Source organism: Actinomycetospora sp. C-140 (assembly GCF_054796175.1).
Map to the genome: position 1 here is coordinate 1 of NZ_JBTWNF010000022.1, position 111,276 is coordinate 111,276.

A 111,276-nucleotide genomic window follows, 5' to 3' on the forward strand; every position below is an offset into this window, starting at 1 on the left:
AGCAGGCCCTTCAGCGTCTCCAGCGACGACTTCACGGTGTCGTGGTCGGGGTCGAGCGGCTGGATGTTGAGCTGGGTGACCCCGGCGGCGGCGAACTCGCGGACCTGCGCGGCGACCTCGTCCTCGCTGCCGATCAGCGACACCGCGTGGACGAGCTCCTCGGGCACCTTCTCGGCCGCCTCCTCCTTGCGGCCGGACAGGTAGAGGTCCTGGATCTCGGCCGCCTCGGTCTCGAACCCGTAGCGGGCGGCGAGGTCGTTGTAGAAGTTCTTGCCCTTGGCGCCCATGCCGCCGACGTAGAGCGCGAGCTGCGGCCGGACGTGCTCGCGCAGCTTGCCCGCCCCGGGCCCGACGGCGAAGGGCACGTTGACGGAGGTCTGCAGCTCGCCCAGCGCCGGATCGCGGCGGGCCTTGCCGGCCTCGAGCGAGGCGCCCCAGACCTCGTGCGCGCGCCCCGGGTGGAACCAGATCGGCTCCCAGACCTCGGCCAGCTCGGCGGCCAGCTCGACGTTCTTCGGCCCGATCGCGGCGAGCATGACCGGGATCTGCGCGCGCACCGGGTGGTTGATGATCTTCAGCGGCTTGCCGAGCCCGGTGCCCTGCTCGGGGGGCAGCGGGATCGTGTAGTGCTTGCCGTCGTACTGCACCTTCTCGCGGCGCCAGACCTGCCGGCAGATCTCGATGATCTCGCGGGTGCGCCCGACCGGGGCGTCGTACCGGACGCCGTGGAAGCCCTCGATGACCTGCGGGCCCGACGCGCCCATCCCGAGCACGAACCGGCCGTCGGAGACGTAGTCCAGCCCGGCCGCGGTCATGGCGGTCAGCGACGGGGTCCGCGTGTAGATCTGGACGATCCCCGACTCGATGTGCAGTCGCGACGTGCGCGCCGCGAGGTATCCCAGCTGGCTCACCGCGTCGAAGCTGTAGAGCTCGGCGACGCTGACCGCGTCCAGCCCGATCTCCTCGAGCTCGACGAGCCGCTCGACGGTCTCGTGGAAGCCGCCCTGCGCGTAGGCCAGGCCCATCCCGACCTTGATCGCGCTCATCCGAGCACCACCCGCCCGATGATCTCCTTCATGATCTCGGTCGTGCCGCCGTAGATCGTCTGGACGCGGGTGTCGAGGTAGGCCTTCGCGACCGGGTACTCCTTCATGTAGCCGTAGCCGCCGTGCAGCTGCAGGCAGGAGTCGATGACCTCCTTGGCCGTCTCGCTCGACCAGTACTTGGCCATGGAGGCGTCCGCGGGCCCGAGCTTGCCCTCGTTCAGCTCGGTGATGCAGCGGTCGACGAACGTGCGGGTGACCGCGAGCTTGGTCGCCATCTCGGCGGCCGAGAAGCGCACCGTCTGGAGCTTCGCGAGCGGCTTGCCGAACGCGGTCCGCTCCTTGACGTACTTCACCGTCTCCTCGAGCACCTTCTCCGCACCCGCGATCGCGCCGACGGCGATCGAGAGCCGCTCGCGGGGGAGGTTCTGCATGAGGTAGATGAAGCCCTTGCCCTCCTCGCCGAGGAGGTTGGCGGCGGGCACGCGCACGTCGGTGAACGACAGCTCGGCGGTGTCCTGGGCGGACATCCCGATCTTCTCGAGGTTGCGGCCGCGCTCGAAGCCGGGCGTGTCCCGCTCGACGACGATGAGGCTGAAGCCGTGGGCGCCGGCGTCGGGATCGGTCTTGCAGACCACGATGACGAGGTCGGACATGATGCCGTTGGTGATGAACGTCTTCTGGCCGTTGATCACCCACTCGTCGCCCTCGCGGACGGCGCGGGTCTGGATGCCCTGGAGGTCCGAACCGGTGCCCGGCTCGGTCATCGCGATGGCCGTGATCATCTCGCCGGAGCAGAAGCGCGGCAGCCAGCGCTGCTTCTGCTCCTCGTTCGCGAGCTCGATGAGGTAGGGCGCGATGACGTCGTTGTGCAGCGAGAAGCCCAGGCCGCTCGTGCCGGCCCGCGCGACCTCCTCGGTGACGATCCACTGGAAGCGCAGGTCGGGGGTGCCCCCGCCGCCGAACTCCTCCGGGACGTCCATGGCGAGCAGGCCGGTCTTCCCGGCCGCCTGCCAGACCTCGCGGCTGACGTGTCCCTGCTTCTCCCACTCCGCGTGGTGGGGCGCCGCCTCCTTCTCGAGGAAGTCCCGCACCATCTCGCGGAAGTCGTTGTGCTCGTCGGAGAAGATCGTGCGCTCCACCGGCTGGCCCCTCCTCGTGAAACGTCGGGACGCCGTCGTGCGCCCGCGGCCCTGCTGGTCCGGCCAGCGTGGCCGGACCGACCGGTAACAGTCAAGCCTGACTCTTCCGTGATTCCGTACCACCGGTTACGGTCGCGCCTGCCCTGTGGCGGGCGTCACCGATCGTCCGTTTCTTCCGGTTCCCTCGTGGAGGTCCCCCGTGCCGTTCCGCCTGACCGACGTCGTCCGCCAGTACGTGAGCACACCGGACCTGGTGGCCATGACGTTCGAGGGGCAGAACACCACCTACGCCGAGCTCGACCGGCGCGGCGGGCTGGCCGCCCGGGCGATGGCCGCCGACGGCGTCGGTGCCGGGGCGCGGGTGGTCTGGCTGGGCAAGAACCGCCCCGAGTTCTTCGACCTGCTCTTCGGCGCCCCGCGCGTGCGGGCCGGGACGGCGCCGCTGAACAACCGGCTCACCCAGGACGAGCTGATCGCGATCATCGAGGACTCCGCCGCGCCGCTGGTCGTGCTCGGTCCGGACTTCGCCGCGATGCGCGACGACGTCGGGAAGATCGACGCCGTGCGGCGCGTGCTCGTCGTCGGCGAGGACTACGAGGACTGGCTCGCCGCGTCCGACGAGGTGCTCGACCCGCCCGACGACGCGCAGGACGACGACTGCGTCCTGCAGCTCTACACGTCGGGCACCACGGGCCTGCCCAAGGGCGTCGTGCTGACCCACACCCAGTTCGCGGCCCTGCTCTCGGTCGGCGACCACTGGGGCTTCGACACCGAGTCGGTGGGGCTCGTCGCGATGCCGCTGTTCCACATCGGCGGCTCGGGCTTCGCGCTGGTCTGCCTGTCGTTCGGGGCGCGGTGCGTGCTGATCGCCGACATCGTCCCGGACCAGCTGCTCGCCACGATGGCCGACGAGGGCGTCACCAACGCGTTCCTCGTGCCCGCCGTGCTGCAGTTCCTCACCCAGGTGCCCGGCGCGGCGGACAAGGACTGGTCGAAGCTGCGCGCCATCGCCTACGGCGCCTCGCCGATCACGAGCGCCGTGCTGAACCGCGTGCTGACCACGTTCCGGGCGCCGCTGTTCCAGGTCTACGGCTCGACGGAGACGACCGGCGCGATCAGCCAGCTCGACCCCGACGACCACGACCCCGACGGCCCGCGCGCCCACCTCATGCGCTCGGCCGGCAAGGCCTACCCGTGGGTCGAGCTCAAGGCCGTCGACCCGGCCTCCGGCGAGGACGTCCCGCAGGGCACGGTCGGTGAGATCTGGATCCGGTCCTCCCAGGTCACCCCCGGGTACTGGGCGCGCCCCGAGGAGACAGCGAAGGCCCTGGAGGGCGGCTGGTTCCACACCGGCGACGCGGGCTACCTCGACGAGGAGGGCTTCCTCTTCCTCACCGACCGCATCAAGGACATGATCGTCACCGGGGCGGAGAACGTGTACCCCATCGAGGTCGAGAACGTCCTCTCGGAGCACCCCGACCTCGCCGACGTCGCCGTCATCGGGGTCCCGGACGAGCGGTGGGGCGAGACCGTCAAGGCGGTCGTCGTCGCCCGGGAGGGCGCCGAGATCGACACCGACGCGCTGCTCGAGTGGGCCAAGGAGCGCATCGCCGGGTTCAAGCGGCCCCGGTCGGTCGACGTCGTCGACGCGCTGCCCCGCAACCCCTCGGGGAAGATCCTCAAGAAGGACCTCCGCAAGCCCTACTGGGAGAACGCGGAGGGGCGTTCCATCGGCTGATACCCGCGCTGAGCTGCGCAAACGCCGGGGATCCAATATCAGGTTCTTGTGGGGCGTTGTGGCTCGAACCGGTCCGTCGGCGCGTCGCGCGGAACAGTTACGGAACATATCGTCGAGATGGCCGCGCGGCCGTCGACGACGACTGCAACAGCGCGCCAGCAGTCACGGAGTCGGTCAGGTCCTCGACGGGTCGCGAAGCCCGGCACAGCCAGGAGACGACCGCCCGGTCCTCGGCGCCGATCAGCTCGGCGCGCCGCGGCGGTGGCAGCAGCCGGGTGCTGGGCAGCCATTGGAGATCGTTCTCGGCCGGGCGGTGGTCGAGGTCGGAGACGAACTCCGGGGCGATCGCGGCCAGGTTCACACGACTGCGCGGCGGGTGTGCGGGGGAGGGCCTCGCCCACGACGACGTGCCCGAGGGCTGCCAGACCGCCCGCACGGCCGCAAGCGCCACCCCAGCAGCCCCGTCGGCGGTCATCGATGACCGGGCGCTTGCACCCGCACGAACAGGCCCGGCAGGGCAGAGCCCGCGCTGCCGAGGGAGGGACCTCGGAGGCCGGCCCGCGATAGGGACGGAACGCGCGTAGCTCAGGAGGGTGAAAGTCAAAGACTCGGTAACGAGACGACCACGTTCCGCGAATCGAGAGACGTCCGCAGCACGCGGGTCGGGGGAGCAGAGGAGCAGGACAGTGACGGACGTTCAGGACGGAACCCGGGTCTCGGAGAACCCCGAGCACGACGCGGACAAGACCGCGCCGATCCGGATTCCCGACCAGTTTCGTCAGGCCCCTCCCATGGCTCCAGTGCAGCCGCAGCAGCGCCACCAGCTCGCCCGCCCGATGGCGCCGCAGCCCGCGCACTCGCAGCCCTCGCCGGTTGTGCAGGCCCCGAGCAACGGCTTCGGGATCACCGCGCTCTGCCTCGGCATCGTCAGCCTCGTCTTCATGCTGATCCCGCTCACCGGGTTCATCGCCGTCATCCTGGGCGGCCTCGCAGTGATCTTCGGCCTGCTCGGGTGGGGTCGAGTCCGTCGAGGTGCTGCGACCAACAAGGGCGTCACGATCTCCGGTACGGCCTGCGGCGCCCTGGGTCTCGTGGTCGGCATCATCGGGATCGTCATCGTCTTCCAGGCCACGGCGCAGTTCACCGAGGACATGGACCGCCTCACCGGAACCAGCTCGTCGGGCGCGCCGCTCGTGCCCTACAGCGGCTCGCCGGCCGCTCCGGAACGGCCCGCCGCCACCAGTTACACCTACGAGGTCACCGGCAACTACCGCGCCACTCAGATCAGCTACACCGAGTCCAACGGCGACAGCACGATGGTCAACAACAACGGCACCACCAGCTCCGGCTCCGAGCTGCCCTGGACGAAGACGGTGACCCCCGAGCCCAACGGGAACTTCCAGTCCCTCAACGCCTCCACCCTGAGCAGCCGAGGCAACAGCTGGATCACCTGCACCATCAAGGACCAGACCGGCGCGGTCGTCGCCACCGAGACCGGCCGCGGCGCCTACGCTTCCTGCTACGCCTCCACGCCCTTCAACTGAGTCTGAGGCCGAGGAGACCGGGCCGGCGTTGGCCGGTCCGGGTCCGCGGTCCGTTGTGGGTCCTCGGTCGCGATCCCCGGAACCACGACGGAACGCCTCTAGCTTCAGCACCCTTGGAGGCACCTGTTTCGGCAGGCGAGAGAGCTCGCGCGAAGATCACCGCCAGGTACTCACGATGGAGCTGCGCAAGCCCTACTGGGAGAACGCCGACGGCCGGCAGATCGGCTGACGCGCGCCCGGACGCGCAGGCTGGTGCCGTCGGGTGGTGCGCTCCTACGGTGACGGGGTGAGCGCGGGGACCGAGGCGGAGCTCGCGGCGATGCGCACGCGTGTCCGCGGCCAGGTGGAGCGCTCCCGGGCCCTCATCGCCCGCGTGGCGTCCACCGTCGCGCTCCAGGAGGAGCGGGCCCGCGCGGTGTTCGACCACTCCGAGCAGCGGCTCAACCGGCTCGCCCGGGCGCTGCCCCGCACCTACGGCCTCCCGGCGTCGCCGCCTCCGCAGACGGCGGACGACGTCTTCGGCGCGGTGCTCGCGGCCGCCCGCGCGGCGTTCCGCGGCGCCACGGCGGTCAGCCTGACCTCGGTGCAGGTGGGTTCCTCCGGACAGCGGTACTTCGCCACTGTCGCCGCCAGCGGGGACGCCGAACGCCTCGACGCCGTGCAGTACGCCCTGCGGGAGGGGCCCACCGTCGAGGCGGTCGCGCTGGACCACGTCGGGGCGATCCGCGCCGAGGACCTGGCGTCCGAGGACGCCGCGTGCTGGCCCCGCTTCAGCGCGGCCGCCTGCGCCTTCGGGGTGCGCTCGATGCTCTCGATCTCGGTCCCCCGGACGCGGCAGCACGTGGGCCCGGAGATCGGCTGGCCCGTGGTCGGCGCCATCACCCTCTACGCGCCCGAGCGCGGCGCCTTCGTCGAGCCCGAGGCCACCGGGCTCGTCCTCGGCACCTGGGCCGGGTCGGTGCTGAGCGGCGGTGAGCCCGCCGAGGTGTACGACGCCGCGACCCACCGGCCACCCCGGCCGACGGAGCGTCCCGCCGGGGACTAGGAGCGCAGGATCTCGCCGGGCGAGCGGCCGTAGACCCGCCGGTACTCCACCGCGAAGCGTCCGGGATTGGCGAAGCCCCAGCGCGCCGCGGTCGCGCCGACGGTGGCGCCCCGCGTCGGGTCGGCGGACCGCAGCTCGGCGTGCGCCCGCTCCATCCGCACGTGTCGCAGGTGCTGGAGCGGTGTGGTGTCGCGGTGGCGGCGGAACAGGTGCTGGAGCCCGCGGACCCCGATCCGGGCCGCCGCGGCGATGTCGTCGACCCCGATGTCCTCGCCGGCGTGCACGTCGATGTGGTCCAGTGCCCGCCGCAGGACCGCCGGCTCGGCGCGGCCGCCGCCACGCACGTCGTCCAGCCCGTCCAGCCCGGCCAGCCCGGCCAGCCCGGCCAGCCCGGTGTTCGGGTACGCGAGCAGGGCCGCCGTCGCGAGGGCACGGGTCGCCTCGCCCAGCACCAGGGGGCTCGCGGTCAGGGCGTCGTCGCCCAGCACCTCGCGGACGTGGGCGACCACGCCGTTCCAGTAGCGCACGGCCGCCGGCGAGACCGGGGTCATGGAGGTGAAGCGGACGAGGGGCGCCTCGATCCCGAGGATCGACGCCGCCGTCCGGTCGAGTGCCGACGCGGCGAACGAGACGGTCTCGACGGTGACGTCGCTCGCGTGGACGTCGTAGCCGTGCCGGACGGGCAGGAGCGCGGGGGTCCCGGGCCTGGCGCCGACGACCTCGCGCCCGTCGTCGACCGCCACCGTCCCGTCGAGGCAGGTCGCGGCGACGACGACGTCCTCCGGGGCGGGCACGGCCATCGTCACGGTCATGCCGTAGCGCAGACGGCCGACGGCGACCTCGGCGCCGGCGAGCCGTGTGAGGGCGAACCGGAAGTCCGCGGCGTCGCCCGAGCACGTGACGGTGAAGTCGGTGTAGCACTCGCGCAGCACCTCGTGGGCGAACTCCGGGTCGGCGGACTGCACGTCGGACCGCACGATCCGTCGGGACGCGGTGTCGGGCACGGCGGTCACCTCCCCAGGCGGTGGTCCTCCCCGTCCGGACCACCGAGCGACGCCTTTGTTCACTCCCGGTCCCCCAGCATGCCCCTCCCGGTCAAGAGTGAGCGGCGTCGACTGGCCCGGACGGCGGCGTCGCGACACCCCGTTGAGTTACCGGTGCGTAGAATTCGTCCGGTCAGCGAAGAGGAGGTACGGTCAGCGACAGCGGTCGACCAGGCGGCCCGGTTCGCGGGCTGTGCTGCCTGCGGGGCGCCGCCGCTCGGTGCGCCACTGCCTGCAGCCTGCCGCCGTCCGGCGAGGAGGTGTAGTGCTGTCGCTCGACGCGCAGCTGGTGGTGGCGCTGCGCACCGCCGCCCATGAGCTGGCCGACACCCGCAGTGTGCGCGACCCGGACCGGACGCTGGCCGAGCTCGTGCTGGCCGCCGTGCGTGCCGTGCCCGGCGCGGAGGACGGTGGGATCAGCGTCCGCCGCCGGGACACGGTGATCGCGTGTCATCCCACGGCGCCGCACGTCGCCGAGCTCGATCGGCTGCAGGGCGAGCTGCACGAGGGCCCGTGCATCACCGCCCTCGAGGACGCCCCGCCGGACGGTGTCGTCGTCGCCGCGGACCTCGACGGCGACGACGCCGCGCGCTGGCCCCGGTTCGCGCCGGCGGCGGTGGCCGCGGGCGTCCGCGCGATGCTGTCCACCCAGGTGTCCATGGACGGCGGCGCGGTGGCGAGCGTCAACCTCTACGCCTCCCGGCCCGAGGTGTTCGACGACGCCGCGCAGCTGCTCGCGGGCCTGCTGGCCGCGCAGGGCGCCCTGCTGCTCCACGGCAGCCACCACGCGGCGCTCCTGACCGACGCGGTCGAGAACCGGGACGTCATCGGGCAGGCCAAAGGGCTCCTCATGGAGCGGTTCCACGTCGACGACGACGAGGCCTTCCGGATGCTCAAGTCGTCGTCGCAGGAGACCAACCTCAAGCTCGTCGACGTCGCGCGGTGGATGCAGCAGGAGGCGCGGGGCGCCACCGGGACGTCCCGGGCCGGCCACAGCACGTCCGCCCGAGGTGCCGGGCGCGCGGATCTCCCGTGCTGAACCGATCCAAGAGCTCGCGGGGTGTTTCCGCACCTCGGAGCCGGGGCACGCTGGTGTCAACCGGCCGCACGCTGGAGCTTCGGGGGCTCCGGTGCAGCCTTTCCGAGAGGCCGGTCCCGCCCCTGGCGCTGGGGAGCCGACCGGGGGCGGGGCCAGGCCCCACCACGCCAGGACCGACGCCGCCGTCCGGAGCAGCTCGTTCGATCCGTGGCGTCGTCCGTCCGGCGGGCGGGTACAGCGACGTCGTGACGGTTGAGAACACAGGCGTCGCGCTCGCCCGCCAGGCATCGGAGGCGCTCCGGCGTCTCGACCACCAGGGCCGAGCGCTCCGACCCGACGGCGTCGACCGGTTCAGCTGGTCCGCGGACGTCCTCGACGAGCTCGCGCGGTTGGCCGAGACCCTCGGCGCCGCGGTGGAGCACGTCTCGGGCGAGACCGCACCGGGCGCCGAGTCCCACGCCCGGGCCCTCGCGACCGCGATCGTGGCGCACCGGAACTCGCTGCTGCGCCACCGCGACGGCGACCGCCCTTTCCTCCGTGGCGATGACCCCGTGGTCCCCCCGGCCATCGCCCCGACGTCCACCGGGGGCACGGAGCCGATCCCGCTCGCGGGATAGGCGCTCTCCGCGACTCCTCGGTGTGAGCTGAACGGGTGTTCAGGATCGCACCAGAGGTACCTACCGGGCGGGCAATGGCGACGTAACATGAGGTCGTCGGCCGCGCCCCCCTCGGCCGACCATGGTTCCGGGAGCGCATCCCCCCGCGCTCCCGGAACCCCCAACCTCACCGGTCGCCGACGTGCTCCAGCACGAGGTCCGCGAGCCGGTCGGGCGTCTCGTCCGGGATCCAGTGGCTGACGCCGGGGAGCACCTCCAGCCGGTACGGGCCGGTGACCCAGCGCGGTGTGCCGTCCACGGCGGCCCGTGAGATGGCCACGTCCCCGTCGCTCCAGACCATGAGGGTCGGCGTGCCGACCGTGAGGCGCAGCCCGCGGTGCTCCCAGAACGGCATCGCCCGGTACCAGTTGACCGCGCCGGTCAGGGCCGCGGACAGGCCGCCCTTCGCGGCGAGCGCCGCCTCGTCGCGCCGGGCGTGCTCCGAGCTCTGGCCGGCGCGGCGGACCGCGGCCGCGAGCCCGCCGGGCCGCCGCAGGACGCGCTCGGCGACGCCCGGGAGCTGGAAGGCGTACATGTACCAGGACAGCGCCGCCTGCCGGCTGGACACGATCGCCCGGGTGAACGCCGCCGGGTGCGGCACCGACACGGCGGTGAGCGTGCGGACCCGCTCGGGGCGCAGCGCCGCGAACGCCCAGGCCACCACCGCGCCCCAGTCGTGGCCCACGACGTGCACCGGGCCGCCGCCGATCTCCCCGACGAGCGCGTCGACGTCGCCGACCAGCTCCTCGACGCGGTAGGCGCGCCGGCCGGCGGGACGCGCGCCGGGCGAGTAGCCGCGCTGGTCGGGTGCGACGACGCGGTGCCCGGCCGCGGCGAGCCGGCGGGCGACGGGCTCCCAGCTCGCCGCCGTCTGCGGGAACCCGTGCAGCAGGACGACGGGCGTGCCGTCCGCCGAGCCCCACTCGGTGACGTCGAAGGTCAGGTCGCCGCGCGTGAACGAGTCCATCCGGGGGATCGTGCCCGGCGCGGATCGTTCCGTCGATCTTGCGAACCCGATCTCGACGGAGAGGTCGCGACACTCCGTCCAAGTGGCACCCGTGTGCGGGAGGGTCGCGTTACGGTCGGTGCACGCGGCGTCCACCCTCGGACGCGGCGCGCGGGGCCGGGACGACGGGAGCGGCACGAGCGCATGTCCAAGGGATTGAGACGATTCCTGATCATCGTCGTGGTCGCCGTCGTGCTCTACTTCATCATCGCCCAGCCCGAGGGCGCCGCGGACGTCGTCCGCTCGATCCTGGCCATCATCGGCAACGCGCTGTCGTCGATCGCGACGTTCTTCCGCTCGCTGTTCTAGGGCCTCCTAGACGACGGCGAACTCCCCGGCCGCGTACCGCTCCCGGAGGCGGTGCTTGACGAGCTTGCCGGTGGGCGTGCGCGGCAGGTCGTCGGTGAACACCAGCCGGCGCGGCGTCTTGTACCGGGCGATCCGTCCGCGCACGTGCTCGAGCAGCTCCTCGGCCAGCGCGTCCGACGGCTCGTGGCCGGGCGCCGGCTCGACGACGGCGAAGACCGACTCGCCCATCTCCTCGTCGGGCACGCCGATCACCGCCACGTCGTAGACCGCGTCGTGCAGCGTGAGGACGTCCTCGATCTCCTGCGGGTAGATGTTCACACCACCCGAGATGATCATGAAGCTCTTGCGGTCGGTGAGGTAGAGGAAGCCGTCGTCGTCGACGTAGCCGAGGTCACCGGTCGTCGTCCACGTCTCGTGCTCGGGGTGCTGCGAGCCGCGGGTCTTCTCGGGGTCGTTGTGGTACTCGAACGGCACCCGGTCGCGCTCGAAGTAGACGGTGCCGACCTCGTTCGCCGCGAGCTCACGTCCTTCGTCGTCACAGACGTGGATCGTGCCGAGGCCGGCCAGACCCACCGAGCCGGGACGCTCGAGCCACTGCCGCGAGTCGATGAACGTGATCCCGTTCGCCTCGCTGGAGCTGTAGTACTCGTAGAGCACCGGGCCCCACCAGTCGATCATCGCCCGCTTGACGTCCACCGGGCACGGCGCCGCGGCGTGGATCGCCACCCGCAGGCTGGAGACGTCGTAGCGCCTCCGGGTCTCCTCCGGGAGCTTCAGCATGCGGACGAACATCGTCGGCACCCACTGGCTGTGGGTCACGCGGTAGCGCTCGATCGCGGCCAGCGCCTGCTCCGGATCGAACCGGTGCATCATCACGACGGTGCCGCCGCTCGACTGGATCGTGGCGCCGAAGCGCAGCGGCGCCGCGTGGTACACGGGCGCCGGGGAGAGGTAGACCGTGTCCTCGCCGAAGCCGTACATCGGCACGAACACCGCGAGGTAGAGGTCGCCGGGCTCGTCGATCTGCCGGTCGACGAGGTTCGGCTTGATGCCCTTGGGACGGCCGGTGGTGCCGGAGCTGTAGAGCATGTCGCCGCCGCGGGGCTGGTCGGCCATGGGTTCGGCGCTCTGCGCGCCGACGACCTCGTCGTAGTCGCGGTGCCCCGGCACGCTGCCGCCGAACGCGAGCCGCAGCGTCACCTGCGGGGTCCTCTCGACGATCGCCGCGGCCAGCTCGTCCTTCGCGGCCGAGACGACGAGGGCCCGCGCGCCGCAGTCGTCGACGATGTACGAGGCCTCGTCCGCGGAGAGGTGGTGGTTCACGGCGGTCACGAGCAGCCCCGCGCGCTGCGCGGCCCAGTAGACCTCGAAGACCCTCGGGTGGTTGTCCGAGAGCAGGGCGACGACGTCGCCGCGGCGCAGCCCGTGCTCGTGCAGCGTGCGCGCCAGGCGCACGGAGCCGTCCTCGAGCTCGCGGTACGTCAGCCCCTCGCCGGTCTCGGCCATGATCACGGCGGGACGGTCGGGGGCGGTGGCGGCGAAGGTGCCGGGGTACATCGTCGTCTCCCTGGGATCGGCCTGCCTAGTCGCGGTACCGGGGCGCGCGGCGCTCGGTGAACGCGGTGACGGCCTCGGTGAGGTCGTCGGAGATCAGCGACGAGGCGTTCCACGTCGCGATCTGGTCGAGGCCGTCGGCGACGGTGTGGTCGCGGGCGTAGGTGATCGCGTGCTTGGTGCCGCGCAGTGCCAGCGGCGACTTCGCGGCGAGCCCCCGGGCGACCTCGGTGACGTGGGGGAGCAGGTCGTCGTCCTCGACGCACTCGTTGGCCAGGCCCGTGGTCGCGGCCTCGGCGCCGCCGACGTCGCGGCAGGTGTAGGCCATCTCGCGGGCCCGGCCCTCGCCGACGATGCGGGGCAGGCGCTGGAGGACGCCGACGTCGGCGGCGAGGCCCATGTCGACCTCCTTGAGCGAGAACCTCGTCCGCGGGGTGGCGTAGCGCAGGTCGCACGCGACGGCGAGGTCGAGCCCGGCGCCGACGCACGCGCCCTGGATCGCGGCGAGCACGGGGACGCGGCAGCGCTCGACGGTCGTGAGGACGTCCTGGAGGTCGAGGATGAGGCGGCGCAGACCCTCGCGGGCCCGGCCGGGGTCGGCGCCGGCCGGGGCCATGCCCTGGATCTCGGCGAGCATCGACAGGTCGATCCCGGCGCAGAAGTGCTTGCCCTCGCCGGTGAGCACGACGACGCGCACGGCCGGGTCGGCGTCGAGGGCGCGGAACGTCGCGCGGAGCTCCTGCCAGAGCGTGCGGTCGAGCGCGTTGGCGGCCGCGGGCCGTGCCAGGCGCACCGTCGCGACACCGTCGTCGTGTGTGACCGACAGCGCCGTCGGCGCCGGTGCGTCGACGTCGAGCGTGCTCACGTCGCCGTTCTCCCTTCGTCGTCCTGCGCGCACCGTCTCACGGTGGCGTGCTCGTCGCGCGGAGTGATCGAGTGGTGACGCAGGTCTCGCGCCCCCACCATGACCCACGTTATGGTCCCTGCCGCGCGCCCGTCCCTCGGGCGCTGCCGAGGTGGGAGGTCACGCATGAGGATCGTCGTCGACTGGGACCGGTGCACCGGGATGGGCATGTGCGAGTCCCTCGCCCCCGACGTGTTCGAGGTGGACGACGACGGGTCGCTGATCGTGCACAGCGAGGAGGTGCCCGAGGGGCAGGAGGGCGAGGTCCGCGAGGCCGTCGCCAGCTGCCCGACCGAGGCGCTCTCGCTCGAGGGCGAGTAGGGGCGTGCCGCGGCTGGTGGTCGTCGGCGCCTCGCTGGCGGGGCTGCGGGCGGTCGAGGCGGTCCGGCGTGACGGGTTCGACGGCGACGTGACGCTGATCGGGGCCGAGGAGCACCTGCCATACGACCGCCCGCCGCTGTCCAAGGAGTACCTCTCGGCCGACGAGTGCCCCGACCCGCGCTACCGCGAGGAGGAGACGTTCGCCGGCGACCTCGAGGTCGAGCTGCTGCTCGGCACGCCGGCCTCGGCGCTCGACACCACCGGGCGCACCGTCACCGTCGGCGACCGCGCGGTGCCCTACGACGGGCTCGTCATCGCCACCGGCGCGCACGCGCGGACGCTGCCCGGCACCGAGGGGATCGCCGGCGTGCACACCGTGCGCACCCTCGACGACGCCCAGGCGCTCCGGAAGGCGCTGCGCGGCGGCGCGCGGCGGCTCACGGTCGTCGGCGCGGGGTTCATCGGCTCCGAGGTGGCCGCCGTGGGGCGCAAGCTCGGCCTCGAGGTGACGATCCTCGAGGCGCTCGAGACCCCGCTCGCTCGCGCGGTCGGCGAGCGCATGGGTCGCGCGCTGACCCACCTGCACCGCGCGCACGGCACCGACGTCCGCACGGGCGTGGCGGTCTCCGACGTGCTCGAGGAGAACGGTCGGGTGACCGGCGTGCGTCTCGGGGACGGCACCGAGGTCGCGACCGACGTGCTCGTCGTCGGCATCGGGGCGCGGCCGGCAACTGACTGGCTCGAGGGTTCCGGGCTGACGCTCGACGACGGCGTCGTGGCCGACGAGACCCTGGCCGCCGCCGACGGTGTCTACGTCGCGGGCGACGTGGCGCGCTGGCCGAACGGGCTGTTCTCCGGCGTCGTCGACGGCCCGATGCGCCTGGAGCACTGGACGTCGGCGGCCGACCAGGGCGGTCGCGCGGCCCGCAACGCCGTCGACCCGGCCACGGCGACCGCGTACGAGACCGTCCCCTACTTCTGGTCGGACTGGTACGACGGCCGCGTCCAGTTCGTGGGTGTCGCGGAGGGCGAGCACATCGAGGTCGTGGCCGGCGACGACGCCGAGGGCGGGCCGTTCACGGCGATCTACCGCGCGGGCGACCGGATCGTCGGCGCGCTCGCGGTCGACATGCCCGCCGAGGTCATGAAGTACCGGCGCCTCATCGGCGGGCGGAAGAGCTGGGACGACGCCCTGGAGCTGGCCGAGCAGCGCCGGGCGGCCCGGGCGCAGAAGGCCGCGGAGAAGCAGCGGGAAGCGAGCTCATGAGCGGCACGCCCGATCCCGACCCGCTCGACCTCTCGAGCCTCGACTTCTGGGGCCGGCCGATGGCCGAGCGCGACGCGACGTTCCGGGAGCTGCGCGATCAGCGCCCGATCTCCTGGCACCGCCCGCCCGAGGGCATGCTCATGCCGGGTGCGGACGACCCCGGGTTCTGGGCGGTCGTGCGCCACGCCGACATCGGCCACGTCAGCAAGAACCCGAAGATCTTCTGTTCGGGGCAGGGCGTGCAGTTCCAGGACGCGCCGCCCGAGCTGCTCGAGGCGTCCCAGTCGTTCCTCGCGATGGACGCGCCGCGGCACACCCAGCTCCGCAAGATCGTCAGCGCCGCGTTCACGCCGAAGCAGGTGCGGACGATCGAGAGCCGCATCGCCGAGCGCGCCGAGCGGATCGTCGACGACCTCCTCGACCACGGTGACGGCGACTTCGTCGCGCTGGTGGCCAAGCAGCTGCCGATGGGCACCATCTACGACCTCATGGGCGCGCCCGTGGAGTACCAGGAGTCGCTCGCCGAGGCGGCGGACCTGCTCGTGGCCACGAACGATCCCGACGTCCTCGAGAACCTGGGGCTCGAGGACCCGCTGCAGGCGGCGGGCCAGGCCCTCGCGGGCCTGCTGGGCCCGGCGCTCGAGCTCGCGGAGGCCCGGCGGCGGGACCCGCGGGACGACCTCATGACCAACCTCGTGCAGGCCGAGGTCGACGGCCAGCGGCTCACCGACGACGAGATCGGCGCGTTCTTCGTGCTCCTGTCGGTCGCGGGCAACGACACGACCCGCAACACCATCGCCCACGCGATGCGCGGGCTCACCGAGAACCCCGAGCAGCGGGCCTGGCTCGCCGAGGACCTCGAGGGCCGCGTCGGCGGCGCGGTGGAGGAGTTCGTGCGCCACGGCAGCCCGGTGCTCACGTTCCGCCGGACCGCGACCCAGGACACCGAGCTGCGCGGGCAGCACATCGCGGCCGGCGACAAGGTCGTCATGTTCTACGAGTCGGGCAATCGGGACGCGGACGTCTTCGCGGACCCGCTGCGCTTCGACCTCGCCCGCGACCCCAACCCGCACGTGGGGTTCGGGGGTGGCGGACCACACTTCTGCATGGGCAACATGCTCGCGCGCACGCAGTTGCGGCAGATCTTCTCGCAGCTCCTGACCCGGGTCCCGGACCTGACCGTCGGCGAGCCCGAGACGCTGCGCAGCAACTTCGTGCACGCGGTGAAGACGATGCCCTGCTCGCTCGGGGGTTGACGCTCGTCCCGGCCGCCCGCCCGCGGCCCGGGACCGGACGCAGGGAGCACGACGTGGTGCAGACACTGGTGCTCTCCGGGGCCCGGTCGCGGACCGAGCGCGAGCTCGTCCGCCGCTGGGCCGAGGAGACCTACGGCGACGACCTGGTCCAGGTCGTGCCCGACGGCGGGCGCGAGCTCGCCGGGGCCCTCGACGGGTCCGGGGCGGAGACGACCGTGGTGCCGGTGCGGGTCGTGTGGCCGCCCGAGGAACGTGAGTCGTCGGCGGCCCCGGCGTGGGGCGACCTGCTCTCCCTGACCCCGCGGCGCCGCGGGCTGCGGCACACCTACGCCCGCGTGCGCGGGTGGTCCGAGGAGAAGGCGCGGGTCGTCGCCGGTGACGCGGCGACGGTCGCCCAGCTGCGCAGCGAGGGCGACCGCGAGCTCGGCGAGCCGGACGGCGAGGGCTTCGTCGCGTTCGTGCGCCGTCGCGCCACGCTCGCGTGCGACCGCGCCGAGCGCAGGGTCACCGGCGACCGCTACAAGGTCCCGCGGCTGATGGCCGAGCAGATCGTCGCCTCGGCCGCGGTGCGCCGGCGGGCCGAGGCCCTGGCGGAGGACCTCGGCCTGTCGGTCGACGAGGTCCTCGAGCGCACGTCGGGCTGCCTGACCGAGATGGCGGCCGTGCAGAGCCCGCCGGCGATCGAGGCGTTCCGCACGGTGATGAGCCCGCTGCACCGCAAGGCCTGGGACGTGGACGTCGACACCACGAGCCTGGAGAGCCTGCGCGAGCAGGGGCGCACCCGGCCGCTGGTGTTCCTGCCCTCGCACCGCAGCTACGCCGACCCGCTGGTGCTCGCCGAGGTGCTGCACGCCCACGACTTCCCGCGCAACCACGTGCTCGGGGGCAACAACCTCGCGTTCTGGCCGCTGGGCACGCTGGGGCGCCGTGCGGGCATCGTGTTCATCCGCCGCAGCTTCGGTGACGACGCGGTCTACAAGTTCGCGGTGCGCGAGTACTTCGGGCACCTGCTCGACAAGCGCTTCAACCTCGAGTGGTACATCGAGGGCGGCCGCACCCGCACCGGGAAGCTGCGCCCGCCGAAGTACGGGCTGCTGCGCTACCTCGTCGACGCCGCCGACCAGCTCCCCGAGGGCTCGCCCGGCGCCGACCCGCTGCTGGTGCCCGTGTCGATCCACTACGACCAGCTCCACGAGGTGGGTGCGCTGGCCGCGGAGCAGGGCGGCGCCGGGAAGAAGGCCGAGGGCCTGGGCTGGCTCGCGGGCTACATGCGCGACCAGCAGCGCCGCATCGGCGCCGCCCGCATCCGCTTCGGCGAACCGCTGGCCCTGCGCGACGCCCTGGCCGAGGCCGGGGAGGGCCGCTCGCAGCTCGAGAAGGTCGCCTTCCGGATCTGCGTCGGCATCAACCGGGCCACGCCCGTGACGCCGACCTCGGTCGTCACGTTCGCGCTGCTCGGCGCGGGCGGGCGCGCGCTGACGTTCGAGCAGGTCCGGGCCGTCGTGGAGCCGGTCCGCCGGCTCCTGGAGCGACACCCCGCGATCGGGGACCTGTCCTCCGACGAGAGCCTCGACGAGACGCTCGGGCGGCTCGTGTCGGTGGGCGTCGTCGAACGGTTCGACGGCGGGCCGCAGACCGTCTGGTCGATCGGCTCCGACCGCCACCACGTCGCCGCGTTCTACCGCAACGGCGTCCTGCACCACCTGCTGACCCGCGCCGTGCTCGAGATGGGGCTCCTCGCCGCCGTCGAGTCCGCCGACGCGCGCGGGAGCGAGCTGCCCCAGGAGGAGATCCTCGAGGTGTGCTGGGAGGCCGCGCTGCAGCTGCGCGACCTGCTCAAGTTCGAGTTCTTCTTCCCCCGCAAGCGCGAGTACCGCGACGAGCTGCTGGGCGAGCTGCGGCGGCTGGCGCCGGACTGGACCGACGCGCCCGCCTCGCCGCACGGGGCCGCGGCTCTGCTCGGCCGGGCCGAGCTGCTCGTCGCGCCGCGGACCCTGCTCCCGTTCGTCGAGGCCCAGTGGGTGGCGGCGACCGTCCTCGCCGACCAGGAGGGCGCCGTCGACGACCGCGACGCCTTCCTCGACGCCTGCACCGGGCTCGGGCAGCAGTGGTGGCGCCAGCAGCTGCTGCACGGCGCCGACGTCGTGTCGCGCGAACTGTTCTCCTCGGCGCTGCGGGCGGCGGACAATCGCGGGCTCCTCGGTGCGGACGCCGGCCCGGGGTCGCGGGCCGCGTGGCGCGACGAGGTCGCCGCCGTCCGCGACCGCCTGCGCCGCGCCGGGGACCGGGAGCACGATCTGCGGGAGGAGGCCCTCGGTGCCGGCGGACAGCAGTGAGCTCGCGGCCCGGCGGGCGGCGATCCGGGCCGCGCCCGGGGACAGCGTCGTCGTGGTCGACGAGACGGCCCTGCTCGCGGCCTCGGCGGTCGCGGCGCACGCGGGGGAGGCCCTGCGCGCCGGGCGCACCGCCTGGCGCGCGCTGCCCGGCGACGTGGCGCTGATCGCGAGCGGCGGGGACGACGAGGACGCGGTCCGGCGGCTCGTGGCGAGCTGGGCGGGCCACGGGGAGGACGCCGTCGCGCGCCGGGCGCGCGCCGTGCTGCGCGACGACCTCGGCGCGGCCGTGCGCCCTGAGATGTGGGCGCTGGTCGCCGAGCACCGCCGCGCCGGCCACCACGTCGTGCTCTGCGGCCACGCCCCGCGGCCCGTGCTCGCCCCGCTGGCCGAGGACCTCGGGGCGGACGAGCTGGTCGCCACCGAGGTCGTCGTGCGCGACCGGGTGCTCTCCGGCGAGGTCGAGGGCCCGGTGCTGCTCGACGACGCGGGGAAGGAGAAGGCGCAGGCGGTCGCCGCGGCGCTCGCCGGGCGTCCGCCGGCGTTCGTCTACGCCGGCGGCGGGGCGGAGGCGCTGCTGACCGGCGGGGAGCACCCGATGCTCGTGGGCCCGGCACCCGACGACCTCGACGTCCCGGTGCTGCCCGTCGAGCCCCGCGGCGGCACGCTGGCGACGCCGGGCGACGTGCTGCGCACCGCCGGCTTCTACGGCGCCTTCCTCGGGGCCGCGGGCACCGCGGCCGCCGTGGGCCTCGCCCGCGGGTCGCGGCGCCACATGGTCGACCTGGCCTGCTCGGTGACCGGCGACCTGGGCCTCGCCCTGGCCGGGATCGACGTCGAGGTCACCGGCGCGGAGCACCTCTGGTCCGCGCGGCCCTGCGTGTTCGTCTTCAACCACCAGTCGAAGATCGACGTCGCGCTGCTGATGAAGCTCCTGCGTGGCGGGTTCACCGGCGTGGCCAAGGCGGAGGCGGCGTCGATCCCGCTCTGGGGCGCGATGTTCAGCCTGGCCGGGGTGGCGTTCGTCGACCGCGGCAACACCGCGCAGGCGAAGGAGGCCCTCGAGCCCGCGGTGCGCAAGCTGCGCGACGAGGGCTGGTCGCTGGCCATCGCCCCCGAGGGCACCCGCTCGCCCACGCCACGGCTGGGGCGCTTCAAGAAGGGCGCCTTCCACATCGCGATGCAGGCCGGCGTCCCGATGGTGCCGATCGTGATCCACGACGCCGGCGAGGTCATGTGGCGCGGGCACCAGACGCTGCGCGGCGGCACCGTGCACGTCGACGTGCTGCCGCCCGTGGACACGTCCCGGTGGACCGTCGCCACGATGAACGACCACGTCGCGGACGTCCGCGCCCGGTTCGTCGAGACCCTGGAGGGCGCCCCGTGAGTCTCGACCCCACGCCGCCGCGCAGCGACGACGGCCGCCTGCTCTGGTCCCGCTCGGAGGAGCTGACGGGGTTCGAGGCGCTGATGTGGCGGGTCGAGGCCGACCCGCGGATGCGCTCGACCGTCGTCATCGTCGAGATCCTCGACCTCGAGCCCGACTGGGACCGCTTCCTCGCGGCCACCGACTGGGCGTCCCGGGTGGTCCCGCGGTTCCGCGAGCGGATCGTGACGCCGTTCCTCGGGGCCGGGACGCCGCACTGGGCGCTCGACCCCGACTTCGACCTGCACTACCACGTGCGGCACCTCCGGCTGCCCGACGGCGAGGACCGGGCGGGCCTGCTCACCCTCGCCGAGCAGATCGCGATGACGCCGCTCGACCCGTCCCGCCCGCTGTGGGAGGCGACGCTCGTCGGCGGGCTGCCCGACGGCGGCGCCGCGCTGGTGTTCAAGTTGTCGCACGTCCTCTCCGACGGGATGGGACTCGCGCAGCTGCTGGCCGGGCTGCACTCGCGCTCCCGCGAGCCGATGACGGACAAGCCCCAGCCCCCGCCGCCGTCGGGGCCGCCCGCGACGCTGGGCCACGAGGTGGTGCGCCAGGTCCGCAGCGACCTCGGGCTCGTCGGCGGCGCCGTGCGCGGCGTGGTCGGCGCCGCGGCGTCGCTGGTCCGGCCCGATCGTGCCGTCCGCGACGCCGTCGCGTACGTCGTCTCGGCGCGCCGGGTGCTCTCGCCGCCGCCGGCGCCGCCCCTGCCCGCGCTGGAGCTCCGCAGCCCGTCCTGGCGCTTCCGCACGATCGACGTCCCGTTCGCCGACCTGCGTGCCGCCGGGAAGTCGGTCGGCGGGTCGGTGAACGACGCGTACGTCGCCGGTCTGCTCGGGGCGTTCCGCCGGTACTCGCAGCGCCGGGGGGACCCGCTGCCGCCGGACCGGCTCATGCCGGTGACGCTGCCGGTGTCGATCCGCCGCGAGGAGCACGAGCCCGGCGGCAACCACTTCGCCCCGGCCCGGCTGTCGGCGCCGGTCGGGATCGTCGACCCGGCCGCCCGCGTGGTCGACGTCCGGCGGCGGATGAAGATCGCGCTCGGTGAGCCGGCGCTGGAGAGCGTCGAGATCGTCAGCGCCTGGCTCGCCCGGCTGCCCGGGGCGGTCGTCGCCGGGTTCGGGGGCGGCGCGACACGGAGCAACGACCTGCAGGCCAGCAACATCCCGGGGCTGCGGGACGACGCGTTCCTCGCCGGCGCGCAGATCGTGCGCTCCTACCCGTTCGCGCCGCTGCCCGGCTGCGCGGCGATGATCGCGATGGTGACCCACGGCGAGACGTGCTGTGTCGCCGCGAACCTCGACGCCGCGTCCTTCACCGACCTGCCGGGCTTCGAGCAGGACCTCGCCGACGGCTTCGCCGAGGTGCTGGCCCTGGCCCCGGGCACGACCCGCACCGAGGAGAGGACGTCATGATCGGCACCGAGACGGACCTGGAGATCGACGGCACCCGCGGGCGCGTCTACGTGCGCCGGCGCGACCCCGACGGTCCGCCCCGGCACATCGTGGTCCTCGCCCACGGCTACGGCGAGCACTCCGGGCGCTACGCGCACGTCCTCGACCGCCTCGCCCGCGACGGGGGCGTCGTCTACGCGCCGGACCACCTGGGCCACGGGCGCTCCGCGGGCGAGCGGGTGGTCGTGGACGACGTCGAGGACATGGTCACCGACGTCGACCGGGTCCGGCGGCTCGCGCTGGACGAGCACCCCGGCCTGCCGGTCGTGCTGCTCGGGCACTCGATGGGCGGGCTGCTCGCGACGCGCTACGCCCAGCGGTTCCCCGACGTCCTCACGGGGCTCGTGCTCACCGGCCCCGTCAGCGGCGGCAGCCCCGGGATCTTCGGGCTCCTCGAGTACGACCCGATCCCCGAGGTCCCGATCGACCCCGCGGTGCTCTCCCGCGACCCCGCGGTCGGCGAGGCCTACGCGGCCGACCCGCTCGTCTGGCACGGCCCGTTCCGGCGCCCGACCCTCGAGGCGTTCGTCGCCTCGGTGCAGGCGATCGCCGACGGCCCGGGCTTCGGCGACCTGCCGGTGCTCTGGGTGCACGGCGAGGACGACCAGCTCGTCCCGCTCGACTCCACCCGGCCGGTGATGGAGAAGCTCGGCGGCAGCGACGTCACCACCCGCATCGAGCCCGGCGCGCGGCACGAGGTCCTCAACGAGACGACCAACGACGCCATCCTCGACGACATCTCCGCGTTCATCGCCCGGGTCGCCTGAGGTTTGTCAGCGAAGTGCCGTCACAGACACTCAGCGTCCGTATCGGTACTTCGATCACTCGCGTCAGACCGGCGCGGGCTCGCCCTCCCCGGTGAGCACGCGCCGCACCAGGTGCATCGCGAGCACGACCGAGCGCTCGCGGACGTCGCCGCGCTCACCCGGGAGCACCGGGTCGCGGGCGAGGGTGCGCCCGTCGCTGGTGCGCACGCAGAAGCACACGTAACCGACGGGCTTGGCCTCGGTGCCCCCGCCCGGTCCGGCGACGCCGGTGATCGCCACCGCGATCGTCGCGCCGAAGCGCGCGAGCGCCCCGTCGGCCATGGCCTCGGCGACCTCCGGGGAGACGGCGCCGTGGGTCTCGATGAGTCCGGGCGGCACGCCGAGCACGTCGGCCTTGGCGTCGTTGGAGTACGAGACGACGCCGCCGGCGACGTGCGCCGAGGCGCCGGCCGGCGCGGTCAGCCGGCCGGCGAGCAGCCCGCCGGTGCACGACTCCGCCGTCGCCACGACCTGGCCGTCGAGCAGGTCGAACAGCAGCTCGTCGATCGTCTGCCCGGTGCGCGAGAACACGGCCTTCCCGTGCCTGCGGTCGATCTCGGCCACCACGGCGTCGCGCGCGGTCGCCGCGGCGGCCGACGCCGGGGCGTGGCGGAGGTCGACCTCGAGGGTGAAGTCCCGCAGGCAGGTGGTGATCTCGAGCGGCGCGAGATCGACCTCGGCGCCGACGTCGCGCAGCGTCGCGGCGATCTCCGACTCGGGCACCCCGAACAGGCGCAGGTGGGTCTCGGCGTACGGCGCGGTGCGGGCGAGGACCGCGCGGACCGGCTCCGTGGCCAGCGCGTCCTCCCACATCGCCCGGACCTCGCGCGGCGGGCCGGGCAGCACCAGCACCGTCGGGCCGCCGCGCTCGGGGTGCGGCGGCACGGCGAGCCCGGGTGCGGTGCCGGCGGGGTGGATGGGCGTCGCGCCGCGCGGCACCATCGCCTGCTTGCGGTTGGCGGCGGCCAGGGCGTCGGCGTCCCAGCGCAGCCGGTCGGCGAACTTCGCGATGATGTCGCCGACGACCTTCTCCATGGGCTCGTCGAGCTCGAGCGGGCGGTCGGTCTCCGCGGCGACGACCTCGGCGGTCAGGTCGTCGGCCGTGGGTCCGAGCCCGCCGGTGGTGACGACGAGGTCGATGCCGTCGCCGGCGAGGAACCGCAGCGCCGCGGCCATGTCCTCGCCGCGGTCGCCGACCAGCACCAGGTGCGACACCTCGACGCCCAGCTCGCCCAGGCGCTCGGCGACCCAGGGGCCGTTGCGATCGGTGATGCGCCCGGTCAGCAGCTCGCTGCCGGTCGCGACGATCCCCGCCCGGACCCCGTCGACGGCACTGCCCGCGTCGGCCACCTCTGCACCCCTGTCCCGAGTCCGTTCCCGTCATCCCACCAGAACCCGCGGTTCCCGGCCGGGCGACCGGTGCGGAGATCCGGCTAGCCCGGTCGGAACACGGACGGGGTGGGTCACCCGTCGCATCTGCACCGGTCGGTCATCGTTGGGGAGAGCGCAAGGTGCATGATGGGCCGGAGGAGTGAATTAATCGCCGGTCGCCTGAGCACGATTTGTTGCACAGGGTGAACGGAGCGACGATATGTGCTCGGAACGACAGCAGTGGACGCACGGCGGCTGTCGGCCGACCATCGTCGGGGCGAGCAGGGAAGGGTGGGATGCCGTGACGACCGCTCGTGTCGCGTCGGCCGCTGCTCACCCAGCCACCTCCACTCCCTCCACCCCGGGGCCGTCCACCACCGGCGTCATCGTCCTGTCGGTGCTGCTCGTCCTGGTGCTCGCGACCGCGGTCGCGGTCCTGCTCGTCCAGCGGGTCCGCCGTCGCCGGCACGACGCCGAGGCCGCCGACCTGGCCGAACGCCTGCGCCGCGACGCCCACCACGACCCGTTGACGGGCCTGCTCAACCGCGAGGGCTTCCTGCACGCCGCGTTCGCCTCCCGCGGGGGCGGCGCCGCCGGCGCGGTCGCGGTGGTGGACCTCGTCCTGCTCGGCCAGGTCAACGACACCCTCGGGCACGCGCGCGGCGAGGTCTTCGTCCGCCTCGCCTCCGAGCGCCTGGTCAGCGTCCGTCTCCCGTCCCTCGACGAGCAGGGCGCGGTGGTGGCCCGGCTCGAGGGCGACACGTTCGCCGTGCTCCTGCCGCACGTCGACGGACACGACGCCCACGTCGCGGCGGAGGCGTTGCGCGAGCGCCTCCTCGCGCCCTACCTCGTCGAGGGCGTCCGGTTCGAGCCGCCGGTGGCCATCGGCGTCGCCGCCGACGGACCCTGGCTCGCGGACGTCCCGGCCGGGCCCGACCGCATCGCCGCGCTGCTGCGTCGCGCCGACGTCGCGCTCGCCGCGACGCGGGACGGCGCGGAGCCGGTGCGCTGCTACGAGCCGAGCATGGGCGAGCGGGCGGCCCGGCGGCTGCGCCTCATCCGCGGCTTCTCGGCGGCCGTGGCCCGCCGCGACGTCCGGGTCGACTTCCAGCCCGTGGTCTCGCTGGGGGAGCGCACCGTCGTCGGGGTCGAGGCGCTCGCGCGGTGGGACCACCCCGAGCTCGGCCTGCTGCTGCCCGACGAGTTCGTCCCGGTGCTGGAGGCCACCGGCCAGATCGCGGAGCTGACGTCGTTCGTGCTCGACGAGTCGCTGGCCGCGGCCCGGCGCTGGCTCGACCGCGGGATGCGGCTGTCGGTGGCGGTCAACGTCTCGGTGGGCAACCTCGGCACCACCGACGCCGTCACCGGTGCCGGCTTCGCCGACGAGGTCGCGGGCCTGCTCGCGCGCCACCGCGTGCCGCCGGAGCTGCTCACCCTCGAGCTCACCGAGTCCGGGGTGTCCTCCGAGCGCGACGTGGCGCTGCCGGTGCTGCGCAGGCTCAACGCGCTGGGCTGCCACCTCGCGGTCGACGACTTCGGCACCGGGCAGTCGTCGCTGGCCCACCTGCGCCGGCTGCCCGTCGACCAGGTCAAGATCGACAAGAGCTTCGTGCTGGGCATGGGCACCGAGTACGGCGACGTCGCCGTGGTCCGGGCGATCGTCGAGATGGGCCACACGCTGGGGCTCACGGTCGTCGCCGAGGGCGTCGAGCAGGCGGCGGTCCGGGTGGCGCTCGCGGAGATGGGCTGCGACGTCGCCCAGGGCTATCTCGTCTCCCGCCCGCTGCCCGCGCGGTGCTTCGACACCTGGCTCGACTCCCTCGACGTGCGGCCCGACGAGCACGGCACCGTGCCGGGACCCCGCACGCTGATCGCGTGAGCTGAGGCGGTAGTCTGGAGCGCGCCCCCCGGGGCAGGCCCCTTTAGCTCAGTCGGCAGAGCGTCTCCATGGTAAGGAGAAGGTCTACGGTTCGATTCCGTAAAGGGGCTCTCGGTGAGCAGCCGGCGGACCTGGGTTCGCCGGCTTCGTCGTGCGACGGAGAGCTCATCGCGGCGGTGTAGCTCAGTCGGTAGAGCAAACGGCTCATAATCGTTGTGTCGCCGGTTCAAGTCCGGCCACCGCTACCAGCCCGGCCCCGCGGGCCCGTCCCGCGGCTGCAGCATCGACAGTGAGAGGAACCTCCGTGGCCACCACCGACATCCGCCCGAAGATCACGCTGGCCTGCGAGGAGTGCAAGAACCGCAACTACATCACGCGGAAGAACCGGCGGAACGACCCCGATCGCCTGACGATCAAGAAGTTCTGCCCGCACTGCGGCACCCACCGCGGTCACCGCGAGACCCGCTGACGCGTGCCGCTCGACGCCTCGTTCGTGGGCCGGACCTGGCCCGCGGAGACCTACGAGGTCTCGCTGGAGAAGATCCGGGAGTTCGCCACGGCGATCGGCGCCGACGACCCCGTGCACCACGACCGTGAGGCCGCGCGGGCCGCGGGCCACACCGACGTCGTCGCCCCGACGACGTTCCCGGTGGTCTTCACCTGGCCCGCGACCCGGCGCGTCGTCGACGACCCGGCGCTGGGCCTCGACTTCACCCGCGTCGTGCACCGCGAGCAGTCCATCGAGCTGACCCGCCCGCTGTACGCCGGCGACGTCGTCACCTCGGTGGTGGCCGTCGACGACATCCGCGACCTGGCGGGCAACGACGTCATCACCTTCCGCTGCGACGTCACCGACGCCGACGGCGGCGACGTCCTGACCACGCGGGCCGTCCTCGTCGGCCGCGCGGAGCCCGACGCGTGAGCGCCCTGTCCGACGCCGCGGCCGGCGACCAGCTGGAGTCGCGCACGGCGACGATCACCCGCGCCGACCTCGTCGCCTACGCCGGCGCCTCGGGCGACCTCAACCCGATCCACTGGAACGAGCGCGTCGCCGTCGACGTCGGCCTGCCCGGCGTCATCGCGCACGGGATGCTGACGATGTCGCTGGCCGCGCGCTACGTCGCCGACCTCGCGGGCGACCCCGCCGCCGTCGTCTCCTTCTCGACGCGCTTCACGCGCCCCGTGGTCGTCCCTGACGACGACACCGGCGCGACCGTCGAGCTCGGCGCCAAGGTCACCGAGATCGCCGACGACGGTGCCCGCACGGTGAGCATCACGGCCACCCACGAGGGCAAGGGTGTCCTCGGCAAGGCCGTCGCCGTCGTCCGCCCGCGCTCCTAGCTCCCCCCGGCGCGGCGCTCGCTCGCCCGCCTGCCCGGTGCAGCGAACGGGTATTTCGCTGCTTCTATGCGCCGGAACTCCGCGTTCGCAGCGGACGGCACCGCGATCCGCCGTTCGCGAACGGGGACTTTGCGCGCCTAGAAGCAGCGAACAGCGCGTTCGCTGCGAAACACCGGCGACCCCCAGCGGGCGTCAGGCCGCGGCGGGGACGCCGAGGGTGCCGAGGACCGCGCGGGCCAGGGCCTGCGCGCCCAGGGCGTTCGGGTGCACCGGGGCCGCGGGGGCCGTGGGCACGAGCCCCTCGATCCAGCGCTGGCCCGGCACCGCGCAGACGTCGTGCCCGACGGTCGGCGTCGCGGTGTCGACATAGGTCGCGTTCCCGTCCGACGAGGCGTCCGCGATGGTGTCGTTCAGATGGCCGAGCACGCCGCGCAGGTACGCGACGTCGCCGGCGGTGTAGGGCACGAGCGGGTAGCAGCCGGGGCCCTCGGCGGGCAGCACCGACGGGTAGCCGACGAGCAGCACGCGGGCGTCGGGGGCGCGGTCGTGGACCTCGTCGAGGACGTCGTCGAGACGGTCGCCGAGCGTGTTGATGCGCGCCTCGATCTCGTCGTGGCTGCCCACCGTGTAGCGGTCCTTGCAGGGGGTGCCGAACGGCGTCGGGCTCACGCAGTTCTGGACGATCTCGGAGAACCCGATGTCGTTGCCGCCGATGCCCACCGTCACGAGCTGGGTGCCGGTGCCGAGGGCGTCGTACTGCGGCGGGTTCGCGCCGCCCTGCACCGTCTGCGGCGCCGCGAAGTCCTTGGTCTGCGCGCCGCTGCAGCTGACGTCGGTGAGCTGGGCGCCGGTGCGCTCGGCGACGAGGTGCGGGTAGTTGTTGTTCGACCGCAGGCAGCCCGGTGGCGGACCGGCGGGGGCGCCGGTCAGCGGCGAGGCCGTGTAGGAGTCACCGAGCGCGACGTAGGTCTGCCCGGCGGACGCCGGGGCGCCCATCGCCACGGGCGCGACGACGAGCCCGAGGACCCCGACGGCGACGGCGACGAGCACGCGCAGGACGACCGGGCGAGGGCCCACCGGCACTCCTCCAAGGACACGGGGGCCCCGGCGGGACCGTCGGGCGGGATGATCGCGCGGCTCAGCGGGCTTCGGCCAGCAGCTCGCCCATCCGCGTGACGCCCGCGCGCAGGTCGTCGTCGCCGAGGGCGTAGGAGAGACGGAAGTAGCCCGGGGTGCCGAAGGCCTCGCCCGGCACGACCGCCACCTCGGCGTGCTCGAGCACCAGGGCGGCGAGGTCGACGCTGGTCTGCGGGCGCTCGCCGCGCAGCTCCTTGCCGAGCAGGCCGGCCACCGAGGGGTAGGCGTAGAAGGCGCCGCGGGGCGTGGGGCAGGTGACGCCCGGGATCCCGGAGAGCAGCTCGACGATGAGGCGGCGGCGGCGGTCGAACGCCGTGCGCATCTCCGCGACGGCGTCGAGCGGGCCCGTGACGGCCGCGAGCGCCGCGCGCTGGGCGACGTTGCAGACGTTCGAGGTCAGGTGCGACTGCATGTTGATGCCGGCCGCGACGACGTCCGCCGGTCCGATCATCCAGCCGACGCGCCAGCCGGTCATCGCGAAGGTCTTGGCGACGCCGTTGAGCACGACGCAGCGGTCGGCGATCTCGGGCACGGCGACGGGCATGGACACGTGCTCGGCGCCGTCGTAGACGAGGTGCTCGTAGATCTCGTCGGCGATCACCCAGACGCCGTGCTCCGCGGCCCAGCGCCCGACGGCCTCGACGAGCTCGCGGGGCGCCACCGCGCCGGTGGGGTTCGACGGCGAGCACCACAGCAGCGCCTTCGTGCGCGGGGTGCGCGCGGCCTCCAGGGCCTCGACGGTCGGCAGGAAGTCGGTCGACTCGTCGGTGTCGATCTGGACGGGGTCGCCACCGGCCATGCGCACGGCCTCGGGGTAGGTCGTCCAGTACGGCGCGGGCAGCAGGACCTCGTCGCCCGGGTCGATCAGCGTCGCGAACGCCTCGAACACGGCCTGCTTGCCGCCGTTGGTGACGAGCACCTGGCGGGCCTCGACCTGCCACCCCGAGTCGCGGGCGGTCTTCGCCGCGATCGCGTCGCGCAGCTCGGGCAGGCCGGCGGCGGGGGAGTAGCGGTGGTTCTTGGGGTCCGAGCAGGCCGCGATCGCCGCGTCGACCACCGGCTGGGGTGTGGGGAAGTCCGGCTCGCCGGCGCCGAACCCGATGACCGGTCGGCCGGCGGCCTTGAGGGCCTTCGCCTTCGCGTCCACGGCCAGCGTCGCCGACTCCGCGATGCCGCCGACCCGGGCCGAGATGCGGCGGTCGGTGGCGGCGGGCTGGAGGGAGACCGAGGTGGACGACGACGTCATGAGAAGGGATTCTGGCAGACCCCCTGCCGCGCCCGGCCTGCCCGGGGAGGTCTCCCGGCGCCGACGCGCCCCGGCGCCGTCGGCCTGCGGTGCTTGACGTAGCATGGTTCTCCAGGACGCTTCGTCCGTCGCTCCCGCGCGCTCGTCGCCGTGGGGAAGCGCCGCCGATCCGTCCGGGGCGTGCCTCCGGGGACGCCACAGGGGCGTAGCTCAATTGGCAGAGCAGCGGTCTCCAAAACCGCAGGTTGCAGGTTCAAGTCCTGTCGCCCCTGCATCGATGGCGAGGAAGGCCCCGCGGGGCGACGAGGACGGTGAGGACGGCGTAGTGAGCGAGGACAGCAGCCGGCGTCGGCGCGCGAGCGACGACGACGACGCGCGTCCGGTCACCGCCGCGGGACGTCGTCGGCGCGCGGGGGCGGACAGCGCGGGCGACGGGTCGGCCGACGGGTCCGGCGACACCGCGCGGCGCACCGGCGGCAAGGGGACGGCCACCCCGACGCGCGACCGCCCCCAGGCGACGTCGGAGGGGTCGGTGTTCGCCCGCCTCCGCCGGTTCCTGCGCGAGGTGGTGGCCGAGCTCCGCAAGGTGCACTGGCCGACCCGGCGGCAGATCGTGGTCTACACGGCCGTCGTCCTCGTGTTCGTGTCGTTCATGGTGGCCCTCGTGGCGGGTCTCGACTGGGTGTTCGCCAAAGCCGTGTTCGCCCTCTTCGGCTGACCGTTCCGCCGAGCGGCCGGCCGGGCACCGCGCCGCGGTGCCCGCCGTGCAAAGGAAGTGAGACAGAAGTGACCTCCGCAGGATCCGGCGCAGAGCCCGACGACGGCACGACCCCCGACGGCGGCGAGCCCGAGCTCGTCGGCGAGTCGCGCACGCGTGGCGTCATGGTGCGCGAGGGCAGTGGCACGTACGGGGACCTCAGCACCGAGGAGAACCCCGCCACGCTCGACGACGGCGAGGTCGCCCGGGCCGCGCAGGAGGCCCGCGAGGCCGGCGAGGGCGAGGACGTCGACGAGGCGCACGACCCCGAGGCCGACCTGGCCGCCGCCCGGGCCGCGCTCGGCGGCGACGAGGACGACAGCGACCTCCCCGAGGAGTCCGCGGGCACCGGCGACGTCGCCGCCCGGGAGGACACCGAGGACGACCTGCAGGTCGAGGAGGAGCCCGTCGCCGAGGTCGCCGAGGCCGCGGAGGCCGAGGACGAGGAGGAGGTCGACCCGGCCCAGGCCCTCAAGGACTCGCTGCGGCTCGCCCCGGGCGACTGGTACGTCGTGCACTCCTACGCGGGCTACGAGAACAAGGTGAAGGCCAACCTCGAGACCCGTGTCCAGACCCTGGACGTCGAGGACTTCATCTTCCAGGTCGAGGTGCCCACCGAGGAGGTCACCGAGATCAAGAACGGGCAGCGCAAGCAGGTCCAGCGCAAGGTGCTGCCCGGCTACATCCTCGTGCGGATGGACCTCAACGACGCCTCGTGGAGCGCGGTGCGCAACACCCCGGGCGTCACCGGCTTCGTCGGCGCGACGTCGCGCCCGTCGCCGCTGACCCTCGACGAGGTCGTCAAGTTCCTCCTCCCGCGCCAGGAGACGCCGAAGAAGGCGAAGGGCGCGGAGAAGGCCGGCACCGAGTCGTTCGGCAGCAAGCCCGCGGTCGAGGTCGACTTCGAGGTCGGAGAGTCCGTCACCGTCATGGACGGCCCGTTCGCGACGCTCCCGGCCAGCATCTCCGAGGTCAACGTCGACGCCCAGAAGCTCAAGGTGCTCGTCTCGATCTTCGGCCGGGAGACCCCGGTCGAGCTGGGCTTCAACCAGGTCTCCAAGATCTGAGCCGGCCCGCCCCTGACGTCGGCGCCAGCTCCGCTGAGCTCCGTGTCGCCACCATCCCGACAACGAGGAAGTCATGCCCCCGAAGAAGCGGCGGCTCTCCGCCATCGTCAAGCTGCAGATCAGCGCCGGCGCGGCGACGCCGGCACCGCCGGTCGGCCCGGCCCTGGGTCAGCACGGCGTCAACATCATGGAGTTCTGCAAGGCCTACAACGCGGCCACCGAGGCGCAGCGTGGTCAGGTCGTGCCGGTGGAGATCTCGGTCTACGAGGACCGGTCCTTCACCTTCGAGCTCAAGACCCCGCCGGCGGCCAAGCTGCTGCTCGCGGCGGCCGGCGTGAAGTCCGGCTCCGCGACGCCGCACAGCAAGAAGGTCGGCTCGGTCACGCAGGAGCAGGTCCGCGAGATCGCGCAGACCAAGATGGCGGACCTCAACGCCAACGACCTCGACCAGGCGTCGAAGATCATCGCCGGCACCGCCCGGTCGATGGGTCTGACGGTCGCCGAGTGACCCCCGTCGGCCGGTGACCGCCGGCCGGCGACCCGTGGGAGGGCCGCGCAGCCCTGACCACACCTGATCCACGAAGGAACAGATCATGAAGCGCAGCAAGGCCTACCTGAAGGCTGCCGAGAAGGTGGACTTCGACAAGCTCTACAGCCCGCTCGACGCGGCCACCCTGGCCAAGGAGACGTCGACGACGTCCATGGACGCGACCGTCGAGGTCGCCATGCGCCTGGGCGTCGACCCGCGCAAGGCCGACCAGATGGTCCGCGGCACCGTGAACCTGCCGCACGGCACCGGCAAGACCGCCCGCGTCATCGTGTTCGCCACCGGCGACACGGCCGCGGCCGCCGAGTCGGCCGGCGCCGACGTCGTGGGCTCCGACGACCTCATCGAGCGGATCCAGGGCGGCTGGCTCGAGTTCGACGCCGCCGTCGCGGCGCCCGACCAGATGGCCAAGGTCGGCCGGGTCGCCCGCATCCTCGGGCCGCGCGGGCTCATGCCGAACCCGAAGACCGGCACCGTCACCCCGGACGTCGCCCGCGCCGTCGGCGACATCAAGGGCGGCAAGGTGAACTTCCGCGTCGACAAGCAGGCCAACCTCCACCTGATCATCGGGAAGGCCAGCTTCGACACCGAGAAGCTCGTCGAGAACTACGGCGCCGCGCTGGACGAGATCCTGCGCGCCAAGCCGGCCGCCGCGAAGGGCCGGTACATCAAGAAGATCACCGTCACCACGACGATGGGTCCCGGCATCCCCGTCGACCCGAACCGCACGCGCAACCTCCTCGCCGCCGAGGCGTGAGGCCGGTGGTGGCGCCCTGCTGCACAGGGCGCCACCGCCGCCGCGTAGACTGAACCGCAGATCGAACCCCGATCCACCCGAGACCGCTGGTCTCCGCCCGGGCCCGCCCGGTCGGACGAAGTGCCCCACGACGGGGCGGCCCGCGCAGGAGGACGAGGGTCGCGACGCCGTCCGGGCCTCCTGCCCGTGCTCGTCCCGACGCCCCGTGCGCCCTGCGCACGGGGCGTTTCGTCGTTCCGGGCCTCCCGCGGTCGCCCGAGGACAGAAAGGAGGCGCGCATGGCTGCTGAGACCAGAGCTCCGGCTGCCGACAAGGTGGCCGCGGTCGCCGAGATCGCCGCGGAGTTCCGCGACGCGTCGGCCATGGTCGTCACCGAGTACCGCGGCCTGTCGATGAAGCAGATCTCGAAGCTGCGTCGTTCGCTGGGCTCGGACGTCACCTACACCGTCGCCAAGAACACCCTGGTCAAGCGGGCTGCCGCCGAGGCCGGGGTCGAGGGTCTCGACGACCTGCTGGTCGGCCCGACGGCCATCGCGTTCGTCGCCGGTGAGCCCGTGGACGCCGCCAAGGCGCTCCGCGAGTTCCAGCGCGAGAACCGGTCCCTGGTCGTCAAGGGCGGCTACATGGAGGGCCGCGCGCTCTCCGCCACCGAGGTCGAGAAGCTCGCCGACCTCGAGTCCCGCGAGGTGCTGCTCGGCAAGCTCGCCGGTGCGATGAAGGGCAACCTCACGAAGGCCGCCCAGCTGTTCAACGCCCCGGCCTCGCAGGTCGCCCGCCTCGCGGCGGCCCTGCAGGACAAGCGCGCGGCCGAGGGCAGCGCGAGCACCGAGGACGCGGTCGCCGCGGTCGAGTCCGCGGACGCCGAAGCCGACGCCTGAGTCCGGCTCCCCCCACACCACCATCATCGAAGAAGGAGCGCCCACCATGGCGAAGCTGTCCACCGACGAGCTGCTCGACGCCTTCAAGGACATGACCCTCATCGAGCTCTCGGAGTTCGTGAAGAAGTTCGAGGAGGTCTTCGAGGTCACCGCGGCCGCCCCGGTCGCGGCCGCCGCCCCGGCCGCCGCCGGCGGCGGTGCCGCCGCCCCGGCCGAGGAGGAGAAGGACGAGTTCAACGTCGTCCTCGACGCCGCGGGCGACAAGAAGATCCAGGTCATCAAGGTCGTCCGCGAGGTCGTCTCGGGCCTGGGCCTCAAGGAGGCCAAGGAGCTCGTCGAGAGCGCCCCGAAGCCGATCCTCGAGGGCGTCAACAAGGAGGCCGCCGACGCGGCCAAGGCGAAGCTCGAGGAGGCCGGCGCCTCGATCAGCCTGACCTGATCGGGCGCGCTCTCCAGCGCGACACCGCACGACGGGGCGGGGACCTGAGGGTCCCCGCCCCGTCGTCGTCTGCGGGACCTGTGACACGTTCGAGGTGCGCCCGCCCGGGTGTCGCCCCGTCCGGCGAGCCGGCGTGGTGCGGCGGTCGTCTGCGAGACGAGCGGCAGCCCGGTGCCCGCCGATCGCGTGAAACGCGCCGCCCGTCGCCACCCGCCTGGCCCAGTCACCGGTAGTGACCGGCCCACTGCGACCCGGCCGTTGCCCAAGTTTCCGGCCGAGTAACCTCCGACCTCACTCCGTCGTTGCAGACGTGACGCCCCTCTCGTGGGGTGCCGGCTCCATGGCGTCGGTAACAGCAGGGCGTGCATGCGTCGACACCACGACTCTCCGGGAGGACTGCATGGCCGGCGTCGAGGTCGGGATCAAGAATCTGTCGAAGTCGTTCGGCAGCTCCAACATCTGGTCCGACGTCACGCTGACCCTTCCCGCCGGGGAGGTGAGCGTGCTGCTGGGCCCGTCGGGCACGGGCAAGTCGGTGCTCCTGAAGTCGATCATCGGTCTGCTCAAGCCCGAGAAGGGCTCGATCTTCATCCACGACACCGACCTCGTGCGGTGCTCGGAGTCGAAGCTGTACGACATCCGCAAACTGTTCGGCGTGCTGTTCCAGGACGGCGCGCTGTTCGGCTCGATGAATCTCTTCGACAACATCGCTTTCCCGCTGCGTGAGCACACCCGCAAGGGCGAGAAGGAGATCTCGGACATCGTCATGGAGAAGCTCGACATGGTCGGGCTCTCCGGTGCGGAGGACAAGCTTCCCGGCGAGATCTCGGGCGGCATGAAGAAGCGCGCCGGGCTGGCCCGCGCGCTGGTGCTCGACCCCGAGATCATCCTGGTCGACGAGCCCGACTCCGGGCTGGACCCGGTGCGCACCGCGTACCTCAACCAGCTCATCGTCGACCTCAACACCCAGCTCGACGCGACGATCCTCATCGTCACCCACCACCTGGGCACCGCCCGGTCGCTGCCGGACAACATCGGGATGCTGTTCCGTCGCAACCTCGTGATGTTCGGCCCGCGCGAGGTGCTGCTGACCTCCGAGGAGCCTGTGGTCCAGCAGTTCCTGCAGGGCCGGCGCATCGGCCCGATCGGGATGTCCGAGGAGAAGGACTCGGCTCAGATGGAGGCCGAGATGGAGGAGCTGAAGAAGAAGGGCGGCTCGGCCGACGCCGAGGAGTCCTTCATCGACCCCCAGCTCGACCCGTCGGAAGGCCTGCCCGAGCGCAAGGCGGTGCAGCGCCGCAAGGACCGCGTCATGCAGGTCCTGCACACCCTGCCGCCGAAGGCGCAGACCGCCATCCTCGAGTCGCTGACCGAGGGGGACATGGAGCGGTACGGGATCTCGCGCGACCAGGACCGCACCGAGCTCATCGAGATCACCTACAACAACCCGCCGGAGGACGCCGATCCGTTCGGGTACCAGGCGATGCAGGAAGCCGAGGACAACTCGATGGTCGAGGAGTCCCCGGCGGGCGAGGGCGAGGGCGAGGGCGAGCAGGCCGGCTCGGGTGACCCGGACGCCGATGCCGAGGCCCGCAAGGCCCCGGCGGCTCCGCCGGAGTCCGACGAGCCCCTCGTCGGAGTCCCGGCCGACGAGGACGCCGGCGGCACCGTGGTGCTCCCGCAGGCCGGGGAGCACACCAAGAGCGACGACGAGCAGTCCGACGAGGCCGGTAACCCGCCCGAGGACCAGCAGCAGTCGGGCCAGGGCGACCAGCAGGACGACCAGCAGGACGCCTCCGACGACGCGCGGACCGAGCAGATCGCGGTGCCCCAGCAGGCCCAACAGTCGCAGGAGTCCCAGCCGCCGGGCGACGACGCCCAGACCGGCCGGCACCACTGGCGCGACCAGCCCGCGAACGACCAGGGCGCCCAGACGGACCTCAGCGCGCAGTCCGACCAGGGCGCCCAGGGCGGCCAGGCCGGCGGGATCGTGCCGATGGAGCGCCGCGACGGGCGCGAGGGCGGCCAGGACGGCCCGCACGGCGACCAGGGCGCCGGCGCCCCGTCCGGCGGCGAGCCCGCCCCGCAACAGCAGGACGACGGCCTCGTCGGCGGCCTGCGGCGCATGTTCCGCCGGGGAGACTCGTGAGCAACCGCATCGCGACGGGCAACTTCCCGGGTGCCGGGGCGCTGTCCGCCACCGGGAAGCTGTTCGCGCTCGGCCTCGACGTCGTCGTCGGCATCTTCCAGCGGCCGTTCCAGACGCGCGAGTTCATCGAGCAGTGCTGGTTCATCTCGCGGGTTTGCATCCTCCCCTCGGCGCTGGTGTCGATCTCCTTCGGATCGGTCATCTCGCTCCAGCTCGGGTCGCTGATCCGCCAGTTCGGGGCGCAGTCGTTCTCGGGCGCGGCGAGCACCCTGGCGGTCATCCAGCAGGCGGCGCCGGTCATCTGCGCGCTCCTGGTCGCCGGGGCCGGCGGCTCCGCGATCTGCGCCGACCTCGGCGCCCGCACCATCCGCGAGGAGATCGACGCGATGGAGGTGCTCGGGGTCAACCCGATCCAGCGCCTGGTCGTGCCCCGGGTCCTCGCCGCCATCCTCGTGTCGTCGCTGCTCTTCGGGCTGGTCTGCCTGGTGGGTGTGGCCGGCGGCTACTACTTCAACGTCGTGCTGCAGGGCGTCACCCCGGGCGCCTACGTGCAGGGCTTCTCGGCGCTGTCGAAGACCGGCGACCTCATCGTCGGCTTCATCAAGGCAGCGCTCTTCGGCCTCGCCGCGGGTGTCGTCGCCGCCTACCGGGGGCTCAACCCCGCCGGCGGACCGAAGGGTGTGGGCGACGCGGTCAACCAGGCCGTCGTCATCACCTTCATCCTGCTGTTCGCGATCAACGTGATCGTGACGGCCGTGTACCTGAACCTCGTGCCCCCGTCCAAGTTCTGATCTCCACGACCCAGCTCTGACGTTCTGACCGCCGCTCCCCAGGCCAGGATTCGATGACGATCACTTCTCGCGCTCGGCGCGTCGCCGAGGCACCCCTGGGTGTCCTCGACACCCTCGGCGACCAGGCGTCGTTCTTCGCGCGCACCATCGGGTGGATCCCGAAGTCGGTCACGCGCTACCAGCGCGAGGTCCTCCGTCTGCTCACCGAGGTGGCCTTCGGGTCGGGAGCGCTCGCGCTCATCGGCGGCACGGTGGTCATCGTCGGCACGCTGACCTTCTTCACCGGCAGCGTCGTCGGCCTCCAGGGCTACTCGGCGCTGAACCAGATCGGCACCTCGGCGTTCGCGGGCTTCGTGACCGCGTACTTCAACACCCGCGAGGTCGCGCCGCTGGTGTCGGCGCTGGCGCTGTCCGCGACGGTCGGCGCCGGCTTCACCGCCCAGCTCGGCGCCCAGCGGGTGTCGGAGGAGATCGACGCGCTCGAGGTCATGGCGGTGCCCTCGCTGCCGTTCCTGGTCACCACCCGCGTGGTCGCCGGGTTCATCGCGGTCATCCCGCTCTACGTCATCGGCCTCGTGAGCTCGTACCTCGCGTCCCGGCTGCTCGTCACGAACTTCTACACGCAGTCGCCGGGAACGTACGACCACTACTTCAACCTCTTCCTGCCACCGCAGGACGTGGTCTATTCGTTCGCGAAAGTGCTCGTCTTCGCCTTCGCGATCATCCTCGTGCACTGCTACTACGGCTACAACGCCAGCGGCGGGCCGGCCGGGGTGGGCGTCGCGGTCGGCAACGCCGTCCGGAACTCGATCGTCATCTTCAACATCCTCGACAACCTGCTGACGCTGGCCATCTGGGGCACCACGACCTCGATCAGGATCGCCGGATGAGCGCCCCGACCCAGACCATGGAGCGGGAGGACGAGGGCCCGCAGGTCAAGGACAAGCGCCCGCCGCTGAGCCCCACCCGGCGGCGCCTCAGCGGCCTGGTGCTGCTCCTGATCATGGCCCTGATCGTCGCGCTGTGCATCGCCAACTTCAACAAGGTGTTCAAGCCGGTCGAGACCGTCTACCTGCGGACGGACACGGTCGGCAACCAGCTCTCCAAGCAGGGCGACGTCAAGGTCCGCGGCGTCATCGTCGGCGAGATCAAGTCCGTCGACAGCGACGGGTCGGGCGCCGTGATCGAGATGGCGATGGACCCCGACTTCCTGCCGACCATCCCCAGCAACACCACGGCGATGCTCATCCCGAAGACGCTGTTCGGTGAGCGCTACGTCTCGCTCTCGATCCCGCCGAACGGGAGCTCGCGCCCCCTCGAGGAGGGCGACACGATCTCGCAGGACCGCTCGCAGAACGCCACCGAGACCGAGCAGGTGCTCAACAACCTGCTGCCGGTGCTCACGGCGGTGCAGCCCGAGAAGCTCTCGGACACCCTCGGTGCGGTCTCCCAGGCGCTGTCCGGACGCGGCAAGAACCTGGGCAACACCCTGGTGCTGCTCAACCAGTACGTCGAGGGCGTCATCCCCACGCTGCCCGACCTGCAGGCGAACCTGCGGGCGCTCGCCCCGACGGCGGACATCTACAACCAGGCGAGCCCGGACCTGATCACCGCGCTCGACAATCTCGTCACCACCAGCCGGACCCTCGTCGAGCAACGTGCGGCGTTCGAGTCGACGTTCCGCTCGGTGACCTCGGCGTCGGACACGACGACGGCGTTCCTCGCCGCGAACCGGGACAACATCATCGCGCTGGCCGCCTCCTCGCGGCCGACTCTCGAGACCCTCGCGCGCTACAGCTCCGAGTTCCCCTGCCTCCTGCGGCAGCTCACCGACGTGACGCCGCAGATCAACAACGTGCTCAGCCCGACCACCGGCGTCCAGATCGAAGCCGAGCTCACGATCGACAACGGCAAGTACGTCCCGGGTGAGGAACCTCAGTACCTCGATGACCGCGGACCGCGGTGCTACCAGATCGAGGGCCAGGCGCCTCAGGTGCCGCCCGGCGGGCAGATCCGGGACGGAACGAACCCGATCGACGTCTCGCGCGGCACCCAGGACGCCTACGCCGGCGGGCAGGGCGGCCAGATCGACGACGAGTCGAACACCGGTGACCAGTCCGCGTCGACGGCGCGGACCGGGAACCGTGACAACGGCGGCGGGCAGACCGAGGGCCAGGCGGCTCCGGGCCGCGTCGACGGCGCCAACATCGGCCTGCCGAACAGTCCCAACTCGCCCGAGGAGCGCCGCCTGGTGACCGAGGTGACGGCCATGCAGATGGGGATCGCACCGGCGCAGGTGCCCTCCTTCGCTCCGTACCTCACCGCGGGCACACTGCGTGGGGCCCCGGCGGTGGTCCGGTGAGGGGTATCGCGTCGCCGCTGATCAAGCTGGCGATCTTCACGCTCGTGACCGTGCTGTCCGTGGCGCTGCTGGCCACGGCCATCCAGAACTCGTACTTCGGCAGTACCCAGGAGTACAAGGCGCGCTTCACGGACGCGTCCGGCCTCATCTCCGGCAGCGACGTCCGCATCGCCGGCGTCCGGGTCGGCCAGGTGACCGACGTGCAGCTCGTCGACCGCAACGTCGCCGAGGTGTCGTTCAAGGTCGATGAGGCCCGCAAGCTCCCGACGGGGTCGATCTTCTCGATCAAGTACCAGAACCTGGTTGGTCAGCGGTATCTCGAGGTCGCCCGTGGCAACGGGCCGATGAACGCGATGCTGCGACCCGGCGCCACGGTCCCCGAGAGCCAGACCCGACCGCCACTCAATCTGACGGTCGTGTTCAACGGCTTCAAGCCGCTGTTCCAGGCGCTGAACCCGACCGACATCAACCAGCTGTCGTTCGAGATCATCCAGGTGCTCCAGGGCGAGGGCGGCACGGTCAACTCGCTGCTGGCCCGGACCGCGTCGCTGACGTCGACGATCGCCGATCGCGACGCCGTGATCGGCTCGCTGATCAACAACCTGAACTCCGTCCTCGACACGGTCAACGCGCGGGACGACCGGCTCTCCGGACTCATCGTCTCCTTGCAACAGCTGGTCAGCGGCCTGGCCGCCGATCGCGTCCGGATCGGGGAGACCCTGCAGCCCATCGCGGACCTGACGAACGCGACGGCCGGCCTCCTCTCCGACGCCCGTCCGCCGCTGCGCGACGACATCGTGCGGCTGGGGCAGCTGTCGTCCAACCTCAACGACAACCGGGGCCTCGTGGAGAACTTCCTACGCCTCACCCCGCAGAAGGCGAACAACTTCGGTCGCGCCGGCAGCTACGGCTCGTGGTTCAACTTCTACCTCTGCGCAGTGGGCGGAACCGTCAGCTTCGATCCCCTTCCCCTGCCACCGATCGACCTCGGGTCCGCCATCCAACTCCCTGATACGGCGCAGCGATGCAACGGATGAAGCCGTTCCGCAAGCGGAACCCCCTGCCCATCGGCGCAGCCAGCCTGGCGATCCTGCTGCTGCTCATGGCCGCGTCCTTGAACATCAAGGACCTGCCGCTGATCGGTCAGGGCCCGACGTACACCGCGCGGTTCAGCGAGTCGGCCGGCGTGCTGCCCGACGACGACGTCCGGGTCGCGGGCATCCGCGTCGGGACGGTCACCGATCTCGAGCTCGACGGCCCGGATGTCGTCATCTCGTTCAAGGCCCCGGACGCCTGGATCGGGGACCGGACGTCGGCGTCGATCGAGATCAAGACGGTGCTCGGGCAGAAGTACATCGCCCTCGACCCGGCCGGCGACCAGCCGCTCGACCCGGACCAGACGATCCCGCGGCAGCGCACCCGCGCACCGTTCGACGTCATCCAGGCGTTCTCCCAGCTCTCGACGACCGTCGAGGACCTCAACACCGACCAGCTGGCCCAGAGCCTCGGTGTGCTCTCGCAGACCCTCGACGGGGCGGCCGGTCCCGTGCGGGGTGCGCTCGATGGCCTGAGCCGACTCTCGCGCACGATCTCGTCGCGCGACCAGGAGCTGAGCCGGCTGCTGGCCAACACCCGCACGACCACCCAGGTGCTGGCCGATCGTGACGCCGAGGTCGAGCGCCTCATCAACGACGGCAATCTCCTCCTGGGCGAGCTGCGGGCCCGCAAGGCGGCGATCGACAACCTCCTCAACGGCACGATCGCGCTCGCCGCGCAGCTGCGGGGGCTGGTCGCCGACAACGAGGCCACGCTGCGTCCGACCCTCGAAGAGCTCGACGGCGTCTTGTCGACGCTGCAGGAGAACTCGGCGAACCTCGAGAACGGCCTGCGGCTGCTGGCGCCGTTCGTGCGCGTCTTCGCCAACGTGGTCGGCAACGGCCGGTGGTTCGACGCCTACATCTGCAACCTCGACCCGCCGGGTGACCAGAACTGCGATCCGGGCTCGAGCCTCGGACCCGACAGTCTGACCGGGCTGTTCAATCCGGCCCTGCTCACGCAGATCCTGCAGGCCGCGCTGGCCCAGCTCGGCCAGGCGGCGTTGCCGGCCACGCCGGCCGCGCTGGCGAACGCGATCGCGGGGCTCACACCGGACAACCTCACCAAGCTCCAGGGCCTGCTCACCGGGGGCGGCGCGAACGGCAGTCTCACCCCGCAACAGCTCCAGATCCTCTTCCCGAACGGGGTGCCCGACGTGAACGCGTTGACGAACGCGCTCGCCGGCGCTCCCGGTGCGGCGGCGACGCCCGGCGAGGGCGCGGCTCCTGGCACCACCGGCGCCCAGGGCGGAGGTAACTGATGTCGAACCGTCTCGTCACCTTCTTCGAGAGCGCCTCGCGCACACTGGCCGTGGCCGTCGTGCTGGCTCTGCTCGCGACCGTCGGGCTCTGGTACGCCCTGCAGCGCGGGACCCAGCGCACCGTCACGGCGTACTTCAACAACACGGTCGGCCTCTACATCGACAACGAGGTCACGATCCAGGGCATCCCGGTGGGTTCCGTCGACGACATCGTGCCGCAGGGCAACGTCGTGCGGGTCGTGCTCAAGGTCGACAACGACGCCCCCGTGATGGCCGACCCGCAGGCCGTCATCGTCGCTCCTACGCTCGTCAGCGACCGCTATATCCAGCTCGGCCCGACCTACACCGGCGGCCCCCAGCTGGCCGACGGCGCGGTCATCCCGGTCGAGCGCACGGCGACCCCGGTCGAGCTCGACCGCGTCTACCAAAGCCTCGACACCATCGCGAAGGCCCTCGGACCGAACGGCGCGAACCGGACCGGTGCGCTCAACCAGCTGCTGCGGTCGTCGGCGGGCGCCCTCGGCGGGAATGGCGAGCTCCTCAAGAGCACCATCACCGAGCTCGGCGGCGCGGTCGGCACGCTCGCCGACAACCGCGACAACCTGTTCGCGACCGTCGACAACCTCGGGCAGTTCACGAACATGCTCGCCCGCAACGACGGGGCGGTCCGCGACCTCAACAACCAGCTCCAGGACATCGCGGGCTTCCTCGCCTCGGAGCGTGGGAACCTGTCGACGGTGCTGGCGACCCTGCCGCCGGCGCTGGACGACGTCGCCCGCTTCATCCGGGACAACCGCGACATCCTGCGGACCGACGTCAACAAGCTCGCGAACATCACCGACATCCTGGTTCGCCAGCGGGCCGCGCTGACCGAGTTCGCCAACGTGGCGCCGCTGGCGCTGGGCAACCTGACGAACTCGTACAACGCCAAGTCCGGGACCCTCGACGTGCGACCGGTGCTCGCGCCGGAACTGCTGGGTGCCGGTCTGGACCCCCGGGCCCTCATCTGCAGCCTGCTGGTCAATCAGCCGGGCCTGCCGAACGCTCTCCAGGCGCCCCTCGACCCGGTCCTCACGAACGTCGCGCGGGCTTCCACGGTGTGTGGCGCCATCCTGGGCGGGACGAACAAGCAGGGCCAGGTCGTCAACAACTCCCCGCTCGGGCTGTCGCTGGCGCCGATCCAGGACCTGCTGAAGGTGCTCAACAGCCAGCCGTCCCTGGACGCCCTGGTGCCCGTCACCGCCCTGGCACCCGGGGCACAGCCCGGCGCGGCGGGCGGGGCGCCCGGGGCCGAGGGCGCGCCCGCGAACGCCCCCGGCGCGACACCGACCCAGCCGGGCGCCGGCATCCTCGGCTTCGAGACCCTCGGAGGTGGGCAGTGAGCGCGCCGCGAACGGACTCCGGTACCCGGCCTCGACGGGTACGGGTGGCGACCCTGCTGGTCGTGGCGCTGTTCGCGCTGACCGGCTGCGGCTTCCAGTCGCTCCAGGAGCTCCCGTTGCCCGGCGGAGCGGCACTCGGCCCGGACCCCTATACGGTCACGGCCCAGTTCTCGAACGTCGTCGACCTCGTGCCCAACAACAGCGTGCGGGTGAACGACGTGCCGGTGGGCGTGGTCAAGGAGGTCTCGCTCGCGCCCGACGGGTGGACCGCGCAGGTCACCGTCGAGGTCAACGGCGCGGTCGTCCTGCCGGCGAACGCCACGGCCAAGCTGCGCCAGACGAGCCTCCTCGGTGAGAAGTTCGTCGAGCTCCTGCCGTCACCCACCGAGGCGCCGCAGGGCCGACTGGCCGCGGGTGCCGTGATCCCGGTCGATCGCACCGACGTGGGTGCCCAGGTCGAGGAGGTCCTCGGGGCACTCTCGCTGCTGCTCAACGGCGGCGGCGTCGAGAAGATCCAGACCATCTCGCGGGAGCTCAACGCCGCGACGACGGGGAACGAGGCGCAGCTGCGCTCGCTGCTCACGAACCTCGACACCCTGGTCAGCGGGCTGGATCGGCAGAAGGCCGACATCGTCCGGGCCATCGACTCGCTCGAGCGCCTGACGCGCACGCTCGTGGACCAGCGAGCGAAGATCGCCAACGTCATCGACAACCTCGGCCCCGGCCTCGACGTGCTCAACCAGCAACGCGGCCTGCTGGTGCAGACCCTGCAGTCGCTGAACCGGCTCTCGGACGTCGGCACCGATGTCATCCGGCGGAGCCAGGCGAACACGGTGGCTGATCTCCGGGCGCTCCAGCCGATCCTGCGCAACCTCGTCGAGGCCGGCGACGCGTTGCCCGGCTCGCTCCAGATCCTGCTGACGATCCCGTTCGCGGACAACTCGCTCAACGTCATCAAGGGCGACTTCGCGAACATCGACGTGAGCCTCCAGATCAACCTGCAGCAACTCCTGACGACAATCCTGAACAGCCCTGAGGTGCCCGGGGTCGACGCGATCTTCAAGCTGCTGCAGACGCCGGGGACCACCCCGCAGGCGGGAGCGGCGGCGCGCGGAGGCGCGGGCTCGACGAACACCGCCGGCCTGGTTCCCCAGCTTCCCGGCCTCGGTGGAGGGAACGGCGGATGATCGGCACGAAGACGCTGCGCCTCGTGGCGCTGTTCGCGGTCATCTCGATCGTGGGCATCGGTTACGTCGGCCTGCGCTACGTCGGCGCGGACTCGCTCATCGGCCTCGGCCCCTACGTCGTGAAGGTGGAGCTGGCCGACTCCGGCGGGATCTTCCCCGACGCCTCGGTGAGCTACCGCGGCGTGGAGATCGGCAAGGTGGGCGACATGCGGGTCACCCCGCAGGGGCTCGAGGTCGACCTCGAGATCGAGAAGGACTCCCCCGACGTCCCCGCGTCCTCCACCGCGGTGATCACCAACAGGTCGGCGGTCGGGGAGCAGTTCGTCGACCTGCAGCCGCCGTCCGACGCCGGGCCCTACCTCGACGACGGGTCGGTCATCCCGCAGCAGCAGACCCGGACCCCGGTGCCGGTCGACCAGCTGCTCGCCGACCTGAACTCCCTGGCCACGTCGGTGCCGCTCCCCGAGCTGCGGACCACGGTCGACGAGCTCTACAAGGCGTTCGACCGCGCCGGGCCGGACCTCCAGCGGCTGCTCGACGGCACGAACGCGCTCATCCCGGACGCGATCCGCAACCTGCCGCAGTTCACCCAGCTGCTGCGTGACGGGCGGATCGTGCTGAACACGCAGGCGTCCCTCGGGCCGCAGATCATCTCCTTCAGCCGCGACCTGCAGCTGTTCACCGCGCAGCTCAAGGCGGACGACCCCAATCTGCGTCGATTGGTCAACTCCGCGCCGCCGGCAGCTCGCGAGCTCGAAGGACTCATCCGCGACGTGGGGCCCGACCTGAGCCGCACCATCGCGAACCTGCTGACGGTCTCTCGCATCCTCGAACCACGCCAGACCGCGATCCAACAGGTCCTCGTGACCTACCCGGCCCTCTCGGCGGCCGCGCCGTCGGTGCTCAAGGACGCGAACGATCCCGGGCCCGACGGACGTGTCCACTTCGGCCTCGTGCTGAACGTCGCCGACCCGCCCTACTGCCGCAACGGCTATCTGCAGCCCGACGCGGGATGGCGGCCGGCGACGGCCAAGGACTTCCTCCCGATGGACACGAGCGTCCGCTGCAACGAGGCGCCACCCGTCGACGTCCGCGGCGCCCAGAACCTGCCCGCGCCGTACGACTCGGAGAACCCTGGGAGCCCCGCCGACGCGGGCGGATCCGGGTCGACGCAGAATGCTCCCCAGGACGCGACCGCGCTGGCCTCGCTGCCGGCGGGCGGTGTCCTGGCGGGCAGTGAGCGAGGAGCCCCACCGGTGATCATCCCGGGTATGGGCACCGACTGACCCGAGCAGCACGACCGCCGGGACCCCGAGACCCGGCGGACGACCTGAGGAGCTGAGCGCCACGTCTTCCACGGACACGGCCGACAAGCCCACCGAGACCACCGACGGTTCCCCGGACGCCGAGGCCACGGCCGCCACGCGTCGTCGTCGGACCATCACGGTGCTGGCGATCCTGACCGTCCTGGCCCTCGCGGCCGCCGTCGTCAGCGGCGTCTACTGGTGGTCGGGCACGCAGAGCGAGAACGCGACCTCCGCAGCTATGCGTGACGAGGCGACCGACGCCGCCCAGCAGATCGCCGTCAACATCAACACGGTGCGGCCGTCGACGCTGGACGCCGACCTCAACGCCGCGCAGACCTCGCTCACCGAGCCGATGCTCGGTGAGTACCAGCGGGTCCGGCAGCAGTTCGCCGAGAACCTGCGCCAGGCGCAGGCGGAGGTCATCGCGACCCCGGTCTCCGCGGCCCTGACCGCGTTCGATCCGCAGCACGACCCGCCGACCGCCTCGGCGATCGTCGCGATCGACGTCAACGCCCGCAGCGCCACGGCGCAGCCCCAGTCCAAGCAGCAGCTGTTCCTCGTCGAGATGATCCGCACGCCGGAAGGCTGGAAGGCCTCCAAGGCGACGCCCTCGACCGGCCAGCAGTAGCTCGGCGACCCAGAAAGGGGGAGTGACCGTGCCACCCCGCTCCCGCACGAAGCCCGGCTCGACCAACCGTCGCCCCAAGGTCGCCGGCCTGCGCCAGCACGCCCACGCCGGCGCGGCCGCACCGGGCGTCGACGACGACCTGGACCTCGAGGACTCCCTCACCGAGGCCCCTGAGTCCACCGCCACGGAGACCTCGGAGACGCCGCGCGACGCCGCTCCCGAGGCACCGGACGAGGCCGGGGAGGCCGAGGACGCCACCGGAGCCTCGGCGACGGCCGACACCACCGAGGCGCCCGCGGCCGACGCCGCGGACGTCACGGACACCACGGCGCTCCCGACGGGGGCCACCGAGCCCGCGGAGAACGCTGACACCGCCGGGGACGCCACGGCGTCCGCGGCGACCGCGGACGCCACCGACACGACGAACACCACGGACGCCGCCGGCACCACCGACGCGACCGAGGCGACCGCCACGGCCGCCACGACCGACGCCGACGACGCCACCGAGGCGACGGACGACGCCTCGGTCGAGGCGGCGACGACCGCCACCGCGAGCACCACCACGCGCGCCGGCAAGGTCCGTCGCGGCTCCGGGATGGCCCCGCGCGCCTCGGCGCCTACGACGGAGCGGCCGCGTCGCGCCGCGGACGACATCGCCGCGTCCCCGACGCGCACGGCGCGCCCGGTGCGCACCGGTGACCGGAAGACCGAGCCCGCCGCCCCGAGCCGCCTCGACGGCGTCCGCGAGCGCCTCCGGACGTTCGGCGACTCGCGCGCTCTGCCGATCACGCTCGTCGCCGTCATCGTCGTGTGCCTCGTGCTCGCGGGCCTGGCGTTCTGGCAGGGCCGTCAGGCGTGGACCAGCGGCCCGGTGAGCAACCAGGCGACGGTCGACGTCGGCGGCACCGCGGAGCTGGTCGGGCAGAGCCGCGAGTCCATCGAGAAGATCTTCTCCTACGACTTCTCGAAGCTCGACGACTCGGTCGACGCCGCGCGGCAGATGTCCACCGGCCAGTTCACCGACCGCTACCTCTCGGTGTTCGACCAGACGATCCGGCAGCCGGCGCAGCAGCAGCAGCTGCGCCAGACCGCGACCGTCGTGAACATCGGCGTGGTCTCCATGAACGGCGACCGGGCCGAGGTCATGGCGCTGACCCAGTTCTCCGCTCAGCGCACCACGACCGGCCAGTCGACGAATGCCCCGGGTCTGCTGCGTCTGCAGATGGAGCGGGTCGACGGGCGCTGGAAGCTGGCCGAGCTGACGCCGCTGACCGCCAACCGCTGATCACCCCGACGACGCGCCGGGCGCGCCACGACGACACCGTGGCGTGCCCGGCGCGTTCGCGTGTGCCCTGACCTGCACCGAACCCGGTCGGGTCGTGGGAATGACGCCGGGCGCGCCCCACTTGACTCCGGGGGCACGGGCGGTCACTCTGTTCGCAGCGCGGCACCCCGCGTCCGACCCCGGAGGTCGATCCCGCCCCAGGCGGAGAATCCCTCTCGGCGCGTCACGAGGGGGGCCGTTCGACAGGTGCCACCATGCGTGGCTAGACTGTCGGATCGCGCTGCCCTACGTCTGTCCGCCCCCTCGTGTGTCGACGCACGGGCCGCGCCCCCGCCGCCCGGGTCGCTGCGCTGCTTTCCGGACGGTACAGCTACTGACAGCGTTCAGACAGCGTTGTTCCGGAAGGACGCATCTTGGCAGTTACCCGCGCCACCAAGGTCTCGAACCACCACGCGTCGTTCCCCGGGGCACCCACCCGGGTCTCCTTCGCCAAGCTGGACCAGCCCCTCGAGGTTCCCGACCTGCTCGCCCTGCAGACCCAGTCGTTCGAGTGGCTGGTCGGCAGCGAGGAGTGGTTCGAGCGTCGCGTGGAGGCGGGTGAGGAGCTCCCCGCCGGTGGCCTGGAGGAGGTCCTCGCCGAGATCTCGCCGATCGAGGACTTCTCCGGCTCGATGAGCCTGTCCTTCTCCGACCCGCGCTTCGACGAGGTCAAGGCCTCCGTCGAGGAGTGCAAGGACAAGGACATGACGTACTCGGCGCCCCTGTTCGTCACCGCCGAGTTCACCAACAACACCACCGGTGAGATCAAGAGCCAGACGGTCTTCATGGGCGACTTCCCCGTGATGACCGACAAGGGCACCTTCATCATCAACGGCACCGAGCGCGTCGTCGTGTCGCAGCTCGTGCGTTCCCCCGGGGTGTACTTCGACCGCACGGTCGACAAGACGACCGACAAGGACGTCTTCAGCGTCAAGATCATCCCCAGCCGCGGCGCGTGGCTGGAGTTCGACGTCGACAAGCGCGACACCGTCGGCGTGCGCATCGACCGCAAGCGCCGCCAGCCGGTCACCGTGCTGCTGAAGGCGCTGGGCTGGACCACCGAGCAGATCCAGGAGAAGTTCCACTTCTCCGAGACGCTGCTGGCCACCCTGGAGAAGGACTCGACCGCCGGGCAGGACGAGGCCCTGCTCGACATCTACCGCAAGCTGCGTCCGGGCGAGCCGCCGACGCGCGAGAGCGCGCAGACGCTGCTGGAGAACCTCTTCTTCAAGGACAAGCGCTACGACCTCGCGAAGGTCGGCCGCTACAAGGTCAACAAGAAGCTGGGCTCGGACGTCGAGCCGTCGGTCGGCACGCTGACCGAGGACGACATCATCAACACGATCTCCTACCTCGTGCGCCTGCACGCGGGGGAGACCGAGGTCGAGGCCCCCGACGGCTCCGGCGAGATCCCCGTCGAGACCGACGACATCGACCACTTCGGCAACCGCCGCCTGCGCACCGTCGGCGAGCTCATCCAGAACCAGATCCGGGTGGGCCTCTCCCGCATGGAGCGCGTCGTGCGCGAGCGCATGACGACCCAGGACGTCGAGGCGATCACGCCGCAGACCCTGATCAACATCCGGCCGGTCGTGGCCGCGATCAAGGAGTTCTTCGGCACCTCGCAGCTCTCGCAGTTCATGGACCAGACCAACCCGCTCGCGGGCCTGACCCACAAGCGCCGGCTCTCGGCGCTGGGTCCGGGTGGTCTGTCCCGTGAGCGCGCGGGCATGGAGGTCCGCGACGTCCACCCGTCGCACTACGGCCGCATGTGCCCGATCGAGACGCCGGAAGGCCCGAACATCGGTCTGATCGGCTCGCTGTCGAGCTTCGCGCGGGTCAACCCGTTCGGTTTCATCGAGACGCCGTACCGCAAGGTCGTCGACGGGGTCGTCATCGACCAGATCGACTACCTCACCGCCGACGAGGAGGACCGCTTCGTCGTCGCGCAGGCCAACGCGCCGCTCGACGAGGACGGCCACTTCACCGAGGACCGCGTGCTGGTGCGCCGCAAGGGCGGCGACGTCGACCTCATCGCGCCCGGGCGCGTGGACTACATGGACGTCTCGCCGCGCCAGATGGTGTCGGTCGCGACGGCCATGATCCCGTTCCTCGAGCACGACGACGCCAACCGCGCCCTGATGGGCGCGAACATGCAGCGCCAGTCGGTGCCGCTGCTGCGCTCGGAGTCGCCGCTGGTCGGCACGGGCATGGAGCTGCGGGCCGCCGTCGACGCCGGTGACGTCATCGCCACCGACCGCGCCGGCGTCATCGAGGAGCTCTGCGCGGACTACATCACGATCATGGACGACGAGGGTCAGCGCACGACCCACCGTCTCCACAAGTTCACGCGGTCCAACCAGGGCACCTGCATCAACCAGAAGCCGATCGTCGCCGAGGGCGACCGCGTCGAGGCCGGCCAGGTCCTCGCCGACGGTCCCTGCACCGAGGACGGCGAGATGGCCCTCGGGAAGAACCTCCTCGTGGCGATCATGCCGTGGGAGGGCCACAACTACGAGGACGCGATCATCCTGAGCCAGCGCCTGGTGCAGGACGACGTGCTCACCTCGATCCACATCGAGGAGCACGAGATCGACGCCCGCGACACCAAGCTGGGTGCCGAGGAGATCACGCGGGACATCCCGAACGTCTCCGAGGAGGTCCTGGCCGACCTCGACGAGCGCGGCATCATCCGCATCGGCGCCGAGGTCGCGGACGGCGACATCCTCGTCGGCAAGGTGACCCCGAAGGGCGAGACCGAGCTGACCCCCGAGGAGCGCCTGCTGCGCGCCATCTTCGGTGAGAAGGCCCGCGAGGTGCGCGACACCTCGCTGAAGGTCCCGCACGGCGAGACCGGCAAGGTCATCGGCATCCGGGTGTTCTCCCGCGACGACGACGACGAGCTGCCGCCCGGGGTCAACGAGCTGGTCCGCGTCTACGTGGCCCAGAAGCGCAAGATCTCCGAGGGCGACAAGCTCGCCGGCCGCCACGGCAACAAGGGCGTCATCGGCAAGATCCTGCCGGTCGAGGACATGCCGTTCCTCGCCGACGGGACGCCGGTGGACATCGTCCTCAACACCCACGGCGTGCCGCGACGCATGAACATCGGCCAGGTCCTCGAGACCCACCTCGGGTGGATCGCGAAGAGCGGCTGGGAGGTCGACCCGGACAACACGGCCGAGTGGGCCGTGACGATGCCCGACGACATGCGGCACGTGCCGCCGGACACGAACACCGCGACGCCGGTGTTCGACGGCGCGCGGCAGGCCGAGATCTCGGGGCTGCTCGGGTCGACGCTGCCCAACCGCGACGGCGTGCGGCTGGTCGGCGAGGACGGCAAGGCGCAGATCTTCGACGGACGTACCGGCGAGCCCTACCCGCACCAGATCGCGGTGGGCTACATGTACATCCTCAAGCTGCTGCACCTCGTGGACGACAAGATCCACGCCCGGTCGACGGGGCCGTACTCGATGATCACCCAGCAGCCGCTGGGCGGGAAGGCGCAGTTCGGTGGCCAGCGCTTCGGCGAGATGGAGTGCTGGGCGATGCAGGCCTACGGCGCGGCGTACACGCTGCAGGAGCTGCTGACGATCAAGTCCGACGACGTGCTCGGCCGCGTGAAGGTCTACGAGGCCATCGTCAAGGGCGAGAACATCCCCGAGCCCGGTATCCCCGAGTCGTTCAAGGTGCTGCTCAAGGAGCTCCAGTCGCTGTGCCTCAACGTGGAGGTGCTGTCCTCGGACGGCGCGGCCATCGAGATGCGCGACGGCGACGACGAGGACCTCGAGCGCGCGGCCGCGAACCTCGGCATCAACCTCTCGCGCAACGAGTCGCCGTCGGTCGACGACGTCGTGAACTGACCTCGCGAGCCGGCCCCGGGCACCCCGGGGCCGGCCTGTGGGCCCCCTCTAGAAAACAGCTCACCCATCCAGGGGAGAACCTTTGCTCGACGTCAACTTCTTCGACGAGCTGCGGATCGGTCTGGCCACCGCCGACGACATCCGCCAGTGGTCCTTCGGCGAGGTCAAGAAGCCCGAGACCATCAACTACCGCACGCTCAAGCCCGAGAAGGACGGCCTCTTCTGCGAGAAGATCTTCGGCCCCACTCGGGACTGGGAGTGCTACTGCGGCAAGTACAAGCGCGTCCGCTTCAAGGGCATCATCTGTGAGCGCTGCGGCGTCGAGGTGACCCGGGCCAAGGTGCGCCGCGAGCGCATGGGCCACATCGAGCTGGCCGCGCCGGTCACGCACATCTGGTACTTCAAGGGCGTCCCCTCGCGCCTGGGCTACCTGCTCGACCTGGCGCCCAAGGACCTCGAGAAGATCATCTACTTCGCTGCCTACGTGATCACCGAGGTGAACACCGAGCAGCGCCACAACGACCAGTCGACGCTCGAGAACGAGATCTCGGGTGAGCGCAAGCGTCTCGAGAGCCAGCGCGACAACGACCTCGAGGCCCGCGCCCAGAAGCTCGAGAGCGACATCGCCGAGCTCGAGTCCGAGGGCGCGAAGTCCGACGTGCGGCGCAAGGTCAAGGAGGGCGGCGAGCGCGAGATGCGCCAGCTGCGCGACCGTGCGCAGCGCGAGCTCGACCGCCTCGACGAGGTCTGGACGACCTTCGTCAAGCTCGACCGCGGCCAGCTCATCTCGGACGAGACGCTCTACCGCGAGCTCTACGACCGCTACGCCGACTACTTCACCGGTGCCATGGGTGCCGAGGCGATCCAGAAGCTCCTGGAGACCTTCGACATCGACGCCGAGGCCGACAACCTCCGCGAGACCATCCGCAGCGGCAAGGGGCAGCGCAAGCTGCGCGCGCTCAAGCGGCTCAAGGTCGTCGCGGCGTTCCAGGCCACCGGCAACCGGCCCACCGGCATGGTGCTCGACTGCGTCCCGGTCATCCCGCCGGACCTGCGCCCGATGGTGCAGCTCGACGGCGGCCGCTTCGCGACGTCGGACCTCAACGACCTGTACCGCCGGGTCATCAACCGCAACAACCGCCTCAAGCGACTGATCGACCTCGGTGCGCCCGAGATCATCGTCAACAACGAGAAGCGGATGCTGCAGGAGGCCGTCGACGCGCTGTTCGACAACGGCCGCCGCGGCCGCCCGGTCACCGGGCCGGGCAACCGCCCGCTGAAGTCGCTGTCCGACCTGCTCAAGGGCAAGCAGGGCCGGTTCCGCCAGAACCTGCTCGGCAAGCGCGTCGACTACTCGGGCCGCTCGGTCATCGTCGTCGGCCCGCAGCTCAAGCTGCACCAGTGCGGCCTGCCCAAGCAGATGGCGCTCGAGCTGTTCAAGCCGTTCGTCATGAAGCGGCTGGTCGACCTCAACCACGCCCAGAACATCAAGTCCGCGAAGCGGATGGTCGAGCGTCAGCGCGGCCAGGTCTGGGACGTGCTCGAGGAGGTCATCAACGAGCACCCGGTGATGCTGAACCGGGCGCCCACGCTGCACCGCCTCGGCATCCAGGCCTTCGAGCCGCAGCTGGTCGAGGGCAAGGCGATCCAGCTGCACCCGCTGGTCTGCGAGGCGTTCAACGCCGACTTCGACGGCGACCAGATGGCGGTCCACCTGCCGCTGTCCGCCGAGGCGCAGGCCGAGGCCCGCATCCTCATGCTGTCGGCGAACAACATCCTCTCGCCGGCGTCGGGCAAGCCGCTGGCCATGCCGCGCCTCGACATGGTGACCGGCCTGTACTACCTCACCCAGCGCACCGAGGGTGCCACCGGTGAGGGTCAGGCCTACTCGTCGGCCGCCGAGGCGATCATGGCGTACGACCTGGGGTCGCTCGACCTCCAGGCGCCGATCAAGATCCGCCTCAGCGAGACGGTCGTGCCCGGTCCGGGCATGACCAACGGCGAGTACGAGCCGGGCAAGCCGTGGCTGGCCGAGACGACGCTGGGCCGGGTGCTCTTCAACGAGCTGCTGCCGGAGGACTACCCCTTCGTCAACGACCAGCTCCCGAAGAAGCGCCAGGCAGCGATCATCAACGACCTGGCCGAGCGCTACTCGATGACCGAGGTCGCGATGACCCTGGACCGGCTCAAGGACGCCGGCTTCCACTGGGCCACGCGCTCCGGGGTCACCATCGCCATCGACGACGTCGTCGTGCCCCCGCGCAAGCAGGAGATCCTCGACGAGTACGAGGGCCGCGCGGAGCAGGTCAACAAGCGCTACCAGCGCGGTGCGCTCTCCTACCAGGAGCGCAACGACGAGATGGTGCGCATCTGGGGCCAGGCCACAGAGGAGGTGGCGAAGGCGATGGAGGACAACTTCCCCGCCGACAACTCCATCTCCAAGATCGTCGCCTCGGGCGCGGCCGGCAACATGACCCAGGTCCGCCAGCTGGCGGGCATGAAGGGTCTGGTCGCCAACCCGAAGGGCGAGTTCATCCCGCGCCCGATCAAGTCGAACTTCCGCGAGGGCTTCTCGGTCGTCGAGTACTTCATCTCGACGCACGGCACCCGCAAGGGTCTCGCCGACACCGCCCTGCGCACCGCCGACTCGGGCTACCTGACCCGGCGCCTGGTCGACGTGTCCCAGGACGTCATCGTCCGCGAGGTCGACTGCGGCACCGAGCGCGGCATCCCGATGCCGATCGGCGAGGAGGGCCCCGACGGGACCCTCGTGCGCGACGTGCACGTCGACACCAGCGTCTACACCCGCACGGCGGCCTCGGCCGTCACGGACGACGCGGGCAACGAGCTGCTCGGCCGCGGCGCCGACATCGGTCAGCAGGCGATCGACGCCCTCCTGGGCGCCGGCGTCGGCAAGGTCCGGGTCCGCAGCGTCCTGACCTGCGACTCGGCGCAGGGCGTCTGCGCGATGTGCTACGGCCGCTCGCTGGCGACCGGCAAGCTCGTCGACGTCGGCGAGGCGGTCGGCATCGTCGCCGCCCAGTCGATCGGTGAGCCCGGCACGCAGCTCACGATGCGCACCTTCCACACCGGTGGCGTCGCGGGTGAGGACATCACCACGGGTCTGCCGCGTGTGCAGGAGCTCTTCGAGGCCCGCGTCCCGAAGGGCAAGGCGCCCATCGCCGACGTGGACGGCCGCATCCAGCTCGAGGACGGCGACAAGTTCTGGAAGATCACCCTCATCCCGGACGACGGGAGCGAGGAGGTCGTCTACGACAAGCTGTCCAAGCGCCAGCGGCTCGCGACCATCGCGGCCGACGGCTCCGAGCGCCCGCTGCAGGACGGCGACCACGTCGGCGTCGGCCAGCAGCTGCTCGAGGGCACGGCGGACCCGCACGAGGTGCTGCGCGTGATGGGCCCCCGCGAGGTGCAGCTGCACCTCGTCGACCAGGTGCAGAAGGTGTACCGGTCGCAGGGTGTGTCGATCCACGACAAGCACATCGAGGTCATCGTCCGGCAGATGCTGCGCCGGGTGACGATCATCGACTCGGGCGCCACCGAGTTCCTGCCCGGTGGTGTCGTCGACCGCGCCGAGTTCGAGGCGGCCAACCGCAAGGTGGTCTCCGAGGGCGGCGACCCGGCGGCGGCCCGCCCGGTGCTCATGGGCATCACCAAGGCCTCGCTGGCCACCGAGTCGTGGCTGTCCGCCGCCTCCTTCCAGGAGACGACGCGCATCCTCACGAACGCGGCCATCGAGGGGAAGTCCGACAGCCTCGTGGGGCTGAAGGAGAACGTGATCATCGGCAAGCTGATCCCGGCCGGCACCGGCATCAACCGGTACCGGAACATCCAGGTCCAGCCCACCGAGGAGGCCCGCGCGGCCGCCTACGCCCTGCCGAGCTACGACGACGGGTACTACGCCCCCGACGTGTTCGGCTCCGGCACCGGTGCCGCGGTCCCGCTCGACGACTACGACTTCGGGCAGTTCCGCTGATCTTCGGAGACGAAGCAGTCAGGAGAGCACGCCGATAGGGGAGCTCGACCATCGAGCCGTAGTCGCTGCACGACACCGGAGGGCGTTCCCGCACCGCGGGGGCGCCCTCCGTCGTGTGTGCGGGCGCTCGCGGCCCCGCGGGGTCGGCGAGATCAGGAGCGCGTCATCCACCCAGGGGCGCCGGTAGACGTGGACCAGGTGCCCGTGATCTCCGAGGTCGGCGCCGGCGGGCGCGCAGCGAGGGCGTCCCCCGCTGCGTGGGACGCAGCCAGGGACGCCCTCGCTCCATCACCGGAGGCCCCGGCCCGCCACGGACCGCCGGCCCGCGCACCGGAATGGGCGGGGCGGGCGCGGCGTTGCACATCACGCGAGGGCGGGTGCCGGGTGCGGCTTGCGGGCCGCGGCGGTGGAGGTATCCTCGCGATCAGTCCGGTCGACGGGGTGTCGCCACCCTCGTCGGCATGGCCGCCACCGACAGGCGGTCGAGGACGTCCGAGGGGCCGCGGCGCAGGACACCGACGGCGTCGCCGGGCCGCTGCGAGCGGCGTCCGGCACCCTGATCCGACCCGCTGGGATGCGCTCGCGCGCGGGCGCGTACCCTGGTGAGCAGTGCCCGACGTGGTCGGGTCGCTCCGCGTGCCGGTCCCCGTGCGGTGCGCCGGTCCCCGCACGAGGGGATCGCGCCGCTCCTGGGGAGCCGGCCGGTGCACCGGGGGAGTCCCCGCGACGACGCGTACGACGTCGCCGGGGTGTCCCGGGCGCGGAGGCACGAGCCCGACGCAGAACACAGAGGAACGGAAGACAACTACCTCGATGCCCACCATCCAGCAGTTGGTCCGTCGGGGCCGCGAGGACAAGGTCGAGAAGACCAAGACCGCGGCCCTCAAGGGGAGCCCGCAGCGCCGCGGCGTCTGCACGCGCGTCTACACCACCACGCCGAAGAAGCCGAACTCCGCGCTGCGCAAGGTCGCGCGCGTCCGGCTGTCCAACGGCATCGAGGTCACGGCCTACATCCCCGGTGAGGGCCACAACCTCCAGGAGCACTCGATCGTGCTGGTGCGCGGCGGTCGTGTGAAGGACCTGCCTGGCGTGCGTTACAAGATCATCCGCGGTGCCCTCGACACGCAGGCGGTCAAGAACCGCAAGCAGGCCCGCAGCCGCTACGGGACCAAGAAGGACAAGAGCTGACATGCCGCGCAAGGGACCCGCTCCGAAGCGTCCGCTCGTCGCCGACCCGGTCTACGGGTCGCCGCTCGTGACGCAGCTCGTGAACAAGGTGCTCGTCGACGGCAAGCGCTCGCTGGCCGAGCGCATCGTCTACGGCGCGATGGAGGGCTGCCGCGAGCGCAACGGCGCCGACCCCGTCGTCACGCTGAAGCGCGCGCTGGACAACGTGAAGCCGGCCCTCGAGGTCCGCAGCCGCCGTGTCGGTGGCGCGACCTACCAGGTGCCGATCGAGGTGCGCGCCGGGCGCTCGACCACCCTCGGCCTGCGCTGGCTGATCACGTACTCCCGGGCGCGCCGGGAGAAGACCATGATCGAGCGGCTCACGAACGAGCTGCTCGACGCCTCGAACGGCCTGGGCGCGAGCGTCAAGCGCCGCGAGGACACGCACAAGATGGCGGAGTCGAACAAGGCGTTCGCGCACTACCGCTGGTGAGCGGCACGGCCTCGACGGGTGTGATCCACCCGCGGGGCCGTCCGGTCCGAGAACACCCCGCCGCGGGACCCGCGGCGACGAACCGACGGGAAGAGGAATCTCGTGGCACGCGAGGTGCTGAGCGATCTGGGCAAGGTCCGCAACATCGGGATCATGGCCCACATCGACGCGGGCAAGACCACCACGACCGAGCGCGTCCTGTTCTACACCGGCATCAACTACAAGCTCGGTGAGGTCCACGACGGCGCGGCGACGATGGACTGGATGGAGGAGGAGCAGAAGCGCGGCATCACGATCACGTCCGCCGCGACGACCTGCTTCTGGAAAGACCACCAGATCAACATCATCGACACGCCCGGCCACGTCGACTTCACGGTCGAGGTGGAGCGCTCCCTGCGCGTCCTGGACGGCGCCGTCGCCGTCTTCGACGGCAAGGAGGGCGTCGAGCCGCAGTCCGAGACGGTGTGGCGCCAGGCCGACACCTACAACGTCCCGCGCATCTGCTTCGTCAACAAGATGGACAAGCTCGGGGCGGACTTCTACTTCACCGTGCGCACCATCAAGGACCGCCTCGGCGCCAAGCCGCTGGTCCTGCAGCTGCCGATGGGGTCGGAGTCGGAGTTCTACGGCGTCATCGACCTGGTGCGCATGCGCGCGCTGACGTGGCGCGGCGAGGTCTCCAAGGGCGAGGACTACGCCGTCGAGGAGATCCCGGCCGACCGCATGGACGAGGTCGAGGAGTACCGGACGACGCTGCTCGAGGCCATCGCCGAGAACGACGAGGCGCTCATGGAGCGCTACTTCGCCGGCGAGGAGCTCACGGTCGAGGAGATCGAGCACGGCATCCGCGCCGTCACGGTCACCGGCGACTACTACCCGGTGCTGCTGGGCTCGGCGTTCAAGAACAAGGGCGTGCAGCCCATGCTCGACGCCGTCATCGCCTACCTGCCGGCGCCGACCGACGTGCCGCCGGTCAACGGCACGCTGCTCGACGGCGAGACCGCGGTCCAGCGCTCGGCCTCGACCGACGAGCCCTTCTCGGCGCTCGCGTTCAAGATCGCCGCGCACCCGTTCTACGGGAAGCTGACCTACGTCCGCGTGTACTCGGGCAAGCTCGCCCAGGGCACGCAGATCATCAACTCGACCAAGGACCGCAAGGAGCGCATCGGCAAGCTGCTGCAGATGCACTCCAACAAGGAGAACCCGGTCGACGAGGCCCGCGCAGGCCACATCTACGCGGTGGTGGGCCTCAAGGACACGACCACGGGCGACACCCTCTGCGACCCGCAGAACCCGGTGATCCTCGAGTCGATGACCTTCCCGGAGCCGGTCATCTCCGTCGCGGTCGAGCCGAAGTCGAAGGCCGACCAGGAGAAGCTCTCGACGGCGATCCAGCGGCTCGCCGACGAGGACCCGACCTTCCGCGTCAACCTCGACGAGGAGACCGGGCAGACGATCATCTCGGGGATGGGCGAGCTCCACCTCGACGTGCTCGTCAACCGGATGAAGTCGGACTTCAAGGTCGAGGCCAACATCGGCAAGCCGCAGGTGGCCTACCGCGAGACCATCCGCCGGCCGGTCGAGAAGTTCGAGTACACGCACAAGAAGCAGACCGGTGGGTCGGGCCAGTTCGCGCGCGTGATCATCGCGCTCGAGCCGCTGCCCCGCGGGCCGGAGCTGCCCCTCTACGAGTTCGCCAACAAGGTGACCGGTGGCCGCGTGCCGCGCGAGTACATCCCGTCGGTGGACGAGGGTGCCCAGGACGCCATGCAGTACGGCGTCGTCGCCGGCTACCCGCTGGTGGGCATGAAGGTGACGCTGCTCGACGGTCAGTACCACGAGGTCGACTCGTCCGAGATGGCGTTCAAGGTCGCCGGGTCGATGGCGCTCAAGGAGTCGGTCCGCAAGGCCGACCCCGCGCTGCTCGAGCCGGTGATGGCCGTCGAGGTGTCGACGCCCGAGGAGTACATGGGCGACGTCATCGGCGACCTCAACTCCCGCCGTGGCCAGATCCAGGCCATGGAGGAGCGGACCGGCGGTGGCCGCGTCGTGCGCGCGATCGTCCCGCTCTCGGAGATGTTCGGCTACGTCGGCGACCTGCGGTCGCGGACCCAGGGCCGGGCGAACTACTCCATGCAGTTCGACTCCTACGCGGAGGTCCCGGCCAACGTGGCCAAGGAGATCATCGCGAAGGCGACCGGCGAGTGAGACCGGTCCGGGACCCGGGCGAGAGCCCGGGTCCCTCCGGCACGAAGCGCAGCGGAGCCGCCGCGCCGACGGCCGACAACGGACCAGGTCGCGGGCCCGCGCGAGGCTTTCGCTAGCCTCGTGTCGGGTCTCTCGGTCCTCCGAGACACGGCAGGACCCACACCGACGAGCACCACTTGGCCCGGCTCCCACCACGGGGCGGGCCAGGAGAACAGAAGTCCAGGAGGACGAGAGCAGTGGCGAAGGCCAAGTTCGAGCGGACCAAGCCGCACGTCAACATCGGCACGATCGGTCACATCGACCACGGGAAGACGACGCTCACCGCGGCGATCACCAAGGTGCTGCACGACAAGTTCCCGCAGCTCAACCAGGCGTCGGCGTTCGACATGATCGACAAGGCGCCCGAGGAGCGGCAGCGCGGCATCACGATCTCGATCGCGCACGTCGAGTACCAGACCGAGAAGCGCCACTACGCGCACGTCGACTGCCCCGGGCACGCCGACTACGTCAAGAACATGATCACCGGCGCGGCCCAGATGGACGGCGCCATCCTCGTGGTGGCCGCCACCGACGGCCCCATGCCGCAGACCCGCGAGCACGTGCTGCTCGCCCGCCAGGTCGGCGTCCCCTACATCGTGGTGGCGCTGAACAAGGCGGACATGGTCGACGACGAGGAGATCATGGAGCTCGTCGAGATGGAGGTCCGCGAGCTGCTGAGCTCGCAGGACTTCCCGGGCGACGACCTCCCCGTGGTCCGCGTCTCCGCGCTCAAGGCGCTCGAGGGCGACGCCGAGTGGGGCGACGCCATCATGAGCCTGATGGACGCCGTCGACGACAACATCCCGTCGCCGGAGCGTGACACCGACAAGCCGTTCCTCATGCCCGTCGAGGACGTCTTCACCATCACCGGTCGCGGCACGGTCGTCACCGGCCGCGTCGAGCGCGGCATCGTCAAGGTGAACGAGGAGGTGGAGATCATCGGCATCCGCGCGAAGTCGACGAAGACCACCACCACGGGCATCGAGATGTTCCGCAAGCTCCTCGACGAGGGTCGCGCCGGCGACAACGTCGGTCTCCTCCTGCGCGGCATCAAGCGCGAGGACGTCGAGCGCGGCATGGTCATCGGCAAGCCGGGCTCGATCACCCCGCACACCGAGTTCGAGGGCCAGGTCTACATCCTGGGCAAGGACGAGGGCGGTCGGCACACGCCGTTCTTCAACAACTACCGCCCGCAGTTCTACTTCCGGACCACCGACGTCACCGGCGTCGTGACGCTCCCGGAGGGCACCGAGATGGTCATGCCCGGTGACAACACCGAGATGTCCGTCCAGCTGATCCAGCCGATCGCCATGGAGGAGGGCCTCCAGTTCGCCATCCGTGAGGGTGGCCGGACGGTCGGCGCCGGTCAGGTCACGAAGATCAGCAAGTAGTACCGGGGCCCCGGTGAACGGGCGCGCGAGCGCCCGTGCGACACTGGAGTCCTAGCTCGCACAGGGCGGTCGGCTCATGCGGTACCGAGCCGGCCGCCCTGCTGTGAGCGGGGGTCCGAGAGCCACACCGTGGGCCCGGGTCCCGGCCACGCCGGGCCCCACCGTGCCGCCGCCCGCCACGGGCGCGGGACGGACACACGTTGAACAGCGCGAGGTCCGCGGGCCCGCACCGTGCGCGAGCACGTGGCGGAGCCTGGCGACGGATTCGACACGCCCGACCGCGTGGACCGGAGACGGTCCCGGTCGGGGATGTGGGTCCGGCCGGCACGCACCGGGGCATCTCGAGAACCTGGCCAGCCACCGGGGGCGCACGCCCCCGGCGGGACGAGAAGAGGAACGGCAAAGCCACCATGGCGGGACAGAAGATCCGCATCCGGCTCAAGGCCTACGACCACGAAGCGATCGACGCGTCGGCTCGCAAGATCGTCGAGACCGTGACGCGCACCGGCGCCTCCGTGGTCGGGCCCGTGCCGCTGCCGACCGAGAAGAACATCTACTGCGTCATCCGCTCGCCGCACAAGTACAAGGACTCGCGCGAGCACTTCGAGATGCGCACCCACAAGCGACTGATCGACATCGTCGACCCGACGCCGAAGACGGTGGACGCGCTCATGCGCATCGACCTGCCGGCGAGCGTCGACGTGAACATCCAGTGAGGTCGGCAGTGACTACAGCGACTGCAGCGAACGTCGCTCCGGCGCGGCCGGAGCGGAAGATGAGCGGCGTCCTCGGCACCAAGGTCGGCATGACCCAGGTCTTCGACGAGGCGAACCGCGTCGTGCCGGTCACGGTCGTCAAGGCCGGGCCGTGCGTCGTGACGCAGGTGCGTACCCCGTCGGTGGACGGCTACAACGCCGTGCAGATCGCCTACGGCGCGATCGACCCGCGCAAGGTGAACAAGCCCGAGACCGGCCACTTCTCGAAGGCCGGCGTGACCCCGCGCCGCCACCTCGCCGAGCTGCGCACCAGCGACGCGAGCGAGTACGAGGTCGGCCAGGAGATCAACGCCGAGGCGTTCTCCGCCGGCGCCGTCGTGGACGTCTCGGGCACGAGCAAGGGCAAGGGCACCGCCGGTGTCATGAAGCGCCACGGCTTCGGCGGCCTCGGGGCCAGCCACGGCACGCAGCGCAAGCACCGCTCGCCCGGCGCCATCGGCGGCTGCGCCACCCCGGCGCGCGTCTTCAAGGGCACGCGCATGGCCGGCCGCATGGGCCACGTCAAGACCACCACCCAGAACCTGACCGTGCACGGCGTGGACGCCGACGCGGGCCTGCTGCTGATCCGCGGCGCCGTCCCCGGCCCGCGCGGCGGGCTGGTCCTCGTCACCACGGCGGCCAAGGCCGATCCCGCGAAGGGCGGTGCCCAGTGACCACCCCCGACGGACACACCCCCGGCGTGACCGACACCGAGGGCGTCGACGGCGGCGAGCAGGTCTCGTCCGGCGCCGGCTCCTCCACGGCGGCCGCCACGGCGACGCTGCGGACCGCCCGCCGCGGCGGTGCGACTCGGCGCAGCGGCTACAGCGCCGGCGAGGCCCGGCGTCTCGCTCGTCGCGACGCGCACGCGCAGGCCGCCGGCGAGACCCGCTCGGTGGCGGTGCACACGCCCGCGGGCGGCACCGACGGCTCCGTCGAGCTCCCCGGTGAGCTCTTCGACGCGCCGGCCAGCACCGCGCTGATGCACCAGGTCGTCACCGCGCAGCTCGCGGCGGCCCGCCAGGGCACGCACGACACCAAGACCCGCGGTGAGGTCCGGGGCGGCGGCAAGAAGCCGTACCGGCAGAAGGGCACCGGCCGCGCCCGGCAGGGCTCGGTGCGCGCGCCGCAGTTCACCGGCGGCGGCACCGTCCACGGCCCGACGCCGCGCGACTACGACCAGCGGACCCCGAAGAAGATGAAGGCGGCGGCCCTGCGCGGCGCGCTTTCGGACCGCGCCCGCCACGAGCGCATCCACGTCTTCTCCGCGCTGGTCGACGGCGGGGCGCCGTCCACCAAGGGCGCGCGCAGCGCGCTCGAGGGCGTCGTGGAGCCGAGCCGGGAGCACCGCACGGTGCTCGCGGTCATCACCCGCGACGACGAGGCCGGCCGCCGCAGCGTGGCCAACCTCCCGACGGTCCACCAGCTCACGCCGGACCAGCTCAACACCTACGACGTCCTGCGCGCCGACGACGTGGTCTTCACGTCGGCCGCGCTCGAGGCCTTCGTGGCCTCGCGCCTGCGGGGACAGGAGGACGAGAAGTGATCGCCGACCCGCGAGACGTGATCATCGCGCCGGTCATCTCCGAGAAGAGCTACGGCCTGCTCGAGGAGCGCCAGTACACGTTCCTGGTGCGCCCGGACGCGAACAAGACGCAGATCAAGATCGCCGTCCAGGAGATCTTCGACGTGCAGGTGGCCAGCGTGAACACGCTGAACCGCGAGGGCAAGCGCAAGCGCTCCCGCCGCGGCTTCGGCAAGCGCAAGGACACCAAGCGCGCGGTCGTGACGGTGACGCCCGAGAGCCGGACCATCGACGTCTTCGGCGCACCCGGGGCAGGGAGCTGACCATGGGAATCCGCAGGTACAAGCCGACGACCGCCGGGCGGCGCGGCGCGAGCGTCTCGGACTTCGCCGAGATCACGCGCGACCACCCCGAGAAGTCGCTGGTCCGTCCGCTGCACAACAAGGGCGGCCGCAACGTCCACGGGCGCATCACCACGCGTCACCAGGGCGGCGGCCACAAGCGGGCGTACCGGCTCATCGACTTCCGTCGCCACGACAAGGACGGCGTGCCGGCCAAGGTCGCGCACATCGAGTACGACCCCAACCGCAGCGCCCGCATCGCGCTGCTGCACTACGCCGACGGCGAGAAGCGCTACATCATCGCGCCGGAGCGCCTCGGTCAGGGCGACAACGTCGAGGCCGGCCCCAAGGCCGACATCAAGCCGGGCAACAACCTGCCGATGCGCAACATCCCCACCGGCACGGTGATCCACGCGATCGAGCTCCGCCCCGGCGGCGGCGCGAAGATCGCCCGCTCGGCCGGCGCGCGCGTGCAGCTGGTGGCCAAGGACGGTCCCTACGCCCAGCTGCGGATGCCCTCGGGCGAGATCCGCAACGTCGACGTCCGCTGCCGCGCCACCATCGGCGAGGTCGGCAACGCCGAGCACTCGAACATCAACTGGGGCAAGGCGGGCCGCAACCGCTGGCGGGGCAAGCGCCCCACCGTCCGCGGTGTCGTCATGAACCCGGTCGACCACCCGCACGGCGGTGGTGAGGGCAAGACCTCCGGCGGTCGCCACCCGGTGAACCCCGCCGGCACCCCCGAGGGCCGCACCCGGAGCCGGAAGGAGAGCGACCGCATGATCGTGCGTCGCCGCCGCACCGGCAAGGGCAAGAAGAAGCGCTGACGAGAGCAGGAGGGAGCGAAGCGATGCCACGCAGTCTCAAGAAGGGCCCGTTCGTCGACGACCACCTGCTCAAGAAGGTGGACGCGCTCAACGAGGCCAACCGCAAGACCGTCATCCGGACCTGGTCCCGGCGGTCGACGATCATTCCGGACATGATCGGCCACACGCTGGCCGTGCACGACGGGCGCAAGCACGTCCCGGTGTTCGTCTCGGAGTCCATGGTCGGGCACAAGCTCGGCGAGTTCGCCCCGACCCGCACGTTCCGCGGGCACGTCAAGGAGGACCGCCGCTCCCGTCGCCGCTAGGCGATGAGGAGCGCGGGACCCCCCATGGCTCGAGACAAGGAAGGTACGTCCGAATGACCGCAGCAGCCGACACCGCCACGGCTCCCCGCGGGGCCGTCGCGCGGGCGCGCTACGTGCGCATGTCGCCGATGAAGGTCCGCCGCGTGGTGGACCTGGTGCGCGGCATGCCCGTCGGCCAGGCCGCCTCGGTGCTGGAGTTCGCCGAGCTCAAGGCGGCCCGTCCGGTCGCCAAGCTCGTCGCGAGCGCGGTGGCCAACGCCGAGAACAACTTCGACCTGGACTCCGCCAACCTGGTGATCTCGACGATCACCGTGGACGAGGGTCCGACCATGAAGCGGTTCCAGCCCCGCGCGCAGGGCCGGGCGTACCGCATCCGGAAGCGGACCAGCCACATCTACGTCGAGGTGACCGAGGTCGCCCCGGCGCAGGGCGGCCGGTCGCGCGCGAAGAGGAGTGGCCGCTGATGGGCCAGAAGATCAACCCGCACGGCTTCCGCCTCGGCATCACTACCGACTGGAAGTCGCGCTGGTACGCCGACAAGCAGTACGCCGACTACGTCGCCGAGGACGTGAAGATCCGTCGCATGCTCTCCAAGGGCATGGAGCGGGCCGGCATCTCCAAGGTCGAGATCGAGCGCACCCGTGACCGCGTGCGCGTCGACATCCACACCGCCCGCCCGGGCATCGTCATCGGCCGCCGCGGCGCCGAGGCCGACCGCCTGCGGGGCAACCTCGAGAAGCTGACCGGCAAGCAGGTCCAGCTCAACATCCTCGAGGTCAAGGGCGCCGAGGCGGACGCGCAGCTCGTCGCGCAGGGCGTGGCCGAGCAGCTGTCCAACCGCGTGTCGTTCCGGCGCGCGATGCGCAAGGCCATGCAGTCGGCCATGCGCTCGCCCGGCGTGAAGGGCATCCGGGTGCAGTGCTCCGGCCGGCTCGGCGGCGCCGAGATGTCGCGCTCCGAGTTCTACCGCGAGGGACGGGTGCCGCTGCACACGCTCCGCGCGGAGATCGACTACGGCCTGTTCGAGGCCCGGACCAACTTCGGCCGCATCGGCGTGAAGGTCTGGATCTACAAGGGCGACGTCGTCGGCGGCAAGCGCGAGTCCGAGCGCCAGGCCGCGCTCGACGCCGCGACCCGCGACCCGCGCGGCGGCCGTGGCCGCGGCGGCGGTGGCGACCGTCCCCGTGGCCGCCGGTCCGGCTCGTCCGGCACCACCGGCACGAGCACCGAGGCCGGGCGCGCGGCGGCGGAGCAGGCGGCCGCCGGCGCCAGCACGGGCGGGGCCCCCGCCGGCGCCGCCCCCGAGGCGACCACGCAGACGGAGTCCTAGAGCCATGCTGATCCCCCGCAAGGTCAAGTACCGCAAGCAGCACCGGCCGGACCGGACGGGCGCCGCCAAGGGCGGCACCCAGATGTCCTTCGGCGACTACGGCATCCAGGCCCTGGAGCACGCCTACGTCACCAACCGGCAGATCGAGTCGGCCCGTATCGCCATCACGCGGCACATCCGTCGTGGCGGCAAGGTGTGGATCAACATCTTCCCGGACCGGCCGCTGACCAAGAAGCCCGCCGAGACCCGCATGGGTTCCGGCAAGGGCTCGCCCGAGAAGTGGGTGGCGAACGTGAAGCCGGGCCGGGTCATGTTCGAGATGAGCTACCCCAACGAGGCCACGGCCCGCGAGGCGCTGCGCCGCGCGCAGCACAAGCTGCCGATGCGCTGCCGCATCGTGAGCCGTGAGGAGACGTTCTGATGGCCGCCGGGACCCCCGCCAGCGAGCTGCGCGAGCTGACCGGAGAGGAGCTCGTCGCCCGGGCCCGCGAGGCCAAGGCGGAGCTGTTCAACCTCCGGTTCCAGATGGCCACCGGGCAGCTGGACAACAACCGTCGACTGCGGACCGTGCGTCACGACATCGCGCGCATCTACACGGTGATGCGCGAGCGTGAGCTCGGCCTGTCGGTCGCCCCCGATGAGGAGGGAGCGGCATGAGCGAGCCGCAGACCAGCTCGGGGGCGACGGCCCCGGAGCGTGACGAGCAGGAGCAGGTCCGCGCCGAGGTCAAGCAGGGCGAGAACGCCCAGCAGAGCCCGGCGTCGGAGCGCAACGACGACCGCGGCCTGCGCAAGGTGCGTGAGGGCCTGGTCGTCTCCGACAAGATGGCCAAGACCATCGTCGTCAGCCTCGAGGACCGGGTGAAGCACCCGCGCTACTCGAAGGTCATCCGGCGCACGAAGAAGGTCAAGGCGCACGACGAGGAGAACACTGCCGGTCCCGGCGACCGCGTGCTCCTCATGGAGACCCGGCCGCTGTCGGCCACCAAGCGGTGGCGCCTGGTCGAGATCCTCGAGAAGGCAAAATAATCGTCACCGGAAACCATCCGCCGCGTGCGGGTAGGTCAGGAGAGAAGCAGTGATCCAGCAGGAGTCGCGCCTCCGGGTCGCCGACAACACGGGTGCCAGGGAGATCCTGTGCATCCGTGTGCTCGGTGGCTCGTCCCGGCGCTACGCGGGGATCGGCGACGTCATCGTGGCGACCGTCAAGGAGGCCATCCCGGCCGCCGGCGTCAAGCGTGGCGAGGTCGTGAAGGCCGTCGTCGTGCGCACCCGCAAGGAGAAGCGCCGCCCGGACGGCTCGTACATCAAGTTCGACGAGAACGCCGCCGTGCTCATCAAGAACGACCGTGAGCCCCGCGGGACCCGCATCTTCGGTCCGGTGGGCCGCGAGCTGCGCGACAAGAGGTTCATGCGGATCATCTCGCTCGCGCCGGAGGTGCTGTAGCAGATGAAGGTCAAGAAGGGCGACACGGTCGTCGTCATCGCCGGCAAGGACAAGGGCGCCAAGGGCAAGGTCATCCAGGCCTACCCCGACCGCGAGCGCGTGCTCGTCGAGGGCGTCAACCGGATCAAGAAGCACACCGCCCAGTCGGCCAACCAGCGCGGCGCGCAGAGCGGCGGGATCGTCACGCAGGAAGCGGCGATCCACGTCTCGAACGTCATGGTGGTCGACGCCGACGGCAAGCCGACCCGCGTCGGCGTCCGTGCCGGCGGCGAGGGCGAGTCGAAGCGCGTGCGCATCTCGCGCCGCAGCGGGAAGGACCTCTCGTGACCAGCACCGAAGCTCCCGAGACGACCCGCCCGCGCCTCAAGCAGCGCTACCACGACGCGATCAAGCCGGCCCTCAACGAGGAGTTCGGCTACGCGAACCCGATGCTGATCCCGGGCGTGGTCAAGGTCGTCGTGAACATGGGCGTGGGCGAGGCCGCCCGCGACTCCAAGCTCATGGAGGGCGCGGTCCGCGACCTCACCCTCATCGCCGGCCAGAAGCCCGAGATCCGCCGGGCCCGCAAGTCGATCGCGCAGTTCAAGCTGCGCGAGGGCATGCCGATCGGCGCCCGCACCACCCTGCGGGGCGCGCGGATGTGGGAGTTCCTGGACCGCCTGCTGACCATCGGCCTGCCGCGCATCCGCGACTTCCGCGGTCTGTCGCCCAAGCAGTTCGACGGCTCGGGCAACTACACGTTCGGTCTCACCGACCAGACGATGTTCCACGAGATCGACCAGGACTCGATCGACCGGCCGCGGGGGATGGACATCACCGTGGTCACCTCCGCGACGACCGACGAGGAGGGCCGGGCGCTGCTCCGTCAGCTCGGCTTCCCGTTCAGGGAGAACTGAGATGGCGAAGAAAGCACTGGTCAACAAGGCGGCGCGCAAGCCGAAGTTCGCGGTGCGCGGCTACACCCGTTGCAACCGCTGCGGGCGTGCCCGCGCCGTGCTGCGCAAGTTCGGGCTCTGCCGCGTCTGCCTGCGCGAGATGGCGCACCGGGGCGAGCTCCCGGGCGTGAGCAAGGCGTCCTGGTGAGCGCCGCGAACACCGCGGGGAACACCACCGAGGCCCCGGACGAGCCGCAGGGCGGGGCGATCGACCCCGAGCTCCTGCGCCTCATCCAGCGCGTCGCCCACCGCGAGCACCTGCTCGACGGCACGGCCCAGATGCCGGGGCAGCCGCGCACCCGACCCACCGCTGACAGCAGCTCCACACGCCGCAGGCCCGCCATCGGGAGCGTCCGCAGGACCTCTCTGCGCGCCACCCGGGGAACCACGGCGAGGAAGGTGACCTGGTCATGACGATGACCGACCCGATCGCGGACATGCTCACGCGCATCCGGAACGCCAACTCGGCGTTCCACGAGAGCGCGACCATGCCGCACAGCAAGCTCAAGACCCACGTGGCGCAGGTCCTGCTCGACCAGGGCTACATCGCCGGGTACCGCACCGAGGCCGCGACGGTGGGCCAGTCGCTCGTCGTCGACCTCAAGTACGGCCCCAACCGCGAGCGCAGCATCGCCGGCATCAAGCGGGTCTCCAAGCCCGGCCTGCGGGTCTACGCGAAGTCCAACGAGCTCCCGCGGGTGCTCGGCGGCCTCGGCGTCGCGATCATCTCGACGTCCTCGGGCCTGCTGACCGACCGCCAGGCCCACCAGCGACGGATGGGCGGGGAAGTCCTCGCCTTCGTCTGGTAGCGGGAAGGGGAACCGAACCATGTCACGCATCGGCAAGGCCCCGATCACCGTGCCGTCGGGCGTCGACGTCACCGTCGACGGGCAGAACGTCACGGTCAAGGGCCCGAAGGGCACCCTGAGCCACCAGGTCGACGAGCCCATCACGGTCTCGCTCGACGACGGCGTGCTCTCGGTGGCGCGCCCCGACGACGAGCGCGAGAGCCGCGCGCTGCACGGCCTGTCGCGCTCGCTGCTCAACAACCTCGTGCAGGGCGTCTCGCAGGGTTACGAGCGGAAGCTCGAGATCCACGGCGTCGGCTACCGCGTCCAGCTGCGCGGCTCGGACCTCGAGTTCGCGCTGGGCTTCAGCCACCCGGTGAAGATCGCTCCGCCGGAGGGCATCACGTTCGCGGTCGAGAGCCCCACCCGGTTCTCCGTGCAGGGCATCGACAAGCAGCTGGTCGGCCAGGTGGCCGCCAACATCCGCTGGCTGCGCCGTCCCGACCCCTACAAGGGCAAGGGCGTCCGCTACGCCGGCGAGCACATCCGCCGCAAGGTCGGGAAGACGGGCAAGTGATGGCAGAGAACGCGACCACCACCAAGGCTCGGGGGCACCTGGGCAAGAACGTGTCGGAGACCCGCCGCGCGGGTCGCACCCGACGCCACGTCCGGCTGCGCAAGAAGATCGCCGGCACGCCGTCGCGGCCCCGCCTGGTCGTCACCCGCTCCACGCGGCACATCACGGCCCAGGTCGTCGACGACATCGCCGGGCACACCCTCGCCCACGCCTCGACCCTCGAGGCCGACGTGCGCGGGATGGAGGGCGACAAGAAGGCCCAGGCCGCGAAGGTCGGGCAGCTCGTCGCCTCCCGCGCCAAGGACCAGGGGATCGACGCGGTCGTCTTCGACCGCGGCGGTCGCCGCTACCACGGCCGCATCGCGCAGCTCGCGGACGCGGCCCGTGAAGGAGGGCTCCAGTTCTGATGAGCGCCTCGGAGATGAACACGAACGGAAGGAACGCCTGATGCCGGGACGCACACGGCGCGACGGGCCCGCGGGCTCGGGCGCACAGGGCGGCGAGCGTCAGGGCGGCAGCGCCGGTCGCGACCGCCAGCAGGGCGGCCGCGACCGCCAGCAGGACCGCACCCCGCACCTCGAGCGCGTCGTCGCCATCAACCGCGTGGCCAAGGTCGTCAAGGGCGGCCGTCGCTTCAGCTTCACCGCCCTGGTCGTCGTCGGTGACGGCGACGGGATGGTCGGTGTCGGCTACGGCAAGGCCAAGGAGGTGCCGGCGGCGATCGCCAAGGGCGTCGAGGAGGCGAAGAAGAACTTCTTCCGCGTCCCGCGCGTCGGCGGCACCATCACGCACCCCGTGCAGGGCGAGGAGGCGGCCGGCGTGGTCCTGCTGCGCCCCGCCAGCCCCGGTACCGGTGTCATCGCCGGCGGCCCGGTGCGCGCGGTGCTGGAGTGCGCGGGCATCGCGGACGTGCTGTCCAAGTCCCTGGGCAGCCAGAACGCGATCAACATCGTGCACGCCACCGTGGCGGCGCTGAAGGCCCTCCAGGTGCCCGAGGCCGTCGCCGCCCGCCGTGGCCTGCCGATCGAGGACGTCGCGCCGGCCCGCATGCTGCGGGCCCGCGCCGGTCAGGGGGCGTGATGTCGGACCTCAAGGTCACGCAGACCCGCTCGGAGATCGGCGGCAAGCGCAACCAGCGCGAGACGCTGCGGACCCTGGGGCTGCGTCGCATCGGCGCGAGCGTCGTGCGCCCGGACACGCCCCAGAACCGCGGCCTGATCAACACCGTCCGTCACCTCGTGACGGTGGAGGAGGTGTCCGGCAATGGCTGAGTCGCCCATCAAGCTGCACCACCTGCGTCCGGCGCCCGGGTCGAGGACCGAGAAGACCCGTGTGGGTCGCGGTGAGGCCTCGAAGGGCAAGACCGCCGGTCGCGGCACCAAGGGCACCGGCGCCCGCAAGAACGTCCCCGCGACGTTCGAGGGCGGCCAGATGCCCCTGCAGATGCGTCTGCCGAAGCTCAAGGGCTTCCGCAACCGCAACAAGGTGGTCGCGCAGGTCGTCAACGTCGGCGACCTGGCGCGGCTGTTCCCCGACGGCGGCGAGGTCGGCCCGGCCGAGCTCGTGGCCGCCGGCGCGGTCCGCCCGGGCCACCCCGTCAAGGTGCTGGGCACCGGCGAGGTCGGCTCGGTGACGCTGCGCGTGAGCGCGCACGCGTTCTCGGGCTCGGCGAGCGAGAAGCTGTCCGCCGCGGGCGGCAGCGCGACCGTCGTCGAGTAGTCACCCGCCGGCCCCGGCGCCGCCCTCCGCGACGTGGAGGAGCGGCCCGGGGCCGTCGGCGTGTGCCCGTGTAGTCTCGCCCCGGGTCAGCACGACGAGACCCGGCCCGACCCCGCCGCCTCCCCGCAGCGTGTGGTCGGCGACCACGCGGCCCCCGCGCGACCCACGGTCGGCGGCGCGGCCGAACGACATCTGGAGGTCCGAGTGCTCGGCGCCGTGCGGTCAGCCTTGACCACACCGGACCTGCGCAAGAAGATCCTGTTCACGCTCGGGATCGTCGCGGTGTACCGCCTCGGAGCCACGCTCCCGGCGCCGGGCGTCTCCTACTCGAACGTGCAGGAGTGCCTGCGGCAGGTCCAGGGCAGTGACGCCGCGAGCGTCTACTCGCTGATCAACCTGTTCTCCGGCGGGGCGCTGCTCCAGCTCTCGATCTTCGCGCTGGGCATCATGCCCTACATCACGGCCAGCATCATCATCCAGCTGCTGACCGTGGTCATCCCGCGCTTCGAGCAGCTCAAGAAGGAGGGGCAGAGCGGTCAGGGCAAGCTCACGCAGTACACGCGCTACCTGACCATCGCCCTCGCGATCCTGCAGTCGACCGGCATCGTCGCCCTGGCCGACCGCAACCAGCTCTTCCAGGACTGCGACCCGTCGCAGTTCCCGATCCTGCCGAACGCCGACATCTTCGACCTCGCGGTCATCGTCATCGTCATGACCGCCGGCACCGCCGTGATCATGTGGTTCGGCGAGCTGGTCACCGAGCGCGGCGTCGGCAACGGCATGTCGCTGCTGATCTTCACCTCGATCGCGGCCCGCATCCCGGCCGAGGGCAACACGATCCTCTCGAACGCCGGCCCGCTGGCGTTCACGGTCGTCTGCGCCTTCGGGCTCGTCATCATCGCGAGCGTCGTGTTCGTCGAGCAGGGCCAACGCCGGATCCCGGTGCAGTACGCCAAACGCATGGTCGGGCGGCGGATGTACGGCGGGACCTCGACCTACCTGCCCCTGAAGGTCAACCAGGCGGGTGTCATCCCGGTCATCTTCGGGTCGTCGCTGCTCTACCTGCCCGACCTGCTCTCGCGGATCACGGGCAACCAGAACTCCGGCTTCTCCCGGTTCGTGCAGACCTACCTGGCCAACCAGTCGAACTGGCTGCACATCCTGCTGTACTTCGCCCTGATCATCTTCTTCACGTACTTCTACGTCGCGATCACGTTCAACACCGAGGAACGCGCCGACGAGATGAAGAAGTTCGGCGGGTTCATCCCCGGCATCCGTCCGGGGCGTCCCACGGCCGAGTACCTCAGCTACGTGTTGTCGCGCATCACCTTGCCGGGCTCCATCTACCTCGGCATCATCGCCGTCCTGCCGAACTTCTTCCTCGGCCTGACCGGTCAAGGGCAGAACCAGAACTTCCCCTTCGGGGGCACGGCTGTTCTGATCATGGTGGGCGTCGGGCTGGACACGGTGAAACAGATCGAGAGCCAGCTGATGCAGCGCAACTACGAGGGTTTCCTGCGCTGACCGGGACAGCACCGGGTCGGCGCGGGCCGGAAGTTCTTCCACAGGGATGTCGGGCGAGGGAGTGGCGCAGTGAGGATCGTGCTGGTGGGCCCGCCGGGAGCGGGCAAGGGAACGCAGGCCGAGCGTCTGGCCGAGCGTCTCGACGCGCCGCACATCTCCACCGGCGACATCTTCCGCGAGAACATGAAGAACGAGACCGAGCTCGGCAAGGAGGCCCAGCGCTACGTCGACGCCGGTGACCTCGTGCCCGACGAGGTCACGGTGAAGATGGTGAAGGACCGGCTCGCCCAGCCCGACGCGCAGGAGGGGTTCCTGCTCGACGGCTTCCCCCGCAACACCGCGCAGGCGCAGGAGCTCGAGAGCGTGCTCGGCGACCTCGGCCAGCGGCTCGACGCCGTCCTGATCTTCGAGGTCGAGGACGACGAGCTGGTGAAGCGGCTCCTGGCCCGCGGTCGCTCGGACGACACCGAGGAGACCATCCGTCACCGGCAGGACGTGTACCGCTCCGAGACCGAGCCGCTGATCGAGCACTACCGGGACATCGCCGTGCGCGTGGACGCCATCGGGTCGGTCGAGGAGATCACCGACCGGGCGATGGACGCGCTCGCCGACGAGCCCGACGACTGAGTGGGGCCGAACCGTAGCCTCGCCGACGTCGTCTCGGCCGGGGTCGGCGGGATCGCGGACCGGGTGCGGGGGCGCCTCGTGGAGATGAAGACGCCGGGGCAGGTCGAGGCGATGCGCGCCACCGGCCTGGTGGTCGCCGACGCGCTCGCGGCCGTCACCGAGGCCGTCCGACCGGGGATGAGCACCGCCGACCTCGACGAGGTCGCGGAGGGTGTCATCCGCGAGGCCGGCGCGGTGCCCTCGTTCCTCGGGTACATGGGCTTCCCCGCCTCGATCTGCGCCTCGGTCAACGAGCAGGTCGTGCACGGCATCCCGTCACGCGAGCAGGTGCTCGGCGACGGCGACCTCGTCTCCGTCGACTGCGGGGCGATCCTCGAGGGCTGGCACGGCGACGCCGCGGTGACGCTGCTGGTCGGCACGCCCGCGACCGGCGACGAGGACCTGTCCGGGGCCTGCCGTGCGGCCATGGACGCCGGCATCGCGGCACTGGTGCCCGGCGGGCGCCTCGGCGACGTCGGCCACGCCATCGAGTCCGAGGCGCGGCGCCGGGCCGCGGCCGACGGCCGGGAGTACGGGATCGTCGCGGACTACGGCGGCCACGGCATCGGCACGTCGATGCACATGGAACCGTTCGTCCCCAACCTCGGCCGCGCGGGCAGCGGCATGCGCCTGCGGACCGGCATGGTGCTCGCGATCGAGCCGATGCTCACCGGTGGCACCGACGAGACCGAGGAGCTCGAGGACGGCTGGACCGTCGTCACCGCGGACGGCAGCCGCGCCGCGCACTGGGAGCACTCGGTGGCCGTCACCGATGACGGCCCGCGCATCCTGACCGCGCCCGCGTCCTGATCGTCGCGCGGGCGGCCTGTCCGGTTTCCGCGTTCGGCACCCGGGCGTGGCCCGTGCGTGCCAGACTCGATCATCGTGATCACTCGATCGGGTGTCGAGCCCGCGCGTCGCCCGCCTCTCCGGGCGGCCGTGGTGGCGGTGGTGGCCGTCCTCGCCGCGGTGCTCGGGGTGCTCCCGACGGCCGGCGTCGCCGGCGCGGCCGAGGTGCCGACGTCGCGGGACGTCTACGCGTGGCCGTTCGCGTGGAACTCGATCTGGAACCTGCCGCTGGCCACGACAGCGAGGTACGGCGAGTTCGACCCGCGGATCGGCGATCTCTACGCGGACGTCGAGAACATCTCGGTCGACCCCGACGCACCCGTGCGGACCCTCGGCGGGGCGGGCTCGGGGGAGGTGCACGTCGATCCCGACCTCCGGGCGGACGGCTCCTGGAACAACTGCTCGACCCTGCTCGTCGCGAGTCCGGACGAGCGGACCGTCGTGCAGGGGCAGCCGATGGAGCTGGAGCCCGGCGGGGACCCGAGCTGGGAGTTCGCCTGGCCCGCGCAGTCGCTCGCCGGCGACGGCACCGAGGGCTGCCACGGCGGGTCGGGCCTGTCCGGCATCGGCGGCACGATCCGCGAGGGTGAGCTGTCCTCGGGCGAGCCCCTGCGCCACGCGCTCAAGATGAGCCTGCCGTGCACCACCAGCTGTTCCCCGGAGAACGGCGGTTTCCGGTGGCCCGCGGTGAAGGCCGACGACGGCTACGAGGGTCGCTACGGCGGCGAGAACCCCCAGGTCGCCATGGGCGCGCTGCTCGCCCTCCCGCCGGACACGGACCTGTCGGGGATCACCGAGCCCGACGTCCGCGCGGTCGCCGAGGCGCTGCGCACCTACGGCGCGTACGTGGTCGACGAGACGGGCGGGGCGCCGTCCGGGTCGTTCCAGGTGCAGAGCACCGCGCTGCGCGAGTTCCCGCACCTCGACTCGGCGGCGATGCGGGAGGTGGTGGACCAGCTCGCGGTCGTCGAGAACAACGGCCCGCTCACCCCGGGCGGCGGCACGTTGCTGGCGCCCCGCCGGGCGGCGTGCGCTCCGCCGTTCGACGACGGGACGGGCGGCGCCCCGGCGACCTGCCGACGCGGCACCGAGGCCGAGTGAGTGACACCTGATAACGGATAGCAGGACTATCCGCTGCCTGCTATCGTCGACGCGACTCGAGGAGTGGGGTGGTCGCGGTGGCCGGGACGGACCGGATGCGGGTGGGGGACGTCGAGCGTGAACGTGTCGCCGAGCGGCTGGCGTCGGCGCACGGCGAGGGCCGGCTGACCCTCGCGGAGTACGACGAGCGGGTGCGCGCGGCGCACGGCGCCGTGGTCGCCGCCGACCTGGAGCCGCTGACGGCGGACCTCCCGACGGGGCCGGCGCCGGCACCCGCTGCGGCGTCGGTGGCCTCGGCGGCCTCCGTCTCGCCCGCGGCGGTCCCGGAGCGCCGCCGTCCCTCGCCGCTGCGCGTGGCGGTGGCCGTGTGGGCGGCCGTGTCGCTGATCAACGTCGTGATCTGGGTGGCGGTGTCGGTGGGCACCGGTGCCGCCGTGGCGCCGTGGTGGATCTGGGTCGCGGGCCCCTGGGGTGTGGTGCTCGCGATGCACGCGCTCGCCGGGCGGGCGGGGCTGCCGACCCCGGCGCCGTTCCCGTTCGCCTGCGGGGCGCGCTCCCTGCGGCGCTGAACCCCCCGGTGGCGAGGTCCTCGCCACGCCGCGCGTACACTTGACAGCTGGTGCGCGAGTCGTGCCGGCGTCGGCGTGCGCTCGTGCCGCTGGGGCCGTGACGAGCGCGCCGTGTCCCTCGGACCTCCGCCGCCCCCGGCGTCGGTCGTCCCGTGCGGACGACAGCGTACGTCGAGAAGAATGCGGAGGACATGGCGAAGAAGGACGGCGCCATCGAGGTCGAGGGCCGGGTGATCGAACCCCTGCCCAACGCGATGTTCCGGGTGGAGCTCGAGAACGGGCACAAGGTCCTGGCGCACATCAGCGGCAAGATGCGCCAGCACTACATCCGGATCCTCCCCGAGGACAAGGTCGTCGTGGAGCTCTCGCCCTACGACCTGTCGCGCGGCCGGATCGTCTACCGCTACAAGTAAGCCGAGTCAGCGAGGAAGAGGACGTGAAGGTCCAGCCGAGCGTCAAGCGCATCTGCGCCAAGTGCCAGGTGGTCCGCCGTCACGGGCGGGTCATGGTCATCTGCGACAACCTGCGTCACAAGCAGCGCCAGGGCTGACGCGCACGCCCGGGCACGCCCGGACGCGGCCTGCGTGGCCGCACACCAGAAACCTCCCCGCACCTACGCCGGCACGTCCCGGCGGAGCACCCCCGGCACGGGAGGCCGGGGCCCGGAGCACCAGCTCCGGGACGGGCGGGGAGCCAGACCTCCCGGACGACACCAGGAGCACGCCACCCCATGGCACGCATCTCCGGCGTCGACCTCCCCCGCGAGAAGCGGATGGAGATCGCGCTGACCTACATCTTCGGGATCGGCCGCAGCCGGTCTCGGGAGATCCTCACCGAGACCGGGATCGACTTCGATCTCCGCTCCAAGGACCTGTCCGACGGTGACGCCGCCACCCTGCGCGCGTACATCGAGAACAACCTCCGGGTCGAGGGCGACCTGCGCCGCGAGATCCAGGCGGACATCCGGCGCAAGGTCGAGATCGGCAGCTACCAGGGCCTGCGGCACCGCCGCAACCTGCCGGTGCACGGGCAGCGGACCAAGACCAACGCCCGCTCCCGCAAGGGTCCGAAGAAGACCGTCGCCGGCAAGAAGAAGGCCGCACGCAAGTGAGCGCCACCTCGAACCAGGAGAACCGCTAGATGCCACCCAGGACTCGCGCCGGCGCCGCGGGGGCCAAGAAGGTCCGCCGCCGGGAGAAGAAGAACGTCTCCCACGGCCACGCGCACATCAAGAGCACGTTCAACAACACGATCGTCTCCATCACCGACCCGACCGGCAACGTCATCAGCTGGGCGTCCGCCGGGCACGTGGGCTTCAAGGGCTCGCGCAAGTCGACGCCGTTCGCGGCGCAGATGGCTGCCGAGAACTGCGCCCGCAAGGCCGCCGAGCACGGCATGAAGAAGGTCGACGTCTTCGTGAAGGGCCCGGGCTCGGGCCGCGAGACCGCGATCCGCTCGCTGCAGGCGGCGGGCCTCGAGGTCGGCACGATCTCGGACGTCACCCCGCAGCCGCACAACGGCTGCCGCCCGCCGAAGCGTCGCCGGGTCTAGGCGGAGAGGAGACACACCACATGGCTCGCTACACCGGACCCGCCACGCGGAAGTCCCGCCGCCTGAAGGTCGACCTGATCGGCGGCGACAAGTCCTTCGAGCGTCGCCCGTACCCGCCGGGGCAGCACGGCCGGATCCGCATCAAGGAGTCCGAGTACCTGCTGCAGCTGCAGGAGAAGCAGAAGGCCCGCTTCACCTACGGCCTCATCGAGAAGCAGATGCGCGCGTACTACGAGGAGGCGAACCGTCGCGAGGGCAAGACCGGCGACGAGTTCCTGCGCCTGCTCGAGTCGCGTCTCGACTCGGTGGTCTACCGCGCCGGTATCGCGCAGACCCGGCGCCAGGCCCGCCAGCTCGTGGGGCACGGCCACTTCCTGGTCAACGGCCAGAAGGTCGACGTCCCCAGCTACCGGGTGACGCAGTACGACATCATCGACGTCCGGGACAAGTCCCGGAACATGCTGCCCTTCGTGGTGGCCAAGGAGAACTTCGGCGAGCGCCCCGTGCCCGGGTGGCTGCAGGTCGTCCCGGACTCGCTGCGCATCTTCGTCCACCAGCTCCCGGAGCGGTCGCAGATCGACACGCCCGTCTCCGAGCAGCTGATCGTCGAGTTCTACTCGAAGTAAGTCGCGGTACCCCGGCCCGGGCAGCCTGCTCAGGCCGGGTTCAGGTTCGGCGTCAAATAGCGGACGCCGCATCGGAAGGAAACGTACGTGCTGATCTCCCAGCGTCCTGCCCTCTCCGAGGACGCCATCGACGACACCCGTTCCCGGTTCGTCATCGAGCCGCTGGAGCCGGGTTTCGGTTACACCCTCGGCAACTCGCTGCGTCGCACCCTGCTGTCGTCCATCCCGGGCGCGGCCGTGACCAGCATCCGTGTCGACGGCGTCCTCCACGAGTTCACCACCGTCCCGGGGGTGAAGGAGGACGTCACCGACATCATCCTGAACCTCAAGGAGCTCGTCGTGAGCTCCGAGGAGGACGAGCCGGCGACGATGTACCTGCGCAAGCAGGGTCCCGGCACGGTCACCGCGGGTGACATCGTCCCGCCGGCCGGCGTGACGGTCCACAACCCCGACCTGCACATCGCGACCCTGAACGACCAGGGCCGCCTGGAGGTCGAGCTGGTCGTCGAGCGTGGCCGCGGCTACGTCCCGGCCGCGCAGAACAAGGCGTCCGGCGCCGAGATCGGCCGCATCCCGGTCGACTCGATCTACTCGCCGGTGCTCAAGGTCAGCTACAAGGTCGAGGCGACCCGCGTCGAGCAGCGCACCGACTTCGACAAGCTGATCCTCGACGTCGAGACCAAGCCGTCGATGACGCCGCGCGACGCGATCGCGTCCGCGGGTCGCACGCTCGTCGAGCTCTTCGGCCTGGCCCGTGAGCTCAACGTCGACGCCGAGGGCATCGAGATCGGCCCCTCGCCCGCCGAGGCCGACTCGATCGCCGCGTTCGCGATGCCCATCGAGGACCTGGACCTCACGGTCCGGTCGTACAACTGCCTCAAGCGGGAAGGCATCCACACGGTCGGCGAGCTCGTCGGCCGCTCGGAGGCAGACCTGCTGGACATCCGCAACTTCGGTGCGAAGTCCATCGACGAGGTGAAGATGAAGCTGGCCGGGCTGGGCCTCGCGCTCAAGGACAGCCCGCCCGGGTTCGACCCGTCGGCCGCGGCGGCGGACTACCCGTCCGAGGGCTTCGAGTCCTACGGCTCCGACGGCGGCTTCGGCGGCTACGGGGTCCCGGACGACGACGGCCAGGACTACGCCGAGACCGAGCAGCTGTAGGCACTTTTCCCCCGCAACTCTGACGTGCTGCCCCCTCCCCGGTCCCGTTCGCGGGCCGGGGAGGAAAGGCGTCACGAGACAGGAGCAGTGACATGCCCCAGCCCACCAAGGGCCCGCGGCTCGGGGGTTCCCCCGACCACCAGAAGCTGATGCTGGCCAACCTGGCCACGTCGCTGTTCACGCACGGCCGCATCCACACCACCCGGGCCAAGGCCGAGCGCCTCCGCCCGTACGCGGAGCGGCTGATCACGAAGGCGAAGAAGGGCGGCCTGCACAACCGTCGCCTGATCTCGGAGCAGATCCGGGACAAGGACGTCGTGCACCGCCTCGTGGCCGAGATCGGCCCGTTCTTCGCCGACCGCCCCGGCGGCTACACCCGCATCGTGAAGACGCTGCCGCGCAAGGGCGACAACGCCCCCATGGCCGTCATCGAGCTGGTGAACGAGCGGACGGCGTCGGCGGAGGCCTCGCAGGCCACCCGCACGGCCGCCGCGCCGACGTCCCCGTCGGGTCCCGGCGCCGAGATCGGCGAGACCGCCACCGGTGCCGCCGCCACCGCGGCCACCATCGCGGCGGCGGAGGAAGCCGAGCCCGAGACGGCCGAGGCCGTCGAGGCCGAGGCGGCCGCCGGCACGGACGACGACGCCCCGGAGGTCCCGGAGGCCGAGGCGGCGGCCGAGGACGAGGTCCCGGAGCCGATGGCCGACAACGCCGCTTCGGCGGCCGGTCTCGACACCGACGAGGACTCGGACAAGTCCTGACCGACAGCACGATCCGCGAGCCCGCTCCCGACACCGGGGGCGGGCTCGCGGTGTCTCTGACGCGCTACCGGCTCGACCTGGCCTACGACGGCACCGACTTCTCGGGCTGGGCGCGCCAGCCGGGTCTCCGCACGGTGCAGGGCGTCCTCGAGGACACGCTCGCCACGATCTGGCGGGTGCCGGTGGCGCTCACCGTCGCGGGCCGCACCGACGCCGGCGTCCACGCGGACGCGCAGGTCTGCCACGTCGACCTGCCGGAATCCGTCGCGATCCACCCGGGCCTCGTCGGGCGCCTGGCGCGGATGCTGCCACCCGATGTCAGGGTCCGGGCGGTGTCGCCGGCTCCGGAGGGCTTCGACGCCCGGTTCTCGGCCCTGCGCCGCCACTACGTCTATCGCGTCAGCACCGCCCCGTGGGGCCCCGAGCCGCTGCGGGCCCGCGACACCCTGCGCTGGCCGCGGCCCCTGGACGTCGACGCGATGAACGAGGCCGGGCGGGGCCTGCTCGGCGAGCACGACTTCGCCGCCTACTGCCGTCCCCGCGCCGGCGCCACGACCGTCCGGGAGCTCCAGCACCTCGAGTGGACGCGTCCGCACGGCGAGACCGACGTCCTCACCGCCCGGCTGTCGGCCGACGCGTTCTGCCACTCGATGGTCCGCTCGGTCGTCGGCGCGCTGCTGGCCGTCGGCGAGGGACGCCGTCCCGTCTCGTGGCCCGCCGATCTCCTCGCGGCGCGCGAGCGCTCGAGCGAGGTCACCGTCGTCGCGGCCCGGGGCCTGCGCCTCGTCGGCGTCGACTACCCCGACGACGCCGACCTCGCCGCCCGCACCGCCCGGACCCGCCGCCGCCGCGACGAGCGGTGAGCGAGGTTGTCAGCGAAGTGCCGTCACAGACGCTGAGTGTCCGTATCGGTACTTCGATCACCGCGGCCGGGATCGGCGCCGACCTCCGGTGATCGAAGTGCGTTGACGGACGCTCAGTGTCCGCAACGGCACTTCGCTGACACGTCCACGTGCTCAGCCGCCGCTGCCGTAGGGGCGGGTGAGGATCTCGAGGTTGTGGCCCTCGGGGGAGTCGAAGTACGCGCCGCGGCCGCCGTCGTTGGTGTTCTCGCCCGACCGCCGGTGGCCGGGGTCGGCGAACGTGGGAACGCCCTTCGCGCGCAGCCGGTCCGCGATCACCGGGAACTCGTCGTCCGAGACCAGGAACGCGTAGTGCTGGGAGTGCGGGTCGGCGACGGTCATGAAGTCGAGGCTCGTCCCGTGGGCGACCTCGACGACCGTGAACGGCCCGAAGTGGAACGGCGCGGGCAGCCCGAGGACCTCGGCGAGGAAGGCCGCGCCGCCGTCCGGATCGGCGGACTCGACGATGGTGTGGTTCAGCTCGACGCTCATACGGGCCAGGGTGCGACCTCGAGCAAGGTCGAGGTCAAGCGCGCGGCGCCACCGCGATCGTCCCGTCCTCGACCCGGCAGGGGTGGGCGACGAGGTCGCAGTCGCCCGGATCGATCCCGCGCCCGGTGGTCACGTCGAACGTGTAGCGGTGGTTGGCGCAGGTCAGGACGCCGCCGGCGAGGGTGCCGCGCTCGAGGGGCCAGGCGCGGTGGGGGCAGCGGTTGTCGTACGCGCGGACCTCGTCGCCGGAGCGCACCAGCAGCACGCGGGTCGACCCGACCATGACGGCGCGCATCGTCCCGTCGCCCAGCTCGGCGAGCGGCAGGACGGGCGTGAACGTCGCCTCCACGACGTCAGAGCGTAGAGCCTCAGTCGCCGCGGCGGACCGGGCCGAGGATGGCGGTCTCGCGGGGGCCGGTGACGAGGTCGACGCGGCGCCAGAGGTTGCGGCCGAGGAGGACCGCGCCGCGGTCGGGCAGGGTCCGGAGGGCCTCGGTCATCGCCGGCGTGAGCCGCCAGAGGCGCCCGGCGAGCTCCGCCTCGTGCGGGGGCAGGCGCTGGATGAGGACGAGGTCGGCGTCGTCGGCGAGGTCGGAGACCGCGGGCACCAGCGACGGCAGGACGACGAGCGTCGTCTGGTGCGGGCGGCGCGCCGGGGCGGGCCCGCGCGCCGTGGCCCCGCGGTCGTGGACCACGAGCAGGGGCGGCCCGTGGTCGACGGCGAGGTCGCTCGGGGCCTCGCGCACGATCCGGACGACGTCGTCGGCGCCCTCGCCGTCCCGCCCGGCCGCGTCCCGGACCGCGTCCCACACCGGCGGGCGACCGGTGACGACGACGGCGTGGGCGCCCGTGCCGACCGCCCGCAGGGTCACCTGACGCGCCAGGTAGAGCCCGCCGAGCAGGACGACCCGCGTCGGCGCGGGGCGCAGGAGATCCACGACGACCGGTTCGCCGTCCGGGTCGGCCCCGAGCACGACACCGGCGGGGCGCACCGGGGGGCCGAGGGCGTCGAGCAGCGTCGGCGACACCGAGAAGGCCGGCGCGATCTCGGGATCGGCGCGCGTGGGGGCGGTCCGGCCGGCGGCGCTCACGGCACGGCCCCGACGGGCAGCGTCGCGGCGAGGCCGGCGGCGTGGCGGCCGTCGAGCGGGTCGAGGGCGATCCCGAGGGCGTGCCCGCGGGCGACCAGCTCGCCGCCCGCCTCGTCGAGGGCCTCCGGGGTGTCGGCGGTGATCCGGGCGGTGCCGCGCAGGCCGACGGTCGGCGCGCCGTCGCCGTCGCCGTGCGGATCGGGCTCGAGGGTGAGGGCGAGCGTGCACGACCGTCCGCTCGTCGCGGTCAGTCCGGTGAGCCGTTCCGGGGTCACCCCCGTGGGCCAGCGGGTGACGGCGTAGCTCGCGTGCCCGACATCGCCGACGACCACGGCACGCCAGTGTTCCGTCAGCCGTTCCGCGGGCTCGTCCCCGGTGTCGGCGGCCCCGGTCGCGGCGTCGAGGACGTCGTCGGCGCCGAGCGGGCGCACCGGCATCCCGTGGTCGGCGAGCACGCGGGAGATGCGGGCGAGCGCGCCGACCACGGCCCGGTGCGCGCCGACCACCCCGCCGCCGCGCTCGGCCACCGCGTCGGGACAGCGCTGCGGGTCCAGGCGCACCACCAGCCACGCCTCGCGCCGCGCGAGCGGGGGCAGCGGCCCGAGCACCTCGCGGTAGGCCGCCGCGGCCGGGGAGTCCGTGGCCAGCGGGCGGCAGTGCCAGAGGGCGCTGACGGCGTCGAGCACCACGCCCCGGTCGGCCAGGCACCCGGCCACCGCGGCGAGGGGGAAGGACGCGGCGTCCCCCGCCGCATCCGACGCGACGAGCCGGGTCCCGCCGTCGACGTCGGTGGGATCGAGGGCGAGCACCGCGCTCCACCCCCCGCCGTGCCCGAGCAGGCCCACCTCCCGGCCGTCGTGGTCGCGGGTCCGGGCGACGCTGAGGTCGCCGGTGAGCAGGCGCAGCACGCGCAGCCGGGGGTCCGCCCCGTCCCCGAGCGGCTCGGAGACCCGCTCCCGGATCCGCAGCCGGAAGCGCACGGCCAGGCCGATCCACTCCACCAGCCAGCGCCGTCGCACGCGCAGCAGGCCGACCACGATCCCCGCGGACAGCACGACACCGGCCAGGGGGAGCAGCCGCCGGTCCGCGGCCACGAGCGCCACCGCCGCGGCGAGGCCGATCTCGACGACGACGACGCCGACCAGCGGCACCGGCCCGAGCGAGGGCCCCGACGGCCGCCGCCGCGCGGTGGGCTCCGGGCGGTCCCGGGCGACGACGAGGCTCACCGCGCCCCCCGACGCCGGACGACGACCGCCGTGACGAGCGCGGCGACGACGAGCACTCCGACCACGACCCCGACGACGACCCCGGGGTGCCCGCCCTCCTCCGGGGTCGCGGACGGCGGAGCCGGCCGGACCTCGGGACCCGTGCGCGGCGGGCCCCCGCGCACCGCGGCCGCCGCGTCGAGCACCCCGTAGCCGACGGCGTCGTCGCGGACGCCGGGCGCCAGCCCCGCCGTGGGCGCCGCGGACCGGACGAGCGCGGCCGCGATCTCGCGCGCCGGAGCGGCGGGGTCCTGCGCGCGGACCAGCGCCGCGGCCGCGGCGACGCGCGCGGCGGCGAAGCTCGTGCCGACCAGCGGCCCGGTGGCGCCGTCCGGCGCGGTGAGCGCGGTGGTCAGGCCGTCGCCCCGGGCGGCGAGGGAGGTCGGCGCCCGGCCGGGGGCGGCGAGGTCGACCCACGGCCCGGCGAGCGACGACGGGTCCGCGGCGCCGTCGTCGCCGACCGCGCCGACCACCAGCACGTCGTCGGAGAACCAGGCCGGCACCGGGACGCTCGACACCGCACCCCCCGTGTTGGGCGGGCACCCCGGCCCGGTGTTGCCCGCGGCGGCCACGACGACCACGCCGCGGTCGACGGCCTCGCGCACCGCGGCGCGCAGCGCGCCGAGCGCGGGGGCCGCGGCCGGGTCGGCGACCTGGGCGGGCGTGCGGCACGCGGCGAGCGCGAGGGTGATCACGCCGACGCCCGGGGTGTCGGCGGCGTGCCGGACCGCGCGGGCCAGCGTGGTGACGTCGCCGACGCCGGCCTGGCCGTCGGCGCCGTAGAACGCGCTGGTCTGGCGCACCGCCAGCACGCGGGCGGCCGGCGCCAGCCCGACGAGGAAGTCGCCGGGCGCGGGGTCGGCGGCGATCACCCCGGCCACCGCGGTGCCGTGCCCGTCGCAGTCGTCGGTGCCCGCCGCCCCGGCGACGAAGTCGCCGCCGTCGGCGACCCGCCCGCCGAGCCGGGGGTGGGAGGCGACGCCGGTGTCGACGACCGCGACCGTCTGCCCCTCGCCGCGCCCGCCGGTCCAGGCCGCCGCCGGGTCCGGCCCGGGCGGGACGTCGCCGAACCCGGTGCCCGACACGCCCGCCGGGGGCACGGGCGCGGGGCAGGGCGCGGTCTCGCGTGCTCCGGGCACCGCGTCCGGCGCGGGGTCGAGGGCGGCGAGCGCCGCCGCATCCGGCGCGGGCGGGGTCGGCGCCGACCCGGGCGCGGCGCCCGCCGGTGCCGTGGAGAGCAGGACCGCGAGCGCCACCAGGGCCAGCGCGCCACCGGTGCGCGTCACAGCAGCCGCATCGCCGTGTAGAGGTCCATCACCCCGAGCGCGACCGGCAGCGCCGCGGCGATGCCGACCGCCTCGACGACGTCGACGGCCCGTCGCACGACGGGCGAGAAGCGCCGGTGCGGGACGACGACGCCGAGCACCAGCGCGGACGCCCCGCCCGCCAGTGCGACGGCGGGGACGGCGAGCACCGCGACGAGCGGCGGCGCCACCAGCAGCCAGCCGACGAGCAGGCCCGCCCCGGCGAGCAGCGCGCAGACGAGCAGCGCGACCGCCTGCACGCCGTTGGCGTAGGTGCGCGAGCGCAGGGCGATCAGGGCGGTGAGCAGCGCGGCGAGCACCCAGCCGGCGACGCCCCGCCACCCGCCGACCGGGGCGAGGGCGAGCACGGTGACCGCGCCCGCCGTGACCGCGCCGCACCCGAGGACCAGCCCCGACAGCGCGGCATGGGCGCGGTCGGCGCGGCGCTCGATGTCCGCGTGCTCGGCGACCCCGGGGTCGTCGGCGAGCTCGTCGGCCGACCCGGGCACCCGCGGCAGGGGCAGCCGCGCGAGCGCGATGCCGGTGCGGGGCAGCAGCGCGGCCGCGACGAGGGCGAGCGCCCCGGCCCCGGCGGCGACGCCCGCGGCGTCCCCCGCGTCGAGGATCGTGGCGACCCCGGTGGCGACGGCGAGGAGCACCGCGGCGGTCAGGACGCCGAGCAGCGCGGCGACGCCGGCGGGCCCGGCGGAGCCCAGGACGAGCAGCCCGACCACGGCCGCGGCCGCGGCGAGCGCCGCTCCGAGGAGGAGCTGTGGCGCGCCGGCGGTGGCCACCAAGGACGTGGACGCCGAGGTGGCCGCCCCGACGGGCCCCCACGGCACGGCCGCCACCCCGGCGACGCCGGCCAGGCCGACGGCGCCCAGGGCCAGGATCGAGCCCGCCCCCGCCTGGTCGGCCACCCGCGTCCCGGCCGCGGCCGCCGCGAGTGCGGCGAGGGCGGCGACCCCGGCGACGGCGGCGGTCCCGAGACCCCCGGCGGTGCCCGGTCCGCGGCCCGCCACGACGAGCGCCAGCCCCGCGACGGCGAGGCCGAGCGCGAGTCCCGCGAGCCCGAGCACCCGCGCGAGACCCGGGCCCCACGCCCGGTAGCTCGCGGGCGTCGCCTCGGCCACGGCGTCGACGACGTCGTCGAACAACGGCGGCGGCGCGGCGTCGGCGCGGCGCCGCAGCACGAGCTGGTCGCCGTCGAGGACGCCGAGCGAGGCGAGGGTGCGCGCGGGGTCGACCGTGCCCTGCCCGAGCGGCGCCAGCGTCCAGCCCCCGCCCGCCCCGCGCCCGCCGGCCGCCGACTCGCCGGTCATGTCGAGCAGGACCGGCAGCAGGTCGGCGAGCGGGACGTCGGGAGGCAGGGCGACGTCGACCCGCGTCCGGGGGGCGAGGACCGACACGCGGCTCGCGGCGGCGACCGGCGCGCCCGTCCCCGCCGGGAGGGCCGGCGGGGCTCCGTCGCCGTCACCGAGCGCGGGCCGGCTCCCGGCGGCCCCGGGCGGCGCCGTGCCGCGGTCGGACCGGGCGGTGCCTGTCATGCGCTCCTCCCCGTGACGGGCGTGCTCACCGGATCTCCGTCGGGCACCTCTGGGCTGTTCGTCCGAGACGGACCCGGCGGGCGCCGTGGCTCCTTAGTATGGCCGGGCGGTCGGGGCCGGGTGGGGTGATCGCCAGGATTGGGGGACGACCGGTGGGCACTCGGGTCTTCCGGCGCGCCGCGCGCCTGGCTCCCCCCGAGGTGCCGTCCGGGGAGATCCACCTCGAGGCCCCGCCGGAGATCCCCTGCGCGGTGCCGACGTCGCCCCTGCTGCGGCTGTTGCCGCTGCTCATGGTGGTGGGCTCCCTCGGCTTCATCGTGGTCATCGGCGTCGACAACCCGACCTCGTGGCTGTTCGGCGGGATGTTCGCGCTCTCCACGCTCGGCATGGTCGCGGGCGGCGCGACGCGCGGCGGCGGGCAGCGGCGCGCGGAGGCCGACGAGGACCGCAAGGACTACCTGCGCTACCTCGCGCAGATGCGGCGGCGGGCCCGCGAGACCGCCGCCGACCAGCGTCGCGCCCTCGAGTGGAGCCACCCCGACCCGTCGGCGCTCGTGGGCCTCGCCCGCGGCCCGCGGATGTGGGAGCGCCGGCCCGCCGACGCGGACTTCGCCCACGTGCGCGTGGGGCGGGGCTCGCAGCGCCTCGCCACCGGCCTCGTCCCGCCGCAGACCGGCCCCGTCGACGACCTCGAGCCCGTCGCGACCGTCGCCCTGCGCCGGTTCGTGCGCACCCACTCGATCGTCCCGGACCTGCCGACGGCGGTCTCCCTGCGCGCCTTCGCGTCCGTCGGCGTCACCGGCGCCGACACCGCGGCGCGACGCGGGCTCGTCCGCGCGCTCGTCGCGCAGCTCGTGACGTTCCACAGCCCGGACGACCTGGTGGTCGCGGTCGCCGCGACCGGGCCCGCCCGGGCGGCGTGGGAGTGGGTCAAGTGGCTGCCGCACGTGGCGCACCCCCGGCTGTCCGACGGGGCGGGGCCGGTCCGGATGGTGGCGTCCTCGCTGGCCGCGGTCGAGTCGTGGCTCGCCCCGGAGCTCGCGGGGCGCGGCCGGTTCACCCGCGGCGCGGCGCCGGCCGCCGACACCCGGCACGTCGTGGTCGTGCTCGAGGACGCCGAGGTCACGCTCGGCGAGCAGATCGTGCTCGCCGAGGGCCTCGCGGGCGTCACCGTCGTCGACCTCTCCGACGCCCTCGGCACGCTGACCTCCCGGCGCGGGCTGGGGCTCGTGCTCGAGCCGGGTGAGGGCGGGGAAGCGGGCCGCATCGGGGCGGTCGGCCGGCAGGGCGTCGAGTGGTTCGGGCGTCCCGACACCCTCGGCGCGGCCGAGGCCGAGGCGCTCGCGCGCCGCCTGGCGCCGTGCCGCACCCCGGCCGTCGCCGCCGGCGACGACGAGCCGCTGCTGACCAGCCCCGGGATCCTCGAGCTGCTCGGGGTCGACGGCGAGCCGGACACCTTCGACGTCGCCGCCGCGTGGCGGCCGCGCCCCGTGCGCGACCGCCTGCGCGTGCCGTTCGCGGTGTCGGCCGACGGCGAGCCGGTGGAGCTCGACATCAAGGAGGCCGCGCAGGAGGGCATGGGCCCGCACGGGCTCTGCGTCGGCGCGACCGGGTCGGGCAAGTCGGAGCTGCTGCGCACGCTCGTGCTCGGACTGATCACGACGCACTCGTCCGAGGCGCTCAACCTCGTGCTCGTCGACTTCAAGGGCGGCGCGACGTTCGCGGGTCTCGCCGACGCCCCGCACGTCGCGGCGGTGATCACCAACCTCGCCGACGACCTGGGCCTCGTCGACCGGATGCAGGACGCGCTGGCCGGGGAGATGCAGCGCCGCCAGGAGAAGCTCCGGGCGGCCGGCAACCTCGCGAACGTCACGGAGTACGAGCGCCGCCGGGAGAACGGGGCGGCGCTCGAGCCGCTGCCGACGCTGTTCGTCGTCGTCGACGAGTTCTCCGAGCTGCTGAGCCAGAAGCCCGACTTCGCGGAGCTGTTCGTGGCGATCGGGCGGCTCGGCCGGTCGTTGCAGATGCACCTGCTGCTGGCCTCGCAGCGCCTCGAGGAGGGCCGCCTGCGCGGGCTGGACTCGCACCTGTCGTACCGGATCGGGCTCAAGACGTTCTCGGCGGCCGACTCCCGCGCGGTCCTCGGCGTGCCCGACGCCGCGGAGCTGCCGCCGGTCCCGGGCTCCGGGTACCTCAAGGTCGAGTCGTCGACGATGACGCGGTTCAAGGCCGGCTACGTGTCCGCGCCGTACCGGGCCGCGGAGCGCGTCGCGCCCGACCCCTCGCCGCTGCCGCGCGAGATGCGCCCGCGGCCGTTCACCGCGCACTGGGTCGAGCCGGCGGCGCCGACGGTGCTCGACGCGGCGCCCGACGGTGACGGGCGGCCCGGCCCGCCGGCCGTGATCGGTCCCCACGGCCCGTCCGTGCCGCGCGGGGCCGGGGGCACGCCCTCGGTGCTCGACGTCGTCGTCGAACGGCTGCGCGGGCAGGGCCCGCCCGCGCACGAGGTGTGGCTGCCGCCGCTGGCCGACCCGGCGACGCTGGACGCGCTGCTGCCGCCGCTGTCCGCGACCGCCGACCGCGGCCTCACCGCCGCGGGCTTCCCGGCCAACGGGGAGCTCGCGGTGCCGGTGGGGATCGTCGACCGGCCCTACGACCAGCGCCGCGACGTGCTGTGGGCCGAGCTCGCGGGCGCCGCGGGGCACGTCGTGGTGGCGGGCGGCCCGCAGTCGGGCAAGTCGACGCTGCTGCGCACGCTGGTGGCGTCGGCGGCGGTGACCCACACCCCCGCCGAGGTGCAGTTCTACGCGGTCGACCTCGGCGGCGGCACGCTCGCGGGGCTCGCGGGCCTCCCGCACGTCGGCGCCGTCGCGGGCCGGGGCGAGCCGGACCTGGTGCGCCGCACCGTCGCCGAGGTCGCGGGCCTGCTCGCGGGCCGCGAGCGGTGGTTCCGCGAGGCCGGGGTGGAGTCGATGGCCGATCTGCGGGCCCGGCGTCGCCGCGGGGAGCTGGCGCCCGGCACCGGCGGCAGCGACATGCTCGGCGACGTCTTCCTCGTCGTCGACGGCTGGCACGCGTTCCGCAGCGAGCACGAGCAGCTCGAGCAGTCGGTGATCTCGCTGGCGACCGGCGGCCTGTCGTACGGCGTGCACGTCGTCATCGCGGCCAGCCGCTGGGCGGAGCTGCGGCCGGCGCTCAAGGACCTCCTCGGCACCCGGTTCGAGCTGCGTCTCGGCGACCCGTCGGAGTCCGAGGTCGACCGCCGGGTCGCCGCGCTCGTGCCGGCGGGCCGCCCGGGTCGCGGGCTGTCGCCGGAGAAGCTGCACGTGCTCACCGCGCTCCCGCGCCTCGACGGGGTCGCCGACACCACCGACCTCGGGCGCGCCACCGGCGAGCTCGTCGCGCGCGTGGCCGCGGCGTGGGGCGGCACCGGCGCGCCCCGGGTGCGTCTGCTGCCCGAACGGGTCGGGGTGGAGTCGCTGCCCGGCCCCGAGGACGGCCCGCCGCACCTGCTGCCGCTGGGGCTGTCGGAGGACCGGCTCGCGCCCGTGCTGCTCGACGTGGCCGCCGACCCGCACTTCGTCTGCTACGCCGACGCCGAGTCGGGCAAGACCGCGCTGCTGCGGGGCCTGGCCCACCAGATCGTCGCCCGCTACCGGCCCGACCAGGCGCGGCTCGTCGTCGTCGACTATCGGCGCTCCCTGCTCGGGGCCGTCGCGAGCGAGCACCTCATCTCCTACACGTCCTCGGCGCCCGCGCTGACCCGCGCACTCGGCGAGCTCGTCGAGTCGCTGCAGCGCCGCCTGCCCGGCCCGGACGTCACCCCGGAGCAGCTGCGGGCCCGGTCGTGGTGGACCGGTCCCGACGTCTTCGTGCTCGTCGACGACTACGACCTCGTCGCCGGGGCGGGCACCAACCCGCTGGCCGTGCTGCTCGACCTGCTCCCGCAGGCGCGGGACGTCGGCCTGCACCTGCTCGTCGCCCGGCGGACGGGCGGGGCGTCCCGCGCGATGTTCGAGCCGGTGCTGGCCCGGCTGCGCGAGCTGAGCTCACCCGGGATCGTCATGAGCGGCAGCCGCGACGAGGGCGTGCTGCTGGGCACCGTGCGACCCGGCCCGCAGCCGCCCGGACGCGGCTGGCTCGTCGGCCGGCGCCAGGGGGAGCGCCTCGTACAGGTCGGGTGGCGTGCCCCCGACCCGCCCATCACCGCCCCGGCCGGTGCCGATCCCGCGGACGCCGACGAGCCGTGAGCGACGCACCGGCGGTCGCGATCGACCTGGGGGTCACGACGGTGGCCGCCGCGGTCGACGTCGCGCCGCCCGTCCCGGACATCCAGGTCGACCCCGCGGACCTGCCGGTCGACCTCGCCGCGGTGTTCGCGCCCGCGGACGGGACCGGGCTGGTCGCGGGCGCCGCCGCCCGCCGGCTCGCGCCCACGGACCCGTCGCGCTACGAGCCGACCCCGCTCCTGCGGGTCGACGAGCCCGACCTGCTGCTCGGCACGCGCGTGGTCGGGGTGGCCGAGGCCTGGGGTGCGGTGCTCACCGGCGTCCTGGCGCGCGCCGGGCCCCTGCTGCGGGGCGGGCGCCCGCGCCACCTCGTCCTGACCCACCCGGCCGGCTGGGACGCGGGACGCCGCGAGGTGCTGCGCCGGGCCGGGTCCGGTCTCGCCGAGGAGCTGACGCTGCTGCCCGAGCCCGTCGCCGTCGCCGCCTACGCGGGGTGGATGCGCCCGGCGTCGTCGGGGTCCCCGGGCCGGTCGCTCGCCGTGCTCGACCTCGGCGCCCGCGGCGCGGCGGCCGCCGTGCTCGCCCCGGCCCCGGGACGCTGCGGCGGCGCCCGGCTGCTCGCCCGGCGCGAGGACGGCCGCTTCGGGGGCGACGACGCCGACGAGCTGCTGCTGGGGCACCTGCTGACCACGCTGTCGGACGACCCGTTCACCGCCGACCCCGAGGAACGCCGCGAGGCGGACCGGATCCGCGAGGTCGTCGCCGCCACCACGCTCGCCGACCGCCGCCACCGCCAGGTGCTGCTCGACGACGTGCGCGCCGCCAAGGAGCAGCTCTCCGACGCCGAGCAGGCCGCGGTGCCGCTCCCCGGGCGCACGACCGCGGCGTGGCTGTCGCGCGGCGAGCTCACCGAGGTGCTCCGCCCGTCGCTGCGCGGCGTGGTCGACCTGCTCGCCGACACCCTCGCCGACGCGGGCGCCGGGCCCGAGCACCTCGACGGCGTGTGGCTCACCGGCGGCGGCGCCCGCATCCCGCTGCTCGCCGCGCTCGTGCACCGCGAGCTGGGCGTGCCGGCCACCGTGGCGCCGGATCCGCGGCTGGTCGTCGCCCACGGCGCGCTGGTCGCGGCGCGCGAGGACGAGACGAACCGGCGCGGGGAGGCCGTCGGCGCGGCGACGGGATCCCGTGACGGGGGCGTCCTCGCGGCGGGTGCCGCGTCGGGTGGGGCGTCGGGTGCCGGGGTGGGCGCCGCGCTGGGCGCCGCGGCGGGCCTCGCGGCCGGGACGGCGGCGTGGTCGCGGCCCGCCGGCCCGCTCCTCGACCCGCCGACGGCTCCGCTGCCGCCCGTCGCCCGGGCCGGGGGGATCCCGGCCGCGGAGATCACCGATGCGGAGATCACCGACGCGGAGCTCACCGACGCGGAGCTCACCGACGCGGAGCTCACCGAGGACCTCGGCGAGCCCGACGACACCCCGGCCTGGCTGACGCCCACGGCGCCGGGATCGCAGGCGCTGCTCCCGGTGCGGCGGGTCGGGCGGCCCGACCGCGATGCCGAGGACGACACGGAGGTCCGCGGCGCCGAGCCCGCCCGTCTGCCGGCCCGCCGCCCCCGCGCGCCGTCGCCCGCCCGCGGCCGGGTCGGCGTCGGGGCGGTCGTCGTGGCGCTGCTGGCGGTGGTCGCGCTCGTGACCGGCGTGGTGCTCGGCGCCCGCGCGCTGCGCGGCCCGGCCGGGACGCCGACCGTCGTCGGCGGCCAGACCTTCGTCGCGCCGCTGGGCTGGGTCGCCGCGGGCGGCGACGCCGCGGCCCGCCGGGTCCTGCTGCGTCCCCAGGGGGCCCCGCGCGGCACCGACCTCGTCGCCGTCCAGGAGAACCCGCTCGATCCCGCGGCCGCCGCGGACCCGGACCGGGCCCGCGCGCAGCTCGCCTCCCAGTACGAGGCCGCCCGCGCCGCCGGGGACCCCGTGTCCGGCTACGAGCCGCAGGCCGAGCTCGGCGGGCGCGACGTCGCCCGCTACCGCCAGGATCCGGCGCCGGGGGTCCGGGTCGACTGGTTCGTCGTGCTGTCGCCGCCGTCGATGGTCAGCGTCGGCTGCCGCCACGGCACCGACGACGCGGACGCCCGGCGGGTGCTGGCGGCCTGCTCGCAGGTGGTGGAGACGCTCGAGCCCGCCGGCTGACGAGCCGTCCCGCGAGTTCTCCCGAACGGCCACCACGCCGCGCGGTCGGCCGTCATGCTCGATCCGCACCGAGCACACGAGGGAGCGACGCATGACCGGTCAGTTCGGCACCGAGACCGACGCGATGCTGGGCGTCGCCCACCGCATCCAGGACATCAAGCAGGGCATGGCGGGCCACATGGGCACGCTGCAGTCGCAGCTCGCGCCGCTGGCCGGGACCTGGCGGGGTCAGGGCTCGGCGGCGTTCCAGCAGCTGATGGTGCGGTGGAACGAGGACGCGACGCGCATCAACACCGCGCTCGACGAGATCGCGGCGAAGGTCGGCCGGTCCGGGCGCACCTACGCCGCCTCGGACGAGGACAACCGGCAGGCGTTCGCCCAGCTCGGCGGCACCGACGGCGCGGGGGCGACGGGTGGGGCGCCGCCCGCGACGCCGCCCTCCGGCGGCCTCGGCCAGTACCTCTAGCGCACGGGAACGGAGTCACCATGAGCGAGATCCGGGTGTCGTTCGGCGAGATCGACGGAGCGCAGGCGAGCATCGCCCGCGGCGCGTCGGCGATCGAGCAGGAACTGGCCGACCTCGACGGCGCGATCGCCCAGCTCAGCGTCTGGGACGGTGCCGCCTCCGACTTCTACCGGCAGCGCCAGCAGCAGATCCGCACGTCGTGGGAGGACATGAAGGCCCTCCTCGCGCAGATCGGGACGCGGACGGGAGCGGTCAACGCGAACTACCAGAACACCGAGAACCAGGTGCGGAACATGTTCGGCTGAGGCCCGAGGGGGTGGTCGAGGTGCGGGGGGAGGGGACGCGTACCCTGGAGGATCGTTGCGCGGTGTACGCCCGCGCCCGCTCGACCAGCGTTTGACCCCACCGGCCCTGTGCCGAACCGCCCAGCCGTCCGTGACGAGGTAGCTTCCGTGCGCACGTTCAGTCCGAAGCCAGGCGACATCGATCGCGCCTGGCACGTCATCGACGCGTCCGACGTCGTCCTCGGGCGCCTGGCCAGCCAGAGCGCCACGCTGCTGCGGGGCAAGCACAAGCCCACGTACGCGCCGCACGTCGACACCGGTGACTTCGTGATCATCGTGAACGCGGAGAAGATCGCCCTCACCGGGAGCAAGCGCGACGACCGCTTCGTCTACCACCACAGTGGCTACCCGGGCGGGCTGAAGGCCCGCACGGTGGGCGAGGAGCTCGAGCGCTTCCCCGCGCGACTGGTCGAGAAGGCCATCAAGGGCATGCTCCCGAAGAACCGGCTGGGCCGGGCCATGGGCAGCAAGCTCAAGGTCTACGCGGGCCCCGAGCACCCCCACGCCGCGCAGAAGCCGGTGCCGTACGAGATTCGACAGGTGAGCCAGTGACCAGCCCCGACGACTCCACCGACCTGCCCGAGGTCGCCGACAACGACGCCGCGCAGACGCTGGCGGAAGCCGCGGACCTGCCCGAGGGCGCCGTCGGCGGCACCCCGGTCTCCGCCACGGACGACCCGGGCACCGAGGACGGCGCCGAGGTCCTCGCCGACGTCGAGGTGGGCGAGACCGAGGACGACGCCGAGACGGACGCCGACACGGACGCCGACGCCGACGTCTTCGGCGACACCGCCCCCGCGCCGGTGTTCGCCGCCATCGACCGCCCCGTGCAGACCGTGGGCCGTCGCAAGGAGGCGATCGTGCGCGTGCGCCTCGTCTCCGGCACCGGGCGCATCGTGTGCAACAAGAAGGCGTTCGAGGAGTACTTCCCGAACAAGGTGCACCAGCAGCTCATCCGCGAGCCGCTGGTCACCACCGAGCGCACCGAGCAGTTCGACGTCCACGCCACCCTCACCGGCGGCGGCACGTCGGGCCAGGCGGGCGCTCTGCGCCTCGCCCTCGCCCGGGCCCTCACCGAGGTCGACCCGGACGACCGTCCGGGCCTCAAGAAGGCCGGCTTCCTCACCCGCGACGCGCGGGCGACGGAGCGCAAGAAGTACGGCCTGAAGAAGGCCCGGAAGGCGCCCCAGTACTCGAAGCGCTGATGGGGAGCTCGGGAGGCGCAGCGGAGCGGAGCCCGACCCATCGACTCTTCGGCACCGACGGTGTCCGGGGCCTCGCCAACGCCGACCTCTCGCCCGAGCTGGCGACCGCGGTGTCCGCGGCGGCCGCGGGTGTGCTCGCCGAGCACGCCCGCGCCGGGGGGCGACGGGGGGCGACCACGCGTCCGGTCGCGGTCGTCGGGCGCGACCCCCGCGCGAGCGGCGAGATGCTCGAGGCGGCGGTCACCGCCGGGCTCAGCGCGGCCGGGGCGGACGTGCTGCGCGTCGGTGTCCTGCCGACGCCCGCCGTGGCGTTCCTGACCGGGGAGTTCGACGCCGACCTCGGCGTCATGATCTCCGCGTCGCACAACCCGATGCCCGACAACGGCATCAAGCTCTTCGCCGCCGGCGGGCACAAGCTGCCCGACGCGGTCGAGGACGAGATCGAGGCGCACGTGCGCGCCGCCGACAGCGGGGCGCCGGTCGGCGCCACCGCCCGGCCCACCGGCCGCGACATCGGCCGGGTGCGCGACGTCCCCGACGCTCTCGAGCGCTACGTCGCCCACCTCGCCGGCGCCACGCCGACCCCGCTGCGGGGCCTGCACGTCGTCGTCGACTGCGCGCACGGCGCCGCCTCGGCGGCGGCCCCGCGGGCCTACGCCGCGGCCGGGGCGCGGGTCACGCCCCTGCACGCCGAGCCCGACGGCTGGAACATCAACGACGGCGTCGGCTCCACGCACATGGACGCGCTCGCCCGTGCCGTCGTCGAGCACGGCGCGGACCTCGGCATCGCCCACGACGGCGACGCCGACCGCTGCCTCGCGGTGGCCGGCGACGGCAGCGTCGTCGACGGCGACCAGATCCTCGCGATCCTCGCGCTCGACCTCCTGGAGCGCGGCGAGCTCGCCGACGGCACGCTCGTCGTCACCGTCATGAGCAACCTCGGGCTCCACCTCGCCATGGACGCGGCCGGGGTCTCGCTGCGCACGACGGCCGTGGGCGACCGCTACGTCCTCGAGGAGCTGCGGGCCGGCGGTTTCTCCCTGGGCGGTGAGCAGTCCGGGCACGTCGTGCTCCCGGGCCACGCCACCACCGGCGACGGCCTGCTCACCGCGCTGCGCCTCATGGCCCGGATCGCGCAGAGCGGGCGGACGCTCGGCGAGCTCGCCGGGGTCATGACCCGGCTCCCGCAGGTGCTGGTCAACGTGCCCGTGGTCGACAAGACCGCCGTCGGCGCGTCCCCCGAGGTCACCGACGCGGTGGCCGAGGCCGAGGCCGAGCTCGCGGGCCGGGGCCGGGTGCTCCTGCGCCCGTCCGGCACCGAACAGCTCGTGCGGGTCATGGTCGAGGCCCCGACCCAGGAGATCGCGGGCGAGGTCGCCGACCGCCTCGCCGGGCTGGTGTCCGCCGTCCGCTGAGACGGTCCCGGAGACGGATCGGCTGCGCTGTGCGACCGGTCCGCGACGCCGAGTGGCGACGCCGGTGACGGCGGGCGCCGCCACGGTGCCGATCGCCGTATCCGGTCGTGGCGGTACCGGGTTCCGGCCCCCGGTCCCACCGCCAGGCGTTAACCTGACGGTGGTCCCGCGGTCCCGACGCCACGTCGGCCCACCGGCCGGCCGGGGGCGGGACGAGGACGTCGGTGGGTGCCCCGCGCCAGCGCGGGCCGGATGCGGAGGACGCGGATGGACTCGTTCCCGCCCGCCCGCGGCGCCGCCCCGATCGACGACATCCTCGCTGGTGTCGACGCCGACGACGACCTCGCCGACGAGGCCGAGGGCGCTCCGGCCGACCTCCCCGAGGTCGTCGAGGCCGTCACGGGCCGCGCCCGCGACCTGCACCGTCTCGCCGACCGGCTCAGCGGCGGCCCGGGCGGGGCGCCGGGCGAGGAGCCCGGCGACGGCACGCTCTCGGCGGTGGCCCTGCTCCGCGCGCACGCCGGCGAGGTCGACGCCCTCGCCGAGCACCTCGCGGCCGCCGGGGCCGAGCAGCCGGGCGCCTCGCCCGCCGGGCCCGCCGGGCCCGGCTCCGGCCCCCGCCCCGGCCCGCGCAGCCTCGGGTGACCGGGCCCGACCGCCCGCTCCGGCTCGTCCCCGCGGCCGGTCCGGTCGACGTCGCGGGACCGCCCCGCGCCGCCCTCCTCGCCGCCGTCGACGCCGCGGTCGGCCTCCTCACCGGCGGGCTGTCGCGCTGGGCCGCGCTGCCGCCGCGCTGGCGCGGCGTCCCGTCGGGTCCGGACACCGACCCCGCGACGGTCGCGCGCGCCGGGGCCGACGCCCGCGACCTCCCCGACCCCGCGGCGCTCGCCGGGCAGGCCGAGGCGCTGCGCGAGGCCGTCACGCTGGTGCGCCGCCAGCACATCGACACCGCCGAGGACCTCGGGCCGCTGTGGGACACGTGGGCCGGGCCGTCCGCCGACGCCGTGCAGCAGCGGGTGTCCGCGCTCGCGCGGTCCGCGCACGGGCTGGTCGCCGAGCTCGGGGACACCGCCGACGTCTTCGAGGCCGCCGCGGGGCAGGTGGCCGCCGCGGTCCGGGACCTCGCGGCCGGTGCCGCCGCGGTCCGCCCGGCCGACCCCGTGGGCGGGCTGCACCCGGCCCGGGTCGACGCGATGCTGGCCGCGGTGCGCACCGACCCGTCGGTGGAGCGGCCGCTGCGGGCGTGGGCCGCCGACCTCGAGGAACGGCTGGCGGTGTTCCTGGCGGCCGCGCGGCGCAGCCGGACGGCCGGGCGCGAGGCCGGGGCGCGGGTCCGCGAGCGCCTCGCCGCCGGCAGCGCGTCCGGGGAGGCCGTCAGGCGGAGTGGACCTCGGTCCCCTTGACCGCGCCGTCGAACGCCGCGGCGTAGCGGGAGTCGCCGCCGAGCCGGTGCAGCAGGAAGCCGGTCAGCAGCGCGCGCACCAGCGTGCGCGTCGCGGGCTCGCCCTTGCCGTCGAGCAGGACGTCGGACCAGTGCCGGCCCTCGAGCAGCCCCAGGTGGGTGGCCTTCTTCACCGTGCGCAGCGACGACTCGCCCGCCCAGGCCTTGTCGAGCAGCTCCGCGCCGGCGCCGGGCGGCGAGACGAGGTCCTTGCCGAAGCCGAGGTGCATGCCGGGCAGGTGCACGGCGCGGGCCGCCTCGACCGCCGAGGGCCGCGTGTCGGTGACCGCGATCGTCGCGACCGCCTGCAGCGCGACGCCGTGACCGACCTCCCAGTACGGCTCGCCGACCGCCTGCACGCGGGTGTCCGTGGCCGGCACCGCCGCGGCGAGCACGGCCGACCCGGCGCCCATCCCGTGCCCGGCGACGCCGAGCTTTCCGGGGTCGACGCTGACCGCCGCGCCGCGGGCCGTGCCGCCGAGGCGCACCCCGGAGCAGATGCCGAGCCCGGTGCGCAGGTCGTGGGCGAGGGCGCGGTGGGACCCGAAGGGGCCGCGCTGGGTGTCCGGCGCGGCCGCGACGATGCCCCAGGACGCCAGGTGGCGCAGCAGGCCGAGGTAGCGGGCGGCGGGCTGGAGCCAGTCGTGCGCGAACGCCACGGCGGGCAGGCCGGTGCCCGTCTGCGGGGCGAACACGACGCCCGGCAGGCCCACCAGGGCGAGCTCACCGCGCAGCACCGGGTACGGGCCGGGCTTCGACAGCTCGGCGACCAGCGCCTTCGGCGCCAGGGCCTTGCCGGGGATCACGCTCGCCATGGCCCGGGAACCTAGCGGAGGCGCACCGTCGCAGCCCGTCGTGACCCGCCCCGTCCTGTCCTCCGGATGGCGGGCGGCCGGGGGGCCGGAGCGGTCTCGTTACCCTGAGGCCCGTGTGCGGCATCGTGGGATACGTCGGTTGGCGTCCGGCCCAGGAGGTCCTCGTCAACGGACTGCGGCGCCTGGAGTACCGGGGATACGACTCCGCCGGGGTCGCCGTGGTGGACGGCAAGGGCGGTCTCGAGGTGCACCGCGCGGCCGGTCCGCTCGACAACCTCGTCGCCGTGCTCCCGGACGACGGGGTGGCGGGGACCACCGGGATGGGTCACACGCGGTGGGCCACTCACGGGCCGCCGACCGACCGCAACGCCCACCCCCACACCGACGCCACCGGCCGGGCCGCGGTCGTCCACAACGGGATCATCGAGAACTTCGCCGCGCTGCGGGCCGAGCTCGAGGCCGAGGGCGTCGAGCTGACCAGCGACACCGACACCGAGGTCGCGGCGCACCTCCTGGCCCGGGCCTACGCCGCCGATCCGGACGCCGGGCTGACCGCGGCCGTGCGGGCGGTCGTCGCCCGCCTCCAGGGCGCGTTCACGCTCGTCTTCACCCACGCCGAGCGCCCCGACGAGATCGTCGCCGCGCGCCGCTCGTCGCCCCTGGTCGTCGGCGTCGGGCAGGGCGAGATGTTCGTGGCCTCGGACGTGGCCGCGTTCATCGACCACACCCGCGACGCCGTGGAGCTCGGGCAGGACCAGATCGTCACCCTGACGCCCGAGGGCGCGGTGGTCACCGACTTCCACGGCGAGACCGCGAAGACCCGTCCCTTCCACGTCGACTGGGACATCGAGGCCGCCGAGAAGGGCGGCCACGACTTCTTCATGCTCAAGGAGATCGAGGAGCAGCCGACCGCGCTGGCGGACACCCTGCGCGGGCACCTCGTCGACGGGCGGGTCGTGCTCGACGAGCAGCGCCTGTCCGACCAGGAGCTCCGCGACATCGACAAGGTGTTCGTCGTCGCCTGCGGCACCGCGTACCACGCGGGCCTGCTCGCCAAGTACGCGATCGAGCACTGGTGCCGCATCCCGGTCGAGGTCGAGGTGGCCAGCGAGTTCCGCTACCGCGACCCGGTGCTCGACCGCTCGACGCTCGTCGTGGCGATCTCCCAGTCCGGCGAGACCGCGGACACGCTCGAGGCGGTGCGGCACGCCCGCGAGCAGAAGGCGCGCGTGCTGGCGATCTGCAACACCAACGGCGCCCAGATCCCGCGCGAGTCCGACGCGGTGCTCTACACCCACGCCGGCCCGGAGGTCGGGGTCGCGGCGACGAAGACGTTCACCGCGCAGGTGATCGCCTGCTATCTCGTGGGTCTGGCCCTGGCGCAGACCTTCGGCACGAAGTACGCCGACGAGGTGGCGCGCGAGTACGCCGAGCTGGAGTCGAGCACCGAGGCGGTGGCGCGGGTGCTCGAGGCGGTCGTCGAGCCGACCCGGGCGCTCGCGCGCGACCTCGCGCAGTCCAAGGCGGTGCTGTTCCTCGGGCGCCACGTCGGCTTCCCGGTGGCCCTCGAGGGCGCGCTCAAGCTCAAAGAGCTCGCCTACATGCACGCCGAGGGCTTCGCGGCGGGCGAGCTCAAGCACGGCCCGATCGCGCTGATCGAGCAGGACCTCCCGGTGGTCGTCGTCATGCCCTCGCCCAAGGGGCGGGCGATCCTGCACCAGAAGCTGCTCTCCAACATCCGCGAGATCCAGGCTCGCGGGGCCCGCACGATCGTCGTGGCGGAGGAGGGCGACGAGACCGTGCGGCCGTTCGCCGAGCACCTCATCGAGGTGCCGTCGGTGTCGACGCTGATCCAGCCCCTGGTCGCCAGCGTCCCGCTGCAGGTCTTCGCCGCCGAGGTCGCCCGCTCCCGCGGTTACGACGTCGACAAGCCCCGCAACCTCGCGAAGTCGGTCACGGTCGAGTAGGTGGGTATGTGAGCGAACTTTGGGGCTATGGCCCCAAAGTTCGCTCACATACGACGGAGGAGGTAGCCGGGTGTACGGCGTCTGGACGCCCGAGCAGGTGCGGGCCGCCGAGGAGCCCGTGCTGGCGCGGACGCCGGAGGGCGCGCTCATGCGCCGCGCGGCCCGCGGCGTCGCCCAGGTCGCGCTGGCGGAGCTGGAGCGCTGCACGGGCGGGGTCGCCGGGCGCCGGGTCGTGGTCCTGGCCGGCGCGGGCAACAACGGCGGTGACGGGCTCTGGGCCGGCTACGAGCTGCGCCGCCGCGGCGTCGCGGTCACCGCGGTGCTGCTGAGCCCCGACCGCGCCCACCCCGCCGGCCTCGCCGCGCTGCGCAAGCAGAAGGGCCGGGTCCTCACCGACGTCGAGCAGGGCGTCGTCGCCGTCGAGCACGCCGACCTCGTGCTCGACGCGATCGTCGGCACCGGCGCGCGCGGTGGGCTGCGCCCCGAGGCGGCCACGCTCGCGGACGCGGCGGCGACGGCCGGCGTCCCGGTCCTCGCCGTCGACACCCCGAGCGGCGTCGACCCCCTGACCGGCGTCCCCGGCGACGACGCCGTGACCGCCGCGGCCACCGTCACCTTCGGCGCCCGCAAGCCCGTCCACGTCCTCGCCGCGCCCGCGTGCGGCCCCGTGACGCTGATCGACATCGGGCTGGGGCCCGAGCTGCCGGCGCCGCCGATCCGCGTGCTGCGCGCCGCCGACGTCGGCCGGCGCTGGCCCGTGCCGGGCCCCGGCGACGACAAGTACACCCAGGGCGTGGTCGGGATCGCGGCCGGCTCGCGGACCTACCCGGGCGCCGCGGTGCTGGCCAGCGGCGCCGCGGCCCTGGCCACCTCCGGCATGGTCCGCTACGCGGGCAGCGCCGCCGACGAGGTGCGGGCGGCGTGGCCCGAGGTCGTCGCCACCGACACCGTCGGCGAGGCCGGCCGCGTGCAGGCCTGGGTCGTCGGGCCGGGGCTGGGCACCGACGACGCCGGCGCCGCCACGCTCGCGGAGGTCCTCGAGGCCGGCCTGCCGGTGCTCGCCGACGCCGACGCGGTGACGCTGCTCGGGCGGCACGCGGAACTGCGCGAGAAGGCCGCCGGCGCCCCAGTGCTCATCACGCCGCACGCCGGCGAGTTCGCGCGCGTCGCCGAGCTCACCGACGACCGCGTCGACTCCGCCCGGCGCGCCGCCGCCGACCTCGGCGTCACCGTGCTGCTCAAGGGCAACGCCACGGTCGTCGCCGCCCCGGACGGCCGCGTGCTCGTGCACCCCGCGGGCAGCGCCTGGCTCGCGACGGCGGGCTCGGGCGACGTGCTCTCGGGGGTCGCCGGCGCGCTGCTCGCCGCCGGCCTCGAGCCCTGGTGGGCCGGCGGCTGCGCGGCGTTCGTCCACGCGCGGGCCGCCGACATCGGGGCGGGCGCGGCCGACGGGCCCGGTGCGCCGGTGCCGGCGTCGCTCGTGCAGCACGCCCTGCCACGGGCGATCCGGGAGGTCAGACGATGACGAGACCCCGCGCCGAGGCCCACGTCGACCACGACGCGCTGGCCCACAACGTCGGCCTGCTCGCCGGGCTCGCCCGCGCCTCCGGGGCGGCGACCATGGCCGTGGTCAAGGCCGACGGCTACGGCCACGGCGCCGTCGACGTCGCGCGCACCGCCCTCGCGTCCGGCGCCACCTGGCTCGGCGTCTGCACGCTGGACGAGGCCGCCGAGCTGCGCGCCGCCGGCGTGCGGGCGCCCGTGCTGTCGTGGCTGCACCTGCCCGACGAGGACTTCGCGCCCGCCGTGGCCGACGAGGTCGACCTCGGGGTGTCGTCGCGCGCCGAGCTCGACGGCGTCGCCGCCGGGGCCCGGCGGGCCGGGCGCCCCGCGCGCGTCCATCTCAAGATCGACACGGGTCTCAGCCGCAACGGCTGCCCGCCCGCGGCGTGGGGCGACCTGCTCGCCGCCGTGGAGGACGCGCGCGCCGCGGGCGACGTCGAGGTGGCCGCCGTCTGGTCACACCTCGCGCACGCCGACGCGCCCGAGCACCCGACGATCGACGTCCAGGCCAAGCGCCTCGACGACGCCTGGCGGGCGGCGGCCGAGACCCTCGGCGGCCCGCGACCGTGGCGCCACCTCGCCAACTCCGCGGCCACCCTCACCCGTCCGGACCTGCACCTCGACCTCGTCCGGCCCGGGATCGCGGTCTACGGGCTCGACCCGCTCGACGCCCCGGACCGTCACGGACTGCGTCCGGTGATGACGTTCCGCACGCAGGTCGCGCTGGTCAAACGCGTCGCCGCGGGAGAGGGTGTCTCGTACGGTCACGAGTGGACCGCACCCGACGACCGGGTACTGGCCCTCGTGCCGACGGGATACGCCGACGGCGTGCCGCGACGGCTCGGAGGGACGATGACGGTGCAGCTCGCCGGTCGACGCCGACCGGTCGTGGGCCGCGTGTGCATGGACCAGGTGGTCGTCGATCTCGGTCCGGCCGACGGTCCCACCGACGAGACCGCTCCCGCGGTCGCCCCCGGTGACGAGGTCGTGCTGTTCGGGCCGGGCGAGGACGGCGAGCCCACGGCGTCCGAGTGGGCGGGCTGGCTCGACACCATCCACTACGAGGTCGTGACCGGTGTGGGCTGCCGGCCCCGGGTGACGCGGACCCGGTCGTGACCGAGAACAGGGAGCACCGCATCTCGCCCGGCGGCGTCGCGGGCGCCGTCGCCGGCGCCGTGCTCGGCGGGGCGGCCGCGGCGGGCGCGGTCGGCGCGGGCCGGGCCCGCTCCCGCATCCTGCGCCAGCGCGAGCGGCTCTCCGAGGAGGAGAAGGCCCATCCCTCGCAGCTGGGGCTGCTGCCGCCCGGGCGCGAGTCGTCCGTGGCGGCCGACGACGGTGTCCGGCTCTCGGTCGAGGAGATCCCGCCCGTCACCCCGGGGGCGAAGCCGGAGCTGACCGTGGTCCTGGTCCACGGGTTCGCCCTGGACCGCAGGTGCTGGCACTTCCAGCGCCGCATGCTCTCCGAGCTCACCGAGCCCGCGGTGCGCACCGTCGTCTACGATCAGCGCCGCCACGGCCGGTCCGCGCAGGCGCCCGCGCGGTCGTGCACGATCGCCCAGCTCGGGGCCGACCTCGACGCGATCCTGCGGGCCGTGGTGCCCGAGGGACCGGTCGTGCTCGTCGGGCACTCCATGGGCGGCATGACGATCATGGCGCTCGCCGAGCGCAACCCCCGGCTGTTCCGGGAGCGGGTCGCGGGGGTGGCGCTGGTCTGCACGTCGGCGGGCGACGTCATGGCCGGCGGCCTCAAGCAGGCGGTGCTGTCCCACCGCAACCCGACGGTCAACGTGCTCGGACGGATCGCGCACTGGCAGCCGGCGCTCGCGGACCGCGTGCGGCGCATGGGCAGCAACGTGATGTGGGCGTTCGTCCAGGGCCTCTCGTTCGGCGACCGCTCCACCGACCCGGCGCTGGTCGACCTCGTCGACCGGACGATCGCGGCGACCCCGCTGGACGCGCTGACGTCGTTCGCCAACACCCTGTCCACCCACGACCGCCGCGCGGCGCTCGCCGGGCTGTCCCAGTGCGAGGTGCTGGTCGCGGGCGGCACCCGCGACCGGATGATCCCCTACGAGCACTCCGAGCTGATCGCCGCGGAGATCCCGCACGCCGAGCTCGTGCCGCTCGAGGGCGCGGGACACATGGCCATGCTCGAGCAGCCCGGGGAGTTCGACGCGGCGCTGCTCGAGCTGCTGCGCCGCTGCACCCACCGCAGCCAGGTCCTGCGCCGCCTGCGTCCCGGCCGCTCGGCGGGCGGCGAGCGCCCCCGGCGCGGCCTGCGCCGTCCGCGCCGCCGGGCATGATCAGCCCCGTGCCGAGCCCCGTGTCGAGCCTCACCACCGACCGCCGCGTCACCCTGCCCACCGCCGCCGACACCGCCGCGCTCGGCCGCGGCATCGGGGCCAGGCTCGCCCCGGGCGACCTGGTCGTGCTCTCCGGTCCCCTCGGCGCCGGCAAGACGTGCCTCGCCGCCGGCATCGGGGAGGGCCTCGGCGTGGAGGGTCCGGTGACCTCCCCGACCTTCGTCATCGCCCGCGAGCACCCGCCGCTGCCCGCCGCGCTCGGCGGGCGCGGCGTGGTGCTCGTGCACGTCGACGCCTACCGGCTCGGCGTCGGCACGGCCGCCACCCCGGTCCCGGACGAGGTCGCGGCCCAGCTCGACGACCTCGACCTCGACACCGACCTGACCCGCGCCGCCGTCGTCGTCGAGTGGGGCGAGGGCGTGGCCGAGCACCTGGCCACCGAGCACCTGCTGGTGCGGCTGGACCGGTCCGGGGGCGACGAGGTGCGCGAGGCGCTGCTGCACGGCCCGGCGCGGCTCGTCGGCGGGGATCCGTAGGGTCGTCCCCGTGCTCGTGCTGGCCCTGGACACCGCCACCGCCCGCATCACCGCCGGCGTGGTGGAGCTCGGCGACGGCGCGGAGCCGCGCACCCTGGCCGCCCGCGACGGCGAGGGTGCCCGGGCGCACGCCGAGCTGCTGGCCCCGGCGATCGCCGACGCCCTCGCCGAGGCCGGTCGCACGCGCGCCGACCTCGACGCCGTCGTCGCGGGCGTCGGCCCCGGCCCGTTCACCGGCCTGCGCGTCGGGCTCGTGACCGCGGCCGCGATGGGTGACGCGCTGGGGATCCCGGTGCACGGCGTGCCCACCCACGACGCGCTCGCGGTCGGGACGGCGGGCGCCGTGCTCGTCGTGACCGACGCCCGCCGCCGCGAGGTGTACTGGAGCCTGCTGACCGACGGCGTGCGCACCCACGGCCCCGAGGTCGTCCGCCCCGACGAGCTGGCCGCGCGGATCGGACCGGGCGGCGACCTCGCCGCCGAGGGCAGGGTCGAGGCCGTGCTGGGCGACGCCGCCGAGAAGGTCGGCGCGGCGCCCGCCACCCCCGGCCCGACGCCCGCCGGACTCGTCGCGGTGGCCGCGCCGGCGCTGCGGGCCGGCGACGTCCCCGGTCCGCTCGTGCCCCTCTACCTGCGGCGCCCCGACGCCGTCCCGCCCGGCGCCCCGAAGGCCGTCACCCGGGCCGCGCCGTGACCGCCCCGGACGCGGAGCGCAGCGGAGCCGGACGATCGATCCCCCGTGTCGCCCTCGACGCGCTCACCCCCGACGACGCCGAGCGGTGCGCCGAGCTCGAGGCGATCCTCTTCCCCGGGGACGACCCCTGGAGCGCGCGGGCCTTCCGGGAGGAGCTGCGGGCGGGGCACCGCTACGTGGCCGCCCGCGACGGCGACCGGCTGGTCGGCTACGGCGGCGTGGCGCTGCTGCCCGGGCGGCTCGGCCAGCAGGCGGAAGCCGAGATCCACACGATCGGCGTCGACCCGGCCCGGCAGGGGCACGGCATCGGGCGCGCCCTGCTCGACCGGCTGCTCGCCGCGGCCGACGGCATCGGCGCGACGACGTACCTCGAGGTCCGCACGGACAACGCACCGGCCCAGCGCCTGTACCGTGCGACCGGGTTCGAGGTCGTCGGCACCCGGCGGCGCTACTACGCCTCGGGCGCGGACGCGTACACGATGCGGCGTCACCCCGGCCCGGACCGGTCGGCCGACCCGCCCGTGACCGACCCTCGTTGATGCGTTGGCACTCTCGGCGCTAGAGTGCCAATCAGCACGGCATCGGAGCCGCCCCGGCACCCGCGACGACGGGGCGGACCCGCCGGTGTCGTGAAGCCGAGATCAGCGGAAATCGCTCCGACCCCAGACAGGTGGAGGTCACCGACGTGGCCAGCGTGAACATCAAGCCGCTCGAGGACAAGCTCGTGGTGGAGGCCAGCGAGGCCGAGACCACGACCGCGTCCGGCATCGTCATCCCGGACACGGCGAAGGAGAAGCCCCAGGAGGGCAAGGTCCTCGCCGTCGGCCCGGGTCGCGTGGACGACAACGGGAACCGCATCCCGCTCGACGTCGCCGTGGGCGACGTCGTCATCTTCTCGAAGTACGGCGGCACCGAGGTCAAGTACAACGGTCAGGACTACCTGATCCTCTCCTCCCGCGACGTGCTGGCGGTCGTCAACTAGGACCCCCGCGCACGACGACGATCGCCGCCCCGGTGGCCCCACGGGGCCCCGGGGCGGTGGCGTTCCGCGGGACAGGAAGGACTTCAGTGCCCAAGCAGATCACCTTCGACGAGACCGCTCGCCGCGCCCTCGAGCGCGGCGTCGACCAGCTGGCCGGTGCGGTCACGGTGACCCTCGGACCGCGAGGGCGCCACGTCGTGCTGGAGAAGAAGTTCGGTGGTCCGACGATCACCAACGACGGCGTCACCATCGCCCGCGAGATCGAGCTCGACGACCCGTTCGAGAACCTCGGTGCCCAGCTGGCGAAGAACGTCGCGACGAAGACCAACGACGTCGCCGGCGACGGCACCACGACGGCCACCGTGCTGGCCCAGGCCCTCGTCTCCGAGGGCCTGCGCAACCTCGCCGCGGGGGCGAACCCGACGGCGCTGGGCGCGGGCATGGTCGCCGCCACCGAGAAGGTCACCGAGGTCCTGCGCGCGAAGGCCACCCCGGTCGACGGGCGTCAGGGCATCGCCGCCGTCGGCGCGGTCGCCTCGCGCGACCAGACCATCGGCGACCTCATCGGCGAGGCCATGGAGAAGGTCGGCGAGGACGGCGTCATCACGGTCGAGGAGGCCTCGACCCTGGCGACCGAGCTCGAGGTGACCGAGGGCCTCCAGTTCGACAAGGGCTACATCTCGCCCTACTTCGTCACCGACAACGACTCGATGGAGGCGGTGCTCGAGGACACGCAGATCCTCCTGAACCGCGAGAAGATCAGCTCCATCCAGGACCTGCTCCCGCTGCTGGAGAAGGCCGTCGAGTCGGGCAAGCCGCTCCTCATCGTCGCCGAGGACGTCGAGGCCGAGGCCCTGTCGACCCTCGTGGTGAACTCGATCCGCAAGACGGTGAAGGTCGCCGCGGTGAAGGCCCCGTTCTTCGGCGACCGCCGCAAGGCGTTCCTGGACGACCTCGCGGCGGCCACCGGCGCGACGGTCATCAACCCCGAGGTCGGCATCAAGCTGTCCGAGGTCGGCACCGAGGTGCTCGGCACCGCGCGCCGCGCGGTGGTCACCAAGGACGCCACGACCCTCGTCGAGGGCGGCGGGCGCCGCGAGACGGTGGACGCCCGCATCGCCCAGATCCGGCGGGAGATCGAGGAGACCGACTCCGACTGGGACCGCGAGAAGCTCCAGGAGCGCCTCGCGAAGCTCTCGGGCGGCGTCGCCGTCATCAAGGTCGGCGCGGCCACCGAGACGGAGATGAAGGAGCGCAAGCACCGCATCGAGGACGCCATCGCCGCCACCCGCGCGGCGGTGGAGGAGGGCATCGTGCCCGGCGGGGGCAGCGCGCTGCTGCACGCCGCGGCCGAGCTCGACGGCAACCTCGGCCGCACCGGCGACGAGGCCACCGGCGTGGCCCTGGTCCGCCGGGCGCTCCAGGCGCCGCTGCGCGCCATCGCCCGCAACGCGGGTCTCGAGGGCGCCGTGGTCAGCGCCCGGGTCGCGGAGTCGGGCTGGGGCACCGGCTACGACGCCGCGAGCGAGACCTACGGCGACCTCATGGCCGCCGGGATCATCGACCCGGTCAAGGTGACGCGCTCCGCGCTGGAGAACGCCACCTCGATCGCGCGCATGGTCCTGACGACCGAGAGCGCCGTGGTCGACAAGCCCGAGGAGGAGGAGCCGGCCGCCGCGGCCGGGGGCCACGGGCACGGCCACGGGCACGGTCACTGAGGCCCTGCGGGCGTCGCCGGGCGGCTGATCGCCCGGACCCCGAGGACACGAACGGCGCTCTCGCTGCTTCCGGAGCAGCGGGGGCGCCGTTCGTTCGTCCAGGGGATGGAGGGAGGCGGCGCTACCGGCGGGGACGGCCCGTCGCGGCGGCCACGCGCTCGGACTCGGACATGCCGCCCCAGATGCCGTAGGGCTCGCCGGCCGCGATGGCGTGGCGACGGCAGGGCTCGACGACCGGACAGTTGCGGCAGACGGCCTTCGCGCGGCGCTCGCGGTGGGCCCGCGCGGGGCCCCGCTCGCCGTCCGGGTGGAAGAAGAACGCGCTGTCCATCCCCCGGCAGGCCCCGAGGCGCTGCCAGTCCCAGATGTCGGCGTTGGGTCCGGGAAGCCGGCGGACGTCCGCCATGCGCCACCTCCACTGCGTGCTGCGGTGGCCGTGACTCTGGGTACGCGCTGCTGCGCGCACCGCGACCACCGCGATGGACCCTATGGCGGTTGTGCACAAGGCGTCCAGGGCATGCGACGTGCGCCATCCCGCATCCTCCGTCGCACCGTTCGGCGCGTCGGGTGTCCCCCTACATGTCGGGGTGCTTGCCGATTCGGCTCCGATCCGTGATCATTCCCCGCACGCGGAGTACACACCGGTGTCGCCGGACGGTCGTATCCGGTGGATCTCCGGTCGTCACCGTAGGGTCGCCCGGACGTTGAACAGGGGGAGTGTCACCACATCCGGACGGTTGCCGCTCGCGCGGTCACCGTCCGGCGCCGACCGGCCGTGGAGGACCTCGGCCATCGGGGCGTGGACGTCACTGCGCCTGTCGTGAGGAGAGCGCATGAACCGGCACGTCGAGCGGGGTCTCGACCGCGGACGCGAGCCGGGTGCTGCGCGTGCGACCGAAAACGTCGCCGACGGCGGGTCAAGCTCGCCGGTCCGTACGCCGATGGGGGAGAGTGCTCGCTCATCAGCTGCAGGGTCGCTGCAGAAAGGAGCTCCCGTGACCACGGTGCTGATCTGCGACGATCGTCGCAGCGTCCGTGAAGGCCTCACCAGGGTGATGTCCGCGGTCCCGGGTGTCCACCGCATCGACTGCGTCGCCCACGGGGACGAGCTGCTCACGCGCTTCTCGCGGCAGACCGTCGACGTGGTCCTGGTCGGCACCCAGCGCGCGGTGCCGACCGGTGTCGAGGCCACCCGGCGTCTCGTCGCGGCCCACCCGCAGGCCAACGTCATCGTCTTCGGCGCGCCCGACGACTCCGGCAGCATCGCCGCGGCGATCGCCGGGGGCGCCCGCGGCTACCTGCGCTGGGACGCCTCCCGCCCCGAGCTCGTCGCCGCCCTCGCCCACACGCTGGCCAGCACCTCGGTGCCCGCGCCGCGCACGCCGGCCGACTCGGGGGTCCAGCTCACCGAGCGCGAGCTCCAGGTGCTGCGCGGGATGGCGCAGGGCAAGAGCAACGGCCAGATCGGCCGCGAGCTCTACCTCTCCGAGGACACCGTCAAGACGCACGCCCGACGCCTCTTCCGCAAGCTGGGCGTGCGCGACCGGGCGCAGGCCGTGGCGCACGGTTTCCGACGGGGCCTGGTCTCCTGACCGCGTACCGGAACGACGGCCGTCCGGGGGACCCCGCCGGCACCACCCGCGGCATGCCGGCCGCCGACGACGTCCCCACGCCCGTCCTGGGCATCCCGCGCGCGGTCCATCGCGCGGCGGACCGCTGGCGTGCGCCAGATCGGGCGAACACATTGCGCCCCGCGCCGGGCCCCGGGCCCGCCCGCTACGCTGACCCGACCATGCCGGCCCCCGGTCCCCTCACCTCGACCGGGATGTCGGACCGTCCGGCGGTGCCCCCGACGCCGATGCGCGCCGCGGAGCCACCGCCCCGCGTAACGCCGGGGCCACGTGGAGCGATGACTGACGCAGGGAACGACCTCGAGGGACTGGTGGCCGCCGCCAACGACGGCGACCGCTCAGCCCTCAACCGCGTTCTCGCGATCATCCGGCCGCTGGTCGTGCGGTACTGCCGCGCGCGCATCGGCCGGCAGGAACGGTCGTCGGTCTCGGCCGACGACGTGGCCCAGGAGGTGTGCTTGGCCGTGCTCACCGCGCTGCCGGGATACCGCGACCAGGGCCGTCCGTTCCTCGCCTTCGTCTACGGCATCGCGGCCCACAAGGTCGTCGACGCGCACCGCTCGGTCGCGCGCAGCCGGTCCGAACCCGTCGAGGAGCTCCCCGAGGAGCTCGATCCCCGGGACGGACCCGAGCAGCGTGCACTCAACGGAGCGCTGTCCGTCCAGATGGGTCAACTGCTCGACACGCTGCCGCCCAAACAGAGGGAAATCCTCGTGCTGCGTGTCGTCGTTGGACTGTCGGCGGAGGAAACCGCGGAAGCGGTCGAGTCCACTCCCGGTGCGGTGCGGGTGGCCCAACACCGGGCGTTGTCAAAGTTGCGGACCGCGGTGTCCGCGATCTCGGAAGAGGTGAGTTGAGTGGGCGGCCACCGGGCGTCGGGCGGGTCCGAGGGAGACCTCGTCGACGGCCCCGTCGACCTCGCGGCGGTCCGGGCGGATGACGCCCTGATCGACGCGCTCGCCGGCGGAGCCGGCGCAGCGGGTGACACCGACGGCTACGGCTTCGGCGGCACCGACGACGACCGTCTCGCCGCGATCCTCGCGGCCTGGCGCGCCGACATCGAGGCCGATCCGATGCCCGAGCTCGTGACGCTCGACGAGGCGGCCGACGCCGTCGCGGCCGGCCACGAGAGCCGGGACCGGCTGCGCACGCGCGCCCGTCGACGCATGCCCTTCGCCATCGCCGCCGTCGCCGCGGCCGTCGCCTGCGCGGGGCTGACGGTCGCCGTCCACGGCGCCATGCCCGGCGACACCCTGTGGGGCGTCTCCAAGGTCTTCTTCTCCGAGCGCGCCCAGGGCGTGGAGCGGGTGGAGGAGGTCCGGAGCCGCATCGACGCGGCCAACGGCGCCCTCGCCCGCGGCGACACGCAGGCCGCCCGCAACGAGCTGGCCAAGGCGAACATCGCCATCCCGCAGGTGGCGCCGGAGCAGCGGGCTCCGCTCATCACCGAGCGCGACCGCGTGCAGACGTCGCTGTCCAACGACCCGTCGCCGTCCACCCGCGAGCCCTCCGGGAGCTCGTCGGAGCCGACGTCGGAGGCCCCGGCCTCGGGCGGCCAGTCCGCGGATCCGACGACCCCGAGCCAGGAGACGCCGGCCCCGCAGCAGACGGCTCAGGACCCGGCGTCGACACCGGCGCCCGAGCAGGCGCCCGGAGACCCGACCACCCGCGGTGCCGACGACCCGCCGCCCCCGAGCAGCGGGACGACCACCAACGGGATGTCCTCCAGCCCCGGCTCGACGACGCCGACCGGCTGACCCACCCCGAACGCCGAACGGCCCGGCCCCCATGAGGGACCGGGCCGTTCGTCTGTCTCGCGCTGTGACCCGCCTCCGGCGCCGCAGCTCCGCTGCGCTCCGTGCGGCAGGCACCCGCCTCCGGCGCCGC

Annotated in this window: 113 protein-coding genes, 3 tRNA genes and 2 pseudogenes; 99 read left to right on the plus strand and 19 right to left on the minus strand. The window is 73.2% G+C overall.

What is annotated here, in order from left to right:
- Together ACR9E3_RS27890 and ACR9E3_RS27895 are read right to left on the minus strand one after the other, a co-directional pair.
- Window positions 1-1,037 (minus strand): LLM class F420-dependent oxidoreductase (locus ACR9E3_RS27890; protein WP_460384209.1); only part of this gene is annotated, 1,037 nt, incomplete at its 3' end.
- A 5-nt stretch (window positions 1,038-1,042) separates the two neighbouring features.
- A complete protein-coding gene (locus ACR9E3_RS27895) occupies window positions 1,043-2,185 on the minus strand; it encodes an acyl-CoA dehydrogenase family protein (protein ID WP_460384113.1) in 1,143 nt (380 codons plus the stop codon).
- Between the two features lie 199 nt (window positions 2,186-2,384).
- Between ACR9E3_RS27895 and ACR9E3_RS27900 the strand changes: the two genes are divergently transcribed.
- On the plus strand, window positions 2,385-3,923 hold the full coding sequence (locus ACR9E3_RS27900; protein ID WP_460384114.1) for a long-chain-fatty-acid--CoA ligase: 1,539 nt from the start codon (window positions 2,385-2,387) through the stop codon (window positions 3,921-3,923).
- A gap of 97 nt (window positions 3,924-4,020) precedes the next feature.
- Here the strand turns inward: ACR9E3_RS27900 and ACR9E3_RS27905 are convergent, their stop codons facing one another.
- Complete coding sequence (locus tag ACR9E3_RS27905; protein ID WP_460384115.1) at window positions 4,021-4,284, minus strand: hypothetical protein; 264 nt, start codon at window positions 4,282-4,284, stop codon at window positions 4,021-4,023.
- Window positions 4,285-4,609: 325 nt separating this feature from the next.
- On the opposite strand from ACR9E3_RS27905, the gene ACR9E3_RS27910 reads away from it, so the two are divergent.
- Both ACR9E3_RS27910 and ACR9E3_RS27915 read left to right on the plus strand, forming a co-directional pair.
- Window positions 4,610-5,467, plus strand: coding sequence for a DUF4190 domain-containing protein (locus tag ACR9E3_RS27910; RefSeq protein ID WP_460384116.1), 858 nt, complete (start codon window positions 4,610-4,612; stop codon window positions 5,465-5,467).
- A gap of 286 nt (window positions 5,468-5,753) precedes the next feature.
- Entirely contained in the window at window positions 5,754-6,512 is a 759-nt protein-coding gene (locus ACR9E3_RS27915; protein WP_460384118.1) for a hypothetical protein, read from the plus strand.
- Here ACR9E3_RS27915 and ACR9E3_RS27920 read toward each other — a convergent pair.
- Window positions 6,509-7,516 (minus strand): AraC family transcriptional regulator, encoded by a 1,008-nt coding sequence (locus tag ACR9E3_RS27920; RefSeq protein ID WP_460384119.1) that lies wholly within the window; start codon window positions 7,514-7,516, stop codon window positions 6,509-6,511. The two genes, ACR9E3_RS27915 and ACR9E3_RS27920, sit on opposite strands and share 4 nt — an antisense overlap.
- Window positions 7,517-7,820: 304 nt before the next feature.
- Between ACR9E3_RS27920 and ACR9E3_RS27925 the strand changes: the two genes are divergently transcribed.
- Window positions 7,821-8,594, plus strand: a complete 774-nt coding sequence (locus ACR9E3_RS27925) for an ANTAR domain-containing protein (protein WP_460384120.1) — start codon at window positions 7,821-7,823, stop codon at window positions 8,592-8,594.
- A 245-nt stretch (window positions 8,595-8,839) separates the two neighbouring features.
- The gene (locus ACR9E3_RS27930; protein WP_460384121.1) at window positions 8,840-9,211 is read left to right on the plus strand and encodes a hypothetical protein; all 372 of its coding nucleotides are present in this window, start codon (window positions 8,840-8,842) and stop codon (window positions 9,209-9,211) included.
- Between the two features lie 166 nt (window positions 9,212-9,377).
- Here the strand turns inward: ACR9E3_RS27930 and ACR9E3_RS27935 are convergent, their stop codons facing one another.
- Window positions 9,378-10,217, minus strand: coding sequence for an alpha/beta fold hydrolase (locus ACR9E3_RS27935; RefSeq protein WP_460384122.1), 840 nt, complete (start codon window positions 10,215-10,217; stop codon window positions 9,378-9,380).
- Window positions 10,218-10,400: 183 nt separating this feature from the next.
- Between ACR9E3_RS27935 and ACR9E3_RS27940 the strand changes: the two genes are divergently transcribed.
- Window positions 10,401-10,565 (plus strand): hypothetical protein, encoded by a 165-nt coding sequence (locus tag ACR9E3_RS27940; RefSeq protein ID WP_460384123.1) that lies wholly within the window; start codon window positions 10,401-10,403, stop codon window positions 10,563-10,565.
- Window positions 10,566-10,571: 6 nt separating this feature from the next.
- On the opposite strand, the gene ACR9E3_RS27945 is transcribed toward ACR9E3_RS27940, so the two are convergent.
- Both ACR9E3_RS27945 and ACR9E3_RS27950 read right to left on the minus strand, forming a co-directional pair.
- On the minus strand, window positions 10,572-12,122 hold the full coding sequence (locus ACR9E3_RS27945; RefSeq protein ID WP_460384124.1) for an acyl-CoA synthetase: 1,551 nt from the start codon (window positions 12,120-12,122) through the stop codon (window positions 10,572-10,574).
- Window positions 12,123-12,147: 25 nt separating this feature from the next.
- Window positions 12,148-12,984 (minus strand): crotonase/enoyl-CoA hydratase family protein, encoded by an 837-nt coding sequence (locus tag ACR9E3_RS27950; protein WP_460384125.1) that lies wholly within the window; start codon window positions 12,982-12,984, stop codon window positions 12,148-12,150.
- A gap of 165 nt (window positions 12,985-13,149) precedes the next feature.
- Here ACR9E3_RS27950 and ACR9E3_RS27955 point away from each other — a divergent pair, with 165 nt between their 5' ends.
- The 7 genes from ACR9E3_RS27955 to ACR9E3_RS27985 are packed head-to-tail and all read left to right on the plus strand — an operon-like array spanning window position 13,150 to window position 21,847.
- Complete coding sequence (locus tag ACR9E3_RS27955) at window positions 13,150-13,344, plus strand: ferredoxin (protein ID WP_285648738.1); 195 nt, start codon at window positions 13,150-13,152, stop codon at window positions 13,342-13,344.
- 4 nt (window positions 13,345-13,348) lie between these two features.
- On the plus strand, window positions 13,349-14,611 hold the full coding sequence (locus tag ACR9E3_RS27960; RefSeq protein WP_460384127.1) for an NAD(P)/FAD-dependent oxidoreductase: 1,263 nt from the start codon (window positions 13,349-13,351) through the stop codon (window positions 14,609-14,611).
- Window positions 14,608-15,867, plus strand: coding sequence for a cytochrome P450 (locus tag ACR9E3_RS27965; protein ID WP_460384128.1), 1,260 nt, complete (start codon window positions 14,608-14,610; stop codon window positions 15,865-15,867). The genes ACR9E3_RS27960 and ACR9E3_RS27965 overlap by 4 nt, the downstream gene beginning before the upstream one ends.
- A gap of 53 nt (window positions 15,868-15,920) precedes the next feature.
- Window positions 15,921-18,203: a glycerol-3-phosphate 1-O-acyltransferase gene (locus ACR9E3_RS27970; RefSeq protein ID WP_460384130.1), complete on the plus strand. Its 2,283-nt coding sequence runs from the start codon at window positions 15,921-15,923 to the stop codon at window positions 18,201-18,203.
- Complete coding sequence (locus ACR9E3_RS27975) at window positions 18,184-19,587, plus strand: 1-acylglycerol-3-phosphate O-acyltransferase (RefSeq protein WP_460384131.1); 1,404 nt, start codon at window positions 18,184-18,186, stop codon at window positions 19,585-19,587. Before ACR9E3_RS27970 ends, ACR9E3_RS27975 begins: the two co-directional genes overlap by 20 nt.
- Window positions 19,584-21,041, plus strand: a complete 1,458-nt coding sequence (locus tag ACR9E3_RS27980; RefSeq protein WP_460384132.1) for a wax ester/triacylglycerol synthase domain-containing protein — start codon at window positions 19,584-19,586, stop codon at window positions 21,039-21,041. The genes ACR9E3_RS27975 and ACR9E3_RS27980 overlap by 4 nt, the downstream gene beginning before the upstream one ends.
- Entirely contained in the window at window positions 21,038-21,847 is an 810-nt protein-coding gene (locus ACR9E3_RS27985) for an alpha/beta fold hydrolase (protein WP_460384133.1), read from the plus strand. The genes ACR9E3_RS27980 and ACR9E3_RS27985 overlap by 4 nt, the downstream gene beginning before the upstream one ends.
- 63 nt (window positions 21,848-21,910) lie before the next feature.
- Here ACR9E3_RS27985 and ACR9E3_RS27990 read toward each other — a convergent pair whose 3' ends face one another.
- The gene (locus ACR9E3_RS27990; protein WP_460384134.1) at window positions 21,911-23,236 is read right to left on the minus strand and encodes a competence/damage-inducible protein A; all 1,326 of its coding nucleotides are present in this window, start codon (window positions 23,234-23,236) and stop codon (window positions 21,911-21,913) included.
- Window positions 23,237-23,654: 418 nt separating this feature from the next.
- Here ACR9E3_RS27990 and ACR9E3_RS27995 point away from each other — a divergent pair, with 418 nt between their 5' ends.
- The 6 genes from ACR9E3_RS27995 (at window position 23,655) to ACR9E3_RS28020 (ending at window position 26,477) form a co-directional block, all read left to right on the plus strand.
- Entirely contained in the window at window positions 23,655-25,136 is a 1,482-nt protein-coding gene (locus ACR9E3_RS27995) for a putative bifunctional diguanylate cyclase/phosphodiesterase (RefSeq protein WP_460384135.1), read from the plus strand.
- 37 nt (window positions 25,137-25,173) lie between these two features.
- A tRNA-Thr gene (locus ACR9E3_RS28000) sits at window positions 25,174-25,246 on the plus strand.
- A 62-nt stretch (window positions 25,247-25,308) separates the two neighbouring features.
- Window positions 25,309-25,384 (plus strand) — tRNA-Met (locus ACR9E3_RS28005).
- A 56-nt stretch (window positions 25,385-25,440) separates the two neighbouring features.
- Entirely contained in the window at window positions 25,441-25,605 is a 165-nt protein-coding gene (gene rpmG / locus ACR9E3_RS28010; RefSeq protein ID WP_116708438.1) for a 50S ribosomal protein L33, read from the plus strand.
- A gap of 3 nt (window positions 25,606-25,608) precedes the next feature.
- Entirely contained in the window at window positions 25,609-26,058 is a 450-nt protein-coding gene (locus ACR9E3_RS28015; RefSeq protein WP_460384136.1) for an FAS1-like dehydratase domain-containing protein, read from the plus strand.
- Window positions 26,055-26,477, plus strand: coding sequence for a MaoC/PaaZ C-terminal domain-containing protein (locus ACR9E3_RS28020; protein WP_460384137.1), 423 nt, complete (start codon window positions 26,055-26,057; stop codon window positions 26,475-26,477). Before ACR9E3_RS28015 ends, ACR9E3_RS28020 begins: the two co-directional genes overlap by 4 nt.
- Window positions 26,478-26,669: 192 nt before the next feature.
- On the opposite strand, the gene ACR9E3_RS28025 is transcribed toward ACR9E3_RS28020, so the two are convergent.
- Together ACR9E3_RS28025 and ACR9E3_RS28030 are read right to left on the minus strand one after the other, a co-directional pair.
- Window positions 26,670-27,554, minus strand: a complete 885-nt coding sequence (locus tag ACR9E3_RS28025) for an SGNH/GDSL hydrolase family protein (protein ID WP_460384138.1) — start codon at window positions 27,552-27,554, stop codon at window positions 26,670-26,672.
- A 61-nt stretch (window positions 27,555-27,615) separates the two neighbouring features.
- Window positions 27,616-28,860: a pyridoxal phosphate-dependent aminotransferase gene (locus ACR9E3_RS28030; RefSeq protein WP_460384139.1), complete on the minus strand. Its 1,245-nt coding sequence runs from the start codon at window positions 28,858-28,860 to the stop codon at window positions 27,616-27,618.
- A 199-nt stretch (window positions 28,861-29,059) separates the two neighbouring features.
- Between ACR9E3_RS28030 and ACR9E3_RS28035 the strand changes: the two genes are divergently transcribed.
- The 46 genes and pseudogenes from ACR9E3_RS28035 (at window position 29,060) to rplO (ending at window position 70,491) form a co-directional block, all read left to right on the plus strand.
- Window positions 29,060-29,132 (plus strand) — tRNA-Trp (locus ACR9E3_RS28035).
- A gap of 53 nt (window positions 29,133-29,185) precedes the next feature.
- On the plus strand, window positions 29,186-29,578 hold the full coding sequence (gene secE, locus ACR9E3_RS28040) for a preprotein translocase subunit SecE (RefSeq protein ID WP_460384140.1): 393 nt from the start codon (window positions 29,186-29,188) through the stop codon (window positions 29,576-29,578).
- A 164-nt stretch (window positions 29,579-29,742) separates the two neighbouring features.
- Window positions 29,743-30,684: a transcription termination/antitermination protein NusG gene (gene nusG, locus ACR9E3_RS28045; protein ID WP_460384210.1), complete on the plus strand. Its 942-nt coding sequence runs from the start codon at window positions 29,743-29,745 to the stop codon at window positions 30,682-30,684.
- A gap of 73 nt (window positions 30,685-30,757) precedes the next feature.
- Window positions 30,758-31,192, plus strand: a complete 435-nt coding sequence (gene rplK, locus ACR9E3_RS28050; protein ID WP_285648723.1) for a 50S ribosomal protein L11 — start codon at window positions 30,758-30,760, stop codon at window positions 31,190-31,192.
- An 82-nt stretch (window positions 31,193-31,274) separates the two neighbouring features.
- Window positions 31,275-31,988: a 50S ribosomal protein L1 gene (gene rplA, locus ACR9E3_RS28055; protein ID WP_460384211.1), complete on the plus strand. Its 714-nt coding sequence runs from the start codon at window positions 31,275-31,277 to the stop codon at window positions 31,986-31,988.
- Between the two features lie 278 nt (window positions 31,989-32,266).
- On the plus strand, window positions 32,267-32,866 hold the full coding sequence (gene rplJ / locus ACR9E3_RS28060; protein ID WP_460384141.1) for a 50S ribosomal protein L10: 600 nt from the start codon (window positions 32,267-32,269) through the stop codon (window positions 32,864-32,866).
- A gap of 46 nt (window positions 32,867-32,912) precedes the next feature.
- Window positions 32,913-33,305 carry a 50S ribosomal protein L7/L12 gene (rplL, locus tag ACR9E3_RS28065; RefSeq protein ID WP_285648720.1) on the plus strand — a complete coding sequence of 131 codons (393 nt, stop codon included), beginning with the start codon at window positions 32,913-32,915 and terminating at the stop codon, window positions 33,303-33,305.
- Window positions 33,306-33,705: 400 nt separating this feature from the next.
- Window positions 33,706-34,704: pseudogene (locus ACR9E3_RS28070) on the plus strand (ABC transporter ATP-binding protein); the annotation flags it as partial.
- Between the two features lie 746 nt (window positions 34,705-35,450).
- Entirely contained in the window at window positions 35,451-36,245 is a 795-nt protein-coding gene (locus ACR9E3_RS28075) for an MlaE family ABC transporter permease (protein WP_285648719.1), read from the plus strand.
- Window positions 36,246-36,298: 53 nt separating this feature from the next.
- A complete protein-coding gene (locus ACR9E3_RS28080) occupies window positions 36,299-37,135 on the plus strand; it encodes an MlaE family ABC transporter permease (protein WP_285648718.1) in 837 nt (278 codons plus the stop codon).
- Window positions 37,132-38,607 (plus strand): MCE family protein, encoded by a 1,476-nt coding sequence (locus tag ACR9E3_RS28085; protein WP_460384143.1) that lies wholly within the window; start codon window positions 37,132-37,134, stop codon window positions 38,605-38,607. The genes ACR9E3_RS28080 and ACR9E3_RS28085 overlap by 4 nt, the downstream gene beginning before the upstream one ends.
- Entirely contained in the window at window positions 38,604-39,644 is a 1,041-nt protein-coding gene (locus tag ACR9E3_RS28090; RefSeq protein ID WP_460384145.1) for an MCE family protein, read from the plus strand. Before ACR9E3_RS28085 ends, ACR9E3_RS28090 begins: the two co-directional genes overlap by 4 nt.
- A pseudogene (locus ACR9E3_RS28095) lies at window positions 39,641-40,600 on the plus strand (MCE family protein); the annotation flags it as partial. The gene ACR9E3_RS28090 and the pseudogene ACR9E3_RS28095, both read left to right, overlap by 4 nt.
- 362 nt (window positions 40,601-40,962) lie before the next feature.
- Window positions 40,963-42,345 (plus strand): MCE family protein, encoded by a 1,383-nt coding sequence (locus tag ACR9E3_RS28100; protein ID WP_460384146.1) that lies wholly within the window; start codon window positions 40,963-40,965, stop codon window positions 42,343-42,345.
- Between the two features lie 44 nt (window positions 42,346-42,389).
- Window positions 42,390-43,532 carry an MCE family protein gene (locus ACR9E3_RS28105; RefSeq protein WP_460384147.1) on the plus strand — a complete coding sequence of 381 codons (1,143 nt, stop codon included), beginning with the start codon at window positions 42,390-42,392 and terminating at the stop codon, window positions 43,530-43,532.
- Window positions 43,529-44,818, plus strand: a complete 1,290-nt coding sequence (locus tag ACR9E3_RS28110; protein WP_460384148.1) for an MCE family protein — start codon at window positions 43,529-43,531, stop codon at window positions 44,816-44,818. The genes ACR9E3_RS28105 and ACR9E3_RS28110 overlap by 4 nt, the downstream gene beginning before the upstream one ends.
- A 160-nt stretch (window positions 44,819-44,978) precedes the next feature.
- Window positions 44,979-45,467 (plus strand): hypothetical protein, encoded by a 489-nt coding sequence (locus ACR9E3_RS28115; protein ID WP_460384150.1) that lies wholly within the window; start codon window positions 44,979-44,981, stop codon window positions 45,465-45,467.
- 28 nt (window positions 45,468-45,495) lie between these two features.
- Entirely contained in the window at window positions 45,496-46,752 is a 1,257-nt protein-coding gene (locus ACR9E3_RS28120) for a hypothetical protein (RefSeq protein ID WP_460384151.1), read from the plus strand.
- 413 nt (window positions 46,753-47,165) lie between these two features.
- Complete coding sequence (gene rpoB / locus ACR9E3_RS28125) at window positions 47,166-50,651, plus strand: DNA-directed RNA polymerase subunit beta (RefSeq protein WP_460384152.1); 3,486 nt, start codon at window positions 47,166-47,168, stop codon at window positions 50,649-50,651.
- An 82-nt stretch (window positions 50,652-50,733) separates the two neighbouring features.
- Window positions 50,734-54,645 (plus strand): DNA-directed RNA polymerase subunit beta', encoded by a 3,912-nt coding sequence (locus ACR9E3_RS28130; RefSeq protein ID WP_460384154.1) that lies wholly within the window; start codon window positions 50,734-50,736, stop codon window positions 54,643-54,645.
- Window positions 54,646-55,458: 813 nt separating this feature from the next.
- A complete protein-coding gene (rpsL, locus tag ACR9E3_RS28135; RefSeq protein ID WP_116708457.1) occupies window positions 55,459-55,833 on the plus strand; it encodes a 30S ribosomal protein S12 in 375 nt (124 codons plus the stop codon).
- A gap of 1 nt (window position 55,834) precedes the next feature.
- Window positions 55,835-56,305 (plus strand): 30S ribosomal protein S7, encoded by a 471-nt coding sequence (rpsG, locus tag ACR9E3_RS28140; RefSeq protein WP_274200568.1) that lies wholly within the window; start codon window positions 55,835-55,837, stop codon window positions 56,303-56,305.
- 102 nt (window positions 56,306-56,407) lie between these two features.
- On the plus strand, window positions 56,408-58,513 hold the full coding sequence (fusA, locus tag ACR9E3_RS28145; protein WP_285648708.1) for an elongation factor G: 2,106 nt from the start codon (window positions 56,408-56,410) through the stop codon (window positions 58,511-58,513).
- Between the two features lie 236 nt (window positions 58,514-58,749).
- Window positions 58,750-59,943 carry an elongation factor Tu gene (gene tuf, locus ACR9E3_RS28150; RefSeq protein ID WP_460384155.1) on the plus strand — a complete coding sequence of 398 codons (1,194 nt, stop codon included), beginning with the start codon at window positions 58,750-58,752 and terminating at the stop codon, window positions 59,941-59,943.
- A 410-nt stretch (window positions 59,944-60,353) separates the two neighbouring features.
- Window positions 60,354-60,659: a 30S ribosomal protein S10 gene (gene rpsJ / locus ACR9E3_RS28155; protein WP_116708461.1), complete on the plus strand. Its 306-nt coding sequence runs from the start codon at window positions 60,354-60,356 to the stop codon at window positions 60,657-60,659.
- 59 nt (window positions 60,660-60,718) lie between these two features.
- Window positions 60,719-61,372 carry a 50S ribosomal protein L3 gene (rplC, locus tag ACR9E3_RS28160; RefSeq protein WP_460384156.1) on the plus strand — a complete coding sequence of 218 codons (654 nt, stop codon included), beginning with the start codon at window positions 60,719-60,721 and terminating at the stop codon, window positions 61,370-61,372.
- A gap of 221 nt (window positions 61,373-61,593) precedes the next feature.
- The gene (gene rplD, locus ACR9E3_RS28165; protein WP_460384212.1) at window positions 61,594-62,244 is read left to right on the plus strand and encodes a 50S ribosomal protein L4; all 651 of its coding nucleotides are present in this window, start codon (window positions 61,594-61,596) and stop codon (window positions 62,242-62,244) included.
- The gene (gene rplW / locus ACR9E3_RS28170) at window positions 62,241-62,546 is read left to right on the plus strand and encodes a 50S ribosomal protein L23 (RefSeq protein WP_274200572.1); all 306 of its coding nucleotides are present in this window, start codon (window positions 62,241-62,243) and stop codon (window positions 62,544-62,546) included. The genes rplD and rplW overlap by 4 nt, the downstream gene beginning before the upstream one ends.
- Before the next feature lie 2 nt (window positions 62,547-62,548).
- Complete coding sequence (gene rplB / locus ACR9E3_RS28175; protein WP_460384157.1) at window positions 62,549-63,391, plus strand: 50S ribosomal protein L2; 843 nt, start codon at window positions 62,549-62,551, stop codon at window positions 63,389-63,391.
- A 23-nt stretch (window positions 63,392-63,414) separates the two neighbouring features.
- A complete protein-coding gene (gene rpsS, locus ACR9E3_RS28180) occupies window positions 63,415-63,696 on the plus strand; it encodes a 30S ribosomal protein S19 (RefSeq protein WP_116708465.1) in 282 nt (93 codons plus the stop codon).
- A gap of 53 nt (window positions 63,697-63,749) precedes the next feature.
- Window positions 63,750-64,160, plus strand: coding sequence for a 50S ribosomal protein L22 (rplV, locus tag ACR9E3_RS28185; RefSeq protein WP_285648703.1), 411 nt, complete (start codon window positions 63,750-63,752; stop codon window positions 64,158-64,160).
- Window positions 64,160-65,026 carry a 30S ribosomal protein S3 gene (gene rpsC / locus ACR9E3_RS28190; protein ID WP_460384158.1) on the plus strand — a complete coding sequence of 289 codons (867 nt, stop codon included), beginning with the start codon at window positions 64,160-64,162 and terminating at the stop codon, window positions 65,024-65,026. The genes rplV and rpsC overlap by 1 nt, the downstream gene beginning before the upstream one ends.
- Before the next feature lie 4 nt (window positions 65,027-65,030).
- On the plus strand, window positions 65,031-65,447 hold the full coding sequence (gene rplP / locus ACR9E3_RS28195) for a 50S ribosomal protein L16 (RefSeq protein ID WP_133829614.1): 417 nt from the start codon (window positions 65,031-65,033) through the stop codon (window positions 65,445-65,447).
- Window positions 65,447-65,683: a 50S ribosomal protein L29 gene (gene rpmC, locus ACR9E3_RS28200; protein ID WP_169186800.1), complete on the plus strand. Its 237-nt coding sequence runs from the start codon at window positions 65,447-65,449 to the stop codon at window positions 65,681-65,683. Before rplP ends, rpmC begins: the two co-directional genes overlap by 1 nt.
- A gap of 128 nt (window positions 65,684-65,811) precedes the next feature.
- The gene (rpsQ, locus tag ACR9E3_RS28205; protein WP_116708554.1) at window positions 65,812-66,054 is read left to right on the plus strand and encodes a 30S ribosomal protein S17; all 243 of its coding nucleotides are present in this window, start codon (window positions 65,812-65,814) and stop codon (window positions 66,052-66,054) included.
- Between the two features lie 49 nt (window positions 66,055-66,103).
- The gene (rplN, locus tag ACR9E3_RS28210) at window positions 66,104-66,472 is read left to right on the plus strand and encodes a 50S ribosomal protein L14 (protein ID WP_460384159.1); all 369 of its coding nucleotides are present in this window, start codon (window positions 66,104-66,106) and stop codon (window positions 66,470-66,472) included.
- Between the two features lie 3 nt (window positions 66,473-66,475).
- A complete protein-coding gene (gene rplX / locus ACR9E3_RS28215; protein WP_460384160.1) occupies window positions 66,476-66,799 on the plus strand; it encodes a 50S ribosomal protein L24 in 324 nt (107 codons plus the stop codon).
- Complete coding sequence (rplE, locus tag ACR9E3_RS28220) at window positions 66,796-67,368, plus strand: 50S ribosomal protein L5 (RefSeq protein ID WP_460384162.1); 573 nt, start codon at window positions 66,796-66,798, stop codon at window positions 67,366-67,368. Before rplX ends, rplE begins: the two co-directional genes overlap by 4 nt.
- Before the next feature lies 1 nt (window position 67,369).
- Window positions 67,370-67,555, plus strand: a complete 186-nt coding sequence (locus tag ACR9E3_RS28225; protein ID WP_116708473.1) for a type Z 30S ribosomal protein S14 — start codon at window positions 67,370-67,372, stop codon at window positions 67,553-67,555.
- Entirely contained in the window at window positions 67,552-67,821 is a 270-nt protein-coding gene (locus tag ACR9E3_RS28230; RefSeq protein WP_460384163.1) for a hypothetical protein, read from the plus strand. Before ACR9E3_RS28225 ends, ACR9E3_RS28230 begins: the two co-directional genes overlap by 4 nt.
- A complete protein-coding gene (gene rpsH, locus ACR9E3_RS28235; protein ID WP_285648698.1) occupies window positions 67,818-68,216 on the plus strand; it encodes a 30S ribosomal protein S8 in 399 nt (132 codons plus the stop codon). The genes ACR9E3_RS28230 and rpsH overlap by 4 nt, the downstream gene beginning before the upstream one ends.
- 19 nt (window positions 68,217-68,235) lie before the next feature.
- Window positions 68,236-68,772, plus strand: coding sequence for a 50S ribosomal protein L6 (rplF, locus tag ACR9E3_RS28240; RefSeq protein WP_460384164.1), 537 nt, complete (start codon window positions 68,236-68,238; stop codon window positions 68,770-68,772).
- The gene (gene rplR, locus ACR9E3_RS28245; RefSeq protein ID WP_460384165.1) at window positions 68,772-69,179 is read left to right on the plus strand and encodes a 50S ribosomal protein L18; all 408 of its coding nucleotides are present in this window, start codon (window positions 68,772-68,774) and stop codon (window positions 69,177-69,179) included. Before rplF ends, rplR begins: the two co-directional genes overlap by 1 nt.
- A gap of 40 nt (window positions 69,180-69,219) precedes the next feature.
- Window positions 69,220-69,852 (plus strand): 30S ribosomal protein S5, encoded by a 633-nt coding sequence (rpsE, locus tag ACR9E3_RS28250; RefSeq protein WP_460384167.1) that lies wholly within the window; start codon window positions 69,220-69,222, stop codon window positions 69,850-69,852.
- A complete protein-coding gene (gene rpmD / locus ACR9E3_RS28255) occupies window positions 69,852-70,043 on the plus strand; it encodes a 50S ribosomal protein L30 (protein WP_285648694.1) in 192 nt (63 codons plus the stop codon). The genes rpsE and rpmD overlap by 1 nt, the downstream gene beginning before the upstream one ends.
- Window positions 70,036-70,491 (plus strand): 50S ribosomal protein L15, encoded by a 456-nt coding sequence (gene rplO, locus ACR9E3_RS28260; protein ID WP_460384168.1) that lies wholly within the window; start codon window positions 70,036-70,038, stop codon window positions 70,489-70,491. The genes rpmD and rplO overlap by 8 nt, the downstream gene beginning before the upstream one ends.
- On the opposite strand, the gene ACR9E3_RS28265 is transcribed toward rplO, so the two are convergent.
- Window positions 70,492-70,683: a hypothetical protein gene (locus tag ACR9E3_RS28265; protein WP_460384169.1), complete on the minus strand. Its 192-nt coding sequence runs from the start codon at window positions 70,681-70,683 to the stop codon at window positions 70,492-70,494. It abuts the gene before it with no gap.
- A gap of 12 nt (window positions 70,684-70,695) precedes the next feature.
- Here ACR9E3_RS28265 and secY point away from each other — a divergent pair, with 12 nt between their 5' ends.
- The 13 genes from secY (at window position 70,696) to truA (ending at window position 80,162) form a co-directional block, all read left to right on the plus strand.
- Complete coding sequence (gene secY, locus ACR9E3_RS28270; RefSeq protein WP_460384170.1) at window positions 70,696-72,015, plus strand: preprotein translocase subunit SecY; 1,320 nt, start codon at window positions 70,696-70,698, stop codon at window positions 72,013-72,015.
- 69 nt (window positions 72,016-72,084) lie between these two features.
- Window positions 72,085-72,642, plus strand: coding sequence for an adenylate kinase (locus ACR9E3_RS28275; RefSeq protein WP_460384172.1), 558 nt, complete (start codon window positions 72,085-72,087; stop codon window positions 72,640-72,642).
- An 84-nt stretch (window positions 72,643-72,726) separates the two neighbouring features.
- Window positions 72,727-73,491 (plus strand): type I methionyl aminopeptidase, encoded by a 765-nt coding sequence (map, locus tag ACR9E3_RS28280; protein ID WP_460384213.1) that lies wholly within the window; start codon window positions 72,727-72,729, stop codon window positions 73,489-73,491.
- A gap of 75 nt (window positions 73,492-73,566) precedes the next feature.
- A complete protein-coding gene (locus tag ACR9E3_RS28285; protein ID WP_460384174.1) occupies window positions 73,567-74,631 on the plus strand; it encodes a hypothetical protein in 1,065 nt (354 codons plus the stop codon).
- A gap of 77 nt (window positions 74,632-74,708) precedes the next feature.
- On the plus strand, window positions 74,709-75,200 hold the full coding sequence (locus ACR9E3_RS28290; RefSeq protein WP_460384175.1) for a DUF1707 SHOCT-like domain-containing protein: 492 nt from the start codon (window positions 74,709-74,711) through the stop codon (window positions 75,198-75,200).
- Window positions 75,201-75,391: 191 nt separating this feature from the next.
- Window positions 75,392-75,613: a translation initiation factor IF-1 gene (gene infA, locus ACR9E3_RS28295; RefSeq protein WP_030532868.1), complete on the plus strand. Its 222-nt coding sequence runs from the start codon at window positions 75,392-75,394 to the stop codon at window positions 75,611-75,613.
- 23 nt (window positions 75,614-75,636) lie between these two features.
- Window positions 75,637-75,750 (plus strand): 50S ribosomal protein L36, encoded by a 114-nt coding sequence (gene rpmJ, locus ACR9E3_RS28300; protein WP_018330934.1) that lies wholly within the window; start codon window positions 75,637-75,639, stop codon window positions 75,748-75,750.
- Between the two features lie 180 nt (window positions 75,751-75,930).
- Complete coding sequence (rpsM, locus tag ACR9E3_RS28305) at window positions 75,931-76,311, plus strand: 30S ribosomal protein S13 (protein WP_460384176.1); 381 nt, start codon at window positions 75,931-75,933, stop codon at window positions 76,309-76,311.
- 29 nt (window positions 76,312-76,340) lie between these two features.
- Entirely contained in the window at window positions 76,341-76,751 is a 411-nt protein-coding gene (gene rpsK, locus ACR9E3_RS28310; RefSeq protein ID WP_285648688.1) for a 30S ribosomal protein S11, read from the plus strand.
- A gap of 20 nt (window positions 76,752-76,771) precedes the next feature.
- Window positions 76,772-77,377, plus strand: a complete 606-nt coding sequence (rpsD, locus tag ACR9E3_RS28315) for a 30S ribosomal protein S4 (RefSeq protein WP_285648687.1) — start codon at window positions 76,772-76,774, stop codon at window positions 77,375-77,377.
- A gap of 87 nt (window positions 77,378-77,464) precedes the next feature.
- Window positions 77,465-78,538, plus strand: coding sequence for a DNA-directed RNA polymerase subunit alpha (locus tag ACR9E3_RS28320; RefSeq protein ID WP_285648686.1), 1,074 nt, complete (start codon window positions 77,465-77,467; stop codon window positions 78,536-78,538).
- 92 nt (window positions 78,539-78,630) lie between these two features.
- Window positions 78,631-79,299, plus strand: coding sequence for a 50S ribosomal protein L17 (gene rplQ, locus ACR9E3_RS28325; protein ID WP_460384178.1), 669 nt, complete (start codon window positions 78,631-78,633; stop codon window positions 79,297-79,299).
- Between the two features lie 50 nt (window positions 79,300-79,349).
- Entirely contained in the window at window positions 79,350-80,162 is an 813-nt protein-coding gene (gene truA, locus ACR9E3_RS28330; RefSeq protein WP_460384179.1) for a tRNA pseudouridine(38-40) synthase TruA, read from the plus strand.
- 153 nt (window positions 80,163-80,315) lie between these two features.
- Here truA and ACR9E3_RS28335 read toward each other — a convergent pair whose 3' ends face one another.
- The 6 genes from ACR9E3_RS28335 to eccD are packed head-to-tail and all read right to left on the minus strand — an operon-like array spanning window position 80,316 to window position 85,900.
- Window positions 80,316-80,693 (minus strand): VOC family protein, encoded by a 378-nt coding sequence (locus tag ACR9E3_RS28335; protein ID WP_460384180.1) that lies wholly within the window; start codon window positions 80,691-80,693, stop codon window positions 80,316-80,318.
- 34 nt (window positions 80,694-80,727) lie between these two features.
- On the minus strand, window positions 80,728-81,042 hold the full coding sequence (locus ACR9E3_RS28340) for a Rieske (2Fe-2S) protein (protein ID WP_460384181.1): 315 nt from the start codon (window positions 81,040-81,042) through the stop codon (window positions 80,728-80,730).
- A gap of 19 nt (window positions 81,043-81,061) precedes the next feature.
- Window positions 81,062-81,784: a hypothetical protein gene (locus ACR9E3_RS28345; RefSeq protein ID WP_460384182.1), complete on the minus strand. Its 723-nt coding sequence runs from the start codon at window positions 81,782-81,784 to the stop codon at window positions 81,062-81,064.
- A complete protein-coding gene (eccE, locus tag ACR9E3_RS28350; RefSeq protein WP_460384183.1) occupies window positions 81,781-83,010 on the minus strand; it encodes a type VII secretion protein EccE in 1,230 nt (409 codons plus the stop codon). The genes ACR9E3_RS28345 and eccE overlap by 4 nt, the downstream gene beginning before the upstream one ends.
- Complete coding sequence (gene mycP / locus ACR9E3_RS28355; protein ID WP_460384184.1) at window positions 83,007-84,335, minus strand: type VII secretion-associated serine protease mycosin; 1,329 nt, start codon at window positions 84,333-84,335, stop codon at window positions 83,007-83,009. The genes eccE and mycP overlap by 4 nt, the downstream gene beginning before the upstream one ends.
- Window positions 84,332-85,900: a type VII secretion integral membrane protein EccD gene (gene eccD, locus ACR9E3_RS28360; RefSeq protein WP_460384185.1), complete on the minus strand. Its 1,569-nt coding sequence runs from the start codon at window positions 85,898-85,900 to the stop codon at window positions 84,332-84,334. Before eccD ends, mycP begins: the two co-directional genes overlap by 4 nt.
- 152 nt (window positions 85,901-86,052) lie before the next feature.
- Here eccD and eccCa point away from each other — a divergent pair, with 152 nt between their 5' ends.
- From eccCa to ACR9E3_RS28405, 9 genes are all read left to right on the plus strand, one after another.
- Window positions 86,053-90,150: a type VII secretion protein EccCa gene (gene eccCa, locus ACR9E3_RS28365; RefSeq protein WP_460384186.1), complete on the plus strand. Its 4,098-nt coding sequence runs from the start codon at window positions 86,053-86,055 to the stop codon at window positions 90,148-90,150.
- Complete coding sequence (locus ACR9E3_RS28370) at window positions 90,147-92,309, plus strand: type VII secretion-associated protein (protein WP_460384187.1); 2,163 nt, start codon at window positions 90,147-90,149, stop codon at window positions 92,307-92,309. The genes eccCa and ACR9E3_RS28370 overlap by 4 nt, the downstream gene beginning before the upstream one ends.
- 91 nt (window positions 92,310-92,400) lie before the next feature.
- A complete protein-coding gene (locus ACR9E3_RS28375) occupies window positions 92,401-92,775 on the plus strand; it encodes a WXG100 family type VII secretion target (protein WP_460384188.1) in 375 nt (124 codons plus the stop codon).
- A gap of 20 nt (window positions 92,776-92,795) precedes the next feature.
- Window positions 92,796-93,080 (plus strand): WXG100 family type VII secretion target, encoded by a 285-nt coding sequence (locus ACR9E3_RS28380; RefSeq protein ID WP_460384189.1) that lies wholly within the window; start codon window positions 92,796-92,798, stop codon window positions 93,078-93,080.
- Between the two features lie 147 nt (window positions 93,081-93,227).
- Complete coding sequence (rplM, locus tag ACR9E3_RS28385; protein WP_274280628.1) at window positions 93,228-93,671, plus strand: 50S ribosomal protein L13; 444 nt, start codon at window positions 93,228-93,230, stop codon at window positions 93,669-93,671.
- 167 nt (window positions 93,672-93,838) lie between these two features.
- On the plus strand, window positions 93,839-94,324 hold the full coding sequence (gene rpsI, locus ACR9E3_RS28390; RefSeq protein ID WP_460384215.1) for a 30S ribosomal protein S9: 486 nt from the start codon (window positions 93,839-93,841) through the stop codon (window positions 94,322-94,324).
- A complete protein-coding gene (glmM, locus tag ACR9E3_RS28395; RefSeq protein WP_460384191.1) occupies window positions 94,324-95,739 on the plus strand; it encodes a phosphoglucosamine mutase in 1,416 nt (471 codons plus the stop codon). Before rpsI ends, glmM begins: the two co-directional genes overlap by 1 nt.
- 267 nt (window positions 95,740-96,006) lie before the next feature.
- Window positions 96,007-96,384 (plus strand): hypothetical protein, encoded by a 378-nt coding sequence (locus ACR9E3_RS28400; RefSeq protein ID WP_460384193.1) that lies wholly within the window; start codon window positions 96,007-96,009, stop codon window positions 96,382-96,384.
- Window positions 96,381-97,142: a hypothetical protein gene (locus ACR9E3_RS28405; protein ID WP_460384194.1), complete on the plus strand. Its 762-nt coding sequence runs from the start codon at window positions 96,381-96,383 to the stop codon at window positions 97,140-97,142. Before ACR9E3_RS28400 ends, ACR9E3_RS28405 begins: the two co-directional genes overlap by 4 nt.
- Here ACR9E3_RS28405 and ACR9E3_RS28410 read toward each other — a convergent pair.
- Window positions 97,114-97,995 (minus strand): dienelactone hydrolase family protein, encoded by an 882-nt coding sequence (locus ACR9E3_RS28410; protein ID WP_460384195.1) that lies wholly within the window; start codon window positions 97,993-97,995, stop codon window positions 97,114-97,116. The two genes, ACR9E3_RS28405 and ACR9E3_RS28410, sit on opposite strands and share 29 nt — an antisense overlap.
- Window positions 97,996-98,108: 113 nt before the next feature.
- Between ACR9E3_RS28410 and glmS the strand changes: the two genes are divergently transcribed.
- The 9 genes from glmS (at window position 98,109) to groL (ending at window position 107,758) form a co-directional block, all read left to right on the plus strand.
- Entirely contained in the window at window positions 98,109-99,962 is a 1,854-nt protein-coding gene (gene glmS / locus ACR9E3_RS28415; RefSeq protein WP_460384196.1) for a glutamine--fructose-6-phosphate transaminase (isomerizing), read from the plus strand.
- Between the two features lie 70 nt (window positions 99,963-100,032).
- Window positions 100,033-101,487, plus strand: coding sequence for an NAD(P)H-hydrate dehydratase (locus tag ACR9E3_RS28420; protein WP_460384197.1), 1,455 nt, complete (start codon window positions 100,033-100,035; stop codon window positions 101,485-101,487).
- A complete protein-coding gene (alr, locus tag ACR9E3_RS28425; RefSeq protein WP_460384198.1) occupies window positions 101,484-102,641 on the plus strand; it encodes an alanine racemase in 1,158 nt (385 codons plus the stop codon). Before ACR9E3_RS28420 ends, alr begins: the two co-directional genes overlap by 4 nt.
- Window positions 102,638-103,828, plus strand: a complete 1,191-nt coding sequence (locus ACR9E3_RS28430) for an alpha/beta fold hydrolase (RefSeq protein WP_460384199.1) — start codon at window positions 102,638-102,640, stop codon at window positions 103,826-103,828. The genes alr and ACR9E3_RS28430 overlap by 4 nt, the downstream gene beginning before the upstream one ends.
- Window positions 103,829-103,836: 8 nt before the next feature.
- The gene (tsaE, locus tag ACR9E3_RS28435; RefSeq protein ID WP_460384200.1) at window positions 103,837-104,364 is read left to right on the plus strand and encodes a tRNA (adenosine(37)-N6)-threonylcarbamoyltransferase complex ATPase subunit type 1 TsaE; all 528 of its coding nucleotides are present in this window, start codon (window positions 103,837-103,839) and stop codon (window positions 104,362-104,364) included.
- A gap of 10 nt (window positions 104,365-104,374) precedes the next feature.
- Window positions 104,375-105,058, plus strand: coding sequence for a tRNA (adenosine(37)-N6)-threonylcarbamoyltransferase complex dimerization subunit type 1 TsaB (tsaB, locus tag ACR9E3_RS28440; protein WP_460384201.1), 684 nt, complete (start codon window positions 104,375-104,377; stop codon window positions 105,056-105,058).
- Window positions 105,055-105,597 (plus strand): ribosomal protein S18-alanine N-acetyltransferase, encoded by a 543-nt coding sequence (rimI, locus tag ACR9E3_RS28445; RefSeq protein ID WP_460384202.1) that lies wholly within the window; start codon window positions 105,055-105,057, stop codon window positions 105,595-105,597. Before tsaB ends, rimI begins: the two co-directional genes overlap by 4 nt.
- Before the next feature lie 131 nt (window positions 105,598-105,728).
- A complete protein-coding gene (gene groES, locus ACR9E3_RS28450) occupies window positions 105,729-106,040 on the plus strand; it encodes a co-chaperone GroES (RefSeq protein WP_285648663.1) in 312 nt (103 codons plus the stop codon).
- An 86-nt stretch (window positions 106,041-106,126) separates the two neighbouring features.
- Window positions 106,127-107,758, plus strand: coding sequence for a chaperonin GroEL (gene groL, locus ACR9E3_RS28455; RefSeq protein WP_460384204.1), 1,632 nt, complete (start codon window positions 106,127-106,129; stop codon window positions 107,756-107,758).
- Window positions 107,759-107,879: 121 nt separating this feature from the next.
- On the opposite strand, the gene ACR9E3_RS28460 is transcribed toward groL, so the two are convergent.
- Window positions 107,880-108,164, minus strand: coding sequence for a WhiB family transcriptional regulator (locus ACR9E3_RS28460; protein WP_460384205.1), 285 nt, complete (start codon window positions 108,162-108,164; stop codon window positions 107,880-107,882).
- Window positions 108,165-108,753: 589 nt separating this feature from the next.
- On the opposite strand from ACR9E3_RS28460, the gene ACR9E3_RS28465 reads away from it, so the two are divergent.
- The 3 genes from ACR9E3_RS28465 to ACR9E3_RS28475 all read left to right on the plus strand — a co-directional run bounded on the left by ACR9E3_RS28465 (window position 108,754) and on the right by ACR9E3_RS28475 (window position 111,146).
- Window positions 108,754-109,350 carry a response regulator transcription factor gene (locus ACR9E3_RS28465; protein ID WP_116709579.1) on the plus strand — a complete coding sequence of 199 codons (597 nt, stop codon included), beginning with the start codon at window positions 108,754-108,756 and terminating at the stop codon, window positions 109,348-109,350.
- A gap of 317 nt (window positions 109,351-109,667) precedes the next feature.
- A complete protein-coding gene (locus tag ACR9E3_RS28470) occupies window positions 109,668-110,246 on the plus strand; it encodes a sigma-70 family RNA polymerase sigma factor (RefSeq protein ID WP_285648660.1) in 579 nt (192 codons plus the stop codon).
- On the plus strand, window positions 110,247-111,146 hold the full coding sequence (locus ACR9E3_RS28475; RefSeq protein WP_460384207.1) for an anti-sigma-D factor RsdA: 900 nt from the start codon (window positions 110,247-110,249) through the stop codon (window positions 111,144-111,146).
- Window positions 111,147-111,276 lie beyond the last annotated feature (130 nt).

What these genes read in the sequence shown, in the direction of transcription:
- ACR9E3_RS27935 (WP_460384122.1), bottom strand. Translation starts at nt 10,217, where the DNA reads ATGGACTCGTTCACGCGCGGCGACCTGACCTTCGACGTCACCGAGTGG.
- ACR9E3_RS27940 (WP_460384123.1), top strand. Translation starts at nt 10,401, where the DNA reads ATGTCCAAGGGATTGAGACGATTCCTGATCATCGTCGTGGTCGCCGTC.
- ACR9E3_RS27945 (WP_460384124.1), bottom strand. Translation starts at nt 12,122, where the DNA reads ATGTACCCCGGCACCTTCGCCGCCACCGCCCCCGACCGTCCCGCCGTG.
- ACR9E3_RS27955 (WP_285648738.1), top strand. Translation starts at nt 13,150, where the DNA reads ATGAGGATCGTCGTCGACTGGGACCGGTGCACCGGGATGGGCATGTGC.
- ACR9E3_RS27965 (WP_460384128.1), top strand. Translation starts at nt 14,608, where the DNA reads ATGAGCGGCACGCCCGATCCCGACCCGCTCGACCTCTCGAGCCTCGAC.
- ACR9E3_RS27985 (WP_460384133.1), top strand. Translation starts at nt 21,038, where the DNA reads ATGATCGGCACCGAGACGGACCTGGAGATCGACGGCACCCGCGGGCGC.
- ACR9E3_RS28030 (WP_460384139.1), bottom strand. Translation starts at nt 28,860, where the DNA reads ATGACGTCGTCGTCCACCTCGGTCTCCCTCCAGCCCGCCGCCACCGAC.
- nusG (WP_460384210.1), top strand. Translation starts at nt 29,743, where the DNA reads ATGGTGCGCGAGGGCAGTGGCACGTACGGGGACCTCAGCACCGAGGAG.
- rplK (WP_285648723.1), top strand. Translation starts at nt 30,758, where the DNA reads ATGCCCCCGAAGAAGCGGCGGCTCTCCGCCATCGTCAAGCTGCAGATC.
- rplJ (WP_460384141.1), top strand. Translation starts at nt 32,267, where the DNA reads ATGGCTGCTGAGACCAGAGCTCCGGCTGCCGACAAGGTGGCCGCGGTC.
- rplL (WP_285648720.1), top strand. Translation starts at nt 32,913, where the DNA reads ATGGCGAAGCTGTCCACCGACGAGCTGCTCGACGCCTTCAAGGACATG.
- ACR9E3_RS28080 (WP_285648718.1), top strand. Translation starts at nt 36,299, where the DNA reads ATGACGATCACTTCTCGCGCTCGGCGCGTCGCCGAGGCACCCCTGGGT.
- ACR9E3_RS28085 (WP_460384143.1), top strand. Translation starts at nt 37,132, where the DNA reads ATGAGCGCCCCGACCCAGACCATGGAGCGGGAGGACGAGGGCCCGCAG.
- ACR9E3_RS28100 (WP_460384146.1), top strand. Translation starts at nt 40,963, where the DNA reads ATGTCGAACCGTCTCGTCACCTTCTTCGAGAGCGCCTCGCGCACACTG.
- ACR9E3_RS28110 (WP_460384148.1), top strand. Translation starts at nt 43,529, where the DNA reads ATGATCGGCACGAAGACGCTGCGCCTCGTGGCGCTGTTCGCGGTCATC.
- rpsL (WP_116708457.1), top strand. Translation starts at nt 55,459, where the DNA reads ATGCCCACCATCCAGCAGTTGGTCCGTCGGGGCCGCGAGGACAAGGTC.
- rpsG (WP_274200568.1), top strand. Translation starts at nt 55,835, where the DNA reads ATGCCGCGCAAGGGACCCGCTCCGAAGCGTCCGCTCGTCGCCGACCCG.
- rpsJ (WP_116708461.1), top strand. Translation starts at nt 60,354, where the DNA reads ATGGCGGGACAGAAGATCCGCATCCGGCTCAAGGCCTACGACCACGAA.
- rplC (WP_460384156.1), top strand. Translation starts at nt 60,719, where the DNA reads ATGAGCGGCGTCCTCGGCACCAAGGTCGGCATGACCCAGGTCTTCGAC.
- rplB (WP_460384157.1), top strand. Translation starts at nt 62,549, where the DNA reads ATGGGAATCCGCAGGTACAAGCCGACGACCGCCGGGCGGCGCGGCGCG.
- rpsS (WP_116708465.1), top strand. Translation starts at nt 63,415, where the DNA reads ATGCCACGCAGTCTCAAGAAGGGCCCGTTCGTCGACGACCACCTGCTC.
- rplV (WP_285648703.1), top strand. Translation starts at nt 63,750, where the DNA reads ATGACCGCAGCAGCCGACACCGCCACGGCTCCCCGCGGGGCCGTCGCG.
- rpsC (WP_460384158.1), top strand. Translation starts at nt 64,160, where the DNA reads ATGGGCCAGAAGATCAACCCGCACGGCTTCCGCCTCGGCATCACTACC.
- rplP (WP_133829614.1), top strand. Translation starts at nt 65,031, where the DNA reads ATGCTGATCCCCCGCAAGGTCAAGTACCGCAAGCAGCACCGGCCGGAC.
- rpmC (WP_169186800.1), top strand. Translation starts at nt 65,447, where the DNA reads ATGGCCGCCGGGACCCCCGCCAGCGAGCTGCGCGAGCTGACCGGAGAG.
- rplX (WP_460384160.1), top strand. Translation starts at nt 66,476, where the DNA reads ATGAAGGTCAAGAAGGGCGACACGGTCGTCGTCATCGCCGGCAAGGAC.
- ACR9E3_RS28225 (WP_116708473.1), top strand. Translation starts at nt 67,370, where the DNA reads ATGGCGAAGAAAGCACTGGTCAACAAGGCGGCGCGCAAGCCGAAGTTC.
- rpsH (WP_285648698.1), top strand. Translation starts at nt 67,818, where the DNA reads ATGACGATGACCGACCCGATCGCGGACATGCTCACGCGCATCCGGAAC.
- rplF (WP_460384164.1), top strand. Translation starts at nt 68,236, where the DNA reads ATGTCACGCATCGGCAAGGCCCCGATCACCGTGCCGTCGGGCGTCGAC.
- rplR (WP_460384165.1), top strand. Translation starts at nt 68,772, where the DNA reads ATGGCAGAGAACGCGACCACCACCAAGGCTCGGGGGCACCTGGGCAAG.
- rpsE (WP_460384167.1), top strand. Translation starts at nt 69,220, where the DNA reads ATGCCGGGACGCACACGGCGCGACGGGCCCGCGGGCTCGGGCGCACAG.
- rpmD (WP_285648694.1), top strand. Translation starts at nt 69,852, where the DNA reads ATGTCGGACCTCAAGGTCACGCAGACCCGCTCGGAGATCGGCGGCAAG.
- rplO (WP_460384168.1), top strand. Translation starts at nt 70,036, where the DNA reads ATGGCTGAGTCGCCCATCAAGCTGCACCACCTGCGTCCGGCGCCCGGG.
- ACR9E3_RS28265 (WP_460384169.1), bottom strand. Translation starts at nt 70,683, where the DNA reads ATGTCGTTCGGCCGCGCCGCCGACCGTGGGTCGCGCGGGGGCCGCGTG.
- map (WP_460384213.1), top strand. Translation starts at nt 72,727, where the DNA reads ATGAAGACGCCGGGGCAGGTCGAGGCGATGCGCGCCACCGGCCTGGTG.
- infA (WP_030532868.1), top strand. Translation starts at nt 75,392, where the DNA reads ATGGCGAAGAAGGACGGCGCCATCGAGGTCGAGGGCCGGGTGATCGAA.
- rpsM (WP_460384176.1), top strand. Translation starts at nt 75,931, where the DNA reads ATGGCACGCATCTCCGGCGTCGACCTCCCCCGCGAGAAGCGGATGGAG.
- rpsK (WP_285648688.1), top strand. Translation starts at nt 76,341, where the DNA reads ATGCCACCCAGGACTCGCGCCGGCGCCGCGGGGGCCAAGAAGGTCCGC.
- rpsD (WP_285648687.1), top strand. Translation starts at nt 76,772, where the DNA reads ATGGCTCGCTACACCGGACCCGCCACGCGGAAGTCCCGCCGCCTGAAG.
- rplQ (WP_460384178.1), top strand. Translation starts at nt 78,631, where the DNA reads ATGCCCCAGCCCACCAAGGGCCCGCGGCTCGGGGGTTCCCCCGACCAC.
- ACR9E3_RS28335 (WP_460384180.1), bottom strand. Translation starts at nt 80,693, where the DNA reads ATGAGCGTCGAGCTGAACCACACCATCGTCGAGTCCGCCGATCCGGAC.
- eccD (WP_460384185.1), bottom strand. Translation starts at nt 85,900, where the DNA reads ATGACAGGCACCGCCCGGTCCGACCGCGGCACGGCGCCGCCCGGGGCC.
- ACR9E3_RS28375 (WP_460384188.1), top strand. Translation starts at nt 92,401, where the DNA reads ATGACCGGTCAGTTCGGCACCGAGACCGACGCGATGCTGGGCGTCGCC.
- ACR9E3_RS28380 (WP_460384189.1), top strand. Translation starts at nt 92,796, where the DNA reads ATGAGCGAGATCCGGGTGTCGTTCGGCGAGATCGACGGAGCGCAGGCG.
- glmM (WP_460384191.1), top strand. Translation starts at nt 94,324, where the DNA reads ATGGGGAGCTCGGGAGGCGCAGCGGAGCGGAGCCCGACCCATCGACTC.
- ACR9E3_RS28400 (WP_460384193.1), top strand. Translation starts at nt 96,007, where the DNA reads ATGGACTCGTTCCCGCCCGCCCGCGGCGCCGCCCCGATCGACGACATC.
- ACR9E3_RS28410 (WP_460384195.1), bottom strand. Translation starts at nt 97,995, where the DNA reads ATGGCGAGCGTGATCCCCGGCAAGGCCCTGGCGCCGAAGGCGCTGGTC.
- alr (WP_460384198.1), top strand. Translation starts at nt 101,484, where the DNA reads ATGACGAGACCCCGCGCCGAGGCCCACGTCGACCACGACGCGCTGGCC.
- ACR9E3_RS28460 (WP_460384205.1), bottom strand. Translation starts at nt 108,164, where the DNA reads ATGGCGGACGTCCGCCGGCTTCCCGGACCCAACGCCGACATCTGGGAC.
- ACR9E3_RS28470 (WP_285648660.1), top strand. Translation starts at nt 109,668, where the DNA reads ATGACTGACGCAGGGAACGACCTCGAGGGACTGGTGGCCGCCGCCAAC.